The organism is Sphingobacterium anhuiense, from assembly GCF_042686355.1.
Lineage (GTDB): Bacteria > Bacteroidota > Bacteroidia > Sphingobacteriales > Sphingobacteriaceae > Sphingobacterium > Sphingobacterium anhuiense.
Genome location: NZ_JBHUPE010000020.1, coordinates 115,344 through 230,686, shown reverse-complemented (window position 1 = coordinate 230,686; position 115,343 = coordinate 115,344). Strand labels below are relative to the sequence as shown.

Annotated in this window: 89 protein-coding genes, 1 tRNA gene and 1 riboswitch (2 of these 91 cut by a window edge); of the genes, 53 read left to right on the top strand and 37 right to left on the bottom strand. The window is 35.1% G+C overall.

The window, feature by feature from the left end:
- Both ACFS6I_RS24220 and ACFS6I_RS24215 read left to right on the top strand, forming a co-directional pair.
- A protein-coding gene (locus ACFS6I_RS24220; RefSeq protein ID WP_232789198.1) for an N-acetylmuramoyl-L-alanine amidase family protein crosses the window boundary here: on the top strand, positions 1 to 261 show its end. It extends 570 nt beyond the left edge of the window; the window shows 261 of its 831 coding nt (coding positions 571-831); the start codon falls outside the window, past its left edge; it ends in the stop codon at positions 259 to 261.
- 69 nt (positions 262 to 330) lie between these two features.
- Positions 331 to 1,284, top strand: coding sequence for an MlaD family protein (locus tag ACFS6I_RS24215; protein ID WP_380924400.1), 954 nt, complete (start codon positions 331 to 333; stop codon positions 1,282 to 1,284).
- Positions 1,285 to 1,324: 40 nt separating this feature from the next.
- Here ACFS6I_RS24215 and ACFS6I_RS24210 read toward each other — a convergent pair whose 3' ends face one another.
- From ACFS6I_RS24210 to ACFS6I_RS24200, 3 genes are all read right to left on the bottom strand, one after another.
- On the bottom strand, positions 1,325 to 3,409 hold the full coding sequence (locus ACFS6I_RS24210) for a S9 family peptidase (RefSeq protein ID WP_380924398.1): 2,085 nt from the start codon (positions 3,407 to 3,409) through the stop codon (positions 1,325 to 1,327).
- 331 nt (positions 3,410 to 3,740) lie between these two features.
- Positions 3,741 to 4,004 (bottom strand): hypothetical protein, encoded by a 264-nt coding sequence (locus ACFS6I_RS24205; protein ID WP_021189623.1) that lies wholly within the window; start codon positions 4,002 to 4,004, stop codon positions 3,741 to 3,743.
- Between the two features lie 35 nt (positions 4,005 to 4,039).
- A riboswitch (SAM-I-IV-variant riboswitch) is annotated at positions 4,040 to 4,133 on the bottom strand.
- Positions 4,134 to 4,221: 88 nt separating this feature from the next.
- On the bottom strand, positions 4,222 to 4,956 hold the full coding sequence (locus tag ACFS6I_RS24200; RefSeq protein WP_380924396.1) for a class I SAM-dependent methyltransferase: 735 nt from the start codon (positions 4,954 to 4,956) through the stop codon (positions 4,222 to 4,224).
- 362 nt (positions 4,957 to 5,318) lie between these two features.
- Between ACFS6I_RS24200 and ACFS6I_RS24195 the strand changes: the two genes are divergently transcribed.
- Both ACFS6I_RS24195 and ACFS6I_RS24190 read left to right on the top strand, forming a co-directional pair.
- Positions 5,319 to 6,164 (top strand): hypothetical protein, encoded by an 846-nt coding sequence (locus tag ACFS6I_RS24195; RefSeq protein WP_380924394.1) that lies wholly within the window; start codon positions 5,319 to 5,321, stop codon positions 6,162 to 6,164.
- 383 nt (positions 6,165 to 6,547) lie between these two features.
- Positions 6,548 to 7,180, top strand: a complete 633-nt coding sequence (locus tag ACFS6I_RS24190) for a DUF6266 family protein (RefSeq protein WP_380924392.1) — start codon at positions 6,548 to 6,550, stop codon at positions 7,178 to 7,180.
- Between the two features lie 404 nt (positions 7,181 to 7,584).
- Here ACFS6I_RS24190 and creD read toward each other — a convergent pair whose 3' ends face one another.
- From creD to ACFS6I_RS24170, 4 genes are read right to left on the bottom strand one after another with little or no spacing between them, the layout of a single operon-like run.
- Positions 7,585 to 9,027 carry a cell envelope integrity protein CreD gene (gene creD, locus ACFS6I_RS24185; protein WP_380924390.1) on the bottom strand — a complete coding sequence of 481 codons (1,443 nt, stop codon included), beginning with the start codon at positions 9,025 to 9,027 and terminating at the stop codon, positions 7,585 to 7,587.
- Between the two features lie 10 nt (positions 9,028 to 9,037).
- A complete protein-coding gene (locus ACFS6I_RS24180) occupies positions 9,038 to 9,541 on the bottom strand; it encodes a Coq4 family protein (RefSeq protein ID WP_132772124.1) in 504 nt (167 codons plus the stop codon).
- A 50-nt stretch (positions 9,542 to 9,591) separates the two neighbouring features.
- A complete protein-coding gene (locus ACFS6I_RS24175; protein ID WP_021189616.1) occupies positions 9,592 to 9,894 on the bottom strand; it encodes a winged helix-turn-helix domain-containing protein in 303 nt (100 codons plus the stop codon).
- Positions 9,894 to 10,511, bottom strand: a complete 618-nt coding sequence (locus tag ACFS6I_RS24170) for a hypothetical protein (protein WP_208696184.1) — start codon at positions 10,509 to 10,511, stop codon at positions 9,894 to 9,896. Before ACFS6I_RS24170 ends, ACFS6I_RS24175 begins: the two co-directional genes overlap by 1 nt.
- Positions 10,512 to 10,669: 158 nt before the next feature.
- Between ACFS6I_RS24170 and ACFS6I_RS24165 the strand changes: the two genes are divergently transcribed.
- Both ACFS6I_RS24165 and ACFS6I_RS24160 read left to right on the top strand, forming a co-directional pair.
- Positions 10,670 to 10,751: transfer RNA gene (locus tag ACFS6I_RS24165), tRNA-Leu, on the top strand.
- A 77-nt stretch (positions 10,752 to 10,828) separates the two neighbouring features.
- Entirely contained in the window at positions 10,829 to 12,154 is a 1,326-nt protein-coding gene (locus ACFS6I_RS24160) for a trigger factor (protein WP_183915837.1), read from the top strand.
- A 220-nt stretch (positions 12,155 to 12,374) separates the two neighbouring features.
- On the opposite strand, the gene ACFS6I_RS24155 is transcribed toward ACFS6I_RS24160, so the two are convergent.
- Positions 12,375 to 16,694: a translocation/assembly module TamB domain-containing protein gene (locus ACFS6I_RS24155; protein ID WP_380924387.1), complete on the bottom strand. Its 4,320-nt coding sequence runs from the start codon at positions 16,692 to 16,694 to the stop codon at positions 12,375 to 12,377.
- Positions 16,695 to 16,778: 84 nt separating this feature from the next.
- Here ACFS6I_RS24155 and tsaD point away from each other — a divergent pair, with 84 nt between their 5' ends.
- A complete protein-coding gene (gene tsaD / locus ACFS6I_RS24150; protein WP_380924385.1) occupies positions 16,779 to 17,780 on the top strand; it encodes a tRNA (adenosine(37)-N6)-threonylcarbamoyltransferase complex transferase subunit TsaD in 1,002 nt (333 codons plus the stop codon).
- Positions 17,781 to 17,835: 55 nt separating this feature from the next.
- Here the strand turns inward: tsaD and ACFS6I_RS24145 are convergent, their stop codons facing one another.
- On the bottom strand, positions 17,836 to 18,684 hold the full coding sequence (locus tag ACFS6I_RS24145) for a hypothetical protein (protein ID WP_380924383.1): 849 nt from the start codon (positions 18,682 to 18,684) through the stop codon (positions 17,836 to 17,838).
- A 132-nt stretch (positions 18,685 to 18,816) separates the two neighbouring features.
- Here ACFS6I_RS24145 and ACFS6I_RS24140 point away from each other — a divergent pair, with 132 nt between their 5' ends.
- Together ACFS6I_RS24140 and ACFS6I_RS24135 are read left to right on the top strand one after the other, a co-directional pair.
- Positions 18,817 to 19,710, top strand: a complete 894-nt coding sequence (locus tag ACFS6I_RS24140) for an energy transducer TonB (RefSeq protein WP_380924381.1) — start codon at positions 18,817 to 18,819, stop codon at positions 19,708 to 19,710.
- Between the two features lie 147 nt (positions 19,711 to 19,857).
- On the top strand, positions 19,858 to 20,367 hold the full coding sequence (locus ACFS6I_RS24135; protein ID WP_346588793.1) for a hypothetical protein: 510 nt from the start codon (positions 19,858 to 19,860) through the stop codon (positions 20,365 to 20,367).
- A 69-nt stretch (positions 20,368 to 20,436) separates the two neighbouring features.
- Here the strand turns inward: ACFS6I_RS24135 and ACFS6I_RS24130 are convergent, their stop codons facing one another.
- The 3 genes from ACFS6I_RS24130 to aspS all read right to left on the bottom strand — a co-directional run bounded on the left by ACFS6I_RS24130 (position 20,437) and on the right by aspS (position 24,890).
- On the bottom strand, positions 20,437 to 21,573 hold the full coding sequence (locus tag ACFS6I_RS24130; RefSeq protein WP_380924379.1) for an acyltransferase: 1,137 nt from the start codon (positions 21,571 to 21,573) through the stop codon (positions 20,437 to 20,439).
- A gap of 80 nt (positions 21,574 to 21,653) precedes the next feature.
- The gene (locus tag ACFS6I_RS24125; RefSeq protein ID WP_380924377.1) at positions 21,654 to 23,042 is read right to left on the bottom strand and encodes a LutB/LldF family L-lactate oxidation iron-sulfur protein; all 1,389 of its coding nucleotides are present in this window, start codon (positions 23,040 to 23,042) and stop codon (positions 21,654 to 21,656) included.
- 93 nt (positions 23,043 to 23,135) lie between these two features.
- Positions 23,136 to 24,890, bottom strand: coding sequence for an aspartate--tRNA ligase (gene aspS, locus ACFS6I_RS24120; protein ID WP_380924375.1), 1,755 nt, complete (start codon positions 24,888 to 24,890; stop codon positions 23,136 to 23,138).
- Positions 24,891 to 25,409: 519 nt separating this feature from the next.
- Between aspS and mraZ the strand changes: the two genes are divergently transcribed.
- The 14 genes from mraZ (at position 25,410) to ACFS6I_RS24050 (ending at position 42,536) form a co-directional block, all read left to right on the top strand.
- Positions 25,410 to 25,883, top strand: coding sequence for a division/cell wall cluster transcriptional repressor MraZ (gene mraZ / locus ACFS6I_RS24115; protein WP_031288067.1), 474 nt, complete (start codon positions 25,410 to 25,412; stop codon positions 25,881 to 25,883).
- Positions 25,876 to 26,790 carry a 16S rRNA (cytosine(1402)-N(4))-methyltransferase RsmH gene (rsmH, locus tag ACFS6I_RS24110; RefSeq protein WP_132844606.1) on the top strand — a complete coding sequence of 305 codons (915 nt, stop codon included), beginning with the start codon at positions 25,876 to 25,878 and terminating at the stop codon, positions 26,788 to 26,790. The genes mraZ and rsmH overlap by 8 nt, the downstream gene beginning before the upstream one ends.
- Positions 26,791 to 26,810: 20 nt before the next feature.
- Complete coding sequence (locus tag ACFS6I_RS24105; RefSeq protein ID WP_021189603.1) at positions 26,811 to 27,221, top strand: FtsL-like putative cell division protein; 411 nt, start codon at positions 26,811 to 26,813, stop codon at positions 27,219 to 27,221.
- Positions 27,222 to 27,230: 9 nt separating this feature from the next.
- Positions 27,231 to 29,354, top strand: coding sequence for a penicillin-binding protein (locus tag ACFS6I_RS24100; RefSeq protein WP_021189602.1), 2,124 nt, complete (start codon positions 27,231 to 27,233; stop codon positions 29,352 to 29,354).
- Position 29,355: 1 nt separating this feature from the next.
- Positions 29,356 to 30,813, top strand: coding sequence for a UDP-N-acetylmuramoyl-L-alanyl-D-glutamate--2,6-diaminopimelate ligase (locus tag ACFS6I_RS24095; protein WP_183915812.1), 1,458 nt, complete (start codon positions 29,356 to 29,358; stop codon positions 30,811 to 30,813).
- Between the two features lie 4 nt (positions 30,814 to 30,817).
- On the top strand, positions 30,818 to 32,062 hold the full coding sequence (mraY, locus tag ACFS6I_RS24090) for a phospho-N-acetylmuramoyl-pentapeptide-transferase (protein ID WP_380924371.1): 1,245 nt from the start codon (positions 30,818 to 30,820) through the stop codon (positions 32,060 to 32,062).
- Between the two features lie 4 nt (positions 32,063 to 32,066).
- Positions 32,067 to 33,440 (top strand): UDP-N-acetylmuramoyl-L-alanine--D-glutamate ligase, encoded by a 1,374-nt coding sequence (murD, locus tag ACFS6I_RS24085; protein WP_380924369.1) that lies wholly within the window; start codon positions 32,067 to 32,069, stop codon positions 33,438 to 33,440.
- 35 nt (positions 33,441 to 33,475) lie between these two features.
- Complete coding sequence (locus ACFS6I_RS24080) at positions 33,476 to 34,684, top strand: FtsW/RodA/SpoVE family cell cycle protein (RefSeq protein ID WP_380924367.1); 1,209 nt, start codon at positions 33,476 to 33,478, stop codon at positions 34,682 to 34,684.
- Between the two features lie 12 nt (positions 34,685 to 34,696).
- A complete protein-coding gene (gene murG, locus ACFS6I_RS24075) occupies positions 34,697 to 35,800 on the top strand; it encodes an undecaprenyldiphospho-muramoylpentapeptide beta-N-acetylglucosaminyltransferase (protein ID WP_183915808.1) in 1,104 nt (367 codons plus the stop codon).
- A 5-nt stretch (positions 35,801 to 35,805) separates the two neighbouring features.
- The gene (murC, locus tag ACFS6I_RS24070; RefSeq protein WP_380924365.1) at positions 35,806 to 37,161 is read left to right on the top strand and encodes a UDP-N-acetylmuramate--L-alanine ligase; all 1,356 of its coding nucleotides are present in this window, start codon (positions 35,806 to 35,808) and stop codon (positions 37,159 to 37,161) included.
- Positions 37,154 to 37,996, top strand: coding sequence for a cell division protein FtsQ/DivIB (locus tag ACFS6I_RS24065; RefSeq protein WP_021190259.1), 843 nt, complete (start codon positions 37,154 to 37,156; stop codon positions 37,994 to 37,996). Before murC ends, ACFS6I_RS24065 begins: the two co-directional genes overlap by 8 nt.
- A 24-nt stretch (positions 37,997 to 38,020) precedes the next feature.
- A complete protein-coding gene (gene ftsA / locus ACFS6I_RS24060; RefSeq protein ID WP_132844597.1) occupies positions 38,021 to 39,385 on the top strand; it encodes a cell division protein FtsA in 1,365 nt (454 codons plus the stop codon).
- Between the two features lie 140 nt (positions 39,386 to 39,525).
- Positions 39,526 to 41,211 carry a cell division protein FtsZ gene (gene ftsZ, locus ACFS6I_RS24055; protein ID WP_380924362.1) on the top strand — a complete coding sequence of 562 codons (1,686 nt, stop codon included), beginning with the start codon at positions 39,526 to 39,528 and terminating at the stop codon, positions 41,209 to 41,211.
- Between the two features lie 182 nt (positions 41,212 to 41,393).
- Positions 41,394 to 42,536 (top strand): sugar phosphate isomerase/epimerase family protein, encoded by a 1,143-nt coding sequence (locus tag ACFS6I_RS24050; RefSeq protein WP_380924360.1) that lies wholly within the window; start codon positions 41,394 to 41,396, stop codon positions 42,534 to 42,536.
- 24 nt (positions 42,537 to 42,560) lie between these two features.
- Here ACFS6I_RS24050 and ACFS6I_RS24045 read toward each other — a convergent pair whose 3' ends face one another.
- On the bottom strand, positions 42,561 to 43,202 hold the full coding sequence (locus ACFS6I_RS24045) for a response regulator transcription factor (RefSeq protein ID WP_132772144.1): 642 nt from the start codon (positions 43,200 to 43,202) through the stop codon (positions 42,561 to 42,563).
- 258 nt (positions 43,203 to 43,460) lie between these two features.
- Between ACFS6I_RS24045 and mscL the strand changes: the two genes are divergently transcribed.
- The 5 genes from mscL (at position 43,461) to tsaB (ending at position 45,649) form a co-directional block, all read left to right on the top strand.
- Positions 43,461 to 43,868, top strand: a complete 408-nt coding sequence (gene mscL, locus ACFS6I_RS24040) for a large-conductance mechanosensitive channel protein MscL (protein ID WP_021190117.1) — start codon at positions 43,461 to 43,463, stop codon at positions 43,866 to 43,868.
- 188 nt (positions 43,869 to 44,056) lie between these two features.
- Positions 44,057 to 44,215 carry a 50S ribosomal protein L34 gene (rpmH, locus tag ACFS6I_RS24035; RefSeq protein WP_045753170.1) on the top strand — a complete coding sequence of 53 codons (159 nt, stop codon included), beginning with the start codon at positions 44,057 to 44,059 and terminating at the stop codon, positions 44,213 to 44,215.
- Between the two features lie 66 nt (positions 44,216 to 44,281).
- The gene (locus ACFS6I_RS24030) at positions 44,282 to 44,719 is read left to right on the top strand and encodes a ribonuclease P protein component (RefSeq protein ID WP_031288357.1); all 438 of its coding nucleotides are present in this window, start codon (positions 44,282 to 44,284) and stop codon (positions 44,717 to 44,719) included.
- Complete coding sequence (gene yidD, locus ACFS6I_RS24025; RefSeq protein WP_132772145.1) at positions 44,670 to 44,924, top strand: membrane protein insertion efficiency factor YidD; 255 nt, start codon at positions 44,670 to 44,672, stop codon at positions 44,922 to 44,924. Before ACFS6I_RS24030 ends, yidD begins: the two co-directional genes overlap by 50 nt.
- Positions 44,925 to 44,941: 17 nt before the next feature.
- Positions 44,942 to 45,649, top strand: coding sequence for a tRNA (adenosine(37)-N6)-threonylcarbamoyltransferase complex dimerization subunit type 1 TsaB (gene tsaB, locus ACFS6I_RS24020; RefSeq protein WP_380924356.1), 708 nt, complete (start codon positions 44,942 to 44,944; stop codon positions 45,647 to 45,649).
- On the opposite strand, the gene ACFS6I_RS24015 is transcribed toward tsaB, so the two are convergent.
- Positions 45,644 to 46,546: a magnesium transporter CorA family protein gene (locus tag ACFS6I_RS24015; protein WP_380924354.1), complete on the bottom strand. Its 903-nt coding sequence runs from the start codon at positions 46,544 to 46,546 to the stop codon at positions 45,644 to 45,646. The genes tsaB and ACFS6I_RS24015 overlap by 6 nt on opposite strands.
- A gap of 111 nt (positions 46,547 to 46,657) precedes the next feature.
- Positions 46,658 to 47,269 carry an OmpH family outer membrane protein gene (locus tag ACFS6I_RS24010; RefSeq protein WP_380924352.1) on the bottom strand — a complete coding sequence of 204 codons (612 nt, stop codon included), beginning with the start codon at positions 47,267 to 47,269 and terminating at the stop codon, positions 46,658 to 46,660.
- A gap of 190 nt (positions 47,270 to 47,459) precedes the next feature.
- Between ACFS6I_RS24010 and gyrB the strand changes: the two genes are divergently transcribed.
- The 4 genes from gyrB (at position 47,460) to ACFS6I_RS23990 (ending at position 56,015) form a co-directional block, all read left to right on the top strand.
- Entirely contained in the window at positions 47,460 to 49,418 is a 1,959-nt protein-coding gene (gene gyrB, locus ACFS6I_RS24005) for a DNA topoisomerase (ATP-hydrolyzing) subunit B (protein ID WP_183915796.1), read from the top strand.
- 566 nt (positions 49,419 to 49,984) lie between these two features.
- On the top strand, positions 49,985 to 52,030 hold the full coding sequence (locus ACFS6I_RS24000) for a hypothetical protein (protein WP_380924350.1): 2,046 nt from the start codon (positions 49,985 to 49,987) through the stop codon (positions 52,028 to 52,030).
- Positions 52,030 to 54,117 (top strand): ComEC/Rec2 family competence protein, encoded by a 2,088-nt coding sequence (locus ACFS6I_RS23995; RefSeq protein WP_380924348.1) that lies wholly within the window; start codon positions 52,030 to 52,032, stop codon positions 54,115 to 54,117. Before ACFS6I_RS24000 ends, ACFS6I_RS23995 begins: the two co-directional genes overlap by 1 nt.
- The gene (locus tag ACFS6I_RS23990; RefSeq protein WP_380924346.1) at positions 54,114 to 56,015 is read left to right on the top strand and encodes a RecQ family ATP-dependent DNA helicase; all 1,902 of its coding nucleotides are present in this window, start codon (positions 54,114 to 54,116) and stop codon (positions 56,013 to 56,015) included. Before ACFS6I_RS23995 ends, ACFS6I_RS23990 begins: the two co-directional genes overlap by 4 nt.
- A gap of 1 nt (position 56,016) precedes the next feature.
- Here the strand turns inward: ACFS6I_RS23990 and ACFS6I_RS23985 are convergent, their stop codons facing one another.
- The 8 genes from ACFS6I_RS23985 to ACFS6I_RS23950 form a co-directional block, all read right to left on the bottom strand.
- Positions 56,017 to 56,478, bottom strand: a complete 462-nt coding sequence (locus ACFS6I_RS23985; protein ID WP_380924344.1) for a YciI family protein — start codon at positions 56,476 to 56,478, stop codon at positions 56,017 to 56,019.
- Positions 56,479 to 57,042 carry a YdeI/OmpD-associated family protein gene (locus tag ACFS6I_RS23980; protein WP_380924342.1) on the bottom strand — a complete coding sequence of 188 codons (564 nt, stop codon included), beginning with the start codon at positions 57,040 to 57,042 and terminating at the stop codon, positions 56,479 to 56,481.
- A 13-nt stretch (positions 57,043 to 57,055) separates the two neighbouring features.
- A complete protein-coding gene (locus tag ACFS6I_RS23975; protein ID WP_380924340.1) occupies positions 57,056 to 57,889 on the bottom strand; it encodes a sulfurtransferase in 834 nt (277 codons plus the stop codon).
- Between the two features lie 105 nt (positions 57,890 to 57,994).
- Positions 57,995 to 59,929, bottom strand: coding sequence for a 30S ribosomal protein S1 (rpsA, locus tag ACFS6I_RS23970; RefSeq protein WP_380924338.1), 1,935 nt, complete (start codon positions 59,927 to 59,929; stop codon positions 57,995 to 57,997).
- Positions 59,930 to 60,397: 468 nt separating this feature from the next.
- Positions 60,398 to 61,372 carry a YihY/virulence factor BrkB family protein gene (locus ACFS6I_RS23965; RefSeq protein ID WP_380924336.1) on the bottom strand — a complete coding sequence of 325 codons (975 nt, stop codon included), beginning with the start codon at positions 61,370 to 61,372 and terminating at the stop codon, positions 60,398 to 60,400.
- Between the two features lie 2 nt (positions 61,373 to 61,374).
- Positions 61,375 to 61,782, bottom strand: coding sequence for an acyl-CoA thioesterase (locus tag ACFS6I_RS23960; protein WP_132772154.1), 408 nt, complete (start codon positions 61,780 to 61,782; stop codon positions 61,375 to 61,377).
- A 1-nt stretch (position 61,783) separates the two neighbouring features.
- Positions 61,784 to 62,824 carry an endolytic transglycosylase MltG gene (gene mltG / locus ACFS6I_RS23955; protein ID WP_380924333.1) on the bottom strand — a complete coding sequence of 347 codons (1,041 nt, stop codon included), beginning with the start codon at positions 62,822 to 62,824 and terminating at the stop codon, positions 61,784 to 61,786.
- Between the two features lie 2 nt (positions 62,825 to 62,826).
- Positions 62,827 to 63,645 carry a PASTA domain-containing protein gene (locus ACFS6I_RS23950; RefSeq protein WP_021190135.1) on the bottom strand — a complete coding sequence of 273 codons (819 nt, stop codon included), beginning with the start codon at positions 63,643 to 63,645 and terminating at the stop codon, positions 62,827 to 62,829.
- A 155-nt stretch (positions 63,646 to 63,800) separates the two neighbouring features.
- On the opposite strand from ACFS6I_RS23950, the gene ACFS6I_RS23945 reads away from it, so the two are divergent.
- Positions 63,801 to 64,805, top strand: a complete 1,005-nt coding sequence (locus tag ACFS6I_RS23945; protein ID WP_380924331.1) for a D-alanine--D-alanine ligase — start codon at positions 63,801 to 63,803, stop codon at positions 64,803 to 64,805.
- Between the two features lie 54 nt (positions 64,806 to 64,859).
- Here the strand turns inward: ACFS6I_RS23945 and ACFS6I_RS23940 are convergent, their stop codons facing one another.
- The 3 genes from ACFS6I_RS23940 to ACFS6I_RS23930 all read right to left on the bottom strand — a co-directional run bounded on the left by ACFS6I_RS23940 (position 64,860) and on the right by ACFS6I_RS23930 (position 67,534).
- A complete protein-coding gene (locus ACFS6I_RS23940; protein WP_132772157.1) occupies positions 64,860 to 66,044 on the bottom strand; it encodes a serine hydrolase in 1,185 nt (394 codons plus the stop codon).
- Positions 66,045 to 66,180: 136 nt separating this feature from the next.
- Positions 66,181 to 66,675 (bottom strand): dihydrofolate reductase, encoded by a 495-nt coding sequence (locus tag ACFS6I_RS23935; RefSeq protein ID WP_315402518.1) that lies wholly within the window; start codon positions 66,673 to 66,675, stop codon positions 66,181 to 66,183.
- 37 nt (positions 66,676 to 66,712) lie between these two features.
- Positions 66,713 to 67,534: a thymidylate synthase gene (locus ACFS6I_RS23930; RefSeq protein ID WP_021190139.1), complete on the bottom strand. Its 822-nt coding sequence runs from the start codon at positions 67,532 to 67,534 to the stop codon at positions 66,713 to 66,715.
- A 334-nt stretch (positions 67,535 to 67,868) separates the two neighbouring features.
- Here ACFS6I_RS23930 and mtaB point away from each other — a divergent pair, with 334 nt between their 5' ends.
- Positions 67,869 to 69,188 (top strand): tRNA (N(6)-L-threonylcarbamoyladenosine(37)-C(2))-methylthiotransferase MtaB, encoded by a 1,320-nt coding sequence (mtaB, locus tag ACFS6I_RS23925; protein WP_380924328.1) that lies wholly within the window; start codon positions 67,869 to 67,871, stop codon positions 69,186 to 69,188.
- Positions 69,189 to 69,244: 56 nt separating this feature from the next.
- Here the strand turns inward: mtaB and ACFS6I_RS23920 are convergent, their stop codons facing one another.
- On the bottom strand, positions 69,245 to 70,141 hold the full coding sequence (locus tag ACFS6I_RS23920; protein WP_380924326.1) for an EamA family transporter: 897 nt from the start codon (positions 70,139 to 70,141) through the stop codon (positions 69,245 to 69,247).
- Between the two features lie 190 nt (positions 70,142 to 70,331).
- Here ACFS6I_RS23920 and ACFS6I_RS23915 point away from each other — a divergent pair, with 190 nt between their 5' ends.
- The 3 genes from ACFS6I_RS23915 (at position 70,332) to ACFS6I_RS23905 (ending at position 73,145) form a co-directional block, all read left to right on the top strand.
- Positions 70,332 to 70,823 (top strand): C40 family peptidase, encoded by a 492-nt coding sequence (locus ACFS6I_RS23915; protein ID WP_346600198.1) that lies wholly within the window; start codon positions 70,332 to 70,334, stop codon positions 70,821 to 70,823.
- Positions 70,824 to 70,916: 93 nt separating this feature from the next.
- On the top strand, positions 70,917 to 71,429 hold the full coding sequence (locus ACFS6I_RS23910) for a hypothetical protein (RefSeq protein WP_380924323.1): 513 nt from the start codon (positions 70,917 to 70,919) through the stop codon (positions 71,427 to 71,429).
- A 144-nt stretch (positions 71,430 to 71,573) separates the two neighbouring features.
- Positions 71,574 to 73,145, top strand: coding sequence for a calcineurin-like phosphoesterase C-terminal domain-containing protein (locus ACFS6I_RS23905; protein WP_380924321.1), 1,572 nt, complete (start codon positions 71,574 to 71,576; stop codon positions 73,143 to 73,145).
- Positions 73,146 to 73,384: 239 nt separating this feature from the next.
- Here the strand turns inward: ACFS6I_RS23905 and ACFS6I_RS23900 are convergent, their stop codons facing one another.
- From ACFS6I_RS23900 to ACFS6I_RS23880, 5 genes are all read right to left on the bottom strand, one after another.
- Complete coding sequence (locus ACFS6I_RS23900; RefSeq protein WP_380924319.1) at positions 73,385 to 74,710, bottom strand: mechanosensitive ion channel family protein; 1,326 nt, start codon at positions 74,708 to 74,710, stop codon at positions 73,385 to 73,387.
- Between the two features lie 43 nt (positions 74,711 to 74,753).
- Complete coding sequence (locus ACFS6I_RS23895; RefSeq protein ID WP_380924317.1) at positions 74,754 to 76,127, bottom strand: nucleoside permease; 1,374 nt, start codon at positions 76,125 to 76,127, stop codon at positions 74,754 to 74,756.
- Between the two features lie 45 nt (positions 76,128 to 76,172).
- Complete coding sequence (locus ACFS6I_RS23890) at positions 76,173 to 76,790, bottom strand: bifunctional nuclease family protein (RefSeq protein WP_132844555.1); 618 nt, start codon at positions 76,788 to 76,790, stop codon at positions 76,173 to 76,175.
- Positions 76,791 to 77,030: 240 nt separating this feature from the next.
- Positions 77,031 to 78,005, bottom strand: a complete 975-nt coding sequence (locus ACFS6I_RS23885) for an electron transfer flavoprotein subunit alpha/FixB family protein (RefSeq protein ID WP_380924315.1) — start codon at positions 78,003 to 78,005, stop codon at positions 77,031 to 77,033.
- Positions 78,006 to 78,026: 21 nt separating this feature from the next.
- Positions 78,027 to 78,764 carry an electron transfer flavoprotein subunit beta/FixA family protein gene (locus tag ACFS6I_RS23880; RefSeq protein WP_380924313.1) on the bottom strand — a complete coding sequence of 246 codons (738 nt, stop codon included), beginning with the start codon at positions 78,762 to 78,764 and terminating at the stop codon, positions 78,027 to 78,029.
- A 336-nt stretch (positions 78,765 to 79,100) separates the two neighbouring features.
- On the opposite strand from ACFS6I_RS23880, the gene ACFS6I_RS23875 reads away from it, so the two are divergent.
- On the top strand, positions 79,101 to 79,433 hold the full coding sequence (locus ACFS6I_RS23875) for a tetratricopeptide repeat protein (RefSeq protein WP_021189448.1): 333 nt from the start codon (positions 79,101 to 79,103) through the stop codon (positions 79,431 to 79,433).
- 84 nt (positions 79,434 to 79,517) lie between these two features.
- Positions 79,518 to 79,937 carry a copper resistance protein NlpE gene (locus ACFS6I_RS23870; protein ID WP_132844550.1) on the top strand — a complete coding sequence of 140 codons (420 nt, stop codon included), beginning with the start codon at positions 79,518 to 79,520 and terminating at the stop codon, positions 79,935 to 79,937.
- A 66-nt stretch (positions 79,938 to 80,003) separates the two neighbouring features.
- On the opposite strand, the gene ACFS6I_RS23865 is transcribed toward ACFS6I_RS23870, so the two are convergent.
- The 5 genes from ACFS6I_RS23865 to ACFS6I_RS23845 form a co-directional block, all read right to left on the bottom strand.
- On the bottom strand, positions 80,004 to 81,131 hold the full coding sequence (locus ACFS6I_RS23865; protein ID WP_380924310.1) for a cysteine desulfurase family protein: 1,128 nt from the start codon (positions 81,129 to 81,131) through the stop codon (positions 80,004 to 80,006).
- Positions 81,132 to 81,181: 50 nt separating this feature from the next.
- Positions 81,182 to 82,810, bottom strand: a complete 1,629-nt coding sequence (gene lnt, locus ACFS6I_RS23860) for an apolipoprotein N-acyltransferase (protein ID WP_380924308.1) — start codon at positions 82,808 to 82,810, stop codon at positions 81,182 to 81,184.
- A 2-nt stretch (positions 82,811 to 82,812) separates the two neighbouring features.
- A complete protein-coding gene (locus ACFS6I_RS23855) occupies positions 82,813 to 83,526 on the bottom strand; it encodes a PH domain-containing protein (protein ID WP_380924306.1) in 714 nt (237 codons plus the stop codon).
- Positions 83,527 to 83,559: 33 nt separating this feature from the next.
- Positions 83,560 to 84,225: a 16S rRNA (cytidine(1402)-2'-O)-methyltransferase gene (rsmI, locus tag ACFS6I_RS23850; RefSeq protein WP_132772171.1), complete on the bottom strand. Its 666-nt coding sequence runs from the start codon at positions 84,223 to 84,225 to the stop codon at positions 83,560 to 83,562.
- 139 nt (positions 84,226 to 84,364) lie between these two features.
- The gene (locus ACFS6I_RS23845) at positions 84,365 to 85,357 is read right to left on the bottom strand and encodes an aldo/keto reductase (protein ID WP_380924305.1); all 993 of its coding nucleotides are present in this window, start codon (positions 85,355 to 85,357) and stop codon (positions 84,365 to 84,367) included.
- Positions 85,358 to 85,659: 302 nt separating this feature from the next.
- Between ACFS6I_RS23845 and serS the strand changes: the two genes are divergently transcribed.
- The 14 genes from serS to ACFS6I_RS23775 form a co-directional block, all read left to right on the top strand.
- The gene (gene serS / locus ACFS6I_RS23840) at positions 85,660 to 86,931 is read left to right on the top strand and encodes a serine--tRNA ligase (protein ID WP_380924303.1); all 1,272 of its coding nucleotides are present in this window, start codon (positions 85,660 to 85,662) and stop codon (positions 86,929 to 86,931) included.
- 542 nt (positions 86,932 to 87,473) lie between these two features.
- Positions 87,474 to 90,671, top strand: coding sequence for a SusC/RagA family TonB-linked outer membrane protein (locus ACFS6I_RS23835; protein ID WP_380924301.1), 3,198 nt, complete (start codon positions 87,474 to 87,476; stop codon positions 90,669 to 90,671).
- 11 nt (positions 90,672 to 90,682) lie between these two features.
- The gene (locus ACFS6I_RS23830; protein WP_380924299.1) at positions 90,683 to 92,257 is read left to right on the top strand and encodes a SusD/RagB family nutrient-binding outer membrane lipoprotein; all 1,575 of its coding nucleotides are present in this window, start codon (positions 90,683 to 90,685) and stop codon (positions 92,255 to 92,257) included.
- Positions 92,258 to 92,445: 188 nt separating this feature from the next.
- Positions 92,446 to 93,498, top strand: a complete 1,053-nt coding sequence (locus ACFS6I_RS23825; RefSeq protein WP_380924297.1) for an endonuclease/exonuclease/phosphatase family protein — start codon at positions 92,446 to 92,448, stop codon at positions 93,496 to 93,498.
- Positions 93,499 to 94,878: 1,380 nt separating this feature from the next.
- A complete protein-coding gene (locus ACFS6I_RS23820) occupies positions 94,879 to 97,938 on the top strand; it encodes a SusC/RagA family TonB-linked outer membrane protein (protein WP_380924295.1) in 3,060 nt (1,019 codons plus the stop codon).
- Positions 97,939 to 97,949: 11 nt separating this feature from the next.
- On the top strand, positions 97,950 to 99,314 hold the full coding sequence (locus ACFS6I_RS23815; RefSeq protein ID WP_380924293.1) for a SusD/RagB family nutrient-binding outer membrane lipoprotein: 1,365 nt from the start codon (positions 97,950 to 97,952) through the stop codon (positions 99,312 to 99,314).
- 1,097 nt (positions 99,315 to 100,411) lie between these two features.
- A complete protein-coding gene (locus tag ACFS6I_RS23810) occupies positions 100,412 to 103,585 on the top strand; it encodes a SusC/RagA family TonB-linked outer membrane protein (protein WP_380924291.1) in 3,174 nt (1,057 codons plus the stop codon).
- A gap of 19 nt (positions 103,586 to 103,604) precedes the next feature.
- The gene (locus ACFS6I_RS23805; RefSeq protein ID WP_380924289.1) at positions 103,605 to 105,146 is read left to right on the top strand and encodes a RagB/SusD family nutrient uptake outer membrane protein; all 1,542 of its coding nucleotides are present in this window, start codon (positions 103,605 to 103,607) and stop codon (positions 105,144 to 105,146) included.
- 148 nt (positions 105,147 to 105,294) lie between these two features.
- Positions 105,295 to 105,972: a hypothetical protein gene (locus tag ACFS6I_RS23800; protein ID WP_380924287.1), complete on the top strand. Its 678-nt coding sequence runs from the start codon at positions 105,295 to 105,297 to the stop codon at positions 105,970 to 105,972.
- A gap of 1,073 nt (positions 105,973 to 107,045) precedes the next feature.
- The gene (locus ACFS6I_RS23795) at positions 107,046 to 110,288 is read left to right on the top strand and encodes a SusC/RagA family TonB-linked outer membrane protein (protein ID WP_380924285.1); all 3,243 of its coding nucleotides are present in this window, start codon (positions 107,046 to 107,048) and stop codon (positions 110,286 to 110,288) included.
- An 11-nt stretch (positions 110,289 to 110,299) separates the two neighbouring features.
- Entirely contained in the window at positions 110,300 to 111,835 is a 1,536-nt protein-coding gene (locus ACFS6I_RS23790; protein ID WP_380924283.1) for a RagB/SusD family nutrient uptake outer membrane protein, read from the top strand.
- A 189-nt stretch (positions 111,836 to 112,024) separates the two neighbouring features.
- Complete coding sequence (locus ACFS6I_RS23785; protein ID WP_380924281.1) at positions 112,025 to 113,338, top strand: PDZ domain-containing protein; 1,314 nt, start codon at positions 112,025 to 112,027, stop codon at positions 113,336 to 113,338.
- A 424-nt stretch (positions 113,339 to 113,762) separates the two neighbouring features.
- Positions 113,763 to 114,650: an alkaline phosphatase gene (locus ACFS6I_RS23780; RefSeq protein ID WP_380924279.1), complete on the top strand. Its 888-nt coding sequence runs from the start codon at positions 113,763 to 113,765 to the stop codon at positions 114,648 to 114,650.
- An 82-nt stretch (positions 114,651 to 114,732) separates the two neighbouring features.
- On the top strand, positions 114,733 to 115,343 hold the 5' portion of the coding sequence (locus tag ACFS6I_RS23775; protein WP_380924277.1) for a glycoside hydrolase family 16 protein. Its footprint extends 217 nt past the window's final position; the window shows 611 of its 828 coding nt (coding positions 1-611); it begins with the start codon at positions 114,733 to 114,735; its stop codon lies beyond the right edge, outside the window.

Below are 115,343 nucleotides of genomic sequence, written 5' to 3'. Positions count from 1 at the left end.
AATCAATACCGCGAGAAAAGTGTCAAATTAGCAAATCTGATGCAACAAGAATATGTCAAATCAGGAAGAGTAAGCCGGGGGATTCTGGAGCAGGGATTGGCAGTATTAGCAGAAGCAGGAATGCCAGCGGTTTTGACCGAAATTGGTTTTGTAAATAATCGTGCAGAAGAAGATTATATGCTATCGGATGAAGGACAAAGTGAGATCGTACAAAACTTAGTTTCAGCAATCAGCGCATTCAAAAAAAGCGTAGAAAGATAAACTTATTTGCCATTGTCTTGTTTAAATGATAAATTGAGTTCAATAAAAACACCTTAAGGAAATATTATTTTGAAAATATCAAACGAGACTAAAGTCGGAATTTTAGCTGTAATAGCAGTAACATTATTATTTATAGGATATAGCTTTTTAAAAGGCAATGATGTATTTAGCAGTGATAATACCTATTATACATCTTATCAGGCAGTGGATGGTCTTACTGCCTCTAAGCCTGTATTAGTGAACGGATATCAGATTGGCCGTGTTTCTAAGATGACATTGCAACCAGATGGAAGCATTCTGACAGAATTTAAAATTAAAGCCGAATACAAAGTTCCGAAAAATACTGTTGCGCGTATAGCAAGTACAGATCTCCTGGGAGGAAAAGCAATTGTATTTGATATGGGAAACAGTACAGAAATGGCTAAAGATGGTGAAATATTAGCCTCAGGTATTCAAGCAAATATAATGGATAAAGTCGAACCTATTCAGAAAAGAGTTGAAACCATCACCATAAAATTAGATTCTGTATTAACAGTTGTCAATTCTGTATTGGACGATCAATTTCAAGAAGACTTTAAGCAAAGTGTTCATAGTATTTCAACATCTTTAAAAAATGTGGAGCTAATTACGAAAGATGTAGAAGGCCTGGTTGGTTCGGAACGTAAAAGATTAACCACCATTATCTCTAATCTTGAAGTTATTACCAATACATTTAAAAATAATAGCGGTCAGATCACAGCTATCATGTCCAATTTGAATACTGTAACAGATAAAGCAGCTAAATTAGATTTCCAACAAACTATGGATAAAGCTAATACGGCTATGACTGACTTCCAAACAATAGTAGATAAGATCAACAAAGGGCAGGGTTCAATTGGACTATTGATCAATGATAATAAGCTTTATGATAATTTAAATAATGCTTCCGAAAGCCTTGATCACCTTATGAAAGATATTAAAGAGAAGCCGGGAAAATACATCAAGCTTTCCATCTTTGGTAAAAAGGGAGAGCAGGAGAAATAAAATTAAAAAGGCTTGAAGCCAAACTTCAAGCCTTTTTAATTTATAAGGTTTCTTTCAGCCATCCGAAAAATTCTCTTTGCCATACCTGAGCATTATGCCCTGATAGCACCCAGTGATTTTCGTCTGGTAAATAAACTAATCTACTTTTGATTTTCTTCAATTGGGCAGCCTGAAAAGCACCTAGTCCCTGGCCAATCGGCACACGGTAGTCATGACCTCCTTGAAAGATTAATATTGGTGTATTCCACTTGTCAACATATTCAGAAGGGTTGAATTCGGTATATGATTTTGCATTTGCTTTATCCCAATAAGGACCGCCTAGTTCGTGGTTCGCGAAAAACAATTCTTCTGTTGTACCATACCAACTTCTCATATCGAATAAGCCGTTATGTGCAATTAATGTTTTAAATCTATTTTCATGTACTCCAGCCAGCATATATACTGAATAACCACCATAACTAGCGCCGATAGCAGCACGACGTGTTGTATCTACATATTTCTCATTAGAAATATCATCAATGGCAGATAAATAATCCCTTATAGGCTGCCCGCCCCAATCTTTGGATATTGCTTCATTCCATTTCACTCCCCAGCCAGGCATCCCGCGACGATTTGGAGCGATCACAATATAACCTTGAGAAGCGATAAGCTGTAGATTCCAACGGAATGAGTAAAACTGGGTCAGTGCAGACTGAGGGCCACCTTCGCAATATAAAATCGTTGGGTATTTTTTTGTTGGATCAAAATCTGGCGGATAAATTACCCAAGAAAAAAGATCTTGGCCATCAGAAGCTTTTGTAATTCTGGATTCAATTTTATTATCACTGATATGAGCATACATTTTATCATTGACAGTCGTCAATGCCGTTAACGTTTTATTCGTTAAGTCATATTTGTAAATCTCTGTAGCTCTTGTGAATTTTGTTGATGTTACGATCAACTGATTGGCTACCTGTCCCACAATTCCTGTGATATCAAAATTTCCTTCAGAGATTTGTTTAATCGATGCTAAAGATTTGTTTTTTAAATTAGTAGGAACAGTCAGTTCGAAAAGTTGTACGGTACCTTTGGATGGTGCTACAAAATAAATCTTGCGATTGTCCTTGCTCCAAATGAAAGAGTTTACTGTGCCGTCCCAATGTGCAGTTAGATTTAAACGCTGAGATGAGGCTTTATCGAAAATAATGATATCATTTTTATCGGCTTCGTAACCATCTTTTTTCATACTTAGCCAAGTTAACTTAGTTCCATCTGGACTGTAAGTCGGGTTGGTATCATAGCCATTCATACCCTCAGTCAGATTTGTTGTTTGCTTAGAAGTAAGATCATAGCGGTAGATATCCGTATTTGTACTCACGGCATACTCTGTTCCAAACCTTTTTTTACTGACATATAGCACAGCTTTACTATCTGGTGTCCATTCAAAATCTTCAGAACCGCCAAATGGCATTTGAGGACTATAGAAAGGCTCATCCTGCAATAAATCAATTGCTTCGCCAATCTTACCGTTGTTATAGCTGGCTACAAATGGATGATTGAATTTTCCATTATTGAACGTGTCCCAATGACGGTAGTCAAGGTTGTCAAAAACATAAGCGTCAGATTTTGGTAAATCAGGATATTTGTCGGTACTGTGATATTTTTTGATTAAAACTGCTTTGCTAAATAAAATATATTGACCATTTGGAGATAGCTTTACATTTTCTAGATCAGTTTCGCTATGTGTCAGTTGTATAGCTTCACCTTTATATCTATTCTTTTTCCAAAGTTGCCCTTTGAACAAGTAAATGATATCGCCATTTTCTGTAATCTGTACGACAGACTCACCGCCCTTTTCACTTGTTAGAGGAGCTGTGTTACCTGTTTCTAATGATAATGTGTAAAGGTTTTTTTCCGAACTGTTTGTTTCTATAGCATAATTAGAGACACCATATACTAAAGTTTTTCCATCTGTTGAAATTCCTTCTCCAGAAACACGGCCTAATTTCCAAAGTGTCTGCGGATCTAATGGTGCTTTTGCGGTGTTTTCCATATTAAGAACCATTTTGGTTTCTTTGTTTTCCTGAGCTATTGATGCCGAAGCGCATAATAAAATGGAAAGCGTTATTAAAGATTTTTTTTTCATAAAGAATACGAATATGAACAGGCAAGATACAAAATCTACGATCATTTAACATATTAAATAAAGTATTAGAGAAAGAAAACAAGGTGAAGGAATTGTTCAGAATGATGCGATATCACTTTGTGTTAAGCTATTGAAGGAAATTGGTGAAATTATGAAATACTATTTTAACGCATTAAAAAAAAAGCATAAAGCGGCATAGCATTGATATTAGTAACTGAAAGTTATACATAATTAGCTGGATAAAAAAAGCTTCACTCAGTGCTCAAAAAGGAAGGGCTATTTAACCTTTTTAGCGCTGAGTGAATACGCAATTTTAAAGCTGTCTTTGCTCTTATTGGAGAATCGGGATAAGCGTATTTTCCTCTAATCTTACTGCGACATACTTTACGGAAGTAAAACCATCTTCTCTAGAAATGATGTTGGAAAGATCTAGCCCTCTTTTAGAAAAAGTGCTTATGAGCGCAGTGCGGAATGTAGATTTGGAAGAACCCCAACCTTTTTCCGATACCGTATCATTGTTGAGCTGTATCAGTTCGTTGATTGAATAATAACTGAATTTTTCCAGTAAATGTTGATAAAGATTTGGTGTTGACATACAATTTAAAAATTTAAAGGATTAAACCATAAACTGTATCCAGATATTTTTGGTCGAAACCCATATTAATTTACCACCGCGGTTATGTAACTCGGTTGGTATTGCAACGTGCAATTCTGAATACTCTACAAAGTTAGTAGATTTTATTTTGTTTCAAAATTTATTTTAAAATAATTAATTCATGATGAGAATTTTATGAATGATGTCGATCAGATTATTATTTCTTTATAGCGGAAATTATAATAAATATTGGCCTTCTCATCTCGTCTTGCATTTCCGGATAAATTTTTAAAACTTCCTCTGAAGGTTTGGGTTCCGATATTTCTTGAATATCAAAATTAGATTTAATAACCGTATTGATGATAGTTTCTAGATTTCGATGGTATTTAGTTACTTCGTGTCCAAGAAATTTAGTTTTTCTTTGGCCTTCTTCCTGATAATTGTCAATCGGCCAATGCAGACGATTTCCATTTTCATCCTTAAACCAATCTTGTTCAGCTCTTGAAGTAAAAGCGGGATGTTCCATTGAAAAGACAAAACTTCCTCCTTTTTTAAGAATTTGATTTATTTTCAGAAAAACACTTCTCAAATCTTTTAGGTAATGGAATGCAAGTGAACTAATAACGACATCAAATTCTTCATGGTCAAAATTAATATCCTCGATGGCCATTTTTTTATATTCAATTTCAAGGTTTTTGGAAAGCTCTTTTGCTTTATCAATCATTTTTTGAGATAAGTCAATTCCAATTACATTTTTAGCCCCTTTTTGCTTAGCATAAATGCAGTGCCATCCATATCCGCAACCTAGATCAAGCACTTTCTTATTCTGGAAATCAGGTAACATTTTCTGTAAAACATGCCATTCTCCAGCAGCATTTAAACCATCTATAGAACGTTGCATCTTTCCATAGCTTTCAAAGAAGCTAGGATCATCATATTTGTTTTGTTTCATTTTATTATTCGCCGTTTCAAGGTAATTTCAAATTTACTGCCAATATTATTTTTATCAAAACTGAATTGGCTGAACGAGACATAAAAGCATGCTTGACGATCCAGCCATCAAAAGGGGTGGATAAACCTTTAGTAAGTTACAGTGTTATTAATATATTATCTCTTCATTAGGAAAATTAAATTTGATATTGAATTAATTTTTGGTTATTTTTAAATTGTAAAATACATTATACATAAATGTTTTAATATTTTAATGAAACTAATATTGATTTAATGAAGAAATATCTGCTTTTATTGCTATTTTTTTGCCCACTGCTTATTGTTAGTTGCAAGAAATCAGAAGAAATTAATCCCCTATCAAACATGAGTATCGTGTTTTCTGACAATAATCATCCTGTCAGAGGAAAAGTGAAGTACGACTATAATTTGGACAATTGTGGACAGATCAATCTTATTACGAGCGTAAAGGAGTCTGATGGTACTTATTCACAATTGAAATTAACTTTACTTTCTAATGGAGCATTAGCCAAGGTTCAGTATTTCAAACAAAATTCTTCAGCTGATGGTAACTATTTTGCTCCACATCTTCAGCCAGAGAAATCTTTTCAAATCGCGGATTTTAAATATGAAAAAGCAGGCGGTCGATTATCTTTTTCTTTTAGTGGAAAAGTTTATAAAAACAATGAGCAAGAACGAGTATTGACTGGTAAAGTAGATCTGCACACCATTAAATATGCACCGTGCGAAGCATTGATCCTTGATGTAATGACAGTGAAACCAGCTTTTAATTTTTTCTCTATGTATTCATCTTCTACTAAATCAACTGTTAATCCAGACAGATCGGACCAGTACAACTATTATACATATGTTGCTCACTCCAATTCTGGTCAATTTATAAGTTTGAAGCTGGAAAGCGATATTTCCAAATTGGTAGGCAAGGAGATTGACTTTGATGACACTAACCCATTATACAGTGTTAAATATTGGGAATATACCGGACTGTTTATGTTGGAGGAATCCTATGGATCCCTTGATCAAAACTGGAAGCGTTTTCAAACGAGGGGTAAATTTACCAGTATCCAAAAAGTATCGGATGAAAGATACAATAAACCGTATTACAAAGGTATAATCGTTATGGATATACTTGATGAAGGCCGTTTAGTGAAAGAAAGCGTCGAATTACCTTTTTATATGTCGTCAATGGACTGAGTAGCTCAATGAAATGTAGCATAGGCCACCTGAATAAATGTGTCTTTTTTAATTACAATGCCTTTGATATTAATCAAGTGCATTTGTGAGGTCCTTCGGATCAAAGTTTAATGTGTTGTAGTTTTTCATTTGATATACGGGCATGTAGTGGAAATGCTTTACCTTGAATATGGAGTGAAGCTGAAGGTGAAATATACCGTAGTAAAACTTCCGTCGGTTAATAACTTATATTAATGTATAAATGATATTTAAGAGTTTATAGAAGTATTTTAGAGTTTAAACCGCGGTAATACAACCTCTCTTTTACTTAGTTATAATTGCGAGATAGTTACTTATATAAACGCATATTTTGTTGTAGCCAATTTTCAAATAAATAAACCATTATGGCAATTTTAAAAGGTGGGATAAATGGACCCTTTTCGGGTAAAGTCGGAAGCATTGTAGGTTATGAATTAAACGGTCAGGCTATTATTCGCTCTCTTCCGAAAGTTGTGAAAAGAGCTCCTAGCGAATTGACGCTTATTAACCGGATGCGTATGAAGGTAGTATCCCAATTTCTGAGACACCTTAAAGCACCGATCGCATTTGGCTATAAAAACGTTGCCCCCAAAGGCAGTCGTATCGGAACTTTTCAATCGGCCCAATCTTATTTATTCCACAATGCAATTGATTATGACACCGAAAATGTGCCCTATGTTAATCCGGAGAAAGTGTTGGTATTTCGAGGTGATATGGTCCCGCCACTCCTTATTAATGTGGAACGTAGGGACAATAAGTTGTATGTCGAATGGAATAAGGATGTCTGTAAGGGTTATCCTGCTGCAGTCGTTGTGCTCGCTTATGTAATTGAAAAGTCCTGCGCTTGGAATGAAGGAGCAGCAATCTCTACGGATGGAAAAATGTTGTGGGAACATGCGCAATTTTCTATTAAAGAAGATCAGGTCCACATCTATGTCGGTTTCTACGATATGCTGCATGATAAATTCTCAGATTCTGTATATGGAGGATGCGTATAAAAAGTATTCTTTATTTTGTCTATTTTTTGAAATAGGATAAGACAACCAAATTTTTTAGCCTAACTCCAGAAAATATTAAAATAAGCACGAATCTATAAGCATACAACACTGACTATACAATCACCCTAGCGATACACAACAAATAGCCTGCAAGCGCACAAGGACGACACTAGGATGAGCCTAGAATCACACAAGGTGGAGTATACTTCCATGCTACATGTGCACAACGATGCCCCTTTCTATGGCCTCGCTATGCACATGTTATAGACAGCAAATGAGCAATTAGGCTTATCCGACTGCTATAGATGGAAATAGAGACAATAATCCATTTCATTATATTGCTTTTCTTTTAAGGAGTATCAAGATATATGTTAAATATATCTTGATACCTTCTTTTGCCAATCTCATCGTTTATCGTATTGATACCAGTTGATTTTTGTGGATACGCGCATTAAAATTGCCAATATGATAAATATACCTATTGTACCCACTATGAGTGAATAATCACGTAATTGCATTAAGATAAATATGAAACTATAGAAAATGGAAAGTATTCCAGAAAAGATAAGTGCTGATCTGCTATCATTGGTAATGGACTTAATGAATGAAGCGATAAGAATAATAGTAGCTAATGCGGCTAGTAGGTAAGCGAGGTTGAAACCCAGATGCTCACTAATGGAAAGAAGCAGGGAGTAAAAGAGTACCATAGCAAAACCAATCAGCATATACTGTATAAGATGTATGCGTTGTTTTTTTATAATTTCTGTGAAAAACAGTGCTGCAAATGTTAGAATAATAATCAAAATTCCATATTTGGCTACACGGGTAGTTTTTTGATAATTATTGACTTCCTCTAAGAAGTTGATTTGAATCATATCTTTTTCTGTCGCTATACTGCTCTCAGTGGTAGTGGTAGGTTCGACAGTACTGCTATATCCTTCACTGACGGCATTACTGATTTCATAATTGTTTTTAATTTCATACAGTTTCTCTGCTTCACCAACCCATTGTTGCGAAAATTTACGGTTGAAACTTGGAATATTCCAGGTTGCCTCAAAATTGTTCCCTGTTATATTTCGGTCATCGGCTAAAACGGCACCGTTAAAACTTGGATTAGCCCAATTTCCCTGGGTATGGATCTTAGTCTGTTTTGCCAATGGAAGGAAGTTAATGGATTGCGAACCTCTTACATTAAATTTAATCTGAAAATTACCTAAGGTTGTTTTTGTTTGAGAAAGATCGATGGCTGCAATCATGTTATTCTCAAAAGGATTTAGAGCAGACATATTAGGTTCGAAGTCAATTTTCGTTTGATTGAAAACCAAACTTGGAGATGCTCCAAGCCCTTTAAGATCACTTAAACCAATCAGTATTTTGGCATTTTTCCATTCTAGTTCCTGACCGCTCAAGTCTATTTTGTTAAAATCGATCGCATCAAAGGAACCTTTTAAATCAAGTTGGGCATTGTAGACGACGCTTTTATAAATACCTCTTTTAAGCGATTCTGGTGAAATCACACTATTAATGTCCAATGATTTTGGCATTAGGTAAACGTATTGTGTTATGTAGGTATTCTTAGTGGAGATGATGTTCTTATCCGTAGTTACAATTTCTTTTACAACCTGATAGGGGATGGCAATAATAGGGCCTGATATCACCTGTTGACCAGCCCATTTAAATGCAATTTCACTGCTTACTTCTGACTGTCTATTTTTTCTTTCTTCAATAAGATCCTTCACCCAGAATAATGGGATTAGCAGTAATAGAACCAGTACAACAATGGTACTAAGTTTGGCGAAAATAGATGAACCAATACGTTCTAAGAGGGGTGTTTTATTTGTTTCCATGATTTTAAATTTATAATGCTGTTAAATTATGATGGTTAAGGTGTGTTTTTAAATTAAAAGATAAGCTGTTTTTGATTTCAGCTAAAGGAATTTTCAATAATGCCTTAAAATCCAGATCATAGAATTTTTGCATAGAATTTCCTTTTGCTAATGCTCTGAAGTACGTTTTTAGATATTCGGGATATATACAGGTCCCTATTCCAATCATGGCAAATTGGTATAAACTTATCTTTCCATTGCCAAGTAATAGATACTGCATAGCAACTTCGTCCTGTATTTCTGTGCCGCACTCTGTGATGACATGAAACACATCGTGATTCTCTAGTTTTGGGATAACATCAAAACCTTTCTCTTGATAGAATATACCTATATGATATCCCAAAGAGTCTTTCGGGAATTTTAGGAAATCTTCTTTACTGATTTTCCAAGCTGATTTATTTTGCTTAAATAACTCTGTGTAAATCTTTTGACTGGAGTTGTACAAAGCGAGCATTATGGTTAATCGTATTTTCATGTTTTTTATTTTAAAAGTACTTTGAAATTCAAAGTAAATGGATAAAAAAATTATTTGTATTGTTGTTTGATCAATTTTTCAAGAGCCTTTAAATGTTCTTCGAAAGCCCTTTCACCTTCGGTTGTTCTTCTATATCGTGTATTTGGTTTTCTGTCGACAAAGGTTTTAAAAACTTCGATGTATTTTTCCTTTTCCAATGTTTTCAAATTAGAAGCCAGATTTCCATCAGTGACATCCAGTATGGATTTTAATGAATTAAAATCATATTCGTCATTAGCCATCAATACGCTCATGATCTGTAAGCGGACTTTATTTTCAAATACTTTATTATACTGTGTTAAGTCTAAATTCACTATTCGTATTTTTTATGAACGATTACTCCATATATGATATGTAGAACTCCAAATCCCAATGCCCAAAAAATAATTCCATTGCCTGGAAAAAGCAAAGCTAATAGTCCTAAGACAATTTCTAAAATTCCAAGACCTTTTATTTCACTAAATGTATAATGACTACCGGCTGTAAGTGCCAGACCGTAAAAAATCAATAGGATAGAGGATACCACCGCATAGTTTTCTTTAAAGATAGCTATGATGGCAAATAGGCCTCCAGTACAAAGCGGAACTGCCATTGCAAACAATAAAGCCCGGCTTGTGGTATTCCATATATTTTGGCGGTTAGCTTTAGCTTTTTTTATGGCCATGTAGACTCCTGTAAAGATAGAGGCTATTAAAACGAGTATAGCTGTTGTTAGAAGTTTCATGATAATCAATGGTTCATTGACATAATGATCCCGATAACCCATTTGACTATCAAAGCCATAAACTTCATAGTAGGCATATGCTGCTCCTAGTAGTGCATATGTACCAATAAGAACACTTGAAATCCCGCTAATGGAAATAAATTTGCTAGATTTTTCCATTAAATTCCGAATACTTGCTATTTCTTTTACTAAATCTTCTTGTTTCATAAAAGTACTTTGTTTTTCAAAGTAAATGAATAAGAATGAATTATGCAAATTTATTTTTTACCATAAAATATAAATTAGAAAATAATGAAAATTTATTGAGAAAAGACTTGCATCATATACGTTTCGTTTCTATCTTTGTGCCAACAAGAAATCCTAATGCGGAAGTGGCGTAATTGGTAGCCGCACCAGACTTAGGATCTGGCGTCGCAAGACGTGGGGGTTCGAGTCCCTTCTTCCGCACTTGAATGTCCTCCCGAAATTAAATCATCGGGAGGATTTTTTTTTATCAAAATAATGCGTAACGGTTTAGAAAGAGTATGAACATTTCACACGAAAAAGTTGACGCGATCAACGCAGTAATTAAAGTTGATTTAGCGCCAGAAGATTATAACCCACAAGTAGACAAAGAAATCAAGGATCAAGCTAAAAAAGCTAAATTACCTGGATTCCGCCCTGGTTTAGTGCCTGCAGCACATATTAGACGTACTTATGGTAAATCAATTTTGTTGGATACAGTAAACAAAATTGTTAATGATAAAATTACAGCGTACATCGGCGAGAATAAATTAGAAGTTTTAGGTCAACCTCTTCCTATTGAAGAAACGGCTACATATAACTGGGACTATAAAGATAACTTCCAATTTAAGTATGAAATTGGTTTAGCTCCAGAATTTGTAAATCCTTTCACTAAAGAAGCTGAATTTACAGAATATGACATTAAGGCTGATGATGAAACTTTAGAATCACGTATTAAAAATTTACGTCGTAGCTATGGTAAAATGACTAACCCTGAAGTTTCTGAAGAAGGTGATGTCTTATACGCTACGTTGAAACAAGATAAAGAAGACGGTATTGAGAAAACAACTTCGGTACGTACTGATATTATCGAAGATGCAAAAATTAAAAAATCTTTAGTAGGTCTTAAACAAGATGATACGGTTAAGATTGATATTAAAAAAGCATTCAATGCTGAAGATATCTCCCGTATTTTAGGAATCACTCCTGAGGAGGTTGAAGCTTTGGACGTTACTAAATTTGAGTTAACGGTAAAAAATATCAACCGTTTAGAAGAGTCTGATTTAAATCAGGAGTTCTTCAATAAATTGTTTGCTGAAGGCGAAGTTACTGAAGAAGCTGAATTCAGAACAAAAGTAAAAGAAGAAGTTGAAAACTTATTCAAACAAAATTCTGACCAACGTTTACGTAATGATATGTATACTTTCGGTATGGAAAAAGTTGATGTAGCTTTTCCAGAAGAGTTTTTGAAAAGATGGTTAAAAGCAACGAACCCAAGTATCTCTGAAGAAGAGTTGAACGAAGGTTTTGCTGATTTCTTGAATAACTTGAAATGGACGATCATTGAGAACCGTGTTGTTACTGAAAATGGTCTTGAAGTTAAATATGATGAAGTAATCAATTTGGCAAAAGAGCGTATTTATGCGCAGATCAAAATGTACAACATCAATGAGGAGCCAAGTGATGAGCAATTATCGCAATATGCAATTCAAATGTTGCAAGATAGAGAGCAAGGAAACCGTTTGTTCGAAGAAGCAAAAGCACTTAAAGTGTTCGAATTCTTAAAAGAGCAAATTAAAATCAATAAAGAAGAGATCGAATATAGTGCATTCGAAAAATTAGCGTAAGCTATTCAACTTCTAATCATATAAAAGCCTTTCCATATTTTGGAAAGGCTTTTTTAGTTGCAATTAATGGTTTCTAAGTTTGATATATTATCAAGTGAGCCTTTGACAAGAAAGTTTTAGTATGACTACACGAGCTTTTATATAACCTTCATGTTGTTTGCATCAAAATGGTCTATCTGTTTTTAATTGAATAAATTATTAAGCTGTTGAAGGGCTATTGCTATTTCGCTTTTTTCTTTTTTCCAAATGGAAACATCCGCGATAGAAATTCTGAAAAGGAATTGAACTCCTGACGATATACTAAACCCACGGCACTTACATACTCCTCACCATTAGGATTGATAAGGAAATTCCGTGTATTTAGACGGTTAGACCCTCTTAGAAGTAAACGACCATCTTTACGAAGATAAAACAGGGCTTCTGCATCCGTAGTTACACGGTCCGAGAAGACATTTAAATCCGTCAGCTGGTTGCTCCTGTTATCTGTGATTCCACCCGTCAAGATTAAACGATCATTAAAGAGTCTCAGGGATGCTGAAGCATCATTTAAACTTTTAATATTGATGTCGAAAAAATTGATATTTAGAGATTCTGCAATGATATTATTTAATTGATTGAATGCAATTTCAGTTCCGGCAGATAATAAGGTATTGTTGACTTCTTTACCGAAGTCAGTCTGTGATCCTGGCGTAAAGCTTCTGCGAACGATTAAACTGAGGGCTTGCTGATTGATGTTGTTAACATCTGAAAGATAACCTTGAAGTTCATCTTTGACATATGGATCCTGAGGAAAGTTGAGATCAAAATTTATTTCGGGCTGACTCAATAAACCTTTTAGATTCATATCCGCTTGGGCAAGAATTCGTTGCGGATTGTCTGTTTGTCCTGCCGCATTATAAAGAGGGGACAGGGAAGTTCTTTGTTGGTAGATCGCAGTCAAATTAATGTTGGCTTCAGCGGGTTTACCAGCCCAGCGAATAGTTCCTCCTTCTTTAAGATCGAAGATCTTATTCAGATAATCCTGTGCTTTAAAATTGAATTTACCCGAACTGATGATGTAATCGCCGAACATTCCAAAGTCACCTAGAGAGCTGATATTCATTGTGATATTTCCTGTTCCACGTCCAGATACACCACCTAAAGTAGTATATAAATTCATTTCTGCATTTGGACTTAAAGAAAGATCCATATTCATCGTGATACCATTGAAACTTTTTCTTTTAATCTGTTCGGAGGTAATTGCGCTATCTGGAGAAACGAAATAGATAAAATCGTTATCACTGATTGTCATCGAACTATTGAAGGGAATGTTAATAACTGTATTGTCTTCCGACTTAGCTTTGATATCGATATTGATAGCTGAAGTTAGACCTTTGAAGTTGAAATCACCACTGGCATATGCTGTTCCATAATAAAGATTGTTGTCCTTAAGCGTAGTGTTGAGCGTTAAAAAATTATTCGCTCTTACCTTAATATCAATAGTCGGATCGGAAAGCTTATTTAGATCGACCATACCATTGACAAGGGCTTCACTGTTTTTAGGATCAAGAATTTTAAAATTGTTAAGGAAAATACCATTTGATACTATAATGGCTTTATCAGTAAGATGGTAGGGAGTCCTTAAATAATTGATGATAAATGATGCATCGGTGAAATTAGCATTTCCACTTATTTTTGGCTTGTCGATATTTCCTTTGATATCAAGCTCACCATGGACTCTTCCTTGGAGATTTGAAACTAATGATTTCAAAAAAGGTTGGAAAAGGATAAGATCAGTATTCTTTAGGGAAGCCTTGAGATTTATTTTATCCTCCTCCTCTTTGATATTATAGGTGCCGGCAAGTGTAATGCTTTTGTTCCCATCATCGATTTTACTGTCTAAATGGACAATATTGGCATTTTGGTCGTAATTTGCCTTTAAGCTAAGCTGACCAATCGGAAGTTGGTTATAAAGGATCGGATTTGTCTGTAGGTTAGCAATAAAATATGGGGATTTAAAAAGGGAATTGATTTCAAGATTACCATTCATTGCTCCTGACATAGTAATGCCAAGTGGTTTTGTAATACCATTTAAAGAACTTAGATTAAAATCTTTGAATAAGATATTCAATTGGTCGCTTTCAGCATTAGACAATATCCCATTGAGCAGTACTTTTTGTTCGTCGTGCTGTAACGTCAAATCTTGCAAGAACCATTTCCCTTTGGAAACTTTAAGTTCTGAACCCTGGGTAAGTGACCATTGGTTTTTATTAATAATAATAGTTGATGGATCAAAACTGATAAATGCAGGCTTCTGGTGAGCAAAACGAATAACACCATTAAGATCAAGGTTATTACTAGCATCTAGTTCGGATAATTTTATATTGAAACGTAAACTATCATTGGAAAGAATGTTAGCAATATTTACATTTTTAATATAGGTGCTATCAGTAAGATTTATACGGTCTGCTGAAGCTGATACAGACATGGATTCTGTATTGGAGATCTGATCTACAATAAGGTTAGAAATCTTTATGCCACTATATTTGAAAATGGGACTATATAAATTGAATTGTGCAGCGTTTTCCTCGCTTGAAAATTTAGCGTGCATAGTTGCTCCGCTATCGAGGCTGATTTCCTTTTTAAAGAAGGTAGCGATGGGTTCAAACGATTTGATTTGAAGGTCCAGTTCAAAGTTTTGATTATTGTACAGCTCTGTTTCAAAACCAATTGCAGGTGCATAGCGCATGGCAAGCATTTTAAAATATGGAACAATTGTTTTTAGATCAATCTGTCCAATAAGCGAGGCGACAACAACATCGGAAGATACCGTTAATAAGCGGTTGATTTCATCTCCGGAAGCTTGGAATACAACTTCTTTAATATCAAATGTACCTTTTTTTGTGCTAAAATTGATGTTGTTTGCTTTCAGATCGCCGACAAGATTATTGATGTTCGATCCTTTTAAATTAGTTTCTATCGTTGTGTTGTGAACAATTATACTATCTTGTTGTGAAAGATGAAGTGCATATAAATTGGTTTCATGAATACCTGCTACTAGATTGTATAGAACGGAGGTATCTGACCAGTCCACATCTGTTTGAAAGTCTATACTTGCATTTGGGTCTTTAATGGAACCAGATCCTTTAAATTTTTCTTCAGCTATAATTCCCGATATTGGAATCTGTTGATAGGTATAATTTCTGAAATTAAAATTTTCTAAATTACCATCTAGATCTATTGAAAGTGTTTTTGATGAACTTCCTTTACCTTTTAAATTGAGGCTAAACCCTGTTGTTTTTAAAAGACTATTGTTCAAAAATCTTCCTATATCAAAAGATTTCGATTCGTAAAGACCCGAAAATTGTGTTTCATTTTGAAAGTTTAAAGATGACTTGGTACTAAGCGCTCCTAACTCTGTTTTTAATTCTCCATCAATATGAAAATTATTATAAAGCCCATGCAAATCTCCCTGGTACGAAACTGTATTTAATATTTTTACGATTTCTGGAAGTTTAAAATTCTTGTTATTGCTCAGTTTTGGAAGAATAACCTGCAGGTCAGCGTAGGTTGATTGTAATGATAGGTCTGTTAGTTTAAAATCTGTCTGATCGATATCCGGTAGACCAATGATCTTAACGTTGCCCTTTAATTTAGTTGCTTTTTCTGTCTCAATTTGTATATTCTTTGCATCAATATGATTTACGCGACCTTGAGCTGTGGCCTGCTTTATTTTTAAATCAAACTTGACCCGGTGCATTGATGAAGAAAAGAAGGCAATATCTTCTGAATTTAAAATAGAATTTTTGATTCTTAGGCTTACATTAACCCGATTGTTAAAATCAGAAAAGTCATCAAAACTATTAAATTCTAATTTGACAAAGTCTTTTATCGTTGATTTATTCGTGATCAATAAAAGCTTATCCAATTGAATTCTCTTGTTGCTCACAAATGCTTTTGCAACTAATCCTTTAACCTCCAATCCTTTTTTTTCCCGAAGATTTAATTGCTTAATGTCAACTTGTAGGGATTTGTCCGTAAGTTTTATATTTCGAAAGTCGGCATTTAATTGTTTAATGTCTAGGTCGCCAAAATCCACAACTTTCGCATAATGTTTCTTGGTATGATCAAGATAGCGAAACTGATTATTTATTAATTCCAGTTGTTTTAAATCGAAATTTAAATTTTTACTGACTTTCTTTTCCTTTTTCTTTGGTGGAGTAAAGTACTGCAATAAAAACTGAATGTTTGAGCTGTCTTTGTAAGCTTGATAATAAGCTGTGGTATTTTCTAGTGTAAGTTTATTGATAACAATCTTTTTGTCATCCCAGTATTGATTTAAATCTACAGATGCATTTAGCTTTTCAGCAATCAAAATCGTATCACCATGTGGACTGTATAATTCAAACCCTTCTAGAACCAAAGAACGAAAGGGTTTAAAATATATTTTTTTTAGAGCGATTTTTGTATTTAATTCTTTGGAGAGATAAGAAACAGCTCGCTTGGCAATAAAATTCTGAACGGGCTCTAATTGTAACGATAGTAGCAATACTCCTAGCAAAACGAGTATGCTAGCCAGTGTAATCAGTGCTATTTTAATTATTTTTTTGATACTTTTGTACAATTATATAATTACCCCAAAGCTATGGCTGTTATTTTAGGTATTGAATCATCTTGCGATGAAACATCTGCTTCAATTTGTATCGACGGTGAAATATTTTCTAATGTTATTGCTACTCAGGCGATTCATGCTAAGTATGGGGGCGTTGTTCCCGAATTAGCGTCGCGTGCGCATCAACAAAATATTATTCCTACAGTAGAAGAAGCCATTCGCACTGCAAAAATACATAAAAATCAAATAGATGCAGTAGCTTTTACACGTGGTCCTGGATTATTAGGCGCATTGTTGGTTGGAACTTCATTTGCAAAGTCTTTTGCTCTTGCTCGTAATATCCCCTTGATAGATGTCAATCACATGCAAGCTCATATATTAGCGCATTTTATTGAAGATCCTAAACCTACTTTCCCATTTTTATGCCTTACTGTATCGGGAGGACACACACAAATTGTGCTGGTGAAAGATTATTTCGAAATGGAGATTTTAGGGCAGACGTTAGATGATGCCGCCGGCGAGGCGTTTGACAAAACAGCAAAAATTCTAAATTTACCATACCCGGGCGGGCCGTTAATCGATAAACATGCACAAAATGGTAACCCAGATGCCTATAAACTTCCTGAACCTCAAATACAGGGTTTAGATTTTAGTTTTTCGGGACTGAAGACAGCGATTCTTTATATGGTGCAAAAAGAGGAAAAAGCTGACCCCGATTTTCTGAAAAATCATATGGATGATGTTTGTGCTTCAGTTCAATCGCGTATTGTATCCATATTGCTTAATAAACTGAAAAAGGCAGCCAAAGAAACTGGAGTGAAAGATATTGCGATTGCTGGGGGCGTTTCGGCAAACTCTGGTTTACGAAGAGAGTTGCTAGCAATGGGTGAGCGGTATAAATGGAATGTGTTTATTCCTAAGTTTGAGTACTGTACTGATAATGCAGCTATGATTGCAATAGCAGGATATCAAAAATATTTAATTAACGATTTTGTTGGACAAGATGTCGGCCCATTGGCGCGTATGCATATGTAGCACATGGATGCCAATCATAAAAAAGACTAGTTGTTTAACTAGTCTTTTTTTGTTTCTATAATGGGGCACTATAACCGTATGCTTCAACAATATTTTTAAAAACTCCATCTACTGATTCGTAAAAATTGAGATTATAACCCTCTGCTCCCCAAAATACGGTTGCTATTTTGATGGATTTATCGGATTGAAAAATTGATAATAGTTGTAGATTTTCAAAGTCAAATACGCCACCGTCATCTACGCGCCAAGTACTCATTTCATCATATTTTGCAGGAAAATCTAACGTAATTAACTGATCATTATCCAGATAAGTCAGTACAGCAAGTGCTGAATCATTTTTAACCTCAAATAATGTTATATTTATCTGAGCTTTATTATTGAGTTCTGCTAGGGTTGAACTTTGGGAGATCTTTCGATTATACTGCTTCGCTATTTTTAACTTTATCTGTTCATTTGTCTCTTTGTCAATCTTCTTGAATGGTAGAATTTGATTTTGATCAATGAATTTTTGATTCACTAATAAAGCAAAATCACCCTCTTTTATTTGCTCCTTTATACTGAAAAAAGTACCACCATTATTCGAGAAATTGTTGCTTGTTTGTCGACCATTAGAGGATTCACTTTCAGGTTTAGTAACTGAAAAATCAATAGAAGTGATTTTGTTTTCAATAATAGCATGTGTTGCCGCCTCAGGTTTAATTTTTTCGTCTTCAACAGCCAAACTAAATAAAGAATCTTTTTTTTCATTTAAAAAAGCAAAACCTACAAAGGCTTCAACTTTGTCTGTTTTGAGATTGCTTTCTTTTTTTTCTTGTTTGATTTGTTTTGGTCCTTCATTCATGCAACTTGTTAATAATGAAGAAGCTATAATGATCGATAAGAATGATGTAAAGTTTTTAACCATTTTCTATTTTGTGGATTGATTTGTTCTCTATGGTTTAAAAATACGGTAAATTTTATAAATGAAAAATTTTCTTTTATGGAATTTTAATTACTGTGCATCATATGTTAAAATGTAAACTTAATTTTTAAAGCTATGCTAAACTCCAAATTGAATATTTACAAATCGGAATGGTTAGAGGTTGTTTTTGCAGGACGTAACCAATCTTATGGCGCTTTTGAATTGCGTAATTTATCGAATAAGGCAACGAACTGGTCGGTCGTAATTGTTTTAAGTACAGTTGCTTTAATCGTGCTAAGTAGTAGCATATACAAAACATATTTCAAATCAGAAGCGCCAATTATAGAAGAACGAATAACAGTTGTCGATTTACCTCCTCAGGTTGAGCAGAAGGAAAAAGAGGAGGACAAAATTGTAGAACCTATACCTATTGAAAAAGAAGCACCACAACAAGTTGCTATAGATTTACCAAAGGAGGAAGTAATTCGTTTCGTTGAACCTAAAGTTGCTCCTCAAAGTATGGTAAAAGAAGATGTGGTGACGCAAGATGAACTAAACAAAACCAATAAATTGGCGGGACGCTTGAGTTTGAAGGCAAATCCTAATGGAACATCTATTGCAAGAGGAGAGTTTGGTACAGTAAAACGGGATGGTGGAATAACCGGCACGAACAAAGATGGTTCATTACATGGAGATCCAGATGCTATTGTTGGGTTTGAGCATATAGAAATTCAGCCAAGACCGCAGGGTGGGATGGAAGCTTTTATGAAATGGGTGGGCGAAAATTATCAGTATCCTGAAGCCGCTTTACAACAAGGTGTCAGTGGAATTGTTGAGGTTTCATTTGTAATAGAGAAAGACGGTACATTAACAGATATCCATGTAAAGCGTGATGTTTCCCATGGAACAGGGAAAGCTGCTGTTGAATTGCTTGTCAAAGCAAAAAAATGGAAACCAGGCGTTCAAAACGGACGTCCGGTTCGGGTAGCCTATACATTGCCTATTCGGTTAAATACAGTCTCTCAATAAATATATTACTATTAGGGTTTAACTTTATTTAACAGTGGACGATTTAAACTTTAGGTAGTTTTCAACATCTTATTAACAAATGTCTATAAACTCATCAATTAAAAACGGAGTAGACAAAGTTGTTAATAGTATTAAAGAGAAAATATCATGAAAAAGTTAATGTTAAGTTTGTTGCTATCTGGAGTTATGTTTGCGGGTTTTGCACAAGAAAAAGCTAATATTAAAGAAAACGTAAACCATGATGGTCACCGTTCTGGAAAACGAGAATTTAAGTTAGATAAAAAATCAGCAGAAGAAATAGCACAATTGCGTACGGATCGTATGGATCAAAAATTAAAATTTACGGATAAGCAGCGTAAGGAAATCTATTCATTGCAATTGGATCAAGCGAAAAAGGATAAAAAGAACTTTGCGGATCGTAAAGCTGCCATGGAACAGATGAAGAAGGATCGCATGGCTCAACGTGAAAAGTTGATGAAAAATCTAAATCCTGATCAACAAAAACTGTATAAAGAGTCATTTGCTGAAAATCATAAACAGCACCGCATGCGTAAATCTGAAGATCGTCCAATGCGTCGTGATCGTTTGGACAGAAATAATAAAGGTGAAAAAAATAGTATAGAGGTTAAAAAAGATATAACCGAAAAAAATAGTTAGTCTGTTTTAATGTTTTGGTTTTAATTGGTTTTTGGTAAAAAAGGTCCGTTTGTAAGAGCGGACCTTTTTTTATTTAACAAATCTTCTTGTTATGGAATTGGTGTCAAATAGCTTAGTCACTAGGTAACTTAAGACAAAACTAATAACGGCGATGAGAATTATTTTTAGACCAGCAGGTAGATATGGAATTTTGAAAAACAAGTCTGAAATGCCCTGTACTATTATAAAGTGACAAAGGAATATACCGAATGTAGCAAGAGACCAATCTTTAAGTGCTTTTGATTCACGGATTTTTAATCTTTGGAAAATAATAAACACCGAAAAAGTCATCATTGCGACATTTATGGAGCAGAAATACCATACAATTTCTAAATTAGCATAGTTGGCAGGAAAATATTTTTGTGTAATTAGGAAACCTGAAAAAGTAATAACAAATCCGATTAAAAAGAGCGGAATAGCGATTGATAATGTTTTGTTCCAAGACCAATTTAAAGGGAATTTTACTAAATAATAGGCGAGAACGATGTAGCCGATAAAACCAGAAAAATAATAAAAAGTTCCAAACTCATTCCAGGTACAGACTCCCCAAATACCTGTATTGCCATAGTTGCCGTTGTAACCTAATAGGGGTGCTGCCATTTTAATGTAGGGCAGTACTAAAGTTATAATCCAAAAGCTCAAAAAAATCTGAATGTCTTTTTTCGAAGCACGATCCAGCCAAGAACCAAATATAGGAATGATTAAATATATGCCGATAAGCATGTAAATGTACCAAAGGGGTGTTGTATCGTAATTGAAGTTAAAAATTGAGGTTATTATTTTTGTTATAGTTCCTTCTACAGTGTATTTTTCAATTGAAATCAATCCATTGGGGCTTTTTTGAATAAAATAGGCGTATAATGCAAATGCTATCGGAAGTGCAATGGACCAAAATAATAATGGAATAATGATGCGCCCGATACGTTTTTTATAAAATGTAGCGAGGTCGGTCTTAACCGGAAATAATAAAATACCGGACATCATGGCAAATAAAGGAACGCATGGTCGTACAAGACTTCCTATGAATACTGCTGTATGAAAAGAAAAGCTATTATCAAAAGAAGCGACAAATGCATCGCAGCTATGACAGAGTACGACTAAAAAGCAAGCGAAAATTCTTAAAAAATCAATCCAGGGAATGTAAGTTCTTTTTGTTTGTAAATCCATAAATAAATTAGGTTTTTATTGATGGAGCTAAGCTAGGGAAAAAAATAGCAATTGATCTCAAATCAATTGCTACAATCTTGTTAATCTTTATTTTTTTGTTGCTCTTTCCACTGTTTGGAAAATGATTTATCTGCGATTTTTGGTAATTTTCGATTATTTCCCCATGTTTTTTTGAAAAATTTACTAATAAAGAAGTTCTTGACCTTGCCACCGAATAAATCGATCAGCTTTCTCCTTTGTATTAAGTAAGTAAATCCTTTCCATGCTTTTTTCTCGATTGCTGGTGATAGATCTTCCGCTACGGAATCTCTACGGTTTAGCAATAGCATACGTTGAATATCGATACCAACCGGACATACTTCTGTACATTTACCGCAAAGCGATGAAGCGTAGCTTAAGTGTTTAAACTCTTTCATTCCACTAAGGTGTGGAGATATCAATGAACCAATTGGACCTTGATAAGTCGTTTCATAAGTGTGTCCACCAATATTTTGATAGATAGGGCATACATTCAGACATGCTCCGCATCGGATACAATAAAGGCCCTGACGCTGCTCTTTTTGCGCTAATAGATTGGTTCGTCCATTATCCAGTAAAACGACATACATCTCTTCTGGTCCATCAGATTCATAAGCTTGTCTTGGACCGCTCAGTAGTGTGTTATAAACTGTTAAATTTTGACCTGTTCCATGAGTGGCAAGCAAAGGCCAGAATAAATCAAGGTCATTGATCGATGGTAATATTTTTTCAATACCTACAATAGCAATGTGAATTTTTGGGAAAGCTGTTGTTAAACGGGCATTTCCTTCATTTTCTGTAATGGCAATACTACCGGTGTCTGCTATTAAAAAGTTTGCTCCGGAAATGCCGATATCAGCAGTTTTATATTTTTCACGTAAGAGTTCACGTGCTTTCATCGTCAATTCTTCAGCTGTTGCTTCGAGCGGAGTGCCAAATCTTTCGTTGAATAATTGCGCTATATCTGCAAGACTTAAATGCATCGCCGGTGTAACGATGTGGTAGGGTTTTTGATCCAATAATTGAATTATAAATTCACCGAGATCACTTTCTAATGCCTCTATTCCTTTATTTTCTAGAAAATGATTGAGTTCAATCTCTTCAGAAGCCATGGATTTGGATTTGATAACACTTTTTGCATTATTTCGTTCCATGATCTTCCAGATTTCCTGACGCGCTTCTTCTGCGTTATTGGCCCAGATTACTTTGCCTCCTCGTGCTATAAATTTGCTTTCAAATTCGAGTAGATATTTATCTAAATTTTCAATAGCTCTCCATTTTGTTAGATTGGCTTCTAAACGGGAGTTCTCCAGATTTACAAATTTACTCTTCCCTTTTTCGAAAGCAATAGTATATTTGTCGATATTATAGTTAATAATATCGCGATGTTTACTGTCGAAAGATTTTGTCGCACTTTCTTTTAAAAATTTATCTGCAGAGCTTACTGACATCTAATTCTTTTAATTTTACAAAAAAAGTTGGTAATAAATTACCAACTTTTAAAGATAACGCTTATAAATTATTTATCGCATGATGCGATCAAATTATTTAACTTTTAAATTCAAATTTAAGCTCAATTCGTTCAATTGATCCTGATGGATTGTTGAAGGAGCATCGATCATCACATCTCTTCCTGAATTGTTTTTAGGGAAAGCAATGACGTCACGGATAGAGTCTATTCCGGCTAATAATGCGACTAAACGATCAAATCCAAATGCTAATCCACCATGTGGAGGAGCACCGTAAGTAAATGCTTCCATTAAGAAACCAAATTGTTTTTGTGCCTCTTCGGGTGTGAACCCTAAATGTTTGAACATCAAAGATTGCAATTCACGATCGTGGATACGAATCGAACCACCTCCTACTTCAGTACCGTTGAGTACAAAATCGTACGCATTTGCTCTAACTTCACCAGGATTAGTATCCAATAATGCAATATCCTCCGGTTTTGGAGAAGTAAAAGGATGGTGCATCGCATGGTAACGTTCAGATTCTTCATCCCACTCTAATAGCGGAAAATCAAGTACCCAAAGTGGTGCAAATTTGTTTTTATCACGAAGACCCAATTGATTGGCCACTTCAAGACGAAGTTCATTTAGTTGTTTACGTACTTTATCCTTTGGACCGGCCATGATTAGGAATAAGTCACCTGGTTTAGCATTAAATAATTTTGCAAATTTTAGTAATTGCTCAGGTGTATAAAACTTGTCAACGGAAGATTTTACTGTACCGTCTTCATTGTAGCGCGCATATACAAGACCTGTTGCACCGACTTGAGGACGTTTTACAAAATCGGTCAATGCATCGAGCTGTTTACGAGTATAGTATGCACAATTTTCTGCGTTAATACCAACTACTAATTCAGCTGCATCAAACACAGGGAAGCCTTTGTCTTTTGCAACTTCATTTAATTCTACGAATTGCATGCCGAATCGGATATCTGGTTTATCAGAACCGTATAAACGCATCGCATCGGCGTACGTCATACGGGGTACTTCTCCCAAATCAATATTCTTGATTTTTTTGAAAATATGCTTTGCTAAACCTTCAAATATATTTAAAACATCTTCTTGCTCTACGAATGACATTTCGCAGTCAATCTGTGTAAATTCGGGTTGACGGTCTGCACGTAGATCCTCGTCGCGGAAACATTTTACAATTTGAAAATAACGGTCGAAACCAGATACCATCAATAATTGCTTGAATGTTTGTGGCGATTGTGGTAAGGCATAGAATTCTCCTGCATTCATACGAGAAGGAACAACAAAATCACGAGCACCTTCCGGTGTTGATTTGATCAATACAGGGGTTTCAACTTCTAAAAAGTTTTGCTCGTCAAGAAAACGACGAACTTCTTGAGCTGTTTTGTGACGTAAAATTAAGTTTTCACGAACTGGGTTACGACGTAAGTCTAAGTATCTGAATTTCATTCTGATGTCTTCCCCGCCGTCGGTTTCATCTTCGATGGTAAATGGTGGCGTTTTCGCCGAATTTAATATTTCTAAAGAAGAAACTTTGATTTCAATTTCTCCAGTTGGAATTTTTAGATTTTTACTCGAACGTTCGATAACTGTTCCAGTTACTTTAATCACATATTCACGGCCTAGTTCACGTGCACTAGCGCGTAAAGAATCGTCGTCATCCGAATTAAAAGTTAATTGTGTAATGCCATAGCGATCTCTTACATCTATGAAAGTCATTCCGCCTAAATCGCGAGATTTTTGAACCCAACCGCTAAGTGTTACTGTTTTACCTAAGTCAGCTATTGTTAATTCTCCGCACGTGTTTGTTCTATGCATACGCTAAATTTTAATTTTACCACAAAATTATCTGTTTTTAGGGAGAATAACGAATGGCAATTTTGTTTTTTGAAAGAAACTCCATTACACTTTTGGAAGCTGCTATTATTTCCATGGTAAATTAAATTTTTCATTCTTAGAATTGGTGAATTTTGAAACTAGTTGGTGTATTTTAAGGATGAATTTTAATGTTTTTATTTAACTGTTTTGTTATCCCACATTCTCCCATTTTTGATTCATTTTTTGTAAAAAATATGTTTTTTGACGTAGTTTCAGTCCAGTTTGACGAAAATAAAAGTGATTTTTGAAGTCTTTTTTTTCGTGTTATACCGTTTTTTGAAACGGTATAAAAACTGTATTTATGCGCTGATATTTAGCTTTTTGCCTGCTTTTTCCTCAAGTAATTTTCAATTAAATGTAGCGGGCTGGCTATGTGGAAAACTTTTTTGTGGGTAAAAGTGGGTAAAAGTGGGTGAAAGTGTATACTTTTACATTGAATTTGAAACCAATGTGTACAAAATGAGTTTTTTAATTGGCGAATATGAATGCAAGTTGGACACCAAAGGAAGAATGGTGTTGCCCGCTGCGCTCAAAAGGCAATTGCCTGATGTTGAGCGTGAGGGACTTGTGATCAATCGTGGATTTGAAAAACATTTGGTGATCTATACGCGCGAGGAGTGGAATGCGATTACAGCTCGGTTAGCTCAGTTGAATCAGTACGTTGAAAAAAATAGGATGTTTATCCGAAATTTTACACGTGGTGCAACGGAGCTAAGTTTGGATGCTGCTGGTCGTGTTTTGTTGCCAAAGGGTTTGCTAGATTATTCAGGTATCACAGGTGAAGTTGTTTTGGCTTGCCAGGTTAATAAAATTGAAGTTTGGTCCAAAGACGGATATGAAGAGTTTATGAATGGAGATCTTGGAGAGGATTTTTCAGCTTTGGCCGAGCAGGTTATGGGAGGTTTTGATTTAGGAGGATTAGCGAATGGATAATGTTTATCACGTACCAGTAATGTTAAAAGAGTGCATGGATGCTTTGGCGATTAAGCCAAATGGTATTTATGTGGATGTTACTTTTGGTGGTGGAGGGCACTCAAGAGAAATTTTGAAACACTTGGGACCTGAGGGCAGGTTATTTGCTTTTGATCAGGATCCGGATGCATTAAATAATGTAATTGATGATGCTAGATTTACCTTGATCCATCAAAATTTTCGTTTCTTAAAAAATAATCTTCGTTTGAACGGGGTGAAGCAGGTGGATGGTATTTTAGCTGATTTGGGAGTTTCGTCTCATCAGTTTGATGCCGCTGACCGTGGCTTCTCTATTCGTTTTGATGCAGATCTGGATATGCGTATGGATCAGATTTCTGATGTTGACGCTCGTACGGTATTAGCGACTTACGCTGAGGAAGATCTTCATCGTATTTTTGGAATGTACGGGGAGATCGTTAATGCAAAAACATTGGCAAAGACAATCGTGACAGCTCGTTTGACTGCTCCTATTAATACGGTTGCGGAATTAAAGGAAGCGATCAAGAAGTTAGTGCCTAGAGGCAAAGAGCATAAATATCATGCGCAGGTTTTTCAGGCTTTGCGTATTGAAGTTAATAAGGAGTTAGAAGCTCTGCAGGAGTTTTTATTACAGACGGTCGATGTTTTAAAATCAGAAGGACGTCTTGTGGTCATGTCTTATCATTCTTTAGAAGATCGCTTGGTTAAGAATTTTATGGCTAAGGGCAAGTTTAGAGGTGATGTGGAGAAGGACTTTTTTGGGAATGAAATAAAACCATTTCATGTTATCAGTCGTAAAGCAATTACGGCTAATGATACAGAACTGGTTGAAAATAATAGATCGCGTAGTGCGAAACTGCGTATTGCTGAAAAGTTGGAGATAGCTTAATGCTTTAATAAAGTGTCGAGATGGGCAAGAATACAATAAAACAGCAGGGATTAAGCGAGGAGCTTCAAGAGGAACTACAGGAAGCAGTTGAGGAAAAAGCCGAGGAAACCCAGAAGTTTCTGCGGACGCTACTTACTGCTGGTAATTTGTCTATATATTCCATCGTCAATTATCTGCCATTTATTGGGTTTGTAACGCTGCTCATGTTGCTTTATATTACAAATAGGCATTTTGCGGAGCGTACGATTCGTAATATCGATAAGCTGGGGAAGGAAGTTAAAGAGTTAAGCTGGGATCATAAATCACTTTCAGCAGAACTCATGAAAATGTCCACTCAAACTGAAATTGCGAAACGTGTGGATTCTTTAGGTTTGAAAGAGCGGGTAGAGCCACCGATCAAGATTGAAATTGTAAAAGAAAAAAAGAAGTAGGAGACGTTTATGAATATCAGAACTACCATTCTATTTCGTGTTTATATCGCATTCGGTTTAATCGTCCTTGTGGCGATTGCTGTGTTTACGAAGCTTTTTCATTTACAGTATATTGACGGTGATAAATGGCGGGAGTTGTCAGATAGTTTATCCATTCAGGAGCGTGAGGTAGAGGCTGCTCGTGGAAATATCTACTCTAATGATGGAAGCTTATTGGCGACATCTGTACCTGAATACGAATTGCGCTTTGATGCTATGGCTATTCCGGAAGAGGAAAACGATTATTTCAATCTGAAAGTTGATTCTTTGGCGATTAAACTGTCGGGATTTTTTAAGGATAAATCTTCTAGACAGTATTTGACATTATTAAAACAGGCAAGAAATAAAAAGCAACGTTATGTCTTGATTAAGCGAGCTGTTTCGCATCAAGACCTGAAAGTTATTAGGAATTTTCCGTTGCTTAAAGCTGTTCGTGTTGGTAAAGAACGTTATCCTGGTGGTTTGATTACAGAGCGTCAGAATAAGCGTATTCTTCCGTTTGTTAATTTGGCTGCGCGGACAATTGGTTATAAAAATGTCAAAGAAAATATTCATGTTGGACTTGAAGGAGCCTATGGTGAATATATTGACGGAAAAAGTGGAAAACGCCTGATGCAAAGAATTGCAGGTGGTGTGTGGATTCCAGTTAACCGTGATATTGAAGTGGCTCCTGTAGATGGGGCTGATATTATCTCAACCATTGATATCAATATGCAGGACATGGCACAAAGGGCCCTGGAGAAGCAGATGATAGCAAGTAATGCTGATGAAGGTTGTGTTGTGATGATGGAGGTTAAAACGGGAGAAGTTCGTGCTGTTGCAAATTTTACGAAAGACAAAGATGGTGTCTACCGTGAAAAAATGAATATTGCGATTGCACAGAGTGCTGAACCAGGATCTACATTTAAACTAGCATCTTATCTGGCTGCTATTGATGATGGGTTGATCGATTCGAGTACTCATGTGAATGTTGGAAATGGAAACTGGCCGATCTACCGTCACACGATTAAAGATTCACATGCGCCTAAAAAATCAATAATGAGTGCGCAGGAAGCTTTTGAACAATCGTCAAACGTAGGTATTACGAAATTGATTTATGAGCATTATAAAGATAATCCAGGAAAATTTTCAGCTAAGCTGCATTCTTTTGGATTAGATCAGAAATTAAAATTACAAATAACGGGAGAAGGAGCTCCCTTGATAAAAACTCCAAAAAGTAAGAGTTGGAGTGGTTTGTCACTTGTACAAATGGCTTATGGCTACGAGCTAAAAGTGACACCATTACAGATGTTGACATTGTATAATGCCGTAGCGAATAATGGAAGAATGATTTCTCCGCTTTTTGTAAAAGAAATCAGACACCTAGGTAATACGGTTGAAAAATTTGAAGCAAGGGTTATTAATGAAAAGATTGCTTCTGATAAAGCCTTGGGACAAATCAGAGGAATGCTGGAAGGAACGATGAAAGATGGAACAGGGAAAACCTTGAGAAATCCATTGTATAGCTCCGGTGGTAAAACAGGAACGGCTCAAATGGCAGACGGTGCGATGGGATATCGTAATCGTAAATATCAATCTTCTTTTGCAGGATATTTTCCTGCTGAAGATCCAAAGTATTCGATCATCGTGGTGATTCGAAATCCGAGAAACGGATATTACGGTGCGTCAACAGCGGGACCGGTTTTTAAAGAGCTAGCTGATATGGTGTATGCAAATGATTTGGATATGCACAGTGCTTTTAATAGAAAAAAACTAAATACGTCGGCCTTGAATACGAAGGCTTTAACATTAAAGGGATCGCGTGAAGCGACTCAGAAGGTGTACGAGCAGTTAGGTTTAAAAATTGTGAATTGGAATTCAATTGCACAGAATGATTCAACAAGTTCAACGCTTGGAGTTCCTTTTGTGGAGTATCAAATAAAAGAGGGTGTAGTGCCAAATGTTATGGGAATGGGGTTGATTGATGCTTTGTTTGCTCTGGAGAATTCTGGATTTAAAACAAGCGTGATTGGAAAAGGAAAAGTGATTAAGCAATCTTTGATTGCAAGTCAGAAATTACCAATTGGTACAGGTGTAACAATAGAACTGAAGTAGAATGAAGAATTTAAAATCAATATTACATGCTATTCCTGTACAGGAGGTAGTCGGTCAACTAGATGTTGAGGTAGTATCGCTTTGCTTTGATTCGCGTCAGGTCGTGTTCGGAAGTTTGTTTATTGCCGTTAGAGGTGTACATACTGATGGGCATTTATTTATTGAAAAAGCAATTGCATTTGGAGCAAGAGCAGTAATTGTAGAAGAGTTGCCGACAGAAACGTTGGATTCTGTTGTTTATATTGTTGTAGCCGATTCAGCATTAGCTTTGGGTATTGTTGCATCTAACTTTTATGATAATCCGTCAAAGAAATTGAAATTGGTTGGCGTGACGGGAACGAATGGTAAAACAACTGTTGCAACGTTGTTATTTCAGCTGTTTTCAGAATTGGGTTATCATGTCGGGCTTTTGTCAACTGTACAGAATCAGATCGGTGATCGTATTATACCTGCAACACATACTACTCCTGACCCTATTCAATTAAATCACTTATTGAGTGAAATGGTTGAAGAGGGATGTGATTACTGTTTTATGGAGGTAAGTTCGCATGCAGTAGTGCAACAACGGATTGCAGGTTTGAAATTTACAGGCGCTATTTTTACGAACATCACGCATGATCACCTGGATTTTCATAAAACTTTCAGTAGTTACATTAAGGCAAAGAAAAAGTTTTTTGATGATTTAGATACAGCAGCTTTTGCACTGACGAATGAAGATGATCGTAATGGACAGGTGATGTTGCAAAACACATTTGCTTATAAAAAGACATATGGTTTGCATTCTGGTGCTGATTTTAGCGCTAGAATTGTGGAAAGTCATTTCGATGGGATGTTGATGAACATCGATGGTCATGATGTTTGGGTGAAATTGGTTGGAGGCTTTAATGCTTATAATTTACTGGCAGTTTATGGAGCTGCTATTTTGCTGGAGCAAGAAACTGTTCGTGTATTGACTGCAATGAGTGTCTTGACTGGTGCAGAAGGACGCTTTGAAACCATGAAAGCACCGAATGGTGTCTTTGGAATTGTTGATTATGCACATACGCCTGATGCTGTTGAGAATGTATTGCAGACCATTGAAAAATTACGCAATGAGAGTCAGCAGATTATTACGGTACTGGGATGTGGTGGTGATCGTGATAAAACAAAAAGACCCGAGATGTCACAGTCGGCATTACGTTATAGTGATCGCCTGATTATAACATCAGATAACCCGAGAACGGAAGATCCGCTTGTTATTATCAAAGAGATGGAAGCGGGGGTTGCTCCTGAGCAAAAGAGTAAAGTTTTGTCTATTGCCGATCGTAAAGAGGCTATCCGAGTAGCATATCAATTGGCTAAGCCAGGTGATATTATTGTGGTAGCTGGAAAAGGACATGAAAAGTATCAAGAGGTGAATGGTGTACGCCATCATTTTGATGATAAAGAAATTTTAGAATTAACATTTAACGAAGAATAAGAATATGTTGTACCATTTATTCACATGGTTAAACGAATACGTGCACATTCCAGGAGCTGGACTGTTTCAGTATATTTCTTTCAGAACATCGATGGCGGTGATTGCATCATTGATCATCACGACTGTGTTTGGAGGAAAACTGATTCAGGTACTTCAGAATAAGCAAGTGGGAGAGACCATCCGTGATTTAGGATTAGAGGGGGAGAAAAAGAAACAAGGTACACCAACTATGGGTGGTTTGATTATTATCGCAGGTATTCTAATTCCGACTTTATTGTTTGCGAAGCTGACGAATATTTATGTCATCATTATGATCGTTTCTACACTTTGGATGGGAGCTGTCGGATTTTTGGATGATTATATTAAAGTATTTCGCCATAATAAGGAAGGTCTCGCTGGCCGTTTTAAGGTAATCGGTCAAACTGGTTTAGGTATTTTCATTGCATGTACAATGTATTTTCATCCAGAAATTCTCGTACGTCAAAATGTTGCGTCACCTACTTCGACTAAACCCGTTGAGGTTGTGATCAATCAGAGTACCGGTGAGAAGACTTATGCAGAGAATGTGAAATCATCGAAAACAAATATTCCTTTTTATAAGAATAACGAATTTGACTATGCTAAAGTGTTTAAGGTATTTGGACTTAATAGTAATGTTTTAACGTTTATTGTATTCTTGGTCGTTGTTGTATTTATTGTGACAGCGGTATCTAATGGTGCAAATATAACAGATGGTATTGATGGTTTAGCAACGGGTACTTCTGCAATTATTGGTGTTACACTAGCCATTTTAGCTTATGTATCCGGTAACGTTATTTTTTCAGACTACCTGAATATCATGTATATTCCTAATTCGGGAGAGCTTGTGATTTTTGCAGGTGCTTTTGTTGGGGCATGCGTTGGCTTTTTATGGTACAATACTTATCCTGCTCAGGTATTTATGGGAGATACGGGAAGTTTGGCTATTGGTGGTATTATTGCCGCTTTTGCAATTTTAATCCGTAAAGAACTGCTGATCCCGATATTGTGCGGTGTTTTCTTATTGGAACTGGTTTCTGTTATTTTGCAGGTTTCTTATTTTAAATACACAAAGAAAAAATATGGTGAAGGAAGACGTATTTTCTTAATGTCTCCTTTGCATCATCATTTTCAAAAGAAAGGTTATCATGAAGCTAAGATTGTAACCCGGTTTGTGATTGTTGGAATTATTTTGGCCATTTTGACCATCGTAACATTAAAAATTAGATAACAGTATGGCGAACATTTCATCAACATATTATCCACAGTCGGGAAAACTAATCGTTCTTGGAGCAGGAGAGAGTGGTGTAGGTACTGCTATACTGGCAAAACAGAAAGGTTTTGATGTTTTTGTTTCTGATATGGGAATGATTGCATCGCACTATAAAGTGCAGCTGGATGAAGAACAGATTGCTTATGAGGAGGGCACTCATACCGAGGAACGTATTTTATTGGCGGATCTTGTTGTGAAAAGTCCCGGTATTCCGGAACATGCTCCTTTAGTCATTGCGTTGAAAGCAAAACATATTCCTGTTATTGCAGAAATAGAATTTGCTGCACAATATACCGACGCTAAATTGATCTGTATTACGGGATCAAATGGGAAATCGACCACTACCATGTTGACTTATGAGATGCTGAAGCATGCAGGTAAACATGTAGGATTAGCTGGAAATATCGGTAAAAGCTTTGCGCTGCAAGTAGCACGTGAGCAATTTGATGTTTATGTATTGGAAATTTCGAGCTTTATGCTGGATGATATGTTCCAATTTAGAGCAGACATCGCTGTTATTTTGAATATTACCGCTGATCATCTGGATCGTTATGATTATAAGGTGGAGAATTACGTGGATTCTAAGTTTCGAATGATTCAAAATCAAACAAAAGACGATTACTTCATTTATTGTCTGGATGATCCACAAACAGCAGCAGGTTTAAAAAGACATCATACTGCAGCAATGCATTTGCCTTTTACACAGGAACAAAAAGTAGAATTTGGAGCATATTTGACTTCAATTAAAGATATTATAATTAACATACCTAATAGCGATACATTTACTATGAGAACGGAAGAGTTGTCTTTGACAGGGAAACACAATGTGTACAACAATATGGCTTCTGGCCTTATTGCTAAGGTTCAAGAGTTGAGAAATCAAGCTATGAAGGAAAGTATGAGCTCATATGTTAATATTGCACATCGTTTGGAGCAAGTAGCTTGTATAGGTGGCGTTAATTATATTAATGATTCAAAAGCAACCAATGTTAACTCGGTTTGGTATGCTTTGGAAAGTGTATCCACACCTATCGTTTTGATGTTAGGTGGCGTGGATAAGGGCAATGATTATGAAATGTTGCGCGATTTAGTTAAAAATAAAGTACGTGCTATTGTTTGTATCGGCAAAGATAATACGGCTATTCACGCCGCATTTGAAGATGATACGGAATTGATCGTAAACAGTTCTTCTATGAAAGATGCGGTGCAATTAGCATCTCATTTGGCTCAAAAAGGAGATACGGTATTGTTGTCACCAGCGTGTGCAAGTTTTGACTGGTTTAAAAATTACGAAGATCGCGGTGATAAATTTAAAGCCGCAGTGATGGAGTTGTAGTGGATATAGGTTTTATAAATCTAAAGTAATTAAATATGGTAGAGCATCTACTTTCTAAATTAAAGGGCGACCGTTGGATATGGATTATTGTGATCCTGCTTTCGGGCTGGTCTTTGTTAGCGGTCTACAGTTCTGTAGGAACGTTGGCATATAAAGAAGGTAAGGGAACAGAATTATATCTGTTCAAGCACTTCTCTTTGATTGCTGTTGGTTTTGTGTTGATGTATTTATCGCATAAACTGGATTACCGTTATTATGCAGGTATTTCCAAATTGTTGATGGCGATAACGGTTCCATTGCTTTTATATACATTGATTTTTGGAAGTAAGGTGAATGATGCAAGTCGTTGGGTTACGATCCCTGTGATTAATCAGACGTTTCAAACTTCCGATTTGGCAAAGTTGGCGTTGATTACGTTCTTAGCTCGTATGTTGTCTAGGAAGCAAGAGGAGATAAAAGATGTCAAGAAATCATTTATTCCGATCATGGGTGCTGTTTGTGGTGTCTTTGTTTTAATTGCTTGGGCGAATATGTCTACAGCAATTATGCTGTTTGGGGTATGTGTATTACTGCTCTTAATTGGGCGTATTAGTTTTAAGCAGATTGCTATTGTATCTGCCGGCGTGGTATTGCTCGGAATAATTGTTGTTTCGATCGGTCCAAGACGAGCAACGTATTATAGTCGTGTCAAGTCTTTTATCGGGGTTGAAAAAGATAAACAGGAAGGTATGCCTGTTTCATTTCAGGATGATAAAAACTATCAGGCTAATAATGCGAAGATTGCAATAGCGACGGGAGGTGTTTTTGGTAAAGGACCAGGTAATAGTATTCAGAGAAATGTATTGCCACACCCTTATTCGGATTTTATATTTGCCATCATCATTGAAGAATATGGAACAATAGGCGGTGTCGTCTTAATTTTTCTATATCTCGCTTTGATGTATAGATGTATTCGTATTGTGACATTAAGCCCTAAAGCATTTGGTGCTTTTTTGGCCGCAGGGCTAGGCTTTAGTTTGACTATTCAAGCATTTGCGAATATGGCAGTAGCAGTAGGTTTGGGTCCGGTGACCGGTGTTCCGCTTCCGTTAGTGAGTATGGGAGGAACATCAATTCTATTTACCAGTATTGCATTAGGAATTATCTTAAGTGTAAGTAGAAATATTGAAGAGTTAAAAGGTAAACAGGAATTGGATGAACGACCAAAGGAAAAAAGAGTGGTCGTTGGTACGATTTCGGTATAAAAGATATAAAGAATGGCTATACGTGTGATCATAAGTGGTGGTGGTACTGGCGGACATATTTTTCCGGCAGTAGCAATTGCTAATGCACTAAAAGCATTGGATCCGCAAAATGAAATTCTTTTTGTTGGAGCTAACGGCCGTATGGAAATGGAGAAAGTTCCAGCAGCAGGTTATAAAATCGTGGGATTAGATATTCAAGGGATCAATAGACAACAGTTTTGGAAAAATATATTTTTACCGTTCAAGCTGTTTAAAAGCATGAACAAAGCACGTACAATTGTCCGTGAGTTTAAACCTGATGTAGCTGTTGGTGTTGGTGGTTTTGCTTCTGGCCCCTTATTGATGGTAGCAAATCGATTGCATATCCCAACACTCGTACAAGAACAAAATTCTTATGCGGGAGTTACCAATAAGCGCTTAGGAAATAAGGCAGCTAAGATTTGTGTTGCTTATGAAGGTATGGAACAATTTTTTCCAGCAGAGAGATTATTGTTAACGGGTAATCCGATTCGCCGCGCTTCTATTGAGATTGAAGGTAAGCGTGAAGAAGCATTGTCCTTTTTTGGATTAGATGCTGATAAAAAGACAATTTTAGTCACGGGTGGCAGTCTGGGAGCACGTACTTTGAATGAAAGTGTAATGGCTTCTCTAGAGAAGTTTGATGATGCAGATATACAAGTGATATGGCAGTGTGGAAGTTACTATTTCGATCAATTAAGTCAAGAATTGAAAGATAAACTTTCTGGTCGTATTCATATGCTTGCTTTCTTGCAACGTATGGATTACGCTTATGCAGCGGCTGATATGATTATTGGCCGTGCAGGTGCTGGAACCATCTCAGAACTATGTGTGGTTGGTAAGCCGGTAATATTGGTTCCTTCGCCCAATGTCGCAGAAGATCATCAAACAAAAAATGCGATGGCTTTGGTGAATAAACATGCGGCGATATTAGTTAAAGATAATGAGGCAAAAGCAACATTATTTGACACAGCTATTGCTTTGCTCGATAATGAATCTGAATCGAAAGCTTTGGCTCAAAATATAAAGAAATTAGCGCTTCTTGATGCGGACATAGTCATTGCAAAAGAAGTTATAAAATTGGCAAATAAAAGGTAGAAATAATGAAAATTGACGCAATCAAACAAGTATATCTTATTGGGATAGGTGGAATTGGAATGAGTGGACTTGCTCGTTATTTTGCTCACTTAGGATCCGTAGTGAAGGGATATGATCGTACGGAAACGGAATTGACTAAAACATTAGTGTCCGAAGGAATTGAAATTTCGTATGTTGATGATGTCAATACGATAGATCCGATATTTAATATTTCTAATGAAGAAACATTAATCATTTTTACTCCTGCTATTCCTAAAGACTCTAAAATTAAACATCATCTGGAAGAAGTAGGGCATACGCTACATAAGAGATCTGAAGTTTTAGGCATCATTAGTGAAAGTCGTTTTACAATTGGTGTGGCGGGTACACATGGTAAAACGACAACTTCTACCATGGTGGCCCACATATTAAAGGATAGTGGTTTTGACTGCTCTGCTTTTCTAGGCGGTATCAGTTCCAATTATGATACAAATGTTTTGTATGGTAATAATGATGTGGTCGTCGTAGAAGCGGATGAATATGATCGCTCATTCTTAACCTTACATCCTAATATAGCTATTGTGACTTCAGCTGATGCTGATCATTTGGATATTTATGGTGATGCAAGCCAACTTTTGACGACTTTTCAAATGTATTTGGATCGAGTTGTTGAAGGTGGTACGCGTATTGTTAAGAAGGGATTACCTTTTGAAAGTCAAATCTCGTATTCTGGACATGATGTTGCAGATGTTTATGCTTCTAATGTACATGTTAAAGATGGAGAATTTTATTTTGATTACATTTCAGGAGATGCAAAGATTGAAGATATTCATTTGGGAATACCGGGCACGCATAATGTTGAAAATGCTGTAGCGGCAATAACTGTTGCCCGTATTTTGGGTATTGCAGATGATAAAATAAAAGTTGCACTAACGAATTTTAGAGGTGTTAAAAGACGTTTTGAATATATCGTAAGAAGTCCGTCTGCTATTTATGTAGATGATTATGCACATCATCCAGAAGAGTTGCGTGCATTTTTGAGCTCGATGCGTAAGCTATATCCGAATAAGAAGTTGACAGTTGTATTTCAGCCACATCTCTTTACGAGAACCCGTGATTTTATAGAAGGATTTGCAGAAGTGCTTTCTATGGCAGATCGTGTACTACTTATGGAAATCTATCCTGCTCGTGAATTACCTATCGAAGGTGTAAATTCATCTTGGTTGTTGAGTAAAATCACGGCACCGGAAAAAGCTGTTGTTACAGCCGAGGAAGTATTGGCAATTGCTCAGCATGAAAAACTGGAATTGTTGGTGACAGTTGGAGCTGGTGATATTGATAAATTAGTAAAACCATTGAAGGAAATTTTAGCACATGCTTAAATATTTACACAACATACGATGGAATCGCGTATTATATTTATCACTCTTTTTTTTAGGTGTGATAGCTGTAATCATTGTGATGTCCTTGGTCAATCGCAAAGATGACCTGCAAGTATGTCGTGAGGTAAATATTTTTATTGAAGGAAAAGAAGCTTTTATTGATCAAGGAGATATCTCTGCACTTATCAGTAAAAGTTATGGCAATATAATTGGTAAGCCATTACTTGATATTCCTTTAGAAAAGATTGAAAAAACGTTGAAAAAGTTGCCTTACGTATCTAAGGCAACGGTTCATTTGGATATGGATGGTATTCTAGCCATTAATATCGCGCAACGGGAAGTCGTTATGCGTGTCATTAATAAGAATGGCCGGGAATATTATATCGATTTAAATGGATTGAAGGTACCAACTACATTGAAATATGTACCTCATGTTATGATTGCAACAGGTAATATTGAAGAGGGATATAAGAATCCTTTGGATTCGATTAACTCTACACTGGTAAAAGATTTATTGCGAGTGACACAGTTTATCGAAAATGATGAGCTGTGGAGCAATCAAGTTGTACAGGTATTTGTTAACAATGATAAAGATATTGAATTGGTACCTCGGGTCGGAAATCAGCAGCTTGTTATCGGCACTGCCGATTCTTTAGACCAAAAGTTTAGTTTGTTGCAGACATTTTATAAAGAAATAATCCCTAAAGTCGGGGTTGACGCTTACAATAAAGTGAATGTAAAATATGCAGGTCAAATTATTTGTGAAAAACGTGGTGTTTGGACATTTGATGATCTGCATAACCCGGAGAAGAAAGTAAAGAATAACACATTATAGTATACAGCATCAATACAGAATATTATGAATCCAAAATCAGCAGAAATCGAAAGAGAGAACCCAATTATTGTGGGACTCGATATTGGTACAACCAAGATTTGCGTTACAGTTGGAAGACGTAGTGGCGGAAATAAAATAGAACTTTTAGGCGTTGGTAAAGCAGATTCGGCAGGAGTAAGCCGAGGTGTGGTCGCGAACATTCAAAAAACGGTGAGCAGCATTCTTGAAGCGGTTGAAATAGCCGAAAATCAATCAAATGTTGATATCAAAGTGGTGAATGTTGGTATTGCTGGCCAACATATCAAAAGTATTCAACATCGTGGTATTTTTACCAAGACTGATAGCGATGATGAAGTTACAAGAAAAGATATTGAACGTCTTATTTCGGATATGTATAAATTAGTGTTGCCTCCTGGAGAAGAAATTATCCATGTGTTGCCGCAGGAATTTACGATCGATAATGAGCCGGGTATTCGAGAACCGATCGGTATGGCAGGACGTCGCATTGAAGCGAATTTCCATATTATTTCGGGACGTGTTACGGATATTCGAAATATTAAAAGATGTATTGATAATTCAAATTTAGAGGTTTCAGAATTAATTCTTGAACCTTTGGCATCATCTGAAGCTGTATTGGATGATGACGAAAAAAATGCTGGTGTTGTTTTAGTTGATATTGGAGGAGGTACTACAGACGTAGCGATTTTCCATGAAGGAATCATTCGTCACACTGCTGTAATTCCTTTAGGAGGGAATATCGTGACGGAAGATATTCGTCAAGGTTGTTCTGTATTGAGAAGTCAAGCTGAGTTGTTAAAAACACGATTCGGATCTGCATTAGCTGATGAAAATAAGGAAAACGAAGTAATTTGTGTTCCCGGATTAAAAGGTCGTGAACCTAAAGAGATTTCAGTAAAAAATCTTGCATACATTATTCAAGCACGTATGGAGGAGATTATTGAACATGTGTACTATGAGATCAAATCTTCTGGTTATGAAAATAAACTGATCGGTGGAATCGTTATTACTGGAGGTGGTGCCCAATTGAAACATTTGGTACAACTTGTTGAATATATCACTGGCATTGATTGCCGTATCGGTTTTCCTAATGAATACTTGGCAAAAAATGAAGTTTTGCCAAAGGCTTTGTATGAAGAATTGAAAAGTCCATTATATGCTACCAGTATAGGTTTGTTGATGAAGGGTATTCAGGCGCACGAGGATGAAGTAGAGACCAGAAGAGCGCCTAAAGTTGTGAAGAAGGATGTTGAGTCTGTGAAAGAGGTCGGCGAGCAACAACAGAAGGAGCATGGTTTGCTAACATGGTTCAAAAAATTAATGAAGGATGGCAATGAAATTGATGATGCCACTTTCTTGGATAAAAAATAGTTTTCAACACTTTATGTTTTTTTCCACATTTTAAACATTTGTGGAAAAAAATTGTTGAAAATATGTTATTATTACATTACGAATATTGAGTTTAGGTGAAGTTTGTACTGAAGTCATTATGAGTTAAATAGGGATAAGTTATGTCAATACAGTTTGAAATGTTAAAAGAACAATCATCAATAATTAAGGTTATTGGGGTTGGTGGTGGTGGCGGTAATGCCGTTAACCACATGTATAAACAAGGAATTAGTGGGGTAGATTTCATCGTGTGTAATACCGATGCTCAAGCTTTGGAGTTAAGTCCAATACCTAATAAAGTACAATTGGGTATGAGTTTGACAGAAGGTATGGGTGCTGGTGCAGATCCTGATGTAGGTGAAAATTCAGCTATCGAAAGTATTGACGATATCAAACGTATGTTAGGTACTAATACCAAAATGCTGTTTATTACTGCAGGAATGGGTGGTGGTACTGGTACTGGAGCTAGTCCCGTATTGGCAAAAGCAGCTAAGGAATTAGGTATTCTGACTGTTGCGATTATCACAACTCCCTTTACATTCGAAGGTAAACGTCGCCGTTCGCAAGCCGAAGAAGGTTTATCTGAATTGCGTAAATATGTAGATTCGTATTTAGTGATCTCTAACGATCGTTTGAGAGAAATTTTTGGGAATCTTACCATGACAGCAGCTTTTGCAAAAGCTGATGATATTTTAACAACTGCCGCAAAAGGTATCGCTGAGATCATTACTATCCCTGGTTATGTAAACGTCGATTTTAAAGATGTGCGCACAGTGATGAATGATAGTGGTGTTGCCATTATGGGTAATGCTGTTGCTGAAGGTGAAGACCGAGCTATTAAAGCAGTTGAAGGAGCTCTTGCTTCTCCGCTATTAAAAGATAATGAAATTGAAGGTGCCCGTTATATCTTACTGAATATTACTTCTGGTTTAAAGGAAGTAACTATGGATGAGGTTGCTATTATTACGGATTATATTCAAGAGAAAGCTGGTCTTTCTGCAGATTTAATCTGGGGTAATTGTATTGATGAAAACTTTGGCGAGGAACTATCTGTAACAATTATTGCGACAGGATTCCAGACTTCTGAGGAAAGAGATATTGAACGCGAAAATACGAAAGTTACGATGCCTTTAACGGCTGCAGAACAAGTAGCATCTTTTGTTAAACCGGTTAATCAATTTGTACAGAAGGAAGTGACGAGTACACCTCTTGTTAATCCTGTGCAAACAAATCCAGAAAACGTTTCAGCTCCTATCCCGACTAACGATTTGTTTTCTGCACCTAAAAATGCTGTTCAACAACAGGTGGCTGTTGAAGGGAATTCGATTATTCGTCATGAATTAAATTTTGAAGAAGTGGTCGAAGAAGAGGCTTCGTCAGCAAATAAGGGAAATGATTTCCAATTAAAAACTTCTCCTTCTGTATTTCAATTTCAGATGCCTACGGTATTTGATGATTATACTGCTGGATCTGTTTCTCCGCAAGAAGAGCAGTCAAATAATTTTTCTGCTTCTGTTAATAATAAAGCTGAGATAGAACAGGTGGAAGAGGAGCAAGTTTCTTTTGAAGATCAATTGGTACGTACAAAAGAACGTATTTTGCGATTGAAGGAGTTGAGTATGAAATTAAAATCTTCAAATGGCCTGCAGGAATTGGAAAATGAGCCAGCTTACAAAAGAAAGCAAATGTCATTAGATGATACGCCACATTCTTCACAATCTCAGGTTTCTAGATTTACACTGTCTTTTGAAGATGGAAATACAGAAATTAGACCCAATAATTCTTTTTTACATGACAATGTAGATTAGTTTAATTTTACATAAATAATATGAAAGCTATCTCGTGTGAGATAGCTTTTTTTTGTATCTTTAATTTTCACCATTTATATAGAAATACATTAATACTTATGAAATAGCGATGTTGTAAAAACTCTAAAAAAGAGCATGTACATGGGTATTTCATAGAACCGATAAAAACAAGTAGTATAGATATGAATCACAAATTGAATAATCCAATATGGGTGATGAGTTCAGCATTTGACAAGCTGGATTTACCTGAATTAATAGATAAAACAAAAGAAGTCGGAGCTTCAGGTATTGATTTATGTGTGTTTAGAAAAGATGGCACACGTCAGGATCATACGGCAACACATCTGAATTATGAAGGTTTTACAGCGGAGGATGCAAAACGCACAATAGAAGTTTTCAATCAGGCCGCTTTACATCTGTCTTTGGGGGCTTTTGAGAATATGATCGGTGGAGAAGAAGGTGAACGGGTTAAAAATCAGAATCATTTATTAAAACTTATTCGGATTGCTCATTTACTCGGAGGAGATGCCAATAATGTAAAAGTGGGGACTTTTGTTGGTTATAATCACGATCTTGGTAATCAGATAGATGGCTTTCAGAAGAATCTAGATGAGTACAAACGTGTTTTTGCACCAATTATTAAATATGCTGAAGATCTAGGGGTAACGGTATTGTATGAAAACTGTCCTATGGAAGGCTGGAGATCGTCGCGTTATAGCAGTACTTATAATAATTTGCCAGCAGTATTGGCAGCACGAAAATTGATGTATGAAATGATACCAAGTAAAGCACATGGTGAAATCTATGATCCATCACATGATGTCTGGCAAAATACAGATCCAGTATCTGTTATTAATGCTATGGATATTGAGCGGCTACACCGTATTCATATCAAGACTACACGCAATTTAAGTACACAAGCGCGCACGGACTGGGGCGGTATGTATCCAATGCAGCATGTTGATGCTGACCTTGCTAAGGCTGCTAATATTGCAATTCCAGCAAATGATTGGGATAGACATCATTACGAAGCCATGCTTCCTGGATTTGGAGGGTCAGATAGCATGGACTGGAGAGCATTTGTTGATACTTTGCAAAACCGCGCTTTTACCGGAGTTTTTGAAATAGAAAACGAAGCTAAAAATTCAAAAGATACAGGAGTTATGTCTGCTATTTTACAGGGCTTTAGTACCTGCGTTAATTTCTTTGCACCAATGTTATGGGAACTGGATGAAAAGAGCGGGTATTCATACAAAAATGAACGTGACTTACAGATCGTACACGGAAAAGATATTCCTGTTGTAACAATTGATCAGTTGTCTTAAAAAAAATAGAATTTACTCTGCAAACTAGTTTGCAGAGTGAATTCTAAATATTTCAATGAGCTCTGGAATATTAGAGACATTTAATTTTTCAAATATTCTGCTTTTGTAAGTACTTACAGTTGACGGGCTAAGATCTAAGCTCGTAGAGACTTCAATGATACCCAATCCCTGCATTAAGTACTTTGCAACATCTACTTCTCTGTTTGAAAGTCGGGAAAGCGGATTCATCGTGTTTATCTTAGCTTTGGTTTGAGTTAGCTTCTTAACATAAAGGTCTTTTACTTCATCCGACATGTATTTTCCTCTTTCTTTTATTGTTAATATTGCATTACTAAGCTCTGCCATAGCCGTGCTTTTATTGACAAATCCGGCAGCGCCAGCTTCAATATATCTTAAAGCATAAAGAGATTCATCATAAGAAGAGAATACCAGTATTTTGATGGACGGTTGTATTTCTAGAATTTCTTTTACTACTCTAATATTATTTCCTCCAGGCATATTGATATCGAGTAAAAGTAGATCAAAATCTTCTTTTTCTAACAATGTTAGAACCTCACTATAATCCTGAGCCTGTGTAATGATACAGGATGGCATAGTTTCTTTTATAATGACAGATGCTCCTAATCGAACAATACTATGGTCGTCGGCAATTAATATTTTTTTCATGAGCGATATTTAGGAAATATTATTTTGCGAATTGTGTTGTTTAAAAATAAACAAAAATACTGAATTCGAAATAATAAATGCGTGTAAATATAGTCAAAGATTAGTTCTTTTCTGTTTATTTTATTTCTCGCTACTTTGTGTTGTAAATTGGCTAACGATATTTTACCGTAAATATTAATATTTTTGTGTCAGTTTTATTGAAATAAGTTTATATTTAGGTAGAGAATTACAATAATTGCAATATTAAACATTTATTTTATGGGAATTTTGAAAGAGTTTAAAGAATTTGCTATGCGCGGTAGCGTAGTTGATTTAGCAGTCGGTGTTATTATCGGTGGTGCATTTGGAAAAATTGTAACGTCATTGGTAGATGATATCATCATGCCACCAATTGGTTATTTGACAGGAGGTGTTGATTTTTCAGAAATTAAATATGTACTTAAAGCTGCAGATGAGGTTGCAAAAAAGCCAGAAGTAGCGATTAATTTAGGAAACTTTATTAATGTCGTGATCCAATTTCTAATTGTTGCATTTTGTATTTTTATGGTGATTAAAGCCTTAAATTCGATGAAACGTAAGGAAGATAAAGCTCCTGAAGTGGCACCTGCTCCAACAAAAGAAGAAACACTTTTAACAGAAATCAGAGATTTACTTAAAAATAAGTAATCATATACTTTGGTAAGAAATTAGATGAAGAATAGGGTATTCTTCATCTGTTTTTTTGTGGAATATTTCGATATTTTGGAGAAGTTGCATTTATTGTTTGTTATTCTCTAAAATATATTTTACTTTTGCATTCCTCTTTAGGGAGTTTTATTAATAGAATCAAAACATAATTTAGCATATTAAGCGTCATGAAAAGAACATTTCAGCCATCGCAAAGAAAAAGAAGAAACAAGCACGGATTCAGAGATCGCATGAGTTCTGCAAATGGTAGAAGAATTTTAGCTTCTCGTAGAGCAAAAGGTAGAAAACGCCTTACAGTTTCTGACGAAGGTCGTCACAAAGGTTAATATTTTTGCGTAGCTGGTGGCCAGGAGGCTCGTGTAATGACATGGCCGACTTTTCAGTCATCGATTATGATTAAAAATACATTTAAGAAAGAAGAACGTTTATGTAGTGTCAAGTTGATTGATACGCTGTTTCATAAAGGTTCTTCTTTTGTTTGTTATCCCTACCGTGTTGTCTTCTACGCTCCAAGAGAAGACGATCATCTGATCATGGAAAATTCTTCATCACAGGTCATATTAGCGGTTTCTAAACGCCGGTTCAAACGTGCTGTTGATCGTAATCTGATGAAGCGCCGTATGAGAGAATGTTTTCGTTTACAAAAAAATGAAGGCTTAACACCATTTTTAGAAGAACATCAATTACCTTTGTTATTCACAATACAATACGTAGGTAAAGGTCTGTTAGCATATGATTTTCTGTATAGTCATATGGAAAAAGCTTTGGTAAAATTAAAGAATGAATGTTCTAAACTATATTTGGCAAAAGATTATCAAGCGGATATTTAGTCTGTTATTTTTAGCTATTATCCGGTTTTATCAGATTTTTATATCTCCTTTTTTGGGAGCTAATTGTCGTTATACACCAACCTGTTCACAGTATGGTTATCAAGCCATTCAAAAATATGGCCCCTTTAAAGGAGGATGGCTTGCTATAAAACGTATTTTAAGTTGTAATCCCTGGGGTGGCCATGGTCACGATCCTGTTCCTTAATATTTTTTATTTTTTGTATGCATACTTATATTTTACAAATCGAGACTTCTACTTCTATGTGTTCAGTCGCTTTGGTTGAATCGGGAATTGTTCGTCAGCACGAAAGTGTCAATGAACCTAATGTTCACGCCTCACAGCTAACTTTGCTTATACAGGCTTTGTTGGATCAGGAGAATATAGGTTTTGAAGATTTGTCAGCAATTGCGGTGAGTATGGGGCCAGGTTCTTACACCGGTTTAAGGATCGGGGTTTCTACCGCTAAGGGTTTTTGCTATGCCCTGGATATACCTTTGATCGCTGTCAATACGCTAGATGCTATTTATTCGGGTTTTCGTGCGAATGAAGGGAAATCACTATCGTACGATCTTTATATCCCGATGTTAGACGCGAGAAGGATGGAGGTGTACTGTGCTTCATTTGATGATACAGGAAGATCGGTAGTAACTACTCAAGCTTTGATTATCGATGCCACAAGTTTTGATCAATTTATAGTACAATACCCTCGTATTTGTTTATTTGGTCCGGGAGCGGATAAATTAAAAGATGTATTTAGTACTGGACAAGGTATAGATATTATTGAGGAAGTACAGACGAACGCGACTGATATGAGCAAAATTGCTTTCGATAAGTATCAAGCTAAAGATTTTGAAGATGTTGCTTACTTCGAACCCTATTATTTAAAAGATTTTGTTGCAACCACTGCAAAGAAAAGACCTGGTTTATAACCAGCCCTTTCTTTTGAACCAGTAATAGATTGCTAGCGATATTCCGAGCATAATAATAATTGCTACAGGATATCCATAGTACCATTCTAGTTCAGGCATGTTTTTGAAATTCATACCGTAAACGCCAGCGACAAAAGTAATCGGCATAAAAAACACGGAAAAAATGGTTAAAATACGCATGATTTCGTTCGTGTGATTGGAGGAAATATTAAAATAGATATTGAGGAGCTGACTTGTGTTCTCTGAAAGATTGTCGTACAGGGTATTGGCTCTCAAATATAGATCTTTTAAATCTCGGCTGTAGACATTGCGTTTTTGATTAGCATGAAAGTGCTCTACAATTTCTTTGTACAATATGATAACCTTCCTGACAACATCAATCTGTCTTTTGATAAAATAGACATGTTTGAGGACTAGCTTTTTTTGACGCGTCAGAAAAACGCTTTCTTCATATTCATCCAATTTAGTAGATATTTTAGGCAGTATTTTTTCAAAAGAGGCGAGCGCCGCAGTGCTCAGGTAATTAGCTAAATGTTTACTGTCTTTTAATTTTGGAGATCTAAAATCCAAAAGTTTCATTTTATGAATGAATTCTACATTTTTTTTATGAAGTGTAATGACGAAGTCTGCACCATAGAAAATAGTTAAACGGTCTGTTATTTCACCAATATTGTCGGAGTTATCCTTAAATGTTGCAGATACCATCCTTAGGATAATAAAAGTATAGTTGTCAAACTCTTCTATTTTTGGAAGATGTTCAGGTTCTAAAGAATCTTTAATAGATGCCTGATTGAGGTTATATTTTTCTTTCAAAATTTCGAGATCCGTTACACTTGGCTCGAATACATCGACCCATTCATAATTAGCTTGCTCTTTACTTACTATAGTGGATATCATAAATTAATCGGATTTTAGGTTAATATACCGAAGAGATTTTCAAAAAGCAAATTGTTGTTAAATAAGAAAGCCGCTCATGAGCGGCTTTCTTATTTAACTATTTTAGAAATGTTATTTCTTTTCTTTTTTATATTCTTCATTTAATTGTTTCACTACTTCATTCGTGATTTCCAATTTTGAATCAGCATATAATACAGTCGGATTTGATTTTGAATATGTCAGTACAAGAGTGTAACCATTATCACTTGCATGTTTCTTCAAGAATTCGGTAATTTTATTGTAGACATTGTTAAATTCAGCGGATTCGTCTTGTTGTATTGAAGAAGATGCATTTTGATCTAAACGGCTTAATTCGTCTTGTTTACGTGCTAATTTTTCTTCTGTTGCTTGTCTTTCTGCAGCACTTAAATTAGGTGCTTTTTGTTGGTATTCTGCAACTTCACGTTGAAAAGCTTGACTTTTTGCCTGAAGATCTGTTTGTGCTTTTTTAACTTTTGCTTCTAATTTACTTCTAATGTCCTTAAAGTACTCATATTTTTGAGATAAAGAATCTGAATTGATGTATACAATTTTCTCAACTTTTGTTGAAGAAGTGTTTGCTGAAGTAGAATCTTTGGAAGTTGTAGCACCAGTGCTTTTTCCCTCTTGGTTACAAGAAATAGCGGCTACTGATATGGCTACGCCTAAAGTTACCTTTGATAATGTTGAAAATATATTACTCATTGTTTATTTGATTACACGTTTTAATAAGAACAAACCTACTATAAAAAAATTACATTTAGGATTTTCGACTGCTAAAATATAAAATAAATATGGAATAATTGCGCATTAAATTGCTTGTTATCACTTCTCGTTAACTTGTTAAAGTGGTTAAAATTTCGTATTTTTGATTACAAGTATTTAATTAGTTTCAATGAGCGAAGAAAACAAAAATGCATCATCCTATTCAGCCGATAATATCCAAGTTTTAGAGGGATTAGAGGCTGTACGTAAACGTCCTTCCATGTATATTGGAGACACAGGGGTTAAAGGTTTGCACCATTTGGTATATGAGGTCGTCGATAACTCTATCGATGAAGCCGTTGCAGGTTATTGTACAGATATTTTTGTCACTATCCATAAAGACAATTCTATTTCCGTAAAGGATAACGGACGTGGTATTCCAACAGGTATCAATAAGAAGGAGAATAAATCGGCACTGGAAATTGTAATGACTGTATTACATGCTGGTGGTAAATTTGATAAGGATACGTATAAGGTATCAGGTGGTCTTCACGGCGTGGGGGTTTCCTGTGTAAATGCTTTATCTATTCATTTGTCCGCAGTTGTTCACCGTGATGGTAAAGTTTTTCAGCAAGAGTATGAAAAGGGAAAACCTTTATATACGGTGAAGGAGATTGGTGAGTCTGATGCTACGGGTACTATTGTTACGTTTACTCCCGATAGTGAAATTTTCACAACGACTACGACTTATAACTATGATACATTAGCGAGTCGTCTTCGTGAATTATCTTTCTTGAATAAAGGGATCACTTTATCTTTAACAGATGAGCGAGAAACTTTGGAAGACGGTACTTTACGTCAAGATGTGTTTTTATCTGAAGGTGGTCTACAAGAATTTGTCCAGTTTTTAGATAGTAACCGTCACCCGATCATACCACATCCGATTTATGTGGAGGGTATCAAACAAGGTATTCCTGTTGAATTGGCTTTACAGTATAACGAGACTTACACTGAAAATGTACATTCATACGTGAATAACATTAATACCATTGAAGGTGGTTCACATGTTGCCGGTTTTCGTCGTGGTTTGACCCGTACTTTAAAAGCATATGCCGATAGATCTGGTTTATTGAAAAATTTGAAGGTAGAAATTACTGGAGATGATTTTCGTGAAGGTCTAACAGCTGTTATTTCGGTGAAAGTCGCTGAACCTCAGTTTGAGGGACAGACAAAAACCAAATTGGGTAACTCTGAAGTAATGGGGGCTGTTGATGTTGCCGTAGGAGAGATTTTAAATATCTATTTAGAAGAGAATCCTCGGGAAGCAAAAGCAATTGTACAAAAGGTTGTAATCGCAGCTCAAGCTCGTGCCGCGGCTCGCAAAGCTCGTGATCTTGTACAAAGGAAAACTGTAATGGGTGGCTCAGGTTTACCTGGTAAGCTCGCAGATTGTCAAGATAATGATCCTACAAAATGTGAGATTTACTTTGTCGAGGGAGATTCGGCTGGTGGAACTGCGAAATCAGGTCGTGATCGTAAGTATCAAGCGATTATGCCACTTCGTGGTAAAATTCTAAACGTAGAAAAGGCAATGGAACATAAGATCTATGAAAATGAAGAGATCAAAAATATGTTTACTGCCCTAGGTGTTAGTTTAGGTACTCCAGATGATCCTAAAGCATTAAACTTAGAGAAATTACGTTACCATCGTATTATTATCATGACCGATGCGGACGTCGATGGTTCTCACATCACAACTTTGATTCTAACGTTCTACTTTAGATACATGAAAGAATTGATTGAGAAGGGATACATTTACATCGCGACTCCGCCATTATATTTGGTTAAAAAAGGTAAAGATCATCAATACGCTTGGACTGAAGATCAACGCTTAAATGCTATTCAGCAATTGAAAGGCGGAGGTAAAGAAGACAGCGTACATGTACAACGTTATAAAGGTCTTGGAGAAATGAACGCAGAACAACTATGGGATACAACAATGAATCCTGAGACGCGTACATTAAGACAAGTAAACATCGAAAATGCCGCTGAATGTGATCGCATATTCTCAATGTTAATGGGTGATGAGGTTGCACCTCGTCGTGAGTTTATTGAACGCAATTCACGTTACGCTAAAATCGATATTTAATTATTTTTAAATTTTAATCTCAGAAAGGTCTAACTACTTAGGTAGTTAGACCTTTTTTTTTGAAGCAGAGCAATCTATATTTTTTGTCTAATTAGGTTAATAACTGTAACTTATATATAGTCTTGGTATTTTCGTTGTATTTAAATTACGTTTTTTCGTCGATTTTAGGTTACCGAATAGATCTTTGCTAAAGCGTGCTCTATGATCCTTTGATAACCTTCTTCAACCCTATAATACGTATTGGTTTGCTGTAATTAAAGATTAATGATGCTGATTTATAAAAATTATGATTTACTGCGTCTATATTATTTAGGTGATTATTTTTGCTATTACCCTAAGTGAGAATGCGATAATGCTATTAAAAACCTCTCCTGGTTTTTAATTGTGGCAACCGTTATGGCATCTTTTAAAGAATTAATTGATGCATTCGTTACAATATTTCTTTAGGTAACATAATTATTACTTATTGTAATGGTCGTGTTCCGATATGTGAAAAAATATGAAATTAAACTTTTTATTATCTATATATCAAATTTATGATTCTTATTTTTTTAAGTAATAAGTCTTTGAGACTTAAACTTTACCTATTAATTTGGATCTTGTTAGGTAGCACTATTGCAACATATAGTCAAGAGTATAATGAATTGACTTTTGATCAGTTATTTGAACAACTATTGGAAGAATTAGAGGAGGATGTCGATGCGAGCGAAATTTCAGAGAGATGGTCATATTACTTGAAAAATCCGATTGATTTAAATAAAACAGACGGACGTGAATTACACGATTTATTATTTTTAAGTGTTATTCAGATCGAAAGCCTGTTGGCACACAGAAAAGAATCCGGTGATTTTATTTCTAAACAGGAGTTACAGAGTATAATCGGGTTTGATTTGCGTACAGTTCAGTATTTACTTCCTTTTGTTACTGTTTCAGGTGATATGCATTACAGAGATTTTACAGTTAAGAATTTCTTAAAATCGAAGCAAGAAGTTATGTTACGATATGGACGTTTATTGCACCGTGCCAAAGGATATTCGATTACTGATACTGCCAGGTCGCGCTACCTTGGGGATCCGAATCGATATACTGTACGTTATAGGCTCAATTATAATGATAAGATTCGGCTTGCCATTAATATGGATAAAGATGCAGGGGAGTTATTCTTCAGAGACAAGCAACAATATGGTTTTGATTTTTATGGCGCGAGTCTATCAATTAGAGATCTTGGGAAAGTAAAACATGTAGTCATTGGAGATTTTGCCTTACAAATTGGTCAGGGTTTGACGATGTGGAATGGATTGAGTTTCGGTAAAGGAAGCATGATCGAAAGTTCTGCTAGGCAGGGGATAGGTTTAAGACAGTACACATCTTTGAATGAAGCAAATTTTTTAAGAGGTGTAGCAGGTTCTTTGACTTTTGGTAAGTTTGAATTTACACCTTATATTTCTTATAGAAAGATTGATGGCAATATGGAAAAGGTCAATGATGATTGGGTGATATCTACTTTGTCCACTTCAGGTCTTCATCGTACCCCAACAGAACAGCGATATCGAAATGCGATCGGACAACTGGTTTATGGAGGTAACTTACTTTACAGCAAAAATAGGTTTAAGATAGGTGGAAATTTTGTTGCTACCCATTTAGAAGGGGTTAAACTTTTGGGCAAAGCTCTTGAAAATAAATATGATTTTGAGGGTAATTTACTTCGAAATGCTAGTCTTTATTATAATTACACTTATCGTAATTCTTATTTTTTTGGAGAGATTGCTACAAGTTTTGATGAAGGATATGCTTGGTTAACGGGAATTATGACTAGTATAACTCCAAAGTTTTCCACAGTTCTTTTATATCGTGATTATCAAAAGAATTATCATAGTTTCTTTGCCCAGTCAATGGGAGAAAATAGCAGTACTAAGAATGAAAAAGGACTTTATACAGGTCTTGTTTTTCATCCTTCTCGGAAAATTCAATGGACCGCTTATCTGGATGTTTTTAAGTTCCCATGGTTGCGATACCGCGTATTGGCACCTTCTTCAGGGTATGATATTATGTCCCAATTCTCTTATATCTGGTATAAGAAGGGCCAGATATCAGTGCGCTTCCGATACCGTGTGAAAGAAGAAAATACTTCTGCTTCAAAAAATGAAAAGGTTTTCTTGGCAACAGTTAATAAATACCAATTGAGATTTGAATACAAATATAAATTAAGTAATATCTGGAGCATTCGTAGTAGGCTCGAAGGTATTCAATATCTGAAAGAGTCCGAACAAAAAGAATATGGATGGATGGCCTATCAGGATCTGTTTTTTAACCCCAAAAGTAGTAAAATAGCAACAAATATGCGTTTAGCTTATTTTCATACTGATAGTTATAATACCCGGATTTATGCTTTTGAAAATGATGTCCTATATGCTTCTTCCTTTCCACTGTATTATCAAAAAGGTTGGCGAATCTATAATAATATACGTTACAGAATACATCGAAATATTGATTTGTGGACTAAAATATCAGCTTTCTATTATCCTGAACTTGAAAAAATAGGTTCGGGTTTAGATGAAATTCAGGGAAATATCAAATCAGAAGTTAAAGTACAGCTAAGACTCCAATTTTAATGAAGACGAATTTTGAAGAACAGTTGAAAAAGCTTCCATTTCTTAAAATTGTCTTATTTTATGGTATTGGAATTGGAATTGCCAATTTTTTTGAGCCTAGCAAAAGCATGTTTAATTTGATACAAATACTGCTTGTTTTTAGTTTTTTATCGCATCTCGTATTTTTCTTTTATATTCCCCGTTTAGGAATTTTATCTATTGTAAATAGCTACATAATTTTGATTTTTTTCGGAATTTGGAATATCTGGAGAACGCATGTTCAGGTGGATATTAACCATTTTCTCATTGGTTCGAGTGATCAGTATATTGCAATGGTGGATGAAGAACCGTTTTTTTACAATAATTCAGTCCGATTTTCTGTTACCCTATTAGCAAAACGTATCGATTCAACATTTCAAAAGGCGACAGGTCGGCTCATGGTGACGTTGCCTTTTGATCAAAAAGATTCTCCTATACAATATGGTGATGAGATGGTTTTAAAAAATAAGGTGAAACCCATCCCAAAGCCACTTAATCCATTGGAGTTCAATTATAGAGATTATTTAAAAAATCAGGGTATCGATGGCCAGATTTATTTGAAGTCAAAAGAGTATAAAATCATTCGTCATCATCAAGGTTTTGGGATTAAAGCCCAAGCTTTAGAATTAAGGAAGGAGCTCGTCAGTAAATTTAGAAAATATCTGAAAGATGAGGATTCTTTTCAAATTGCAGTGGCATTGATTGTTGGTTATAGAGCAGTGATGTCACAAGATATCGTGCAGACTTTTAGTAATACAGGTACTATTCATGTGCTGAGTGTTTCAGGTATGCATGTAGGAATAGTCTTTATTGTTTTGATGTGGTTGCTAGCTAGGGTAAGTGGTAATCATACTCTAAATCTTTTAAGAATTGTTATGTTGCTTTGTGCGATCTGGAGTTATACCATCTTAACGGGAATGGCACCTTCCATATTACGCGCAGCGATTATGTTGAGTTTTTTTCTTATTGCTAGATCAATGCAGCGGGAAGGCAATATGCTCAATACAATGGCATCTTCTGCATTCCTACTTTTATTATTGCAGCCTAATATATTATTTGATATCGGGTTTCAGTTATCTTACTTTGCTGTTTTAGGAATTGTTTTATTTTTTCCACTGTTTAAACGTCTATCTATTTTTGAAAGTAATCGCTTCAGTCGTATCATATGGGATAGTGTCGCTATTTCGTTGAGTGCTCAAATTATGACAGCACCGTTTTCATTGTTTTATTTTGGACAGTTCCCAAATTATTTTTTAATTGCGAACTTACTTGTTATTTTACCTGTTACGCTCATTATGTATATCGGGATGGCGATGATGTTCATTCCTGTTGATATTATCAATGTTTGGTTAGGGTATGCTATGGATTGGCTTATTAAGAAAATGTTTTTCACATTGGAGTTTTTGGATCAATTACCTTTTGCAACATGGACTGGAATTGTCCTTTCTCCAGCTTTAGTTTTGATCAGTTTAGTTTTCTTGTTCAGTTGCAGCTATGCATTTTATTGGAAAAATAAGGTTGCTTTATACATGAGTGTATGTTTTCTATTGATTGGCCTTAGCACGTTCAGCTATTTACAGTATTTGCAGTTTAATTATACAGGATTTCGTATTTACAGTACCAGAAAAGAGATTGCACTTGCCTTTATACAAAAGAATAACATCACCATGGTTAGTTCTTTTGATTCTTTAGATGCCAGAAATTTGGTTTATAGTGTAAAAAGGGATTTGTCCCGTTTCTCTAATTGGGAAGATATCGATTTTCTTCCATTGATATCATATGATTCTGTAAGGACAAATTACCTTATTCAGAAACCCAATTTAACAATACAAATTATGGAGCATTCTTTACTAAGTCATCGCCCTACAGATATTTTACTTGTCAGAAAAAATAGCAAATGGAATTTTATCGAAAATGTAAGAATTATAAAACCTAAGCTTGTGCTGTTTGATGGAACGAATAGTGACTTCAATATTCAGATGTGGAGACAGCAACTTGATGATATGGGGGTGGCGCATTATACCATAAAAAATAATTTTGCGTATGTTTGGGACAAGGAGTTATTATGAGTGTAGATAGCATCAGCATATTAAAACAGTATTGGGGACATGATGAGTTTCGACCTCTTCAGGAGGAAATCATCCAATCTGTACTGGATAAGAAAGATACCCTAGCTTTATTGCCTACAGGTGGTGGTAAATCAATCTGTTTCCAGGTTCCGGCAATGATACTTCCGGGTATCTGTATTGTCGTGACTCCTTTAATCGCTTTGATGAAAGATCAGGTAAAACATCTCAAAGATATTGGTATCGAAGCTGTTGCTATTTATTCGGGTCTTAAATCACGAGAAGTCGATATTATTTTGGACAACTGTATTTTTGGCCATATAAAATTTCTTTATTTATCCCCTGAACGTTTGTATAGTGAATTGGTACAGGAACGTATCAAACATATGACTGTCAATCTTTATGCAATCGATGAGGCCCATTGTATTTCACAATGGGGGTATGATTTTCGACCTTCTTACCTACAATTGTCTAAACTGAGGGAGATACATCCAGATATTCCTTTTCTTGCTTTAACTGCAACAGCTACCACATCTGTAATTGCAGATATTCAGGATAAATTGGCCTTTAAAAAGAAGAACGTATTTGTTAAAAGTTTCTTGCGTGATAATCTCGGATATATGGCGCTGGAAGAAGAAAATAAATCGGGACGGATGCTTCGTGTCATTCAAAAGCTGGGTGGCTCAGGCGTCGTCTATGTACGAAATAGAAGAGAGACTCAAGAGATTGCACGTTTCTTAGTAAACAATGGGATCTCCGCGGATTTTTATCATGCTGGTTTGATAGGAAAAGACCGTGATGATAAGCAAGAAGCTTGGATGCAAAATAGAACACGCGTTATTGTTGCAACCAATGCCTTTGGGATGGGAATTGACAAATCGGATGTCCGGTTTGTGATTCACTTGGATATCCCTGAATCTTTAGAAGCTTATTATCAAGAAGCAGGAAGAGCAGGCAGGGATGGCAAAAAGGCTTATCCTGTTATGTTATATCAGCAGGAAGATAAGAATCGTCTTTTAAAAAATTTAGAACTGAGTTTTCCAACCGTCGCTTTCATTCAACAAGTCTATCATTACTTATGTAATCACTTTCAAATTCCTTATGGTGCAGGGGAGGGAGTTGTATTTGATTTTGATGTAGTCTCCTTTATAAAAAAATATAAACTTGAAACAATTCCTACTTTAAGTGCCCTCAAGTTTTTAGAAAAGGATGGCTGGTTGACGCTTTCTGAAGCTGTCTTTATTCCTTCTCGATTTAAATTTGAAGTGAACCATCAAGAGCTCTACAAAATTCAAGTTCAATATGAGCGTTATGATAAACTTATAAAGGCTATATTAAGATCGTATGGAGGAGTATTTGATGATTATATTTCCATAAATGAATATGAGTTTGCAAAAAAGTTAGGTGTTTCTTATGAGCAAATTGTAAGTTTGATTAACGCCTTGGTTAAAATGGAAATTGCGAGTTATATTCCTCCAACAGATAGTCCACAGCTATCTTTTCTGCAGGACCGTGTTGATTATAAAAATCTTTATGTAGACCATGTTTTCATTAGAGAAAGACAACGTGTAAAGACTGTTCAGATCGAGGCGATGCTCAATTATATTGAGCATTCACAATGTCGTAGCCAGTCACTACTCCATTATTTTGGTGAACAGAATACACTATTTTGTCAGGTCTGTGATCTATGCCTAATTCGTAATCATCGTGTGAAATTGCATCATAATATAAAATTAGAGATAGAACGCATTTTACTGAACGAAGCTCAAACGATACATGATCTGATTGGAAGGCTCTCTCTTGGTGATGATGAAATAAAATTGGAAGTAGTGCGAAATTTAATAGATCATCATAAGATTAAGGTCGTAGATGATCGGTATATCTGGAATACCAATATCTAGTTTAAAATTCAAATTTATTTACTTTTTCACTGGCTTCTAAATACAATGGTAGCGCCGCAGATCCGTACCATAACGTGATTTCGGAGATTAATAAACCAGTTTTAATGGCAGGATCTGTAGACAATAATGCTTCTGCTTCTTTGATAGTTTTAACATTTAATATAAAGATACCGCGATAATCTCTTTCATTTTTCCCAAATGGACCTGCTACAATTAGTTTTTTCTCTTTTGCAAGGCGTTGAATATTTTTCATATGTCCATCAAAAAGTCGATTGACAGAATCTTTATCAGTTATTTTTGTTGCGCCCGTTTTTAGAAGCACAAAAGTATAATACTTCATTCCATAATTGTCAGCTCCTAATGAATCGGCTAATAAATGGTCATATTTAGCATTAGTTTTTTGAGCATAAGAACGAGATAGCATACCTAATATCAATAATCCAAGGTAAAGTATATTTTTCATCTATTTTTTATATTTATCATATAAACCTTTTCCACTTAATATAATAGGTTTAATTTTTTCTAGACGGTTTACTTTTGTTTTATCTTGTTTTGCTTCATGAATATACTCATAATATTCATTCTTTTTTGCATCACTGAGATTCTCAAAATTCCTTTTTAATTGTGGGTCGTTCTTTAATGCTTCTTCAATTAATGCAGGAATGGATAAATATTCTTTTTTCCCTGGAATGAGTTTTAATCCCTTTTCTTCAATATTAATGGCCTGCTGTATATATTGTCTAAGTAGAGATTTATCAATTTGGCTTGGATCTGTAAATTTCCATTGACGCAGGTTTTTCGTTTTTTCTCCCTGTGTTGCTTTTAAAACCGCCGCCGGATCTACCAGGTGCGATCCGTTAAAAAACCAAATTGCAAAATGATCTTTAAATCCAGCAAATGAAATAACATTTTTTTGTTGGTACGTGAATACCGGACCACCCCATTTTGTAGTTTCTTCAAGTGGGAACTCTTCAATTATGCTGCGTAGGATTAATAATTCTTCTTCCCATTTGTTTTGTTTATCCATAAATTTGTAATAACTAGTTGGAAATAGGTAAATTGAGTTTTTCCTGTCCCCACTCAGACCAAGAACCGTCATATACTTTGATGTTTTTATTACCAAGTAAATGACTGGCAAAAGCTAGAATCGATGCTGTAATACCTGATCCACAGGTGAAAATCTGTTCATTGCTGTTATTAAATGATTTAAACAATTTTTGCAATTCTTCTTTTGAATCGTAGCTGTTTCCTTCGAGAACAAGATCAAATGGAAGATTATGAGAATTGGGAATATGTCCCCCTCTTAATCCTGCTCTGGGTTCTGGAGCTGATGCAATAAACCTTCCTTGACTACGAGCATCAATAATGCTTGTTTCACTATTTTCATAATGTGCTAACACGTAATCTTTATCTGCATACCATTTTGAATTAAAATGAGCTTTGGCATTACCTCTTTGTTTTAGTTTTATATGATGGTCTACTATGGGAAGATGCTGTTCTTTCCATGCTGGAATTCCACCTTCAAGTATATAAACTTGATCAAATCCCATAACCTTAAACATCCACCAAGCTCTAGGACTTGAATATATACCCCACCGGTCGTATAGTATAATGATGCTATCTTGATTGATACCTAGTTCCTGAATTCCATTTGTGAAGGTTTCCTGGGAAACAAGTGTGTGTGGTAGCGGGTTGTTTTTATCTGAAAAGGTATTTTCGATATCAAAAAAGAGCGAGTTACCTATTACTTCTAAGTTCGTATCCTTTAGCGATTGACCTACTTTGTCGATTGTACAATCTAATAATACAATTTTGGAATTGTTTAATTCACTACTAAGCTGTGCAGGAGTGATTAGTGAAGAGGGAAAGTACATGGTTTATTTTATTTACGTTACGTAAATTTAGTCATGTTTTTTCTATAAACAAAAAAAGCCCTAGCATTTTGCTAGGGCTTAATATTATCGAGTTGATGTTAAAAACTATTTAGCGTTTTTCTCATCACCTTCCATTTGCTCTTTCAATTGTGCAAGAACGTCTAAGTCACCTAATGTAGATTTCTCAACTGAATCTTTTACTTTTTTAACAGCATTGTTTGCTACTTTAGCTTCTTTTTTACGAGCATTGAATTCTTCAACACGTGCTTCAGCTCTTTCATCTTCCCAGATACGAGAGTGAGAAATTACTAAACGTTTGTTTTCTTTGTTGAATTCAATGATTTTGAATGAAGCAACTTCGTCAACTTTAAGTGCAGAATTATCTTCTTTTACAGAGTGTTTAGATGGACAGAATCCTTCAACACCATATTGTAAAGCAACGATATCACCTTTGTCACCAACTTTCAATACAGTACCTTCATGAACTGAATCAATTGTGAAGATTGTCTCGAAAGTATCCCAAGGGTTTTCTTCTAATTGTTTGTGACCTAAAGATAATTTTCTGTTTTCTTCATCTAATTCTAAAACAACAACGTCTAATTTTTCACCAACTTTAGTGAATTCGTTAGGGTGGTTGATTTTTTTAGACCAAGATAAATCAGAAATATGGATTAAACCGTCGATACCTTCTTCTAATTCTACGAACACACCGAAGTTAGTCATGTTTTTAACTACTGCAGTTTGTTTAGAACCAACTGGGTAACGCTCAACAATGTTTTTCCAAGGATCTGGAGTTAATTGTTTGATACCTAAGCTCATTTTACGCTCTTCGCGATCTAAAGTTAAGATCTCAGCTTCGATTTCATCGCTTACTTTTAAGAACTCTTGTGGAGAACGTAAGTTTTGAGACCAAGACATTTCAGAAACGTGAATTAAACCTTCAACACCCGGGATGATTTCTAAGAAAGCACCGTAATCAGCAACTGTTACGATTTTACCTTTTACTTTAGAACCAACAGCTAAGTCTTTATCTAAAGATTCCCAAGGATGCTCAGAAAGTTGTTTCAAGCCTAAAGCGATACGTTTTTTCTCATCATCAAAATCTAAAACAACTACGTTAATAGTTTGATCTAATGATAATACCTCTTTTGGATGCTCGATACGACCCCATGAAATATCAGTAATGTGAAGTAAACCATCAACACCACCTAAATCGATGAACACACCGAAGTCAGTGATATTTTTAACAGTACCTTCTAATACTTGACCTTTTTCTAATTTAGATACGATTTCAGATTTTTGGTTCTCTAAATCGTTTTCAATTAATACTTTGTGTGATACGACAACGTTTTTAAATTCGTGGTTGATTTTAACAACTTTGAATTCCATTGTTTTACCTACGTAGATATCGTAATCACGGATAGGTTTAATATCGATTTGAGATCCAGGTAAGAATGCTTCAACACCTTTGATATCAACGATAAGACCACCTTTAGTACGACTTTTAACAAAACCGTTAATGATAGCATCATTTTCCAATGCTTCATTGATAGCTTCCCAAGATTTTTGAGTTTTAGCACGTTTGCGAGATAATACTAATTGTCCATTAGCATCTTCTTGCGACTCTACAAAAACGTCAACTACGTCACCAACTGCCAATTCTGGTAAGTCACGGAATTCAGATAATGAAACCAAACCATCAGATTTGAAACCAACATTCAAGACAACGTCTTTATTGTTGATAGAAACAACAGTACCTTCGATAATTTCACCTTGATTGATTTGGTTGAAAGTACCTGCGTATTGTTCTTCTAATTTAGCGCGCTCAGCCTCGCTGTAATTTCCGAAACCTTTATCACTAGCATCCCAGTCGAATTCGCCTTCTGGAGTGATCCATGTGTTAGATTTGATTTCTTCGATTAGTTTTGAATCAGCCTCTGATTCAATTTTTTCTGTGTCTTTCACCACTCTGGTGTCAGCGCCTTGTAGCTCCGCGTTTTTCGCTGCTAACTCTTTTTCTACTTCTTGTTTTTTTGCCATTAATTATTTTTTCTCCTTTTCCCCACATTGTAGGGACTGCAAAAATACGAAAAACTTTTATTAACAAGTATTTATATCTATTTTTTTTTAAATTGTTATCCACATTTATTCAATTACTAGTGGTTTTGAACAAAATTGACTGTTAAAACATAATTGAATTATGACTCTTCCATATGGAATTGGGGCATATGTTCCTACCAATTGTTCCAATCTGGGAGTTGTTATAGGGTGTAAATTACTTCGATTTGGTTGTACATGTACATTTGAGAAATTATTGAGCAGTATGATCGAATTGTAACGTAAAAAATAGGGACTATGAATTTTATTGATTTAGAGGGAGATAGGGGATTGTGCCTTTTTTCTGATAGCCGATATTTAAAAGCAGAATTAATAAGAAGATTGAACAGCTGTTCCGATTTATATTGTAATAAACTAATTTTTTAAAAATAGGCGATTTCTCAAGCCGAACTATAAATTTTCGTTATTTGCTCTGAATGAATTGAAGGTTTTTGGCCTTACAATTTTAATACTTTGTTTGGACAGAGCAATGGCCGCATTTAGTTCGTAACCTATCAGTAATATTAATGTATTGAGATACATCCAGATCATGATGACAATTAAAGTTCCAATAGACCCATATAGCTTATTATACGTGCCAAAGTGGTTGATATAGAATGCGAATCCGGAGAAAGTTAGAATAGCTAAAATAGTAGCTAAAGTTGCTCCGGGGCTAAATATTTTCCAGCGACGGGAAGATGTTGGTGCAAATTTATAAAGGCAGCTCACAGTAAAGAAATATATACCGAATATGACGAACCAACGAGCCGCCTTTATGACAAAGGCCCAGAAACTATTGGTTATAGCAATACTATCTTTCAGATAATTAACAACAATGCCAGCATAGGTAAATATAGTCATCCCTATGGTTAAGGCTGTTATGATCAAAAAAGCGAGTCCAAGCGCAATCATTCTACGCTTTATCCACGTACGTTTTTCAGCAATAAGAGAAGCCTTATTGAAAGCCCGCATCATGGAGGCCATTCCATTGGTAGCAAAGTAAGCTGCCAATATAAAACCGAAAGATAAAAGTCCTCCATTCTGATTTTTAATAATGTCTTCTAATGTAGTCTCGACTACTTCATAAGCATTATGTGGAATGACTACTTCCAAAAAATCTAAAAGCTGTTCTTGAAAATTGTCTATTGGTATATAAGGGATCAATGTAAATAGAAAGATGATCCCCGGAAAAATAGCCAGCATGAAACTATAAGAAAGTGATGATGCTTTGCTTAAAATAGAGTCACGAGATATTTCTTGAAAAAAGAATATGGCTACAGTATAGAGAGGCAAAGATCCAAATCCAGGTAAAATCACTCCTTTACTCCATTCAATAACTTGATTGTAAGGTTTTAATTTCAATAAGTATTGATGAATATTGGACATGTTTATTCAAAGTATTGCGCCATTTTTTCAAGAAAAATGGCGGGTGGCATTGTGGGTTTGTTCTTACTGATATCAACAAATACGAGTGTTGTTTCACCTGTATTTAGGAGCTCTTCTTTTTCATTGAACAGTTCATATTCAAAAACTATTCTTACCGCAGGTTTTTTTCTGATTGTAGTTTTAATCGTTATTAAATCATCGTAACGTGCAGGTTTAATGTATTTACATTTCATCTCCATAACCGGTAGCATAACACCCATCTCCTCCAGTTCACGGTATGAGATTCCGGTGCTTCGTAGCATTTCGGTTCGAGCTATTTCGTAGAATGCAGCGTAGTTTCCATAGTACACATAACCCATTTGATCGGTTTCTGCATACCGTACACGTGTTTGATATTCGAATTGAAACATACTATTTTTTGATATTTCGTTCGTCTAATGCTTTTTGAAATTTGCGGGCGTTTATTTGATGTTCAGCGACATTAGTAGCAAAAGCATGGTATCCAGAAAAGTCTTCTTTAGCACACATATAAATATAGTCGTGATGCTTGTAATTTAATACAGCATCTATGGCAACAATACTAGGCATCATAATAGGACCTGGAGGAAGACCTTTATAGATATAGGTGTTATATGGATTATCAGTTCTTAAATGTTTATTCAATACACGTCGGATAGTAAAATCTTGAGTGGCAAAAATAACTGTCGGATCAGCCTGTAAAAGCATTCCTTTTTGTAATCTGTTGAGATATAACCCGGCGATAGCGGGCATTTCGTCTTTGTGAAGTGCTTCACCTTTAACAATTGCAGCAAGAGAACTAACTTCCTGTGGTGTCAGGTTGATTGCTTTTGCTTTTGCTAAGCGATCTTTTGTCCAGAATTTTTTCCATTCATCATGAAAACGTGCAAATAATTTTTCGGGCGCAGTATTCCAATAAAGTTCATATGTATTTGGAATAAACATTGCAATGAAATTATCTTTAGTAAAACCGTATGACTTTGCTAGATTCTCATCATTTAATAGTTTTAAGAACGTGATAGAGTCAGCCTCGAAATTTTCTGCAAGTTTACCTGCAAAGTTTTCCTTTAAGCGGATATTTTCGAATCTAAATTTAACAGCATCTTGATAGCCTCCTCTCAAATTACCGATAAATCTTCTGTTGTTCATTCCTGGAGTCAAAGCATAACGACCAGGCTTAACACTCTCCGTATAATTCTGATATTTAGCAGCGCGATCAAAACTATTTGGATCTTCCACTATTTTTTGATCTTTTATTTTTTGTAATACTTGTAAATAAGTATCACCTGTATTGATATACAGGTATTTTTGATTATCTGTAACATTTGATGCTAGGAAAGTGGTGTAAGCTGTCCAGCCGAAATATCCTCCAATAATAAAGATTAGGAGTGCAATGATTTTTAACCAATTTGGTATTCTCTTTTTATTTTCCATATTTATGGATTTGTTTTTTGTTTTTGCGGTGAAGAAGGAGCTGTTACTGGTGGAGTAGCAGGGACAGTATTGGACAACGTAAGATCCACTTTGGATCCAATACTCGTGATCCCGGTCTCTAAACCAGGAAACTGTGTGATAACACGGGCTGTACTCGTATCCGACACGCCAATATCGTAAGTCACCGTACCCAAAGCTAATCCTATACCTTGTAATGCAAATTTTGCTTCCGTAACAGTCAATCCTGATAAATCCGGTATTTGAACTTCATTTGCGCCCTGACCATTACCCAATATTAAATCAATTTTAGATCCTTTTGGAATCATTCTGCCATCACGGATAGATTGCCCTGCAAATTGGGCATCTAAAACGATATCTCTAGCTATGTCTGCAATATAAGTTGTATCACCTATACGTAAATTATGGTTTTTTAGTATAGAGGATGCTTCAATTAATGTTTTATCCTTGATCTTTGGAAACGCGATTTCAGGAGCTACCTGTGTAATAATAGTTAAGTAGATTGTACGTCCGCTTTTTACATGAAATTTAGCTTCGGGATCTTGTTCAATTACTAGACCTGGTTTAGCATCCATTTGATAAACGGAATCAATTTGATATTCCAAGTTCGCATTTTCTAATGCTGAGATAGCAGCATTAATATGTAGGCCTTTTACTTGTGGAACTTCTATCGATTCATCGTGTTTGGTATATACTTTTAAACCAAGATAGATGAATAGGAAAATTGCTAAAACAAATCCAATAGCGATTAGAATGTTGTTTCTAAACGTATTCGTTTTTAAATACTGTAATATTTTTGACATTTATATTTCTTTAAAAAATCATTTTATCGTATATTTTCTAAGCAAGATTAAAGCCACTATTTTTGTTCAATATCTGCCCTTTTAAATATTGAACAAAAATATTCGTTTTTCTGTGTATAGCAAATTATATTTGTTAGAAGAATCACGATAATTTTATGAAAACAAAAATAGCATTAATAACTGGAGGTTATACAGGTGAAGCAGAAGTTTCTTTTAAAAGTTCTGCATTTGTATACTCACAGCTTGATCACAATAAGTACGATATCTATCAAATTACGATTACCAAAGATGCATGGTTTTATGTTAGTGATTCAGGAATAAAGCATGCAATCAATAAGGAAGATTTTACTTTAGTGCTTGATGATAGTATTGTTCAGTTTGAATTGGCTTTTATAATGGTTCATGGTTCACCCGGTGAAGATGGGCGATTACAGAGCTATTTTGACTTAGTTGGCATACCTTATACATCATGTGATGCGTTGACTTCGGCGCTAACAATGAATAAGGGATATACGAAAGCGATTTTGGCAGATCTTAATGATTTATTTTTAGCTAAATCTGTCTTATTGTTTGAAAATCAGCGCGCTCAAGCCGTTGAGCTGGTAGAAGATAAATTATCCCTGCCTTATTTTGTAAAACCTAATGCTGGAGGTAGTAGTATAGGTATGACAAAAGTAAAAGTTGCAGATGAACTAAAAGTAGCCATTGATAAAGCTTTTGATGCTGAGAACACCGGTAGCCAGGTTATTGTTGAGGAGTTTGTAAATGGCCGTGAATTTTCGGAAGGTATTTATCGTAATGTCGACGGGGAACTGGTTGTTTTACCGGCTACTGAAGTGAAAACAACACGTGAGTTTTTTGATTTTGAGGCAAAGTATATTCCCGGGCTTACAGAAGAAATTACACCAACGGATCTGGATGTAAATCAGCAATTGCGCATAGGTAAGATTTTAAAAGATATTTATGTGCGATTGAATTGTAAAGGAATGGTCCGTATTGATTTCTTTTTGGAAAACGATACGGATAAGTTTTATTTTATTGAAATCAATACCATTCCAGGGCAAACTCCCCAAAGTTTTATTCCTCAACAAGTCCGCGCGGCAGGATTGACGGAACAAGAGTTTTACGGTAATTTAATCGAAGTTGCGTTAAAAAAATAACTTCAGTATGAAATAAAAAAAGTTACATTACAACTTCTTGTAATGTAACTTTTTTTATTTTCTAAAATCAAATTTCGTTAGATCAGGTCTAAATTCTTTCGTTCTTTTGAGCTCTTCCTGGTAGATAATTTGACCTATGTTTTTTAGAAATGGGTAGGTGACAGTTTCATATTCGTAGATTCCATCATTATAAATTCCATTTTCATTAGATTGGATTACTACTGCCAATAGGAACTCTATCCCCTTTTCAAAATCAACAATGTATGCGTTATCAATATTATAACCATAGGAATCTCCATATTTATTGAAAATGCGAATATTTGGATTTATTGTTGCCTTTTTATCACGGCCATAAAAAAGCAATTTACTATATGTCGGCCAGAATTCAGTCGTGTCATATTTAGGATAATCCGACTCAAACGGATAACGCGACATGTAGTCGTACAAAAATGAATAATCATCATTTGTTAATTTGAATCTTTTGCGAGCATCGAATGCTTCCGGGAAAAGTAATTTTTTCATGATCAGTTGCTGATCATCTAATGGGTAAACATTTAACCCTTCAAAACTCCATTGTTCATGAATAAGCTCGTCTTTGTCATTCATGTAACCTTTTCCTTGACGAGTATTTTCTAGCTTAATAGGGTAGTCGTTTGGATCAAATTGGGCATCCTGTTTATAGAGGGTTTTATCTTCTAAGTAGAAAGTAATAGGATTAGTGTGTTTTGCCCAGACACCTTTGTCACCTATGGCCAGTCTATTGACAATGCGTGAGTTTTGTGCGCCATGCTTTTGTAATTTGCTATTCAATTCAGCACGTCCGATAAATTCGAAAAGTCTGTTCTGTGCGTCATTGTCACTTGTCAAAAGGATTTTTTTAATATATTGACCAACTGACGGGAGACCATTTTTAGCAGACTCATCTTGTACAACAGCTGTTTGTTTCTCATAAGAAGAGTCGATTCTTAACGGTGTATCTTTTGATAATCCAGCAATCTTTAGCTCATTTATTTTTTCTAATGCTAGGATTGCCGTTGGGAGCTTAACTGTGCTGGCAGGATAGAAATACCAGTTTGGATTTAATCTATAACTGAATGATTTAAAATGTGGCACATTATTTTTATCCCGATCAATTTGCGTATAGAGAATTTGAACTTCATTTTTACTCGGGTGATCTAAGATCTTTTGAAACAATTCGGGATGGCCTTGTAATAATTTTTCGAGGTAAATTGTATCCATTTTTTGAGCAAAGGAGTAAGGAATGATACTGATGAAAAAAAATGTTAGAAATTTATGCATAATTGGATTTAGTATACTGATTTTCGAAAGGATGGTTTACAATAAAGGCTTCTTAAAATTAGAGAAGCCTTTATCTTTATTTTCTGACGTACACCTGAAAGCTATAGTCGAAAGCATGTTTCTCATCTTTTTCATGCTTATCTTCACTTTCTAATATCCATTCATGTGCTGGTAATTCTGGAAAGTAAGCATCTCCATCAATAGTTGTATGCAACCTGGTCAATAATATTTTATCCGCGAAAGGTAACGTTTGTTTAAATATTTCGCCACCACCAATAACAAAGATCTCTCTTTCATCTCTGCAATAGTTTAATACTTCTTGAAAGCTATTGGCGATGTCCACATCATCAGATTTTGCGGTCATGTCTCTAGTCAAGATAATATTTCTGCGATCTGGTAATGGTTTACCAAGAGACTCAAAAGTTTTTCTCCCCATAACCACACTATGTTCAAGTGTATTTTTTTTGAAATATTTAAGATCATTTGGTAAATGCCAAGGCATTTTATTTCCTTTACCGATTACATTATTTTCAGTAGCGGCTACAATTAATGTTATTTTAAGTTTACTCATTTCTATAGGTTACACATGTATATAAGGAAGATTCTTTTTAAACTGCTACAGGAGCTTTAATATGCGAATGGGATTCATAATTTAACAACTCGAAGTCTTCAAATTTAAAATCAAAGATATCTTTTACTTCGGGATTGATTTTTAATTGAGGTAAAGCCTTTGGTTCACGGCTCAATTGTAATTCTGTTTGTTCGAAGTGATTACTGTATATATGGGCATCTCCTAAGGTGTGAATAAATTCAGCGGCTTCCATATCACAAACCTGTGCTACCATCATGGTTAATAAAGCATAAGAGGCAATATTAAATGGTACACCTAGAAAGATATCTGCACTTCTTTGATATAGCTGACAAGACAACTGTGGTTTTAAGATTCCATTTTCAGGATCAGCAGGAGCAACATAGAATTGAAAAAATGCATGACAAGGAGGTAAAGCCATATTTTCAATTTCTGCAACATTCCAGGCAGACACAATGATTCTTCTTGAATCGGGTGAAGTCTTCAATTGCTTGATTATTTTTTCAATCTGATCGATATGGCCTCCATCAGGAGTTGGCCATGAACGCCATTGTGATCCATAAACAGGACCTAAATTACCATTTTCATCTGCCCACTCATCCCAGATACTGACACCATTGTCTTTTAAATATTTGATGTTTGTTTCACCTTTCAAAAACCAGATCAATTCATGGATAATTGATCTTAAATGTAATTTTTTTGTCGTAACAAGTGGAAAGCCCTCCTTTAAATTGAAACGCATCTGATATCCAAATACACTTTTAGTTCCAGTTCCAGTACGGTCAGTTTTAATAACCCCGTTTGTATATACGTGCTTTAGTAAGTCAAGATATTGTTTCATTGTAAATAGTTGCTTTTATTTATTTTGTGATTAACAAATAGCGTCTTTTTGGCTGTAATATACCAACAAAGATGCTCGCTGTATAATCATGTAATATTCTATACGAAGGTAAGATTTTTTGAAGTATTCTCACGAAAATTTATAAAAGTGTGCACATCATTTTCATATGCGGTACACTATCATAGCAATGTAAAGAAAGACGGTAAAATAAAGAAATCAAAACTCATATTGTTAAATTTTGGATCATTAAAATCTCATAATTAATTGAAAAGCGTTTAAATCATAATTAAGAATTTTCATTTGGAGCTTTTTGTTGTATTTTTGCAAAATCATTATGAGTAAAAAAGTAGCTTTCTATACCTTAGGATGTAAATTGAATTTTTCAGAAACATCCTCCATAGGTCGTGTCTTTCAAGATGCGGGTTATGAAACCACGCCATTCAATAGTGCGGCAGATGTTTACGTTATTAATACATGTTCAGTCACGGATCATGCAGATAAGAAATGTCGCAAGGTAGTAAAGGAAGCACTTAAATATTCACCTAATGCTTATATCACCATTGTCGGTTGTTATGCACAGTTGAAGCCAGCTGAGATTGCTGAAATCCCCGGAGTGGATATGGTTTTAGGTGCCGCAGAAAAATTCAATATTATCGAACATATCAATGATCTGACAAAAAACGAGAAGGCTGTTGTTCATAATGCACCAATTGATGAAACCAATCAATTTGTATCTGCCTATTCAATCGGTGACCGTACGCGTACATTTCTAAAAGTACAAGATGGATGTGATTATTCTTGTACATTTTGTACAATTCCTCTTGCTCGTGGAGCAAGCCGTTCAGGGAAAATTGAGGATATCGTACGTCAAGCCGAGGAAATTGCTGCATCTGGCGTAAAAGAAATTGTGTTAACGGGTGTAAATATCGGTGATTTTGGTATCCGAGACGGTAAACGACAAGATAAATTCTTAGACCTTGTAAAGGCTTTGGACGAGGTGTCAGGAATAGACCGTATCCGTATTTCTTCGATAGAGCCAAATCTTTTGGCCAATGAGATTATTGAATTTGTAGCACAATCAAAACGTTTTGTTCCACATTTTCATATGCCTTTACAATCTGGAAATAATAAAGTATTGAGTATGATGCGCCGCCGTTACAAGCGGGAGCTTTATGCACAGCGTGTGGAGAAGATTAAAGAATTAATGCCGGATTGCTGTATTGGTGTTGATGTCATTGTAGGGTTCCCTGGAGAAACTCGTGAAGATTTTATCGACACGTATAATTTCCTAAATGACATGGACATTTCCTATCTGCATGTATTTACTTATTCTGAACGTGAAAATACAATAGCAGCACAGATGGAGGGGGCAGTACCTGGATCTCAGCGAAGTGACCGTAGTAAAATGTTACACATTTTATCGGAGAAAAAGCGTCGTGCTTTCTATGAGAAACAATTGGATAAAGTAGGTGAAGTACTTTTTGAGAGTGATGAGAAGGAGGGATATATGCATGGTTTCTCCAAAAATTATGTAAAAGTGCGTACAGCTTACGATCCTTTGTTGGTCAACGAAGTTGCACATGTGAAATTCTTATCAATCACAGAAGGTTGCGAAGTTGAAATAGAAGAGTTAAAAGAAGTATTAGCACACTAAGTGCTTGATGATATAAAAGAGAAAGGCTCAATTCTAATCGAATTGAGCCTTTCTCTTTATCTGGCTTCTTCTTTTTTAGCATTTAACCAAATGACGGTTGCTAATATCATGAATACACCTATCCATTGAATAGGACTTACAGCTTCTTTAAGGATGAAGTATGACATAGCAGTTGCTACTGGTAGTTCTGCAGAACTTAAAATACCACTTAGGGAGTATCCGATTTTAGGTATTCCATATGCAAATAACAATGGGGGAATAACAGTTCCGAAGAAAGAAAGAATAAGCCCGAAATGCCATATACTGTCACCTAAAGCGCCCGATATTAAAAATGTTGGTGGAAAAATACAACAGATCATGATGCAGGATCCAGTAACCATTAGTGCACTTTTTTGAACTGGCGGATAATCATTCCCAACTCGACCGTTAACAATTAGAAATACTGCATAAGCAGTTGCTGCTAATATTCCGTATGTAATGCCCGTCCAATTGAGCTTGTCGATTCCTTGTTCAATAAGCCCTGTTGCAAATACAGTTCCTATAAGTACAATTGCAATACCAATCAATTGACGATTGGTAGGTCTATTTTTGAATATAATATATTCAATTAACGTTCCTATCCAGATGTATTGCATCAATAGAACAATCGCCAATGAAGCAGGCACTAATTGAACGCATTTGTAATAAACTAAACTTACTAGACCTGTAGAAATACCACTGATAACAATTTTCCATTTATTAGATTTTTTAGAGAAGCCATGATTAGCTTTTGGGTTTAGCAACTGAATGAGTAGATAAACTGCCCATAAGATAATCATTCCAAAAATAGCTTGTACTCCAGTTACTTGTCCTAAAGTGTAATCTTGCGCATATGCTTTTTTGACAAATGTTGACAACAGTCCAAAGCTACTTGCACCGACAAATACAGCAATAGCACCTTTTAATTTTTCCATATTATATTTTACAAATTCCGACAAAATTACAATTTGAAAAGAGATATGAAGAAAGAAGGGCTTGTTTGCCAGTTAAATTTGGTTTTATTACATTTACCTAACATTTGATATTGATATGTCTATAAAACGTAATATATTATTTTTTTTCAGCTTGATACTTTTACTCAGTAGTTGTTCAGTTAAGAAAAAGGTGAACAGTAACAGTGGCCACAGCAGTGCAGTTTTGACAGATGCCAGTGAAGCTAGGGGTAAAAATTATAGTACAAGTTCATTAGATAATTACGCAGATCTTTTGCAAGTAAAGAAAAAGGAACTTAATCCTACGCTTTATTCTTTTATTGACGAATGGATGGGTATACCACATCGTATGGGAGGTGCAACAAAAAGAGGGGTAGATTGTTCAGGTTTTGTTAATATGTTATATCTCAAAGTATATAAAGAGAATTTACCTCGTTCATCTAGAGATATGGATGGTGCAATTAAGAGCAAGCGAAATTCCCAGCTTAAAGAAGGTGATTTGGTGTTTTTTTCGTTCGGAGGACGTAATGTGGATCATGTTGGCGTATATCTGCATAATAATAAATTTGTACATGTATCGACAAAAAAAGGTGTTATTATTTCTGACTTAAAAGATTCGTGGTACGCTAAATATTTCACGAATGCTGGAACACCAAAATCCTGATAGGTAATACGAATTCCCTTTTTTATGTCAAATAATAGATAAAACTTTATAAAGCTATTTTAATCCTTATTTTTGTCAAAAACTAAAATAAAGATGAGTATCAAGGGTAAAAAGATTTTTTTGGGTTTATGTATTGTTGTACCATTTCTAATTTACTGTGTTTACTACTACAGTAATATGATTAGCAATGCGCCTTTCCGTTTCACAGATTTTCAGTCTGTGGTCTTTCGATACGGTGAGCCTAATCATATGGATAATCAGTATGATTCAAAAACTGGAATTTTTCAGTATGTGACCAAAACAAACGAGATAGAGCGTGATACGGTTCGCATGACTAAAGATGATTTGCTTTACTTACATCGAAAAGCTCAAGAATTAGGTTTTTGGAATTTGGATGATGACATGACGGGACCTAAATCAAAAGTAAATCCTGAAACAGAAACGCCTCGTTTTTATTTAGAGATGAATTATAAAGACAAATCAAAAAAAGTCACGATGGACGCTGATTTTGCTGGTAATGAAAAAATGCGGAATGCAGGAAAGTCTATGATCGATGAAGTCAATCGAATATTAGCCGCTGCTCAATCTAGATCGAAAGTTAAGTAGATAAAATAAAATATTATATAAAAAAAGGGGATAATCATATGATTATCCCCTTTTTTTATATAAATTAACAGTTTGTTAAACATCAGGTGACTATTGATTCATATTAGAGTATTAGCTTCGGCTTTAATTATGCTATATATTCAAATGAAAAATATTTTTGCTGTTGCAACAGCTTTATCTTTAAGTTACACAGTTAGTGCTCAGGAAATTGCAAAAGGTGTTGTTTTTGATGATGTCAATAAAAATGGAATTCTTGATAAAAAAGAACGGGGTATACCAAATGTCTCTGTGAGTAATGGGGTAGAGGTCGTTCAAACTGATGCTCAGGGTCAATATAAATTGCCTGTTGATGAAGACAATATTATTTTTGTTATTAAACCTGCTGATTATGCACTACCGCTTAATACAGCAAATCAACCACAATTTTATTATATACATAAACCTCAGGGAAGTCCCGAATTGACCTTTAAGGGAGTTTCACCTACTGGAAAATTACCTAAGGACATCAATTTTGGTTTGACAGCTCAATCTGAATCAAGAGATTTTTCTGCGTTTGTATTTGGAGACCCGCAAGCTTATGATATGACCGAAATGGATTATTTTAAAAGGGGAATTATTGATCGTATATCCAATAAAAATGCTGCTGTGTTTGGGATCAGCTTAGGAGATCTGGTTGGTAATGATTTGTCATTGCATCCGGCATATAAAAGTACAATTTCATTAATGGGTTTACCTTGGTTTAATGTAATTGGTAATCATGATTTAAATTTTGATACAAAAGAAGATAACTATTCGGATGAAGCTTTTGAAGCTTCTTTTGGTCCCGCAACTTATTCTTTTAATTATGGAAATGCTCACTTTTTAATTCTTGATGATATTATTTATCCTAATCCTGATACAGGAAAAGGATATAAAGGAGGTTTGCATAAAGATCAATTGGAGTTTATTGCCAATGATCTGAAGTTTGTACCAAAAGATAAGTTAATTGTATTGGCTTTTCACATCCCGCTTGAACATGAAAATTCTGAAGTTTTCCGTACTGAAGATCGTGATCGATTATTTGATATTTTAAGTGAATTTCCCCACACACTTTCTTTATCGGCTCATACACATTTCCAGCAACAAAATTTCTTTGGCGCTAAGGATGGCTGGAGGCAATCAAAACCGCATCATGAATATAATGTAGGAACAACTTCTGGCGATTGGTACTCTGGAGAACTGGATGAAAATGGAATACCTGTATCGACCATGCGAGATGGTACCCCAAAAGGTTACGCTATTTTAAATATTAAAAATAATCAATATACATTTGATTATAAGGTGGTAGGGAAAGATGAGGCTTATCAAATTGCACTATCTGGACCATCAATTGTAGATCAAAAATATGTACAACGATACCCAGTTTATGCAAATTTTTTTATTGGAAAAGAAGGTGATCAAGTATTATATCGTATAAATGATAGTCAATGGAAAGAAATGGATCAGGTCGAAGAAGTTGATCCATCCTTTGATGATGCGGTTAAGCAGTATGACCTAGCAACCGATTATAAAGAGGGAAGAAGGCCTTCTGATGGTACTAATAGTTCTCACTTATGGAGATTGAAATTGCCAAAGTTAAAGGCAGGAAAATATAAAATTGAAGTGAAAGCCACTGATTTATTTAACCGGATACATACAGCTGTAAAGGAAATTGAGGTTGTAAGTAAAACAAAATAGTAAATAACCATATAAAACCGTGAAGCAACCTTTTTAAGGTTGCTTTTTTTTATAAATAATGATGAAAGATTAAACTTTAGTTAAGGATTGCTTAATATGACAACTTTATATTTGTATCAGAGTAATTTTTGATTCATATAGTAAAGGGTTAATGTGGGGTCTGTTGGGAAACACACCCAGAAATTTAGTTTGTTTTTAAAAAGAAAGGTAATCTTGGAGAAGATTACCTTTTCTTTTTTTTATTGTAAATGTGTTTGATCTATTTTGATACTTAAGTTACGCAGATCATCAGATGCAGGACTTTCAAAAACTTCTAGTTTGAAATATGTAATGACAGCAAATAAATGGTCAAATAAATCAGATCGGATACCTTCATAGATCTCAAAGCGGGTATCATTTGAAAATACGTATATTTCTAATGGTACTCCATGTTCTGTCGGATCCATCTGACGTACCATACTGATCATATCCTTGTTTATGTTTGGATTCTGTCTAATATAGGCTGTCGCATAAGCTCTAAACAGACCGATATTTGTCATTTTGCGTCCATTTACCGGCATGGACTGATCGGCTTGACTTCTATTGTTATATTCACTAATTTCTAATCTGCGTTGTTCAATAAAAGGTTTAAGAATTTGAATCCTCTCTAAGTCTTGGATCTCTTCCTCAGTCATAAACCGAATAGTGGAAATCTTAATATTTATTGCCCTTTTTATTCTTCGCCCACCAGAGGTCTGCATACCTCTATAATTTTTAAAAGAATCAATCAATAAAGTATGCGTGGGTATCGTGGTGATCGTTTTGTCAAAATTTTGCACCTTCACATTATTTAGGTTGATTTCGATAACTGTTCCATCGGCATTATGTTTTGGCATTTCAATCCAGTCCCCCACCCGTATGGAGTCATTTGCAGAAACGGATATACTTGCGACAAAGCCAAGGATGGTGTCTTTAAATACCAGCATTAAAATGGCAGAGGCAGCTCCTAGCGAGACCAAAAATGATAGCGGAGAAATACCTGTTAAGATAGAAAAAGTAATGGTTCCTCCAATGCAGATTAAGACAATCTGAGAAACTTGCAAATAACTTTCCAATGGTTTGTCAGCAAAGCTTTTTCGAGTTTTGAGGATATCACGTAGTGTTTTTAATGCAGAATGCACAATGAGCATAATGTTTAAAACTAGCAAGATCTCTATTCCCTTATTGATTGCTTTTAACCAATTTGGAAATCCTAGAAATATGATTGGACTGATCTGCTGGGCAATGAAAAGTGGAATGAAGTGACTGATGTATTTCAGCGTTTTATTTTTTATCAAATAATCATCTATTGAGTTTTTAGATTTTATTATAAAACGGGTTACAACAGAAAGGATTACCTTTCGGGCTATAAAGTCTATAATTAATAAAATTAGAATAACTAAAAATAATAGAACGATGGAATTGATGGTATGTGCCCATTCACTATTGAAACCTGCCTGTAAAAGTTTGTGATAGGACCAATCGTAAAATTTTGATTGAGATTGTTTATTTATTTCTTCTAAATAGTCTGTAGTAGATAACTGCATCTACAAATATAAAAAAAAGCCATTCGACAGAATGGCTTTTTTATTATTTAGCGCCTAAAGGCATGCTTTTATCGTGTTTATGTTTGAAAAGAATAGCAAAAAGAACTGCTAACACCAAAGTATAAAGCGAAAATGTCAACCAGATATGATGCCAGTCTTTAAGTATCAAATTTGTATCGAATAAACCATTTTCACTAATGGAGAGTCCTCGTTCTTTAACAAAATTGACTAATTGACTATTATTTACATCTGTATCTAAAAATGATGCGAGCTGTTTTACATTAGTAAATGAAATGGAGAAATATTTATCGATGATCAATCCTGAAACTAAACTGCCAAATACTGCACCAAAACCATTGGTCATCATCATAAATAGGCCCTGAGCAGAACTTCTTATTTGCGAACTAGTGGATGTTTCTACAAATAAGGAACCTGAAATATTAAAGAAATCAAAAGCCATACCATATACGATACATGATAATATGATCATCCATAAACCAGACGATGGATCGCCATAAGCAAATAGACCAAAACGCAATACCCAAGCAAACATGGATATCAGCATAACTTTTTTAATTCCGAATCGTTTTAAGAAAAATGGTATGGCAAGAATAAATAGTGTCTCAGATATCTGTGAAATTGACATGATGATCGTGGAGTATTTGATTACAAACGAATTTGTATATTTAGGAAAGAATTTAAACTCATCTAAAAATACATCTCCATATGCATTTGTCAATTGAAGGGCAGCCCCTAAAAACATGGAAAAGATAAAAAACAAAGCCATCTTATAATTTCCAAATAATTTGAAAGCTTCCAGACCTAGTGTACGTACCAGAGATGATTGCTCGCTTTTGATATTTCTAGGTGGACATTTCGGAATAGAAAAAGAAAACAATCCTAAACCTACTGCAGAGGCTCCAGCAATATAAAATTGCATACCTGTTGCCTTACTGCCTGTCAAGTTAACAATCCACATGGCTGCAATAAAACCAATAGTTCCCCACACACGGATTGGGGGGAATGCCTTTACCAAGTCATATTTTCCTTGAGTGAGCACAGTATATGCGATGGAATTTGATAGGGCAAGGGTTGGCATGTAGAAACACATGGCAAGGAGCATCGCATAGAAAAAAGTAACAGGATCATTTATTTGTGGTAGATAAAAGAGTACCGCAGCATATAAAAGATGTAACACCAAATACAGTTTTTCAGCGTTAACCCATCTGTCTGCGATAATTCCCATTAAAGTAGGCATAAACAAAGAGGCAAAACCCATTGTTGCAAATATAGCTCCAAACTGGGTACCGTCCCATTGCTTAGTACCAAACCAGTAATTTGCTATTGTAATTAACCACGCTCCCCACACAAAAAATTGGAGGAAGTTCATAATGGTCAACCTTAATTTAATAGACATAAGTAATATAGAGTTGAGTTTGTTTTTTTGTCGATGATTTTGACCTTATTTTCTACGTGATATCTCATCACGGATTAATGCAGCCTGCTCATAGTTTTCGTCATGAAGGGATTGTTCGAGAACCGTTTTTAATTGTTCATCTGTAAGGCTTGAGAAAGGATTTTGAATTTTTGATTTTTCTTCTTTGACATCATCTTCAACGATTTCAGCATTTACTGCATTTTCTAGATTTTCAAGAAAGGCAAACTCATTGCCTTCGATAACGATGCCGGCAGAAGATAAGATGAAGTCGTAAGCATAAATGGGTGTTCCAAAACGAACAGCTAGTGCAACAGCATCTGAAGTTCGGGCATCGATTTCTACAGTTTTCTCTCCATCTGAACAGATGATTTTAGAATAAAAAATGCCTTCTATTAAATTATAGATAAGGACTTCCTGTATATTAATTTGAAAAGCTTTTGCAAAATTCTGAAATAAATCATGCGTTAGAGGACGACTGGGAACCATCTTTTCTATTCTAATCGCAATAGCTTGAGCTTCGTGACTCCCTATTATAATGGGAAGACGGCGATTACCTCCAGACTCGCCAAGTACCAATGCATATGCACCTGATTGTGTCTGACTGTAGGATAGTCCAATAATGTCTAACTTGATTTTCTTCATTATTATACCTTTACGGTTTACAAATTTAGATAAATTTGCTTAGATAAGCAATATAATCAGGGAGATATAAAGGTAATTTTATTCATGAATACCTATTTTAAGTGGCTTACATAATTATACTCGGGTAATCATTATATGCTCTGTGATAGGGTGTTTAATAGTAGAAAATGAAAAAATAATTTGAAATAAAAAAACTCCATTAACAAATAAATTGCTAATGGAGTTTTTTACTCAGGAACTCTATATTCCTTTGTAAGCTTTTAAAGCTGTGATTAATTTAGGAATAACCTCAAATGCATCTCCAACAATTCCATAATCTGCTACTTTGAAAAAAGGAGCTTCAGGATCTTTGTTGATCACAACAATTGTTTTTGAAGCACTAACCCCTGCTAAATGTTGTATCGCTCCTGAAATACCAATTGCAATATATAAATTGGGACTTACCGCTATTCCCGTTTGTCCAACGTGCTCTGAATGCGGTCTCCATCCTGCGTCAGAAACGGGTTTCGAGCACGCTGTAGCAGCGCCAAGTACATTTGCCAATTCTTCAATCATACCCCAGTTTTCTGGACCTTTTAATCCTCTACCTGCAGAAACAACAATTTCTGCCTCAGGTAATGAAATTTTATCCGTTGCTCTAATGATATCCTTAACGATTGTACTAAAATCTGAAGCATCCAAACTCGGAGAATAGGTTTCAATAGTTGCTGTTCCTTCAGAATCTTTTGCTTCAAATGAATTGGGATTGACAGCAATTACTTTGACAGCCGAAGTTAATGCGACATAAGCAAAGGCCTTGCCTGAAAAAGCTCCAGTTTTGACTTGTAGATTTTCTCCATTTATACTAGGTAATTCAATAGCTCCGTCTGCTAAACCAGCTTCTAATTTGGCCGCAACCCGCGGGGCTAACCCCTTTCCAGAAAAGGAATTTGACAATACCACTATTGATGCGCTTGATGATTTTGCTGCATCAACAATGATAGCGGCGTAAGCCTGGTTTACAAATGACTTTAATTGTTCTGTATTGACATTTAATACCTTACTTGCACCATATTTTCCCAAAACACTTAATTGCGATTCTTCAACATTACCGATTGATAATGCAATAACTTCAGTTCCCGATTGTTCTGCAATAGCTTTAGCATAAGAAACAACCTCAAATGCCGATTTCTTGAACTTACCGTCTGTATTTTCTACATATACTAATATTGACATATTCTTTACGATTAGAGTTGATTAAATAACTTTTGCTTTTTCATGCAAAAGAGAAACTAATTTTTCGACATCTCCAGCATCAACCAAAGTGACAGCACCGCGTGGAGCCGGAGTTTCAAATTTGACAATATGCGACAATTGAGCTACTTCAATAGGTTCAATCACATCTAATGGCTTTGTTCTAGCGGTCATAATTCCTCTCATATTAGGTATTTTTGTTTCTGCGACGCCTTCAGCTGTACCAATGACAGCTGGTAGATTTAAAGTTAGAACTTCTTTGCCTCCTTCGATTTCTCGTTCTACAGTTGCGCTATTGCCGTCAATATCTAGTTTTTTACTGATAGAAACGGAAGGAATATTTAGGATCGTAGCTACGAGAGCTCCTACTTGAGTACCATTATAATCAATCGATTCTCTACCGGTTAATATAAGATCAAAGCTGTTGTCTTTTGCATAATGAGCAATCTGATTGGCAACAAACCAAGCATCTCTTGGTAAGGCATTTACTCGTATTGCATGATCTGCACCAGTCGCTAGCGCTTTTCGGATAGTAGCCTCAGTACTTGCGTCCCCAACTGTAATAACAGTTACGGTGCCTTTACCGCCTTCAGCCAAATCTATTGCTTTTGATAAAGCAATTTCATCGTAAGGATTCACTATGTATTGCACACCAGCATTATTAAAAGCGGTGTTGTCATTGGTGAATGTAATCTTGGAAGTAGTGTCAGGGACATTACTTATACACACTAATATTTTCATAATTTATTACCGTTTTATACAAACCTAATATAATTTACTTTAAATGTAAAGATAATTTGGGAGAGTACCATACTGCTTGCAATGGAATGTTGAGTTGTGTTTTTGTTAAAATAAAGGCTTGTAAATTATTTTATCGATAATTTTAGGTCTTTAATCATGGTTTTATTTATTAAATGTTTATTTTTTATTGTGGGTTGACTAAATTTTATACTGCTTATGATTCGTCAATGGTTTGTCATTTTTGTATGCTAGCATAGTAAATAGGTGTTGAATTGAGCTTTTAAGCTTCTTTGATTATTTGTAGCTTTACCGGTGAAAAATTAAAAGCTATACATCATGTCAGACCGTTTAGAACAATTGAAGGAGTTTTTGAAAGATTCTCCACAAGATCCTTTTTTAAAATATGCTTTGGCTACAGAATATTTAAAATTGGGAAATCAAGATGAGGCGCTTAAGGGGTATACTGATCTGATAAGTAATCATGCCGATTATGTTGGAACTTATTACCACTTGGGGAAACTTTATGAGAAAATGAATCGTGTAGAAGATGCACGAGATATTTATAAAAAAGGTATGGTCATAACACAACAAAAACGCAATATGCATGCGTTAAGTGAATTGCGCGGAGCATTAAGTTTACTGGACGGAGATGATGAAGATGAATATTAACATTTTTTTAACATTTTAATCTTGCTTTTTGGTACTTAATTTGTCTATATCTCTGTGGAGATTTGAGAAAGAGTTTTAAAGAAGATGAAAAGGCTATTTATTATATTATGCTGTATCTTATTTGTTTTTATTGCATGCGATAACCAACGTAAAGGTGCTGAGGCAGTTAAAGACAAGCAAGATCACCAAAGCGCCACTCTACATGAATTGAGCGGAGCATACAGCGGAGTAATGCCTTGTGCAGATTGTGACGGGATCGAAACTGTTTTAAAGTTAAATCAAAATTTCTCCTATAGTTATACCTCAAAATATCTTAATAAAAGTGATGAAGTATTTGTCAAAGATGGAAAGTGGAAGTTTGAAAATAATGTGATCACGCTTGAAGGAGTGGATTATAAATTCAAATTGGGTGAAAAGGCAAAGCTTTGGCAATTGGATTTATCAGGTAATGAAATCGTCGGAGAATTGGCAGAGAATTATAAGTTAGAAAAACTAACACAATAATCATTTTAATAAAATCACATTAACAAAAAAAGACCTTCAAATTTTGAGGGTCTTTTTAGTTTCGTTCTATTTGCAGATCTCTTTGAGGTGATTAACAACAAAGTCTACTTCTTCTTTTGTATTGTTTCTACAGAAAGAAAAACGTACTGAAGGTCTTGTGCCGTCCGCCCTTATAGCTCCTAGTACATGCGATCCGATATCGGTTCCAGAACTACAGGCACTTCCACCCGAACAGGAAATACCAGCAATATCTAGATTGAATAATAACATATCTGCCATATCCGTACATGGAAATGATACATTTAAAACAGTGTATAGCGCTTTATTTGGCTCAGTGACACCATTAAATTTAATATCTGGAATTGCTGTCTGCAATTGTTCAATCATATAAGATTTTAACCCCTGTATGTAAGCACTATGTTCTTCCATATGTTCGTAGCTCAGTTCTAAGGCTTTTGCTAGTCCTGCGATACCATATACATTTTCAGTTCCACCACGCATATTACGTTCTTGTGCACCACCATAAATCATGGGTTTGATTTTCGTATTGGCATTAATGTATAGAAAACCAACTCCTTTCGGTCCATGGAATTTATGTCCAGCTCCCGTTATAAAATCAATTTTTAGCTTGCTTAGATCATGTGGATAGTGACCCATAGTTTGGACAGTATCTGAATGAAAGATTGCTTTATACTTTTGACATATTTCTGATATTTTTTCAATATCATTTAAATTTCCTAGTTCATTGTTACCATGCATAATGGAAACGAAAGTTCTAGGGTTTTTTGAGAGTAAGTCTTCTAATTGATTTAAATCAATATTACCATTAGAATCAACATGCAGTAAGTCGAGATGAACTTTTCCTGATTTTTCCATTTCTTCTAATGTATGTAGCACAGCATGGTGTTCTATTGGTGTAGTGATCGCATGTGTAATTCCAAAATCTACAATAGAACGTACAATTGCCATGTTATCAGCTTCTGTACCACCAGAGGTAAAGAAAATTTCAGATGGAGAAGTATGTAAGATTTGCGCAATGGATTTACGCGCCTTTTCAACAATTGTTTTTACTTGTCGTCCATGTGAATGAATAGAAGAAGGGTTTCCAAAATTATTTTCCATGGTGTCTATCATGACACGAATGACTTCTGGATCTAGCGCTGTAGTTGCAGCATTATCAAAATATACTTGCATAATGGACAAAATTAAGTAAAAGTAAGTTTACTTATTTAGTGGTATTGAGATTATTTAATAAAATTGCTTGTTTTTGATTTTTTAAAAAAGGTCAGTGTGGCAAGTAAAGCCCCCAAAAGACCTAGATAAGCGAGGATATCACCATTTTTTGTGTAAATAGTCATTTCCTCACTGAGGTTGATTTCTTGTGTTAAGGCTGCAGGTACCCACCAATCTGTTTTTTGAATGATGTCTCCGCGCTGGTTGATAAAGCCCGATATTCCCGTATTCGCAGAGCGGGCTACCCATCTTCGATTTTCAATAGCTCTTAACTTTGCGTAATCTAAATGCTGATCTTTACCAGAAGTATTTCCCCACCAACCATCATTTGTAATGATGGCAATAAATTGGGCCCCTTGTTGGATATATTGTGCAACATAATTCCCCCAGATAGACTCATAACAGATGACAGGAGCTGCACCGATACCACTTTGTGAATAAAATACCGATGGTTTATCCTGTTTTCCATATCCTCCGGTCGTTCCGCCAAATGCACTAAATAGAGGCTTTAAGAAATTGATGGCAGTGCCAAATGGCATTTGCTCCACACCGGGAACTAGTTTCGATTTATGATAAAATTGTAGTTTGGAAGACACGTCAACTAAAGTTGCCGCATTGAAATTGTCTTTATATAAGTTTGGTCCTACTTCTCTAGCAGTACTTGTTCTTTTATCGTTATACAATCTATAACTCTCTATCCCAGATAGTATGTTGCCATTTTTATAGTCATTTAGAAAATTAATAAGCGAATCAAATGTACTTGTACTTCTAAAATCTTCCTCATCGAAATCACCTCTTAGTGACAATGCTGTTTCTGGCCATATAAAAAACTCTGTATTCGGCTTTGCAACAGATTTTGATAATTGCATCAAAGTTTGCAATTGTTCTTCGGGGCTGATATGACCAAATTTTCCAAATGGGTCAATATTAGGTTGGACAGTTACAATCTGAGAAGGGTTAATATGCTCTTCGTACGTCATATAGCGAATGACAGAGTATGAAGAGGGGATAAGCAATAATAACGCTAACATAATAGTTATGGTGCGGGGTTTTGCTAAAATATTCATTTCTTTCTTGTTTAAAAAAAGTAAGAAAATTAAAATATTGCTTAACCATATCCACACTGTACCACCATATACTCCAGTAAACTCATACCATTGAATTAATTGATGAAAATTTGAGAACCCATTACCTAAAGTCATCCAGGGAAATGCCAGATCCCAGGATTGGTGTAAATATTCATAAGATATCCAGAAGGCCATTAATCCAAAGAGGGAAAGAATAATGGATACTTTTTTCCGCATTTGATAGTATAGTCGAAATGCAAGTGCCATTAATAATGATCCTAATAAAAAAGGAATGAGTGAAATAAAAATGGCAATATACCAAGGCATTACTGCAGATATTGAATTATATACCCAATAAATAGAGGCTGTATTCCATAGCACTGCCGTTAATCCTGCTGTAAAAAAAATCTTTTTACCTTTTTTAATATAGGTTTGATTACGGATGATATTTTCAACTGCGATTAAGAGCGGGAGAAAGGCAATTAATAAGATCGGACTACTATAGGGGACGGGTGGCCAGCCTAACCATAATAAAAAGGCACTTAAAAGTGCCAGTAAATATTGATTTCTCACGATTAAATTTGAGATAAAATTTCGTTTTTCTTGTTTTCGTATTCTGCCTGTGTAATCAGCTGTTTGTCAAAGAGATTTTTTAATTTTCTTAATTTGAGTGTTATCTCATCATCTTCTTCAACTATAGCAGGTGCCGTTACCTCAATAGTTGGCGGAACTGTAGTTTCGGGCACAATAGATTCATTGACCTCTTCCACTATAGGCAAGGATGGTGTGTTTTTAGTGGCAGGCTCTTCTTCTATTATAGGTTGATGAATTTCAAATGAGGGAGCTGTCTGCTTAGGAGCGGTTACAATAAATTTTTCTCTCTCCTGCTCGATCTCTTTTAATTTAGATGTTTCTAAAGCCCCTTTGATTAGCTGGTATAATTTACGTGCCTGTACTTTAGGGATGTAATCAATACTTAAATTTTCCCCAGTACTAGGGATTACGGTAACCTTAGAACCAAAAATCTCTTCTTTAAACGCGATATCTTTGATATCTTTCCAACTGAAAATTTCAAAATCTGTTGCTAAGCCCAGCTTTGTAAATTCACACATGAAAATACGTTTGTTACTAATCGTTATACTGTCGGGAAGAATGGTAACGGCCGGTTTTTTTTGTACGGCGATATAATCAATTCGCTCTCCCTCTGTCATCATATCTTGCAATTTGACAACTAACTTTTCTACAATTTTTATGTCCTGGCCATCAATGGCAAAAAGTTCAAAGTTCATGTTAAATCTATTTTAAATAAATGAAGGCTAAACTTATTCTAAACCTCCCACACAAAATACAAATTCTCCTTTAATAGGATTGTTTTCAAAATGTAATTTTAAATCAGTTAAAGTACCTCTTACATTTTCTTCATACAGTTTACTTAATTCTCGTGATATCGAAGCTTGTCTTTCTGCTCCAAACACTTGAATAAACTCATCAATTGTTTTAAGGATACGATGTGGTGATTCGTAAAATATCATCGTTCGTTTTTCTTCAGCCAAAAATTTCATACGGGTTTGACGTCCTTTTTTCACAGGTAGAAATCCTTCAAAACAAAAACGGTCATTTGGAAGTCCCGAATTAACCAAGGCAGGAACAAAAGCGGTTGCACCAGGTAAACATTGTACTTCAAGCCCCTCTTTAATTGCCTCCCGTACTAATAAAAAACCGGGGTCAGAGATAGCAGGAGTACCGGCATCTGAAATTAAGGCAATGGTCTGACCTTCTTTTAGAAATCTAATGATTTCTGAAATCGCTTTATGTTCATTGTGCTGATGATGCGCAAATACTTTTTTTTCGATTCCAAAATGTTTCAAAAGGGGGGCACTTGTGCGTGTATCTTCGGCAAGAATAACATCTGCTTCTTTTAACACACGTATAGCGCGAAAAGTCATGTCTTCTAAATTGCCAATTGGCGTAGGAACTAAATAAAGCATTTACAAAGGTAAGTTTTTTTTAATAATTGTAATCAAGGCTTTGACTTGCCTTTTTTTAATAGCATGGGCTATTTTATTTATAGCAGTATTAAGCTCATTTCATTGGATAGAATCCTAATATGAAATGAGCTTTTTAAATTTATTGTGCTAAAATATTTTCAATTTGCTGTAATTCTTCTCTTGTAAATTGCTGGTTCTTTACCGCATTGACGGCATCTTGAATCTGTGATGCTTTACTTGCTCCAATTAAAACTGATGTCACTTGAGGTTTCTGTAATAGCCACGATACCGCCATTTGTGCCAGTTTTTGATTTCGATGCAGCGCTATTTCATTTAAAGCTTTTATTTTTTCGATTTTATCTGAAGTGATATCACTTTCATGAAGTGAAATACTTCCAGAAGCCGCTCGTGAATCTTGCGGAATACCATGTAAATATTTATCAGTAAGTAAACCTTGGGCTAAGGGTGAGAAAGGAATACAGCCGACTTGCTCCTCTGTAAGCAAATCCAATAGGCTTTCTTCGACCCAGCGCTCAAACATAGAATACTTAGGTTGGTGGATGAGACAAGGCGTGCCCATTTGTTTTAAAAGATCTATCGCACGTTTTGCTTCAGGTGTTTTATAGTTCGATATCCCGACATATAAAGCCTTTCCTTGTTGGACTAATAAGTTTAAAGTGGCCATTGTTTCTTCCAATGGTGTTTCTGGGTCCGGTCTATGGTGATAAAAAATATCGACATAATCCAGGTTCATTCTTTTTAAACTTTGGTCTAAGCTAGAGACTAGGTATTTTTTCGAACCCCAATCGCCATAAGGGCCATCCCACATCGTATAACCAGCTTTGGAAGAGATAATCATTTCATCGCGAAGTCCTTTAAAGTCTGTTTGTAATATTTTACCGAAATTTTCTTCTGCCGAACCAGGAGGCGGCCCATAGTTGTTCGCAAGGTCAAAATGCGTGATACCCGAATCGAATGCTGTCTGTATTAACTTACGACTGTTCTCAAAATCATTGACATGACCAAAATTTTGCCATAAACCCAATGAGATTGCTGACAATTTAATTCCGGAATTACCCGAACGGCGGTATTCCATTTTTTGATATCGATTATTCGCAGGTGTATAGTGCATGCTGTTATTATGCTTTATGAGTTTATTATAAAGGCAATTTACAAGTAATCTTACAGATATAAAGATCTTGATGTAAAATTGATTTTAATTTTCAATTCGTACTTATTAATTGAACTTCACTTATTATAATTCTTCTCTATAATATTTCGTGATGGAAGAGTGCGATATTGATTCGTGTATAACAGTCATGAGTGCCAAATATAAAGTATCGGAACAAACAATTTTGTTTAATAAATGACAGAATAAAAATTGTAAATAAAACAAATTTATCTAAGTTTGTTTCTTTAAAAATACATACAATTATGTTGCAATTGAATTATATCCGTGAAAACAGGGATAAGGTAATCGAAAGATTAGGTGTCAAAAATTTCAAGGAAATTGGATTAGTAGATGAAATCATCACTTTGGATGAACAACGTCGTAAAATTCAATCCGAGTCAGATGCCCTTTCAGCTGAAGCAAATTCATCCGCAAAAAAAATCGGAGAATTAATGCGTCAAGGTAAAAAAGAAGAAGCTGAAGCCGTAAAATCCCAATCCTCCGGATATAAAGAACAGATCAAAAGTTTGACAGATCATTTAGATCGTGTTGAACAGGATTTAAATGCAAAGATTGTCCAGCTTCCCAATCTTCCACATACTACCGTTCCTGCAGGTGTGTCAGCAGATGATAATGAAGTTGTGTTAGAAAACGGAACTATCCCTACTTTGGCAGATGATGCGGTTAGTCACTGGGATCTGTTAACTAAATACGGTATTGTAGATTTGGAGTTAGGTGTAAAGGTAACAGGAGCAGGTTTCCCTGTCTATAAAGGAAAAGGAGCTCGCTTGCAACGTGCATTGATCAACTTCTTTTTAGATGAAGCTGCAAAAGTGGGGTATGAAGAAGTACAGGTGCCAATTATGGTTAATGAGGCATCTGCATTTGCTACTGGTCAGTTACCAGATAAGGAAGGCCAAATGTATCATGTAACACACGATGATCTATACTTAATACCAACAGCGGAAGTTCCCGTTACTAATATCTATCGCGATGTTATCGTAAAAGAAGAGCAATTCCCTATTAGACATTGTGCGTATACACCATGTTTCCGTCGCGAAGCGGGATCGTATGGTGCGCATGTTCGTGGTTTAAATCGTTTACATCAATTTGATAAAGTAGAGACGGTACAAATCGTTCATCCCGATCGTTCTTATGATGCATTGGAAGAAATGAATACTTATGTGCAGGGACTGTTACAAAAACTTGAATTACCTTATCGTGTGTTGCGGCTCTGCGGTGGTGACATGAGCTTTACAGCTGCATTGACTTACGATCTGGAGGTATACAGCGCCGCTCAAAAACGTTGGCTAGAGGTGTCATCAGTTTCAAATTTTGAAACGTATCAATCCAACCGTCTGAAAGTAAGGTTTAAAAACCAAGAAGGTAAAATGCAATTGGCTCATACATTAAATGGATCTGCATTAGCTTTACCACGTATAGTAGCTTCTTTATTGGAGAATAATCAAACAGATAAGGGTATAAAAATACCGAAAGTATTAATTCCCTACACAGGATTTGAATATATTGATTAATATTAATTTAATATAAATTGAAAGGGTTGTAATTTTTTACAACCCTTTTTTTATGTTAAAATTTTGTTAAATCTAATGATCGCCGTATTTAATTCTGTGTAATGGGTAATTGTGAAAATTTAATTTATATCAGTACTGCTTGCATTATTTGTAATATAGAAGCTTCATATTTACATTAGTTATGAAAAAAAAACTTTTTTGTTAAAATACTTGTAATAACAACTTTGTCTATATATATTTGCTTCCCGCTTTCAAGATGTAATGTCTGTGAAGGCTTACTACCACATTATTCATCGTAAATTTTAAAAAGAAAATTTACAGATTCTTATAAGATCACCATAGTGAACTGATTGTTGTCACTATTTGTTGGATCTACAATTTGTTAAATCTGTTTGTACACGAAAAGCTATCCGTCAAGGTGAAGGAGGTTTTGATTTGTGTTTTTTGAATTGTTTAGACAATTAAAGTTTAAACGTTTTAAAAGCACATCTTATTTTATGGACATAAACATATTACATAAATTAATTAACAAACTAAATAACATGAAACAAACATTACTTAGTTTTCTCGTTGGGGGGATGATTCTATCATCAGTAGCATTCGCTCAAGAGAAGAAGATTAGTGGACGTGTTACATCAACAACTGGCCAAGCGGTACCAGGAGTTACTGTTGTTGTGCAAGGAACTAATCAAGCTACCCAAACTGATGCAAATGGAAACTATTCTTTAAGTGTACCTGCAGGTAAAGTAGTTTTATTTCGTTCGATTGGTTTTAGCGAAAAAACAATTATTGTTAACAACAATACTTCAGTTTTTAATATCTCATTAGAAGATAATGCGAATGCGATAGAGGAAGTTGTTGTTACAGGAATGGGCCAAACGCGTCAGAAAAGATCATTAAGTTATGCTACGCAAGAGCTTAAGGGAAGTAAATTGACCGAAGCAGCAAATAGTAATTTAGCAACAGCATTGCAGGGTAAAGTATCTGGTGTACAGGTAACTCCTTCTTCAGGTATGCCGGGGGCGTCTGCTAATATCACGATCCGTGGCGCACGTTCATTTACAGGAAATAACTCTCCATTATATGTAGTCGATGGATTGCCGATCTCTTCTACTTCCGATGTTTCTACTGGAAATGGTGTGACAGGTTCAGATTATTCTTCTAGAGGTTTGGATATCGATCCTAACGATATTGAGAGTATCAACATCTTGAAAGGACAGGCTGCCTCAGCTCTATACGGTATGCGTGCTTCTAACGGTGTCATCTTGATCACGACGAAAAGTGGTAAAGGAAAACAAGGTAAACCACAGATTTCTTATAACTCAAACGTATCATTTGATAAGGTGGCAGTATTGCCAGATTTTCAATCAACCTATGCACAAGGTTCAGGTGGTAAGTTTTCACCATTAGCTTCCACATCTTGGGGTCAGAAAATTACTGATTTGGCAAATGATGCTACTTATGGAGGTAATACAGATAATGCTTACACTAAGAAATATGGTAAGCAAGATGGTAAATATTTTGTGCCACAACGTGAAAATGCGGGTTTAGATCCTTGGGCTACTCCACAAGCTTATAATAATGCAAAGGATTTCTTTAATGTAGGCAATACGTTTAATAATTCATTCAATATTGTACAAGGTTTCGAAAAAGGAAGTTATGCGATGTCCTTAGGCGCAACAAATGCCGATGGTATTGTACCTTCTACAGGGATGGATCGCTATACAGCAAAATTAGCGGGTGAAGCTAAATTGTCAGAAAAATGGACAACAGGTTTTACAGGTAATTATGTTAATTCTAAAATCACAAAACAAACTGGAGCAAATAATGGTATTATAGCAACTTTATACGGAGCGCCAGCTTCTTATGATCTAGCAGGAATACCTTCTTCCTATTTAAATAATCCAACAAAACAAAATACTTACCGTGGAACAACTGGTTTTGATGGTGTTTATTGGGCGACTGAAAATAATAAATTTTCTGAAGATACACAACGTTTCTTTGGTAATGGATTTGGACAGTACGCAACGGATTTAGGTGAAAACCAAAAATTGACGTTGAAATACCAAGCAGGGGTTGACTCTTACACTTCAAACTACACTGATTTATGGGGATATGGTCACGCAAATGGTAAAGGTGAGGTTGAAAATTACCACTTTTCCGTTACTGAATGGAATTCATTAGGTACAGCTGCATACAATTGGAAAATCAATGATGATTTGGTATTGGATGCGATGGTCGGTAATGAAATTGTTAACCGTGTTCGCAGAAGAGACTATGCTTTTGGTCAGAATTTCAACTTTCCGGGATGGGATAATATTAACAATGCAGCTACAGTTACTGCAGAGCAAACGTTGCGCCACACACGTACTTTTGGTACATTCGGTAGCTTAGCATTAGCTTATAAAAATATGTTGTTTTTAAATGCAACCGGTCGTAACGATATCGTTTCTTCGATGCCTCGTAACAACCGTTCATTCTTCTACCCGTCCGTAGCAGCAGGTTTTGTATTTACGGAATTGGAAAGTTTGAAAAGTTCAGTCTTAACGATGGGTAAGATTAGAGCTTCGTTTGCCGAAGTTGGTCAGGCGGGTGACTATTATGAAAGTTATTATGATAAACCTACTTATGGAGGAGGATTTTCTTCAGGTACACCAATCTTATACCCTGTGAATGGTATTACTTCATATACTCCATATACTATAGTGTATGATCCAAATTTAAAACCACAAAATACACAAGCGATAGAGGTAGGTACCGATTTGACTTTCTGGAATGGATTGATCAATATGAATTATACTTTCTCTCGTCAAAACGTAAAAGATCAAATTTTTGAGGTGCCTTTGGCTGCTTCTACAGGTTATTCAAGTTTAGTGACGAATGGAGGTAAGATCCATACAAACGTGCATGAATTAACATTAGCTGTTGCTCCATATCGATCGGGTGATTTTAAATGGGATTTTGCTTTCAACTTTACTAAAATCGATAATTATGTAGATGATTTAAAAGAAGGTGTGAATAGTATCTTCATGGGAGGTTTTACTGAACCACAGGTCCGTGCAGGTATAGGTTACAAATTCCCAGTGATCTATGGGGTTTCTTACTTAAGAAACGATGCAGGACAGATTGTTGTTGATGAAAATGGTTTACCACAAGCAGGTGAAGAAAAAGTAATTGGTAAAGTTTCTCCTGATTTCAACTTAGGATTTAATACGACGTTTGAATATAAGAAAGTTCGTTTGTCCGCTGTTCTAGACTGGAAACAAGGTGGACAGATGTTCCACGGTACTGCGGGAGTTTTAGATTATTACGGGGTAACACAAAAATCAGCAGATTTTCGTAATGGAGATGGTTTCCTATTCGAATTACCAGCTGTAAAAGCTAATGGCGAAGTGAATGACATCATGATCGATGCAATGCCTGAGTTTGATGCAGATGGTAAACAAACAAATACTGATGCTTTCAAATATTTTACAGCAATGAATAATATTTCTGAGTCATCGATTCGTGGTACTTCATTTGTGAAATTACGTGAGGTGGCTGTAGGTTATCCTGTTTATCAAAACTCGAAAATCAAAGTTGATGTAAATGCTTTTGCCCGTAATATTATTCTTTGGTCTGAGCTGAAAGGATATGATCCAGAGGTGTCTCAAGGAAATACAAATATGTCAGGTGCATTTGAGCGTTTTTCTCTTCCGGGGGCATCAAGTTATGGTCTAGGTGTAAACATTAAATTCTAAAAATTAGGACAATGAAATTTAAATTAAATATAATAGGTTTATTGGCTATGGGGTTATTAACAACTCCAGTAGTTTTTACTTCTTGTTCAGAAGATGCAATGGACAGTGTTAACGAAAATGTAAATAAACCACAAGATGTTCAAGCTAAGTTTATTTTAACTGACGTTATTACACGTACAGCATTTTCAAATGTTGGAGGTGATTTTAATACGTACTTATCAAGTTACGTTGAGCATGAGGTTGGAACACACAATCAACTATGGAACGCTGAGCACCGTTTAGGTGAGCCTCAAACTTCATCTACATTTAATAATCCATGGGGTTCAGTGTATACATCTCTTAGAGATGCTCGTTTAGTAATCGAAAAATGTTCTGAAGGTGGACTGCAGTCAGGAAACTATGCCACATTAGGTATGGGGCAAGTAATGGCTGCCTACAATTTAGCATTATTAACGGATTTATTTGGTGACGCACCTTTTTCTGAAGGATTTAAGCCATTGGAAATTCGTAATCCAAAGTTAGATAAACAAGAGGAGTTGTACAAACAGGTAAATGCTTATTTGGATGCCGCAATCGTAAATTTGCCTAAGGGCGATACACATGGATCAGGCTCTGCAGGAGGGCAAGATTTATTATTTAATGGTAATGCTAGCAAGTGGTTAAAATTTGCACACGGTTTAAAAGCACGTTATGCAATGCGCTTGTTAAAAGTGACTGCGGATAAAACGGCAGCTTTAAATGCTATTATTGCTCACATAGATAAATCTTTTGCTAATGCAAGCGAAGAAGCAAAGTTTACGCAGTACAATAGTTCCAATTTAAACCCATTATTTGACTTTCAATGGTCAAGGGATGGTTTAGCGGCAAGTAAAAGCATCGCTGATAAAATGATTGAGCGCAAAGATCCACGTTTAAATCGTGATTTTATAACAGCAGGATGGAAGCAAGTTGATAAATTAAGTCCTGAAAGTGCCGCTTATAAGTTATTAGCACCAAATGGTGAAAACGATCAAGTGCAATATGTTTATTTAACCTCTGCATTTGTTTTTTCACAAACGGCTCCAACACAATTGTTGAGTTATCATGAATTACAGTTTCTGAAAGCAGAAGCGATGCAACGTTTAGGTCAAGGTGCAACTACAATTGAGCCTGTCTTAAAAAATGCAGTTACTGCCGCAATTAAAAATTCAGAAATTTCTGTTAATGCCGCATTTACAGCTCCTACAGTTTTGGCAAATGGTACATTAGTTGAAACTACTGCAAAACTATCAGATGCAGATATTGACAGCTACTTTGAGAATAATGTAAAACCATTGTTGGTAGCAAACCCGTTGAAAGAAATTGCTAACCAAAAATATTTAGGATTTTTTGGAGCATCTGGTGAGTCTACTGAAATGTACAACGATATCCGTCGTTGGAAAGCTAATGGTGAAGAGTTGATCGAGTTGAAAAATCCGGGCAAATTCCCATTGCGTTTACCATATGGTAGTGACGACACAACAACTAATCCTTATGTTCAAGCAGCTTTTGGTAATGGACAATATGTCTATACTGAAAATGTATGGTGGGCTGGTGGAACTAGATAGTATCACAAGTTAAGGTTTATTATATAGACGGCAATCTCGAAAGAGATTGCCGTTTTTATTTGTTGGATGTGAATATGGATTAATAGAATCTTAAGCTTATAAATAAACTAATAACAAGATTTTATTTCAAAAATATTTAACTTCACAATTATTTCGTATTCAGAAATGTTGCTGTTTAAAATCATATTATGAGATATATCAACAAATTAAAAAATCTTCTATTCATCTTGGTCATTTTTTTTGTTGGGCAAGTTGTTCTTGCTCAACAAAAAGCACAATTGAAAGTACTGCAGATTAATATTTGGCAAGAAGGTACAATGGTTCCAGATGGCTTTCCAACTATCGCAGATGAAATTATTGCTAAGAAAGCAGATGTAGTGTTGTTTAGTGAGGTAAGGAATTACAATAACACAGATTTTGTAAAAAGAATCCTGTCCGAATTAAAAAATAAAAATGCGTTTTATTATGGTATATCCAGTGAACCATCTTTAGATGTTGCTTTTATTTCTAAATTCCCCATTAAGGATCAAAGACCCTTATATACTGAAGCCAATAAGGTGGGTAATGTGTTAAAAAGTAAAATTCAAGTAGCAGGTAGAAATTTTACATTTTATGCTGTTCATTTGGATTATACTAACTATGCCTGTTATCTGCCTAGAGGGTATGATGGTGTTACCTGGAAAAAGCTTGATCAGCCGATTGTAGATGTTGCAAGCATAATAGAAGCAAATAGAAAAGGAAAGCGGGACGAAGCGATACGTGATATCATTCTAGATGCGGACAAAGAAAGTAAGAATGAGACGATTGTTATTGCTGGTGACTTCAATGAACCGTCCCATTTAGATTGGACTAGTGAAACAAAAGATTTGTTTGATCATAGAGGTGCAATAGTTCCTTGGGATTGTTCTGTATTATTAACCGAGGCTGGCTTTGTAGATAGTTTTAGAAAGAAGTATCCCAATCCTGTTAGCCATCCCGGTTTTACTTATCCAGCCTATAACAAAGATGTCGCTATTGATAAATTAGCTTGGGCACCCTTGGCAGATGACAGGGATCGTATTGATTATGTTTATTATAGAACAAATAAGCCTCTAAAAGTTTCCGAAGTCAATATTGTCGGTCCTTCTGCAACAGTCAAGTATGGTAAAAAACAAGATGAGGATAGTCAGGATGAATTTCTGCTACCTGTAGGAGTATGGCCAACCGATCATAAGGCTTTATTTGTAAAGTTTGAGTTTTAAAATTTTTTGGTAAATATTCGTGAATTTGACATTCATAAATAATAGATGGTAGGTAATTTTTTGTGTTTAATAACTGTATTAATATTAGCACACGAGAAAGAAACTAAAATTTAAAATGAGAAAAAAGTTTCGTGTTTTTACAAATCAGTTCAATAGTCTATCCTGTCCTATAAAGTAGAATTTCGCTGATATTGCGATTAAAAAGGAATACTTATACTTTATTATAAGTATTCCTTTTAATAAATTTATAGAGATGGACTAACCACAAGTTAGATAAAGATTCTTCCATTATGCTGTTTTCTTTACAAATTATTTTATTCCTAAAATAATTATATATAAAATGAGCTTCGCGCCATTTTAGCAGTGTTAGATTCGAATTCTTGTTTTTTTTGTTGGTTTTATGATTAGGAGGTCGATTAAAATAATCAAATATAATATGTATAATGTAGTGAATAAGTTTGTTGGTGGCGATTTTTTAATTTCACTTATCAACACATTAAGTTTACTCTTAACTTGGAAAAAATGATATTTGATAAATTCTTTTGAAGAAATTACTTTAATAGGCTTACATATGCCCTTTATATCTGAAATTTTTTTTACAAGTTTTGGGTTGATGGTGTATTTTCTCTAAATTCTTACTTATTGTTTACATTATGAATAAGAATCAATTGCTATTCGGATAAATAGAGGCTTTTGTTACACATTGATTTAAAAATAATCAACTCAATTACAGATAGTTGTGTTATTTTTTCCTAATTTTATATGCTAGCATATTATTTTTTTTAATATTGGAATTATAAATGATATATATTTGTTTTAACATTTTATAATTAAAAATATACTAACTAATTCTTTTAAGAAAGAAGAGTAAAGATAAACTGCCAAAACTTAGTTTAAACATTATAAAAACTATCGGAAAAATGGGTTCTATTGGTTACATGCTAATTAAACTCATAAAAACTTAAATTGTAATGCAACTCTTTAGTTGAATTACATTTAATAAACGTTATTAGTATAACTTTTTTATAAAGTTGTTTAACAGAATTATTGTTTTAACATTTTTTAATCAGTTTGTTATTTCAGATTATAAGGAGTTTTTAGTGTAAACTGCTGTTATGTTAAGAGCAATTAGCTAATAGGCCAAACAAATATTTTGGAGAGTTTAGTGTATTTTTAATACAGTTCTGTTAAATAAAAAATTAAACAATTGATTGCGTTTTTTGTCTGCATAAGATAAATAGCTCGCAAATCTTTATCGAGTATTAATTTTAATATCGAATAATATTTTCAAGAGATTCGATTTTAAAGTTTTATGAAAAGAAACTTACTTAACCAAAGCTTTTTTTAAGGGCTTTAAAATACTTAAATAAACATAAACATATGAAACAAACATTACTCAGTTTTTTTGTGGGTAGTATGATTCTGACCTCTGTTGCATTTGCACAGAATAAAAAGGTCAGCGGTCGTGTGACTGGTGCTGATGGTAAACCATTAGCAGGTGTAACGATTGCAGTACAAGGATCTAGCCTAGCTACCCAAACAGATGCGGATGGAAATTATTCGTTTTCTGTACCAACAGGAAAAGTTATTGTATTTCGCTCGGTAGGTTTTGCTGACAAAACCTTAATTGTTAAAGAAGGACAATCAGCTTTTAATGTAACATTAGATAATTCGGATAATACGCTGAATGAGGTTGTTGTTACAGCTTTAGGAATTTCAAAAAGTTCTCGTAGTATTGGCTATTCAACGTCTAAAGTTAGTGGTGAGGATTTAGTTAAATCTGGAGAGGCTAACATTATTCAAGGATTGGCTGCTAAAGCTGCTGGTGTACAAATTACATCATCAAGTGGAACTCCAGGAGCTTCCTCTAAAATTGTTCTACGTGGTGCGGCGACTTTTTCGGGAGATAATCAACCTTTAATAGTAATTGATGGTGTTCCAATTGACAATAGTGTAAATTTTATTAGAGCTGGGGATGATCCGTATAATCAAAATTTAGCAGGAGTGCAATTAGGTAATCGTGCATTGGATATAAATCCAGATGATATAGAAACTGTTACTATTTTGAAAGGTCCAGCTGCTGCTGCATTGTACGGTCAAGCTGCAGGAAATGGAGCAGTTATTTATACCACAAAAAAAGGGAAGCTGGGAAGCGGTCTGGGGATTACTTATTCATCAGGGTTTGATCTTCAGCAAGTCAATAAACTTCCTAAATTTCAAAATGTTTATGGACAGGGTGAAAATGGTAAATATATGACAACATCTGCTGATAGTTGGGGAGAGAATATTGCTAAAGCAGGTAAAACGGCCTATAATAATGTCGAAGATTTCTTTCAAAATGGAAATCAATTTGATAATAATTTGGCAATTTCTTCAGGTGGAGAAAAAACTTCCTTCCGATTTTCAGTAGGAAGTGTAAATAACAAGGGGATTATTCCGAATACAAATTTTAATAGATATTCAACCAGATTAGGAACCGAATCGAAATTGAATGATCAAATTACTGTAGGTGGAAATTTTAGCTATACAAATTCAAACACCAGAGCTGCACAAAATGGTAGTAATACTGCTGGTGCAATGTTGAGTTTGTTTAGAACTCCGGCTGATTTTAATCTAGCCGATTATAAAAACGCTGATGGTACTCAGAAAAAGTATTTTTCAAATTATGATAACCCTTATTGGTCTACTGAGAATAATCCTTATAAAGAAGAAAATAGCCGGTTTTTAGGGAATGCTTACACAGATGTAAAGTTAAGTGATATCTTTTCTGTGACATGGAAGACAGGTCTGGATACTTATTCAACTGAAGGTACCCAGATTTATGCAATTGGATCTAATGGTGATGATAATGCTACGAGACTTGGTGAAATTAAAAGAACTAATGTAAATTTTAAAAATATTTACACAGATTTATTATTGAAGTTAAACACCAAAATTAATGAAGATTTTTCTGTAAATGCTTTATTGGGCGGTAACTTTAATTATAAACAATATCGTGCTAATTTTGCAAGAGGCCGAAATTTAAGCATGCCTAATTATTATAACTTTGCATCAGCAAGTGAGTTATATGCAAGTAATACGGAAGAGTATACTAATTCTAAAGCAATATTTTTAGATGCCACATTTGATTATAGAAGTATTTTGTTTTTAACATTAACAGGTAGAAATGAGTGGTCCACAACCTTTGGACGGAATGCGAAGGGATTTTTCTATCCGAAGGCTGATATTTCCTACGTGTTCTCAGATCTGTTCAAAGAATCAAAAATTGTCAATTTTGGAAAAGTTAGATTAGCATATTCGAATGTAGGTATTTCACCAACAGCATATTCGGATAGAGCTTACTATACAGTTCCAACTGTTGCTGATGGTATGACTGGATTTTCATTTCCTTATTTAGGTCAAACTGGTTTTGCTATCAGCAGTGTAGCGGTTTCACCATCATTAGGTCCTGAGAGAAATGTTGGTTATGAAGCAGGTTTGGAAATGAAATTTTTGCAAAATAGATTGGGATTTGATTTTACCTATTATCAACAAAAATCTTCTGATTTGTTAATTTCGCAACCAATTGATCCTACTTCAGGATATGAAAACTATTATAATAATATAGGTGAGATTAAAAATACTGGTTATGAATTAGCATTAAATGGGCATGTTTATAAATCAGATAATTTTAATTGGCACGCTACTTTAAATTGGTCCAAGAATAATAACGAGGTAACGGAGTTGGCTGAAGGTGTTGATAAATTGTCAATTGGTTCTGCATTTTCTGCTCCTCAATCTTATGCAATAGTTGGAGAACCTTTTGGCGTACTTTATGCTCAGAAATTTCAAAGAAATGCACAAGGTAAAATTTTGATTGATGAAACTAGTGGATTACCGATTTATGAAGATGAAATTGATAATGTGGGAAGTACAATTCCTAAATGGTTGATGAATATTAATAACGAATTTTCATATAAAAACTTGTCATTCTCTTTCCTGTGGGATTTCAGAAAGGGTGGAAAAATATGGGGAGGAACTCAAGCCGGATTATATAACAGAGGTAAGGCAGAGGAGACTGCAGACCGAGAAAGAGAATATGTTATAGAAGGTGTCTACGGTCCTGGAGCAAATGAGGGTGAAAAAAACATTACAAAAATTTCAGCATTAAGATATTTTAAAAATTATCTGGGAAATAGTTCCTCGGAAATTGCTATGCAAGATGGATCTTGGGCAAGATTAAGATCTATTGATGTCTCTTATCGTTTCACTAAGGTTTCTAAAGCGATCCAATTTATACAAGTAGGAGTAAACTTAAGAAATCCAATTTTGATTACAAAATATAAAGGAATTGATCCCGAAACGAGTTTAACTGGCTCAAATCAAAATTTTGCAGGATATGATTTCTTCAATAATCCAGGAACTAAATCTTATTCAATTAATTTTCGTGTAGGCTTTTAAGAAATAATATAATGAAAAATAAATTTAAATTAATATATGCTATTTGTTTTACAGCTATTATTGGTTGTAGAACTGGAGATGATCTTTATTTAAGTCCCAATGACCCAGCAGATGCATCGCTTGCAACAATGTTGACAGCATTGGAAGTAAATACTTTTCAAAATGTTGAAGGTGACTTAGCAAGAATTGGTAGTATAATGGTGCAACATACTGCTGGAACAGCTGCCCAATATGCCGACTATCAAAATTACAGAATAACTCCCGGAGACTGGGATAATGTCTGGGTTGGTTTGTATGCAGGAACCATGAATAATGCTAAATTATTGATGGATAAAGCTGGTGCTGAAAATCCACATTATTCAGGTATTGCGAAAGTTATTATGGCAATAAATTTAAGCGTAGCGACTGACCTTTGGGGAGATGTTCCATATTCTGAAGCATTTAAAATTGATGAAGGAATTAGAGCTCCAAAATTGGACACTCAGGAGGATATATATAAAAGTATAGATGGACTTCTAGAAGCGGCTATTACAGATTTTCAAACGGCAAAAGAAAAAAATATTTTCTTACCAGGTACTGACGATTTGATGGGACAGGGTAATATGTCAAAATGGACTAAGGTTGCATATACTTTAAGAGCGAGGTATCTAAATAGAACATCTTCAAAGGTTCAAGGAACAGAAGCTAAGGTTTTAGAGTATTTATCTAAAGGACTTAATTCAAATAGTGATAATTTAGAAGCTGTTCATAGTGCTGTTGGTGGATCACAAAATCAATGGGGATCATTCCAAAACCAACGATTTGGCTATATGGTAGGAAATAAAGTTTTTGTAGATCGTTTGAATAGTAAAACAGATCCACGATTGAAATATTTTCTTTCACCTAATACTAAGGGTGTTTACATAGGAGGTGATATAACAAAAGAGACTGTTGAGTCCGATGCAGCAGTAGTTGGTCAGTTTTTTGCTGTTGAGAAGAATTATCCTATTGTAACATATTATGAAGCAAAGTTTATTGAAGCTGAAGTTAAACAAAGACAGGGCAGTAATGTTTCATCAGTATTAAACGATGCAATAAAAGCAAATGTGGATTATGTTACTGGAGGGAAAGAGTCTTCTGCCACTATCGCAAATTATACCACTGCAACAAAAGCTGATATTATGACAGAAAAATGGGTAGCTATGTTTTGTCAAGGAATCGAGTCTTTTAATGATTTTAGAAGAACGGGAATTCCAATGTTAGCTCCTCGACCTAAAACTGCTGGAGCGGAATTAGATTATATTCCTAAAAGATATCCATTTTCTTTGACAACAACACTTTACAATCCTAATGCTAAAAACATTCCTATGAATGTTGCAGTGTGGTGGGGGATGTAGTAGTTGAATAATTTAGTCGGCAAAAGTTATTACGTTGTAGCAAAGCAGTAGATGATTCTGCTGCTTTGCTTTTTAATAGCAAATTTTGATCTCGTGTGTGAATTCCAATTTATTTTGAGGTTATTAAAAATAAAACTGATGTTCCCATAATTAGTTTTTTAAATATTCTGAATTACATCTGAATTCTCCTATTGTATAAAATATTTTATTGTAATTTATTAATCACTTATTTCATAGTGTTTGTATCCGTGTAGGGTAATAGGTCAAAATGGAAATGAATGGAGTATTTTGTTAAATAAACAAAATTGGTTTAATTGATGGGATATAGATATTATAATGGTGGTTGATTAATCATCTACACTAAAATATATACTTTTAAGCAACATGACTATTTCTGGAGTTATAAAAATTGTTACAATTTTTATTAAAAATAAATAACTGTATACCAGTGTGTTGTGGTTTACTTATGGCTTTTATATGCTAGCATATCATTTTTATGTTTTTTAATTTTAAAAATGATATATATTTGTTTTAACATTTTTTTAACAAAATATGCTAACTAATTTTTAAAGGTTGTAAGCTGAAGAACTATTGTTGAATATAAAGTTCTAAATGGAAGAATTTGTAAGATAAAAAAAGTAATATAGCCTTTTTAGTGTTTAGACCAATAATGGCTAATATAATTGAACATATTTTTTTAATGATTTAAGATTTTAATATTTAAAACCTAAATCATTTTTAAGAAAAGTTGTTTAATTAAATTATTATTTTAACTTTGTTTTTAACATTTTTTAACAAGTATATAGTTTAATTTTTTAAAAAATGTTTAGGAAAGACCACTTTTAAATAAGAGCCATTGCCTATTTGACCAAAGAAATATTTTAAGCGTTTAATGTAGTTTTAATAAGAATATGTTAAACGAAAATGGACAATCGATTGCGTTGTTTTTCTTTGTAGAAAAAAGGAAAGAAAATGAGCGATTTACATTAGTTTGAATATTGGAAATCAAAAGTATTTTATTACTTAAGATTTTATGAAAAGAAATTTACTTAACCAAAGTCTTTAGGGACTTTAAATACTTAAATAAACATAAACATATGAAACAAACATTACTCAGTTTTTTTGTGGGTAGTATGATTCTGACTTCTGTTGCATTTGCACAAGAGAAAAAAGTTAGTGGTCGTGTAACAAGTTCTGATGGGAAACCATTGGTTGGAGTGACGATCGCTGTTCAAGGATCTTCTATAGCTACCCAAACAGATTTGAATGGAAATTACTCATTTTCAGTACCAACAGGAAAAGTTATTGTTTTTCGTTCTGTCGGTTATTCTGACAAAACCTTAATCGTAAAAGAAGGACAGTCTGCTTTTAATGTTTCTTTGGAAGATTCAAATCAAAATTTGGATGAAGTAATGGTAGTTGCTTATGGTACTGCCAAGAAATCATCTTTCACTGGAGCTGCTTCAACTATTAAAACAGATGTAATTGAGAACCGTTCACTGTCAAATATTACAAAGGCGTTAGACGGTGCAGCACCAGGTGTCGTTGCTACAGCTGGATCTGGTCAACCGGGATCAAGTGCAACCATTCGTGTAAGAGGATTTGGATCGATTAATGCTTCAGCAGATCCTTTATATGTCGTTGATGGTATTCCATTTAATGGTGATTTAAACTCAATTAATCCAAATGATGTAGAAAGTCTGACCGTTCTAAAAGATGCTGCTGCATCTACACTGTACGGCTCTCGTGCTGCAAATGGTGTTGTGGTGATCACGACAAAATCTGGTAAAAATACAGACGGAAAGATCAATGTGAATTTCAAGGCAAATATTGGTGTCAACTCTAGAGCGGTAAAACGCTATGATGTAATGGATACCAAGGAATATCTAGAAACAGTCTTTCAGGCATATAAGAATCAAGATATTTTTGCAAATGGAATGTCTGAAGCCGATGCCGCTGCAAATACAATCAAAAGGATGACAGGTACTGTTGAACCTATTTTTGGTATTAATGAGCAATATAATCCTTACAATCTTCCTGTGGATCAATTATTTGATTTAACAACAGGTAAGATAAATCCAAGTGCCCAGTTGAAATGGAATGACAATTGGCTGGATGAAGTAACGGCAAAAAGTCCAGTACGTCAAGAGTATCAATTTGATATGTCTGGTGGCTCAAGCAAATATAAAGCGATGGCTTCAATGAATGCCTTGAAAGATAAAGGATTATTGAGAAACACTAATTTTGATCGTTATTCTGGTCGTGTTAATAATGAATTTACACCAAAGGACTGGTTTAAAGGATCTTTATCGGCAAATTTTGCAAAAGCAAATTCTCAATCATTAAATGCTACAGGTACAGCAACGTCCAATGTATGGTACTCCTCTGAGCAAATGGCTCCTATTTATCCAATCTGGATTAGAGATAGCAAAGGTGACATTGTTAATGATGCTCTTGGTGCGAGACAGTACGATTATGGCAAGAATAGAGCTTCCGGTGCTCAGCAAAACTTTAACTCTGTTGCAACACTATTTGAAGATAGATACTATAACAATATTGATAATGTTGGTACAAGAGGTGGTGTTGAATTTAATACACGCGATGATAAATATGGTGCTTGGAAAGGATTTGCATTCGCTGTTAATCTTGGTGCCGATTATCGTGTAAATGAATATACTTATTATTATAATCCTGAATTTGGTAATGCGGCTGCTACTGGTGGACGATTAAATAAACAATGGACAAAAACTTTTTCGTATACATTTAATCAATTGCTGACTTGGACGCGAGATTTTGGTAAACATAATGTTGATGTATTGTTAGGACATGAGAATTATAATTATAAGTATAATTTACTAAGTGCTCAGAAAACGGGATTTCCTTTTAAAGGTATATATGAATTAGCTCCAGGAGCAACTATTGCTGATGCAAACTCATATGAACATAACGATAAAATAGAATCTTATTTCTCTCGCTTACAATATAATTTTGATAATAAATATTTCTTATCAGGAAGTTTCCGTAGCGACGGTTCTTCTAGATTTGAAAAAGATAATAGATGGGGAACGTTTTGGTCAGTCGGTGGGGCTTGGAAAATTTCTGAAGAAACTTTCTTAAAAGATGTTTCTTGGATTAATAGCTTGACTCTTAAATCGAGTTATGGTGGTCAAGGAAATAATAATTTATTAAATTCTGACGGAGATCCTATTTATTATGCGTGGCAAGCTTTTTATGATCTGACTTGGAACAATGCAAATAATAATGGTGGAGCAGTCACATCTGTTGAAAATAAAGAGGTTACCTGGGAGAAAAATCAAAGTTTGAATGTAGGCCTTGACGGACGTTTCTTGAATGATCGCTTATCTGTTGGATTTGACTGGTATACTCGTAAAACGACAGATATGTTATTGAATCGCCCAATGGCATTTTCGCTAGGCTTTGATGGTTTTAATTCCAATATTGGAGATTTGAAAAATACAGGCTTTGATCTTTCATTGGGTTATGATTTTATAAAAAATAGCGATCTGAAATGGAATGTAACAGTGATGGGTTCTCGTGTAAAAAATAAGGTGCTGAAATTGACTGACGAGAGCAAAGAAATTGTTTCAAATTCAACAATTATTAGAGAAGGCGAAACAATCAATTCATTTTATATGGCACGTAGTGCTGGTGTAGATCCATCAACCGGAGATCAGCTCTACTGGGTTTTTGATAATAAAGCTGATGAATTAGATCGGAGTAAACATTATGTTTCTAACGACCGTACAAAAGCAGCTTCAAGTCGTGTAATTTCTGGAAGTAGAATTCCGAAGATTATGGGATCTCTAGCAACATCTTTGAGTTATAAAAAAATTGATTTTTCTATGATGACTACCTATTCTATTGGTGGTAAAATTAATGATGCGGTAGGTTATAATTATTTGAATCCACAATATTTAGGGAATAATTACTCAAGGGAAGTGTTAAATGCGTGGCAGAAACCTGGAGATATTTCCGATATTCCTAGAATTCAAAAAGATATGGTACTGCAGTTAACTGATAGAGCTTTAGTAGATGCGTCTTATTTTGCTATTAAAAACATCTCTATTGGTTACACATTTGATTTTGAAAAAATTGGGTTAAAATCAATTCGAGTATTTGCGCAAGGCGATAATTTAGCAGTATTTTCTGCCCGTCAAGGATTAAATCCACAGTATAATTTTACAGGAACTACAGACTATGTATATTCTCCAAATAAAACAATTGCTGCAGGCGTAAATCTTAAATTCTAACTATTAATTGCTTATTAAAATGAAAAAAATATTATATGCATCAATTCTTTCCCTTGCTTTGGGATTATCATCCTGCAGTAAGGAGTATTTGGAGACAAGTCCTACGGATCAAGTAGATGCAGGAACATTATTACAAACAACAAAAGGAGCTCAAGTAGCGATGGATGGTATCTATAGAATGTTATATTCATCTGGATGGTCGGTCAGTAATACTTCTCAAAATTTTGGTATTACATCAACAAAAATGTTTACTTCTTTAATGGGAGAAGATTTTCTTCAGGATGCTCAAGGAAGTGGATGGTTCTATTTTGATTATAAATTTGATGTGCGCAGTCGCTTTGCTTCTACAGGTTGGAGACCTTACGCTACTTGGAATTTTTATTATACCTTGGTCAGTAATGCAAATTATATTCTGGCAGCAGAAAAGACTTTAACTGGTGATCCTAAAGAAGTTGATAATATTATGGCGCAGGCTTATACAATGAGAGCATATGCGTATTTCCAATTGATTCAAATTTTTCAACAGACTTATATTGGACATCAAACATCTCCAGGTGTTCCATTATATACAGAACCAACAACTGCAACTTCTCAAGGGAAAAACAGAGGTACTGTAGAAGAGGTCTATACGCAAATCAATCAAGATCTGGACAAATCAATAGGTCTTTTTGCTAAGGACAAATCGCTTCAAAAGCATAAGTCCCATTTGGATTATTATGTTGCTAATGCAATAAAAGCTAATGTTTCCTTGGTTCAAAATAAGTGGGTTGATGCAGAGAAACATGCGACGGAAGCACTTTCGAAGTCAAGTTTAGCTATGCTTAGTGGTGATGATATTTATAGTGGTTTCAATAGTGTTAAATTGAAAGATGTGCTTTGGGGAGCAGAAATTATTGCGGACCAATCGACCATTTGGGCTTCTTTCTTTTCACATATGGATGCAAGTGCTGGCCAATATGCTGAAACATCTAGAAAATGTATTTACAATTGGTTATATGATCAAATACCAGCAACAGATGCTCGTAAGAAATGGTGGAATGGTTCAACAGATGGTGGAACACCGGATAAAAAACCATATAATCAAGTCAAATTTAGATATTCTGAAAAAGCTTCAAGTTTAGGAGATTATATTTTCATGCGTTCTGAAGAAATGCAATTAGTAAAAGCTGAAGCATTGGCTAATCAGGGTAAATTAACTGAAGCAAAAACAGCTTTAGGTGATCTTATGAAGTTGAGAAATCCAACTGGTTATCAAATGATTTTGGACCAAGCTACTTTGTCAAAAGATCTTACTATGGGATCTATTGGTACACCGAAAACCTTAATGGATCAAATTATCTTGCAAAGACGGATTGAACTTTGGGGTGAAACTGAACGAATTTTTGACATCATGCGATTAAAAACAGGATTTGATAGAAATGCTACAGGATCTAACCATAGTTTCAAACCAACTTGGAATACGTTGGAGGCTGCAAGCAAAGAATTTATCTTGACTATTCCACAAAAAGAATTTGATGGCAATACAAGTCTAGATGCTAACAAGGATCAGAACCCGATGTAATGTCGTTTAAGAAAAAAAGAATATGAAAAATATTATAGTAAATTGTTTATTATTTGTAGGGACTTTGTCATTATTTTCTTCTTGTGACAAAACAGAGGGAGCCCTATATTCGGGAGATTCGAATAAAATTAGTTTTTTAAGTAAAACTATGAAACTTAACATGCAAGGAGGATCGATCTCAATCCCAGTAGGTAGAACTTCAACTTCAGGTCAACTTTCTATCCCCGTAAGTTTGACTGCTACAGGTGCAGGTTATACAAATATTTTTAAACTGTCTGGTCCCGTACAATTTGGAGATGGCGAAGGTAAATCTTATGCTAAAGTGAATTATGGTGATTTATCTAAAATAGACCCAAGTACTTTATCTTTAACTCCTGTTGGAAAAGATGTAACAGTTGGATTAGCTTTTCCAATTTCATTAACTATTTCTGATGATAATGCATCTGTCAGTAATATTAAAAAAGTTGATGTATTAGCGACGGATGTATTAGCATTTGAAGATAAAGGTAATGTTGAAATGAATTCTACTGATGGTTGGGCAGGAAAAGTTTTGAGTGTAAAAATTCAAAAAGCAAAAACTACATCAGTTTATAAAATTGTAAGTCCATTTGGTGAAAATAGTTTGGCATTTATGATCAAAGCTGATGGTAAAACGGTTGTTTTTCCAAATCAGGTATTAGGTAATGATCCTGATTATGGAGCTGTTACAATGAGTGATGTGACTGGAACAGTTTCAAATGGAGTTGTAACTTTACAAGTTGGTGGCTATCGAGTTTCTGCTGGAAGTTTTGGTCCAGGAACGGAAACTATTAAACTTCCAAATTAAAATAAATTTCAATCTGTTTAAAGCTGTCTCAAATCTTTTGAGACAGCTTTTTTTATTAGAATTAACATATTATTTGACTGAACTTTTTAATCAAATAATATGTGTACATCATTAACATTGATTCAATCGATTTCTATTATATACCAATATAGGTTTTCAGTGAAAGACATTTTCCTTTTCAAAATACTTTAGGGTAATTACAGTTTGCTTCTATAAAAATAAGAAGCTAAGTTTCTTGTTTTTATTTGTAAATATCTCACTATAACACTCATAGAAGTACAGGATTTTATGATGAATCTTTTGGCTCGATACCAGACTTAAAAAATATGGTCTTTGTTAAGTCTCTACATAAAGGCGATCGTATTTCGAAAAAAAATAAAATTTATCAAATACTGTATTTACTTATCACTTATTGTCTTGTAATATATTGAATAAGTGAGAGATAGTGTTGGGTAGTCTCTGGCCAAATTTTCCAGATGTTGCAGTTTATTGCAGTTATTTGCAAATTCCATTATTTATAATATTTCCCTCATCTTGCTTGTAAAAGTGAAAACCTCTCAAATTGATCTAATAATCGTAATTCTTTTATTTCGAAATATTAATTTATAATACTTATCTATCGAGCTTTCTGGCCTCAACTCTTAATTAGCTTAATGTTACATTGTTTATTGATTTTAAAAATTATAATCACAAATTCATGTGTTTAAACTTATTTATCATGCGTTTTATTATCGATATAAAAAAAATAGTTGCAAAAGTTTGCTAAATAAAAATAATGTTATAACTTTGGTTTTAACATTATTTAACACATGATGTTAAGCAAATATTTTGAAAATATTTGAAATCTGCCACATTGAAAAGCACCCAAGCACTATACAATCGTATTTCTTTTTAAATATTAAACTTGACAAATAGTCACATGCATGAGAAAAAATGCAATCGATTGCGTAAAAGCGGTTAGTGACGAAAACTTTGAAAAATATTAAAATATTGATTTATAGTTGTTTGGCAAACGAAGTTACTTAACCAAAGTCTTTAATAAAGACTTTACACACTTACATAAAAATAAACATATGAAACAAACATTACTCAGTTTTGTGGTGGGTAGTATGATTCTGACATCGGTCGCTTTTGCACAAGAGAAAAAGGTTGCTGGTCGCGTTGTAGGCGCTGATGGCAAACCTTTAGTTGGAGTGACAATAGTTGTGAAGGGATCAAATCAAGCTACTCAAACCGATTCAAATGGAAACTATTCCTTTTCTGTACCTACGGGAAAGATTATTGTTTTCAAATCATTAGGCTACGGTGAAAAGACATTAATTGTTAAAGAAGGTGCTTCAACATTTAATGTTACTTTGGAAGATTCGAGAGAAGAACTTAATGAAGTTGTTGTTGTCGCTTATGGTACTGCTAAAAAAGAATCACTAACGGGTTCTGTATCATCAATCGGAGCAAAAGATTTAGAAAAAAGACCAGTAACAAATGCTTTCGCGGCTCTGGAAGGATCAGCAGCAGGTATTCAAATAAATAATACTTCTGGTATGCCTGGTGATGAACCAAGTATTAGAATCCGTGGTTTTTCATCCTTAAATGGATCTAATGATCCGTTATATGTAGTTGATGGTGTTCCTTTTGGTGGTAATATTTCTGATATCAATCCCAATGATGTTGAAAGTATTTCTGTATTGAAAGATGCATCTTCATCTGCGCTATATGGTAGTAGAGCAAGTAACGGTGTAATCATTATTACAACAAAAAAAGGAAAGGCTGGTCGTTCTCAGGTAAATGTATCGACAGATCAGGGATTCTACTCAAGAGGAATTGCTGAATATAGCCGTGTAAATGATAGACAGTTTATGGAAGCAATGTGGACAGGATACCGAAATAACCTGTTGAGCACGAACTCCAAAGCTTATCCAACAACAGAGTTAGCTAACGCTGAGGCTTCCAAGTCTTTAATTAGTAACTATTTGAAATTAAATATTTACGATAAAGAGGATAATAAATTATTTGATGAAAATGGAAAATTGGTTTCAGATGCACAAATAAAAAGTGGATATCGTGATGATTTAGATTGGTTTAGTGAAGTGGATCGCGTTGGGCATCGCCAAAACTACAATATTGATGGAACCACTGCTACTGATAAAGCTAAAGTATTCTACTCTACTGGATATTTAAATGAAAAGGGATATATTAAAAATTCTGGATTAAAAAGGTTTACTGGAAGATTGAATGCTGAACTCCAAGCTAAAGATTGGTTTAAATATGGTTTCAATTTAGCGGGTTCTCACCAGATTTCGGATAGAATAAGCGGTTCCACAGATGATGCTAGTTCATTTACAAATCCTTTTAATTATGCACGTTCAATTGCACCTATTTACCCAATTCATCTACATAATGCAGATGGATCTTATGCACCTGGTCTATTAGGAGAAAAACAGTACGATAATGGAGAATCTACACGATTGCAATATGTTGGACGTCACACAATTTGGGAAAATGAATTGAACAGTGATCAAACCATTAGAAACACAATGAACGGTAGAGCTTTTCTAGAATTTAAGTTTTTAAAGGATTTTACTTTTACTGTTAATGGTGATTTAAATGTACGGAACTCTGAGCGTCGTACCTATAATAACGCGATTATTGGTGATGGAGTAGGGCAGGGCCGTGCTGCAAGACGTACCTATAGATACAAGAATTATACAACCCAACAATTGTTAACTTGGAATAAAGATTTTGGCGCGCATCACATTGATGTATTGGCTGGTCATGAAAATTATTATGATAACATGAGTTACCTTTATGGGTATAAGACAGATGAAATCTTCGCAGGTAAAACTGATATGATCAACTTTACAAAGATTACTTCTTTGTATGATTATCAAGAAGATTATCGTGTAGAAAGTTATTTGTCTCGTGCTCGATACAATTATGAAGGGAAATATTTTGCGGAAGCATCAATTAGAAGAGATGGATCTTCTCGCTTTAGTGCAGATAATCGCTGGGGTAACTTTTGGTCATTAGGTGGTAGTTGGATCGTATCGAAAGAAGATTTCTTCAAGAATGCTCTAAATACAGTAAATGACCTTAAAGTAAGAGCGTCTTATGGTGAAGTAGGAAATGATGAAAGTGCAAAAAAATATGCGCATTTATCATTATATGCAATGGACCAAAATGCAAATGCAGGAGCAGTTTATAAAAGTCAGATTCCTTCACCAGACTTAATCTGGGAAACTTCTAGCTCATTTTCTGCAGCAATCGAAGCGAAATTGTTCAAACGTGCCAACTTAAGTATTGAATATTTCAATAAACAATCGAAAAATTTGATTTTTGATCTTAATTTACCGTTATCAGCAGGACCTAATTCAACAAGTACTGCTGTTTCAACTGTAACTAAAAACATTGGATCAATGTCTAATAGAGGTATCGAATTAACTTTCGACGTAGATGTATTAAGAGGTGAAGGTTGGAGATGGAATGTTGGTGCAAATGCGACGTGGTTGACTAACAAAATTTTAAGTTTGCCAGAGGAAAACAGAGAAAATGGCGTTATAACTGGAAACTTTAAATGGGTTGAAGGTGGTGGACGTTATGATTTTTGGATGTTTAAATATGCAGGGGTAGACCAAATGACAGGTAAGTCGCTGTATTTAGCAGACACAGAAAGATTTAATGTGAATGGTTCTGCACCAGATAAAGCAGCAATACCTGCGGCAGAATTAGTTGAAATCAACGGAAAATATTATGTAACCAATGCTTCAACTTATGGTGTAAGAGATTGGTCTGGATCGGTTATACCAAAAATGAGCGGTAGTTTCAATACAAACTTTGAATATAAAAATTTCAGTTTATCAGCTTTATTCACTTACGCAATCGGAGGTAAAGTTTTTGACTCATCCTACAGAGACTTAATGAGTATGTCAGGTACTCCAGGGGCTTTACACACGGATATTATGAATTCATGGTCCGGTATGCCAGAGGGAATGACTACGACATCTGATAATAGATTAGATCCCAATGGAATTCCAGCTATAAACTTTTCGCAAAGTAATATGAATAACTTTACGAGTGACCGCTTTCTTATAGACGGATCATATCTTGTTGTAAAAAATATTGCATTTGGATACCGTTTGCCAAAACAGTTGATCAACAGAATTGATTTATCTTCAGTAACAATCGTAGCAGGAATAGAAAATTTGGCTACAATGACAAAGCGTAAAGGTATGAACCCACAACAACAATGGAATGGTACAAGTACGAATGCTTGGGTTACTCCGCGTACTGTATCTTTTGGTGTAAAAGTTGGACTATAAGAATTTAAACAATGAAAAAAATTAATTATATAAAGTTATTATTATTAGGAGTTGTCTCTCTTTCGTCTTGTAGTAAAGATTATTTAGATACACGTCCTACAGACTCTGTAGAGAAATCTGAAGTTTTTGCAACCACAAAAAGCGCTAAAGTTGCTGTAAATGGTCTTGCCAAAATGATGACACAACAATATTTAAGTAGCCAAGGTTTCAATGGTGAAGGCACAATAAAGATGTACTACGGTAACTACCCAGGTAACAATTTTTTTGTCAATCTAAGTGGTTGGGCTGATATTATTAACTCCAATTATAATCAGAACTTAACGAGTATCTATTTATATTATCCTTGGTATTACTACTATAAATTGATTTCGAACGCAAATGAAATTGTATTAAATATTGATGGAGCTGAGGGCCCTGTGGCAGAAAAACAATTTATAAAAGCACAGGCTTTAACTTTCAGGGCATACAGCTTTATGATGTTGGCTCAAATTTATGGAAATAGATGGAGTGATTCAAACAACGGACAAACAGCAGGACTGGTTTTAAGAACAGACGTGTCTACGGGTGATATGCCATTGTCCACACTTGGACAAACTTATGATTTAATTTATAAGGATTTAAACGAGGCGATATCGATGTACAGTGAGTCAAAATTAAACCGTGAATCAGGCAAGAACTTTCAGGTTAATAAAGATGTCGCTTATGCTATTTATGCAAGAGCAGCTCTGAATAAGCAAGATTATGTAAATGCTGAAAAATATGCGATTTTAGCTCGTGAAAATTACAAATTGATGAACAATGATGAGTATAAGAGTGGATTTTATGATCCAAATGGAGAATGGATTTGGAGTAGCTATGGTGCTGCAGATGAAACGCTATTCTTTTACTCATTCCAATCCTATATAGCTTATAATTCAACGGCTAGTGCTGCTAGAACAACACCAAAAATTATCAGTAGAGAGCTTTTTGATAAAATCCCTGTTTCTGATATCAGAAGAGATCTATTTTTGGACCCTAAAGGTGAGGCATATACAACAGCGACTGGTATTGCAGGTCCTGATATGAAAGCTAGAGCGTTTCGTACATTTCCAGATTTACAATCGACAGCGGTTCCTTATGCTTACATGAATTTTAAATTTAAAGCAAAAGATCTTCCTGGTGTGGGTAATCTGAATCACTTTAGAGCTGCTGAGATGTACTTGATTGAAGCTGAAGCTAAATATTTCCAAAATAAGCCGGCAACTGCGGTTCAAGCTACTTTGAATGCATTAAATACTTCTTCTGGCAGAGATGCCAAGTATAATTGTACAAAAACAGGTGCAGAATTATTAAAGGAAATCAAATTATATCGCTCCATTGAGCTTTGGGGTGAAGGATTTGACTGGTTTGATATGAAAAGATGGGGTGATCCGATCATTCGAAACGCGCATGCAAATGGCGGAAATTTCTTAACCTCATTAGCCGTTACGATCAATCCTCAAGATAAAAATAAATGGACATGGTCTATTCCATTAAGAGAGTCAGACTATAATAAAGGCTTAGAATAAATATTACTATTAAAGTCTTGATTCAATTCAATGCCTCCAAGAAGATTTAAGCTTTTTGGAGGCTTTTTTATGAATATAATTTAATCCTATCATCTAACTGTTTATCAAGTAGTGATTGAGAATTATTTAATTCAAAATCGAGTACCTTATTCCTTTTTTCGTATATTGTCTATACCAATATAGACTTTCATGAAAATAGGCCTCCTATTGTTGATATGTTTGCTTTTCCAAGTTGCTTTTGGGCAATCAGGGTTTGTTTTGCATAAAAACAAGAAGCTAAGTTTCCCCTTTATATTTGTGCATAATCTCGTTATAATACCTGTAGAGGTCAATGGTTTTATGATGAATTTTTTGCTCGACACCGGAGTAAAAGAAACAATGGTCTTTGGCAAGTCTTTAGGTGAAGTCGACAGTACAATCTTTAAAAATAAGTTTCAGGGTCTTGGACGGAATGCCGGTGTTGACGGTATTTTAGCGATCAATAATCATGTGATCGTTGGGAAAAAAATGGAAGACATAGATCATCCTATTTTTATTTTAGATAATGAGCATATTGATATTTCATCACGTATAGGTGTAGAGGTGAACGGTATATTAGGAAGTCGTTTTTTTACCGATCATAAGATTGCATTTGATTTCATAAAAAAGCGAATAACGGTTTATTCCAGTGATAGCAATCCAAAATCATGGTCCAAAATGACCTCCCTACCCTTGGAGATAATTTCAAGTCGCCCCTATGTTGCGATCAAAATACAGCAGAATGAAGACGAGATCGATGGCAAAGCACTTATTGATATGGGAAATAGTGATGCTGTTTTATTATTAAAAGATAAAATACAAAATTATCAAGTTCGTGCTCCTTTTATAGAAGATTATATCGGTCAGGGGTTCAGTGGAGAAATTTATGGACTCCGTAATCGGATCAAGAAATTGTCTTTAGGGCCATTTGCTATGTCATATCCTTTAGTCGCTTATCCGGAATTGGAATCTGTACAAAATGCAAAGATGATCAATGATCGGATTGGTTCAATTGGCAATGAACTGTTGAGACGTTTTAAAATTATTTTTGATTACCCCAATAATCAACTGTATTTAAGTAAGAATAAAAATTTTGATAAATACTATTATCTCAATATGAGTGGGCTGGAGATTATCCATGATGGTGTTCAATGGGAAAAGGAAGAAGTTCCGGTTGCCTTGAAAAAGGATGGTAGTAAAGAAATTAATTTTGATAATAAGGTCCAGTTTAAGTTTGTTTTGAAAACACTTTTTAAAATTGATATGGTCAGACCAAATTCACCAGGTCATTTGGCTGGGATAATGAAAGATGATAAAATTCTAACTATCAATGGTAAAAAGGCAACTTCGTACTCACTGGAGGATTTAACAAACTTACTGAAATCGGAAGATGGAAAAGAGATCGTAATGAAAATAGAACGAAATGGTGAAAAAAAGGATTTTCGATTTATTTTGAAAGATCCTCTGCCTTTTGATCATGATTAGTTCGCTTTTTAGCTAGTTCACCGAGATCTGCCTATTTCTAATTAAGCTCATCTCGTAATTGACCAAAATTAACGACTCCCTATTTTTGATATGTAAACATCTTGTTAGGTAATTGTAATCGCTACTTTAAATCATACTAATACTTGGATATCTGTGTAAATATCTTGTTATACAGACATTCGTTATGAATTGGTATTGTTTAATATTGATTAACTTTATCGAGTAATTTTTAATATTAATCAACTAAAATCAAACCTTTTACCTTTTGTGATTCATTTATAAGTGAAATTTGTATGATTTAAGAATAACAGCAATCAAAAATGAATACTGTATTTCTAAAAGCTTTACTACTTTTAAAACCTAAAGTACGAGCTAAATGATACAGATAGCAACTAGTAATGATTACTAAAACAATTGTATTCTAATGAAAAAGAACCTTATTTTTTTAATTGCCCTATTTTTTGCGCAAACCATTAGTCAAGCGCAGACTGGAAAAATCAAACACGTTGTGCTCGTTGGTTTTGATGGATTAGGTGCTTATGCAATCCCAAAAGCTGAAATGCCCACTTTGAAACAAATGATAGAAGATGGAAGCTATAGCCTTCATGTCAGAACAGTATTGCCTTCATCAAGTGCGGTGAATTGGGCATCTATGTTGATGGGAGCTGGTCCAACTATGCATGGTTTTACAGAGTGGGGAAGTAAGACGCCCGAAATCCCAGCGATAAAAACAACGAAGAATGGTCTATTTCCTTCAATTTTTAATGCAGTAGCATCTAAAAACCCCAAGGCTACTTTTGCAGTGATACACAGTTGGCCAGGTATCGGTTACCTCATTGATAAAAATATTGTCCAACAAGTATATAATATGGAAGACAACGAGGATAAGACATTAGAAAAGGCAATTGAAGTTATTAAAAGAGATAAACCGACACTTACTTTTGTGCATTTTGATCAACCTGATGGTGTGGGACATAACATTGGACATAATACTCCGGAATATTATGCAGAACTGAAAAATGTAGACCGAAGAATTGCGCAATTGCAACAAGCTGTTAAAGAAGCAGGAATGGAGAAAGAAACTATTTTTGTCATTTCAGCTGATCACGGCGGTATTGACAAAGGACATGGAGGTAAGTCGTTAGCTGAAGTTGAAATACCCTTTATCATGACTGGTCCAGGTGTACCAAAAGGACAGCAGGTAAATCAACCAATGTTAATTTATGATATTGCACCAACATTGACCTGGTTACTGGGGGCTGAGCAAGATGAAGCTTGGAGAGGTAAACCTATTCAAGCTTTTCAAAAATAATGATTAAGATCAGGTTCAGATTTGAGTACAAATTTGAACTCATTTAAGTTTAATTACGCATAGTAAAAAACCATTTATTGCCATGTTCAAATATTTTTTATCAGCCATTTCTTGCTTAGCATTAATAAGTTCCTGTAAGGTAAGCAATCATCCAAAGTCATATCCGTATGTGTACATTCAAGGCGATGCACGTGAATCTAAAAAATGGAAATTGGTTTGGCAAGATCAATTTAATCAAACCTCCCTTGATACGACAAAATGGACAAGAATTTCTGTAGGTACCGCCGATTGGAATCGCCATATGAGTACGGATGATGCCTGTTTTGCAATGGAAGATGGTAAACTGATTTTGAAAGGTATTAATAATCCAGATCTGACAAAAGATCCGCGTCCATTTCTGACAGGAGGAATTTGGAGTAAAGGAAAATTTGCATTTCAATATGGGCGAGTGGAGATCCGTGCGAAACTTGGGAGTGCTCAAGGTGCATGGCCAGCGATGTGGATGTTAGCGGAATTAGATAAATATGGAAAATATCCCAAAAATGGAGAAATCGATATTATGGAACATTTAAATTTTGATTCCATCATCTACCAAACAACACACTCCTATTATACCTTGGATTTAGGACAAAAAACAAATCCCCAACACGGCGGAACAGCGAAGATCAATGCAGGTGAATATAATGTATATGG

Coding starts and splice junctions, on each gene's coding strand:
- ACFS6I_RS24210 (WP_380924398.1), bottom strand. CDS start 3,409: ATGAAAAAAAAATCTTTAATAACGCTTTCCATTTTATTATGCGCTTCG.
- ACFS6I_RS24205 (WP_021189623.1), bottom strand. CDS start 4,004: ATGTCAACACCAAATCTTTATCAACATTTACTGGAAAAATTCAGTTAT.
- ACFS6I_RS24200 (WP_380924396.1), bottom strand. CDS start 4,956: ATGAAACAAAACAAATATGATGATCCTAGCTTCTTTGAAAGCTATGGA.
- ACFS6I_RS24195 (WP_380924394.1), top strand. CDS start 5,319: ATGAGTATCGTGTTTTCTGACAATAATCATCCTGTCAGAGGAAAAGTG.
- ACFS6I_RS24190 (WP_380924392.1), top strand. CDS start 6,548: ATGGCAATTTTAAAAGGTGGGATAAATGGACCCTTTTCGGGTAAAGTC.
- creD (WP_380924390.1), bottom strand. CDS start 9,027: ATGGAAACAAATAAAACACCCCTCTTAGAACGTATTGGTTCATCTATT.
- ACFS6I_RS24180 (WP_132772124.1), bottom strand. CDS start 9,541: ATGAAAATACGATTAACCATAATGCTCGCTTTGTACAACTCCAGTCAA.
- ACFS6I_RS24170 (WP_208696184.1), bottom strand. CDS start 10,511: ATGAAACAAGAAGATTTAGTAAAAGAAATAGCAAGTATTCGGAATTTA.
- ACFS6I_RS24160 (WP_183915837.1), top strand. CDS start 10,829: ATGAACATTTCACACGAAAAAGTTGACGCGATCAACGCAGTAATTAAA.
- tsaD (WP_380924385.1), top strand. CDS start 16,779: ATGGCTGTTATTTTAGGTATTGAATCATCTTGCGATGAAACATCTGCT.
- ACFS6I_RS24145 (WP_380924383.1), bottom strand. CDS start 18,684: ATGGTTAAAAACTTTACATCATTCTTATCGATCATTATAGCTTCTTCA.
- ACFS6I_RS24140 (WP_380924381.1), top strand. CDS start 18,817: ATGCTAAACTCCAAATTGAATATTTACAAATCGGAATGGTTAGAGGTT.
- ACFS6I_RS24135 (WP_346588793.1), top strand. CDS start 19,858: ATGAAAAAGTTAATGTTAAGTTTGTTGCTATCTGGAGTTATGTTTGCG.
- ACFS6I_RS24130 (WP_380924379.1), bottom strand. CDS start 21,573: ATGGATTTACAAACAAAAAGAACTTACATTCCCTGGATTGATTTTTTA.
- ACFS6I_RS24125 (WP_380924377.1), bottom strand. CDS start 23,042: ATGTCAGTAAGCTCTGCAGATAAATTTTTAAAAGAAAGTGCGACAAAA.
- aspS (WP_380924375.1), bottom strand. CDS start 24,890: ATGCATAGAACAAACACGTGCGGAGAATTAACAATAGCTGACTTAGGT.
- mraZ (WP_031288067.1), top strand. CDS start 25,410: ATGAGTTTTTTAATTGGCGAATATGAATGCAAGTTGGACACCAAAGGA.
- rsmH (WP_132844606.1), top strand. CDS start 25,876: ATGGATAATGTTTATCACGTACCAGTAATGTTAAAAGAGTGCATGGAT.
- ACFS6I_RS24105 (WP_021189603.1), top strand. CDS start 26,811: ATGGGCAAGAATACAATAAAACAGCAGGGATTAAGCGAGGAGCTTCAA.
- ACFS6I_RS24100 (WP_021189602.1), top strand. CDS start 27,231: ATGAATATCAGAACTACCATTCTATTTCGTGTTTATATCGCATTCGGT.
- ACFS6I_RS24095 (WP_183915812.1), top strand. CDS start 29,356: ATGAAGAATTTAAAATCAATATTACATGCTATTCCTGTACAGGAGGTA.
- mraY (WP_380924371.1), top strand. CDS start 30,818: ATGTTGTACCATTTATTCACATGGTTAAACGAATACGTGCACATTCCA.
- murD (WP_380924369.1), top strand. CDS start 32,067: ATGGCGAACATTTCATCAACATATTATCCACAGTCGGGAAAACTAATC.
- ACFS6I_RS24080 (WP_380924367.1), top strand. CDS start 33,476: ATGGTAGAGCATCTACTTTCTAAATTAAAGGGCGACCGTTGGATATGG.
- murG (WP_183915808.1), top strand. CDS start 34,697: ATGGCTATACGTGTGATCATAAGTGGTGGTGGTACTGGCGGACATATT.
- murC (WP_380924365.1), top strand. CDS start 35,806: ATGAAAATTGACGCAATCAAACAAGTATATCTTATTGGGATAGGTGGA.
- ACFS6I_RS24065 (WP_021190259.1), top strand. CDS start 37,154: ATGCTTAAATATTTACACAACATACGATGGAATCGCGTATTATATTTA.
- ftsA (WP_132844597.1), top strand. CDS start 38,021: ATGAATCCAAAATCAGCAGAAATCGAAAGAGAGAACCCAATTATTGTG.
- ftsZ (WP_380924362.1), top strand. CDS start 39,526: ATGTCAATACAGTTTGAAATGTTAAAAGAACAATCATCAATAATTAAG.
- ACFS6I_RS24050 (WP_380924360.1), top strand. CDS start 41,394: ATGAATCACAAATTGAATAATCCAATATGGGTGATGAGTTCAGCATTT.
- ACFS6I_RS24045 (WP_132772144.1), bottom strand. CDS start 43,202: ATGAAAAAAATATTAATTGCCGACGACCATAGTATTGTTCGATTAGGA.
- mscL (WP_021190117.1), top strand. CDS start 43,461: ATGGGAATTTTGAAAGAGTTTAAAGAATTTGCTATGCGCGGTAGCGTA.
- rpmH (WP_045753170.1), top strand. CDS start 44,057: ATGAAAAGAACATTTCAGCCATCGCAAAGAAAAAGAAGAAACAAGCAC.
- ACFS6I_RS24030 (WP_031288357.1), top strand. CDS start 44,282: ATGATTAAAAATACATTTAAGAAAGAAGAACGTTTATGTAGTGTCAAG.
- yidD (WP_132772145.1), top strand. CDS start 44,670: ATGAATGTTCTAAACTATATTTGGCAAAAGATTATCAAGCGGATATTT.
- tsaB (WP_380924356.1), top strand. CDS start 44,942: ATGCATACTTATATTTTACAAATCGAGACTTCTACTTCTATGTGTTCA.
- ACFS6I_RS24015 (WP_380924354.1), bottom strand. CDS start 46,546: ATGATATCCACTATAGTAAGTAAAGAGCAAGCTAATTATGAATGGGTC.
- ACFS6I_RS24010 (WP_380924352.1), bottom strand. CDS start 47,269: ATGAGTAATATATTTTCAACATTATCAAAGGTAACTTTAGGCGTAGCC.
- gyrB (WP_183915796.1), top strand. CDS start 47,460: ATGAGCGAAGAAAACAAAAATGCATCATCCTATTCAGCCGATAATATC.
- ACFS6I_RS23995 (WP_380924348.1), top strand. CDS start 52,030: ATGAAGACGAATTTTGAAGAACAGTTGAAAAAGCTTCCATTTCTTAAA.
- ACFS6I_RS23990 (WP_380924346.1), top strand. CDS start 54,114: ATGAGTGTAGATAGCATCAGCATATTAAAACAGTATTGGGGACATGAT.
- ACFS6I_RS23985 (WP_380924344.1), bottom strand. CDS start 56,478: ATGAAAAATATACTTTACCTTGGATTATTGATATTAGGTATGCTATCT.
- ACFS6I_RS23980 (WP_380924342.1), bottom strand. CDS start 57,042: ATGGATAAACAAAACAAATGGGAAGAAGAATTATTAATCCTACGCAGC.
- ACFS6I_RS23975 (WP_380924340.1), bottom strand. CDS start 57,889: ATGTACTTTCCCTCTTCACTAATCACTCCTGCACAGCTTAGTAGTGAA.
- rpsA (WP_380924338.1), bottom strand. CDS start 59,929: ATGGCAAAAAAACAAGAAGTAGAAAAAGAGTTAGCAGCGAAAAACGCG.
- ACFS6I_RS23965 (WP_380924336.1), bottom strand. CDS start 61,372: ATGTCCAATATTCATCAATACTTATTGAAATTAAAACCTTACAATCAA.
- ACFS6I_RS23960 (WP_132772154.1), bottom strand. CDS start 61,782: ATGTTTCAATTCGAATATCAAACACGTGTACGGTATGCAGAAACCGAT.
- mltG (WP_380924333.1), bottom strand. CDS start 62,824: ATGGAAAATAAAAAGAGAATACCAAATTGGTTAAAAATCATTGCACTC.
- ACFS6I_RS23950 (WP_021190135.1), bottom strand. CDS start 63,645: ATGTCAAAAATATTACAGTATTTAAAAACGAATACGTTTAGAAACAAC.
- ACFS6I_RS23945 (WP_380924331.1), top strand. CDS start 63,801: ATGAAAACAAAAATAGCATTAATAACTGGAGGTTATACAGGTGAAGCA.
- ACFS6I_RS23940 (WP_132772157.1), bottom strand. CDS start 66,044: ATGGATACAATTTACCTCGAAAAATTATTACAAGGCCATCCCGAATTG.
- ACFS6I_RS23935 (WP_315402518.1), bottom strand. CDS start 66,675: ATGAGTAAACTTAAAATAACATTAATTGTAGCCGCTACTGAAAATAAT.
- ACFS6I_RS23930 (WP_021190139.1), bottom strand. CDS start 67,534: ATGAAACAATATCTTGACTTACTAAAGCACGTATATACAAACGGGGTT.
- mtaB (WP_380924328.1), top strand. CDS start 67,869: ATGAGTAAAAAAGTAGCTTTCTATACCTTAGGATGTAAATTGAATTTT.
- ACFS6I_RS23920 (WP_380924326.1), bottom strand. CDS start 70,141: ATGGAAAAATTAAAAGGTGCTATTGCTGTATTTGTCGGTGCAAGTAGC.
- ACFS6I_RS23910 (WP_380924323.1), top strand. CDS start 70,917: ATGAGTATCAAGGGTAAAAAGATTTTTTTGGGTTTATGTATTGTTGTA.
- ACFS6I_RS23905 (WP_380924321.1), top strand. CDS start 71,574: ATGAAAAATATTTTTGCTGTTGCAACAGCTTTATCTTTAAGTTACACA.
- ACFS6I_RS23900 (WP_380924319.1), bottom strand. CDS start 74,710: ATGCAGTTATCTACTACAGACTATTTAGAAGAAATAAATAAACAATCT.
- ACFS6I_RS23895 (WP_380924317.1), bottom strand. CDS start 76,127: ATGTCTATTAAATTAAGGTTGACCATTATGAACTTCCTCCAATTTTTT.
- ACFS6I_RS23890 (WP_132844555.1), bottom strand. CDS start 76,790: ATGAAGAAAATCAAGTTAGACATTATTGGACTATCCTACAGTCAGACA.
- ACFS6I_RS23885 (WP_380924315.1), bottom strand. CDS start 78,005: ATGTCAATATTAGTATATGTAGAAAATACAGACGGTAAGTTCAAGAAA.
- ACFS6I_RS23880 (WP_380924313.1), bottom strand. CDS start 78,764: ATGAAAATATTAGTGTGTATAAGTAATGTCCCTGACACTACTTCCAAG.
- ACFS6I_RS23875 (WP_021189448.1), top strand. CDS start 79,101: ATGTCAGACCGTTTAGAACAATTGAAGGAGTTTTTGAAAGATTCTCCA.
- ACFS6I_RS23870 (WP_132844550.1), top strand. CDS start 79,518: ATGAAAAGGCTATTTATTATATTATGCTGTATCTTATTTGTTTTTATT.
- ACFS6I_RS23865 (WP_380924310.1), bottom strand. CDS start 81,131: ATGCAAGTATATTTTGATAATGCTGCAACTACAGCGCTAGATCCAGAA.
- ACFS6I_RS23855 (WP_380924306.1), bottom strand. CDS start 83,526: ATGAACTTTGAACTTTTTGCCATTGATGGCCAGGACATAAAAATTGTA.
- rsmI (WP_132772171.1), bottom strand. CDS start 84,225: ATGCTTTATTTAGTTCCTACGCCAATTGGCAATTTAGAAGACATGACT.
- ACFS6I_RS23845 (WP_380924305.1), bottom strand. CDS start 85,357: ATGCACTATACACCTGCGAATAATCGATATCAAAAAATGGAATACCGC.
- serS (WP_380924303.1), top strand. CDS start 85,660: ATGTTGCAATTGAATTATATCCGTGAAAACAGGGATAAGGTAATCGAA.
- ACFS6I_RS23835 (WP_380924301.1), top strand. CDS start 87,474: ATGAAACAAACATTACTTAGTTTTCTCGTTGGGGGGATGATTCTATCA.
- ACFS6I_RS23830 (WP_380924299.1), top strand. CDS start 90,683: ATGAAATTTAAATTAAATATAATAGGTTTATTGGCTATGGGGTTATTA.
- ACFS6I_RS23825 (WP_380924297.1), top strand. CDS start 92,446: ATGAGATATATCAACAAATTAAAAAATCTTCTATTCATCTTGGTCATT.
- ACFS6I_RS23820 (WP_380924295.1), top strand. CDS start 94,879: ATGAAACAAACATTACTCAGTTTTTTTGTGGGTAGTATGATTCTGACC.
- ACFS6I_RS23815 (WP_380924293.1), top strand. CDS start 97,950: ATGAAAAATAAATTTAAATTAATATATGCTATTTGTTTTACAGCTATT.
- ACFS6I_RS23810 (WP_380924291.1), top strand. CDS start 100,412: ATGAAACAAACATTACTCAGTTTTTTTGTGGGTAGTATGATTCTGACT.
- ACFS6I_RS23805 (WP_380924289.1), top strand. CDS start 103,605: ATGAAAAAAATATTATATGCATCAATTCTTTCCCTTGCTTTGGGATTA.
- ACFS6I_RS23800 (WP_380924287.1), top strand. CDS start 105,295: ATGAAACTTAACATGCAAGGAGGATCGATCTCAATCCCAGTAGGTAGA.
- ACFS6I_RS23795 (WP_380924285.1), top strand. CDS start 107,046: ATGAAACAAACATTACTCAGTTTTGTGGTGGGTAGTATGATTCTGACA.
- ACFS6I_RS23790 (WP_380924283.1), top strand. CDS start 110,300: ATGAAAAAAATTAATTATATAAAGTTATTATTATTAGGAGTTGTCTCT.
- ACFS6I_RS23785 (WP_380924281.1), top strand. CDS start 112,025: ATGAAAATAGGCCTCCTATTGTTGATATGTTTGCTTTTCCAAGTTGCT.
- ACFS6I_RS23780 (WP_380924279.1), top strand. CDS start 113,763: ATGAAAAAGAACCTTATTTTTTTAATTGCCCTATTTTTTGCGCAAACC.